The sequence below is a fragment of the Luteimonas sp. A611 genome, assembly GCF_054072715.1.
Window position 1 is genome coordinate 1413781 of sequence record NZ_JBSVRP010000001.1, and the last position, 115343, is coordinate 1529123.

Annotated in this window: 101 protein-coding genes and 1 other RNA gene (2 of these 102 only partly in view); 43 read left to right on the plus strand and 59 right to left on the minus strand. The window is 68.9% G+C overall.

The genetic code is table 11. The features are described 5' to 3' along the window. The 7 genes from ACW5EG_RS06240 to ACW5EG_RS06270 form a co-directional block, all read right to left on the minus strand. Positions 1-313, minus strand: partial view of a hypothetical protein gene (locus tag ACW5EG_RS06240; protein WP_457017882.1) — the 5' end (the start) only. It extends 365 nt beyond the left edge of the window; 313 of the gene's 678 nt are visible here — the first part of the coding sequence; its start codon is at positions 311-313; its stop codon lies off the left edge, out of view. A gap of 26 nt (positions 314-339) precedes the next feature. Then, positions 340-1188, minus strand: a complete 849-nt coding sequence (locus ACW5EG_RS06245) for a DUF4097 family beta strand repeat-containing protein (RefSeq protein WP_457017883.1) — start codon at positions 1186-1188, stop codon at positions 340-342. 80 nt (positions 1189-1268) lie between these two features. Continuing rightward, positions 1269-1997 (minus strand): DUF2884 family protein, encoded by a 729-nt coding sequence (locus ACW5EG_RS06250; protein WP_457017884.1) that lies wholly within the window; start codon positions 1995-1997, stop codon positions 1269-1271. Positions 1998-2240: 243 nt separating this feature from the next. Beyond that, positions 2241-3308, minus strand: a complete 1068-nt coding sequence (locus tag ACW5EG_RS06255) for a hypothetical protein (protein ID WP_457021088.1) — start codon at positions 3306-3308, stop codon at positions 2241-2243. Then, entirely contained in the window at positions 3305-4183 is an 879-nt protein-coding gene (locus ACW5EG_RS06260; protein WP_457017886.1) for an ABC transporter ATP-binding protein, read from the minus strand. The genes ACW5EG_RS06255 and ACW5EG_RS06260 overlap by 4 nt, the downstream gene beginning before the upstream one ends. Continuing rightward, positions 4180-4551 (minus strand): GntR family transcriptional regulator, encoded by a 372-nt coding sequence (locus tag ACW5EG_RS06265; protein WP_457017887.1) that lies wholly within the window; start codon positions 4549-4551, stop codon positions 4180-4182. The genes ACW5EG_RS06260 and ACW5EG_RS06265 overlap by 4 nt, the downstream gene beginning before the upstream one ends. Positions 4552-4555: 4 nt before the next feature. Next, positions 4556-5014, minus strand: a complete 459-nt coding sequence (locus ACW5EG_RS06270) for a hypothetical protein (RefSeq protein ID WP_457017888.1) — start codon at positions 5012-5014, stop codon at positions 4556-4558. A gap of 142 nt (positions 5015-5156) precedes the next feature. Here ACW5EG_RS06270 and ACW5EG_RS06275 point away from each other — a divergent pair, with 142 nt between their 5' ends. The 7 genes from ACW5EG_RS06275 to ACW5EG_RS06305 all read left to right on the plus strand — a co-directional run bounded on the left by ACW5EG_RS06275 (position 5157) and on the right by ACW5EG_RS06305 (position 10777). Continuing rightward, positions 5157-5714 carry a glutathione peroxidase gene (locus tag ACW5EG_RS06275; RefSeq protein ID WP_457017889.1) on the plus strand — a complete coding sequence of 186 codons (558 nt, stop codon included), beginning with the start codon at positions 5157-5159 and terminating at the stop codon, positions 5712-5714. Positions 5715-5828: 114 nt separating this feature from the next. Beyond that, entirely contained in the window at positions 5829-6767 is a 939-nt protein-coding gene (locus tag ACW5EG_RS06280; protein ID WP_457017890.1) for an FKBP-type peptidyl-prolyl cis-trans isomerase, read from the plus strand. A gap of 68 nt (positions 6768-6835) precedes the next feature. Beyond that, positions 6836-7621, plus strand: coding sequence for an FKBP-type peptidyl-prolyl cis-trans isomerase (locus ACW5EG_RS06285; protein ID WP_457017891.1), 786 nt, complete (start codon positions 6836-6838; stop codon positions 7619-7621). Positions 7622-7654: 33 nt separating this feature from the next. Next, on the plus strand, positions 7655-9001 hold the full coding sequence (locus ACW5EG_RS06290; protein WP_457017892.1) for a UDP-glucose dehydrogenase family protein: 1347 nt from the start codon (positions 7655-7657) through the stop codon (positions 8999-9001). A gap of 5 nt (positions 9002-9006) precedes the next feature. Then, complete coding sequence (locus tag ACW5EG_RS06295; RefSeq protein ID WP_457017893.1) at positions 9007-9222, plus strand: SlyX family protein; 216 nt, start codon at positions 9007-9009, stop codon at positions 9220-9222. An 8-nt stretch (positions 9223-9230) separates the two neighbouring features. Further along, the gene (locus tag ACW5EG_RS06300) at positions 9231-9929 is read left to right on the plus strand and encodes a DUF2058 domain-containing protein (RefSeq protein ID WP_457017894.1); all 699 of its coding nucleotides are present in this window, start codon (positions 9231-9233) and stop codon (positions 9927-9929) included. A gap of 11 nt (positions 9930-9940) precedes the next feature. After that, complete coding sequence (locus ACW5EG_RS06305; protein WP_457018423.1) at positions 9941-10777, plus strand: alpha/beta hydrolase; 837 nt, start codon at positions 9941-9943, stop codon at positions 10775-10777. Positions 10778-10897: 120 nt separating this feature from the next. Here the strand turns inward: ACW5EG_RS06305 and metH are convergent, their stop codons facing one another. The 3 genes from metH to ACW5EG_RS06320 form a co-directional block, all read right to left on the minus strand. Next, the gene (gene metH, locus ACW5EG_RS06310; protein ID WP_457017895.1) at positions 10898-13687 is read right to left on the minus strand and encodes a methionine synthase; all 2790 of its coding nucleotides are present in this window, start codon (positions 13685-13687) and stop codon (positions 10898-10900) included. 193 nt (positions 13688-13880) lie between these two features. Then, a complete protein-coding gene (locus ACW5EG_RS06315; protein WP_457017896.1) occupies positions 13881-14960 on the minus strand; it encodes a homocysteine S-methyltransferase family protein in 1080 nt (359 codons plus the stop codon). A 25-nt stretch (positions 14961-14985) separates the two neighbouring features. Next, entirely contained in the window at positions 14986-15915 is a 930-nt protein-coding gene (locus ACW5EG_RS06320; protein WP_457017897.1) for an ArsR/SmtB family transcription factor, read from the minus strand. 164 nt (positions 15916-16079) lie between these two features. Between ACW5EG_RS06320 and ACW5EG_RS06325 the strand changes: the two genes are divergently transcribed. The 6 genes from ACW5EG_RS06325 (at position 16080) to ACW5EG_RS06350 (ending at position 26466) form a co-directional block, all read left to right on the plus strand. Further along, complete coding sequence (locus ACW5EG_RS06325; protein WP_457017898.1) at positions 16080-17228, plus strand: acyl-CoA dehydrogenase family protein; 1149 nt, start codon at positions 16080-16082, stop codon at positions 17226-17228. A gap of 154 nt (positions 17229-17382) precedes the next feature. Then, complete coding sequence (locus tag ACW5EG_RS06330) at positions 17383-22359, plus strand: NAD-glutamate dehydrogenase (protein WP_457017899.1); 4977 nt, start codon at positions 17383-17385, stop codon at positions 22357-22359. A 115-nt stretch (positions 22360-22474) separates the two neighbouring features. Continuing rightward, positions 22475-23245 carry an NAD kinase gene (locus ACW5EG_RS06335; RefSeq protein WP_457017900.1) on the plus strand — a complete coding sequence of 257 codons (771 nt, stop codon included), beginning with the start codon at positions 22475-22477 and terminating at the stop codon, positions 23243-23245. Between the two features lie 84 nt (positions 23246-23329). Continuing rightward, positions 23330-24244, plus strand: coding sequence for a 5'-nucleotidase (locus ACW5EG_RS06340; RefSeq protein WP_457017901.1), 915 nt, complete (start codon positions 23330-23332; stop codon positions 24242-24244). Positions 24245-24292: 48 nt separating this feature from the next. Continuing rightward, positions 24293-25408, plus strand: coding sequence for a Gfo/Idh/MocA family protein (locus ACW5EG_RS06345; RefSeq protein ID WP_457017902.1), 1116 nt, complete (start codon positions 24293-24295; stop codon positions 25406-25408). An 11-nt stretch (positions 25409-25419) separates the two neighbouring features. Further along, positions 25420-26466: an LLM class flavin-dependent oxidoreductase gene (locus ACW5EG_RS06350; protein ID WP_457021413.1), complete on the plus strand. Its 1047-nt coding sequence runs from the start codon at positions 25420-25422 to the stop codon at positions 26464-26466. Here the strand turns inward: ACW5EG_RS06350 and ACW5EG_RS06355 are convergent. The 23 genes from ACW5EG_RS06355 to ACW5EG_RS06465 form a co-directional block, all read right to left on the minus strand. After that, positions 26438-27598 carry an IS30 family transposase gene (locus ACW5EG_RS06355; protein ID WP_457021089.1) on the minus strand — a complete coding sequence of 387 codons (1161 nt, stop codon included), beginning with the start codon at positions 27596-27598 and terminating at the stop codon, positions 26438-26440. The two genes, ACW5EG_RS06350 and ACW5EG_RS06355, sit on opposite strands and share 29 nt — an antisense overlap. Positions 27599-27881: 283 nt before the next feature. Next, positions 27882-30518, minus strand: coding sequence for an AAA family ATPase (locus ACW5EG_RS06360; RefSeq protein WP_457021090.1), 2637 nt, complete (start codon positions 30516-30518; stop codon positions 27882-27884). Between the two features lie 1455 nt (positions 30519-31973). Next, positions 31974-32474 carry a hypothetical protein gene (locus tag ACW5EG_RS06365; protein ID WP_457021091.1) on the minus strand — a complete coding sequence of 167 codons (501 nt, stop codon included), beginning with the start codon at positions 32472-32474 and terminating at the stop codon, positions 31974-31976. Between the two features lie 12 nt (positions 32475-32486). Next, positions 32487-35717, minus strand: a complete 3231-nt coding sequence (locus tag ACW5EG_RS06370) for a DUF6519 domain-containing protein (RefSeq protein WP_457021092.1) — start codon at positions 35715-35717, stop codon at positions 32487-32489. Between the two features lie 25 nt (positions 35718-35742). Continuing rightward, positions 35743-37857 carry a hypothetical protein gene (locus tag ACW5EG_RS06375; protein WP_457021093.1) on the minus strand — a complete coding sequence of 705 codons (2115 nt, stop codon included), beginning with the start codon at positions 37855-37857 and terminating at the stop codon, positions 35743-35745. Beyond that, positions 37854-40583 carry a putative baseplate assembly protein gene (locus ACW5EG_RS06380; protein ID WP_457021094.1) on the minus strand — a complete coding sequence of 910 codons (2730 nt, stop codon included), beginning with the start codon at positions 40581-40583 and terminating at the stop codon, positions 37854-37856. The genes ACW5EG_RS06375 and ACW5EG_RS06380 overlap by 4 nt, the downstream gene beginning before the upstream one ends. After that, on the minus strand, positions 40580-43171 hold the full coding sequence (locus tag ACW5EG_RS06385; RefSeq protein WP_457021095.1) for a putative baseplate assembly protein: 2592 nt from the start codon (positions 43169-43171) through the stop codon (positions 40580-40582). The genes ACW5EG_RS06380 and ACW5EG_RS06385 overlap by 4 nt, the downstream gene beginning before the upstream one ends. After that, positions 43168-43536 carry a GPW/gp25 family protein gene (locus ACW5EG_RS06390; RefSeq protein WP_457021096.1) on the minus strand — a complete coding sequence of 123 codons (369 nt, stop codon included), beginning with the start codon at positions 43534-43536 and terminating at the stop codon, positions 43168-43170. Before ACW5EG_RS06390 ends, ACW5EG_RS06385 begins: the two co-directional genes overlap by 4 nt. Positions 43537-43547: 11 nt before the next feature. Beyond that, the gene (locus ACW5EG_RS06395; protein WP_457017931.1) at positions 43548-43859 is read right to left on the minus strand and encodes a hypothetical protein; all 312 of its coding nucleotides are present in this window, start codon (positions 43857-43859) and stop codon (positions 43548-43550) included. Between the two features lie 7 nt (positions 43860-43866). Next, a complete protein-coding gene (locus ACW5EG_RS06400) occupies positions 43867-44376 on the minus strand; it encodes a phage baseplate assembly protein V (protein ID WP_457017932.1) in 510 nt (169 codons plus the stop codon). After that, a complete protein-coding gene (locus ACW5EG_RS06405; protein WP_457021097.1) occupies positions 44373-45503 on the minus strand; it encodes a hypothetical protein in 1131 nt (376 codons plus the stop codon). The genes ACW5EG_RS06400 and ACW5EG_RS06405 overlap by 4 nt, the downstream gene beginning before the upstream one ends. 2 nt (positions 45504-45505) lie before the next feature. After that, positions 45506-45850 (minus strand): Base plate wedge protein 53, encoded by a 345-nt coding sequence (locus ACW5EG_RS06410; protein ID WP_457021098.1) that lies wholly within the window; start codon positions 45848-45850, stop codon positions 45506-45508. A gap of 10 nt (positions 45851-45860) precedes the next feature. Then, positions 45861-46523: a CIS tube protein gene (locus ACW5EG_RS06415; protein ID WP_457017935.1), complete on the minus strand. Its 663-nt coding sequence runs from the start codon at positions 46521-46523 to the stop codon at positions 45861-45863. Continuing rightward, entirely contained in the window at positions 46520-46900 is a 381-nt protein-coding gene (locus tag ACW5EG_RS06420; RefSeq protein WP_457017936.1) for a hypothetical protein, read from the minus strand. The genes ACW5EG_RS06415 and ACW5EG_RS06420 overlap by 4 nt, the downstream gene beginning before the upstream one ends. Position 46901: 1 nt before the next feature. Continuing rightward, positions 46902-47609 carry a hypothetical protein gene (locus ACW5EG_RS06425; RefSeq protein ID WP_457021099.1) on the minus strand — a complete coding sequence of 236 codons (708 nt, stop codon included), beginning with the start codon at positions 47607-47609 and terminating at the stop codon, positions 46902-46904. 322 nt (positions 47610-47931) lie between these two features. Further along, a complete protein-coding gene (locus tag ACW5EG_RS06430) occupies positions 47932-49860 on the minus strand; it encodes an ATP-binding protein (RefSeq protein WP_457021100.1) in 1929 nt (642 codons plus the stop codon). Further along, on the minus strand, positions 49857-51206 hold the full coding sequence (locus ACW5EG_RS06435; RefSeq protein ID WP_457017939.1) for a DUF4255 domain-containing protein: 1350 nt from the start codon (positions 51204-51206) through the stop codon (positions 49857-49859). Before ACW5EG_RS06435 ends, ACW5EG_RS06430 begins: the two co-directional genes overlap by 4 nt. Next, entirely contained in the window at positions 51203-51892 is a 690-nt protein-coding gene (locus ACW5EG_RS06440; protein ID WP_457017940.1) for a hypothetical protein, read from the minus strand. Before ACW5EG_RS06440 ends, ACW5EG_RS06435 begins: the two co-directional genes overlap by 4 nt. A 7-nt stretch (positions 51893-51899) precedes the next feature. Then, positions 51900-52589: a hypothetical protein gene (locus tag ACW5EG_RS06445; RefSeq protein WP_457017941.1), complete on the minus strand. Its 690-nt coding sequence runs from the start codon at positions 52587-52589 to the stop codon at positions 51900-51902. Further along, on the minus strand, positions 52589-53113 hold the full coding sequence (locus ACW5EG_RS06450) for a phage tail protein (RefSeq protein WP_457017942.1): 525 nt from the start codon (positions 53111-53113) through the stop codon (positions 52589-52591). The genes ACW5EG_RS06445 and ACW5EG_RS06450 overlap by 1 nt, the downstream gene beginning before the upstream one ends. Positions 53114-53123: 10 nt before the next feature. Next, positions 53124-54650: a phage tail sheath family protein gene (locus ACW5EG_RS06455; RefSeq protein ID WP_457017943.1), complete on the minus strand. Its 1527-nt coding sequence runs from the start codon at positions 54648-54650 to the stop codon at positions 53124-53126. Positions 54651-54692: 42 nt separating this feature from the next. Further along, positions 54693-54983 (minus strand): hypothetical protein, encoded by a 291-nt coding sequence (locus tag ACW5EG_RS06460; RefSeq protein WP_457017944.1) that lies wholly within the window; start codon positions 54981-54983, stop codon positions 54693-54695. 274 nt (positions 54984-55257) lie between these two features. Continuing rightward, the gene (locus tag ACW5EG_RS06465; protein WP_457017945.1) at positions 55258-56289 is read right to left on the minus strand and encodes a sigma 54-interacting transcriptional regulator; all 1032 of its coding nucleotides are present in this window, start codon (positions 56287-56289) and stop codon (positions 55258-55260) included. A gap of 446 nt (positions 56290-56735) precedes the next feature. Between ACW5EG_RS06465 and ACW5EG_RS06470 the strand changes: the two genes are divergently transcribed. Both ACW5EG_RS06470 and ACW5EG_RS06475 read left to right on the plus strand, forming a co-directional pair. Further along, positions 56736-58799 (plus strand): hypothetical protein, encoded by a 2064-nt coding sequence (locus tag ACW5EG_RS06470; RefSeq protein ID WP_457017946.1) that lies wholly within the window; start codon positions 56736-56738, stop codon positions 58797-58799. A gap of 21 nt (positions 58800-58820) precedes the next feature. Continuing rightward, complete coding sequence (locus tag ACW5EG_RS06475) at positions 58821-59696, plus strand: hypothetical protein (RefSeq protein WP_457017947.1); 876 nt, start codon at positions 58821-58823, stop codon at positions 59694-59696. 157 nt (positions 59697-59853) lie between these two features. Here ACW5EG_RS06475 and ACW5EG_RS06480 read toward each other — a convergent pair whose 3' ends face one another. After that, positions 59854-60867, minus strand: a complete 1014-nt coding sequence (locus tag ACW5EG_RS06480) for a zinc-dependent alcohol dehydrogenase family protein (protein ID WP_457017948.1) — start codon at positions 60865-60867, stop codon at positions 59854-59856. A gap of 275 nt (positions 60868-61142) precedes the next feature. On the opposite strand from ACW5EG_RS06480, the gene ACW5EG_RS06485 reads away from it, so the two are divergent. Together ACW5EG_RS06485 and ACW5EG_RS06490 are read left to right on the plus strand one after the other, a co-directional pair. After that, positions 61143-62264, plus strand: coding sequence for an NAD(P)-dependent alcohol dehydrogenase (locus ACW5EG_RS06485; RefSeq protein WP_457017949.1), 1122 nt, complete (start codon positions 61143-61145; stop codon positions 62262-62264). Beyond that, a complete protein-coding gene (locus tag ACW5EG_RS06490; RefSeq protein WP_457017950.1) occupies positions 62261-63733 on the plus strand; it encodes an aldehyde dehydrogenase family protein in 1473 nt (490 codons plus the stop codon). Before ACW5EG_RS06485 ends, ACW5EG_RS06490 begins: the two co-directional genes overlap by 4 nt. Before the next feature lie 190 nt (positions 63734-63923). On the opposite strand, the gene ACW5EG_RS06495 is transcribed toward ACW5EG_RS06490, so the two are convergent. The 16 genes from ACW5EG_RS06495 to asnS all read right to left on the minus strand — a co-directional run bounded on the left by ACW5EG_RS06495 (position 63924) and on the right by asnS (position 78367). Further along, positions 63924-64472 carry a DUF2939 domain-containing protein gene (locus ACW5EG_RS06495; RefSeq protein ID WP_457017951.1) on the minus strand — a complete coding sequence of 183 codons (549 nt, stop codon included), beginning with the start codon at positions 64470-64472 and terminating at the stop codon, positions 63924-63926. Next, positions 64472-65158 (minus strand): DUF2461 domain-containing protein, encoded by a 687-nt coding sequence (locus tag ACW5EG_RS06500; protein ID WP_457017952.1) that lies wholly within the window; start codon positions 65156-65158, stop codon positions 64472-64474. The genes ACW5EG_RS06495 and ACW5EG_RS06500 overlap by 1 nt, the downstream gene beginning before the upstream one ends. Next, positions 65155-66600 (minus strand): exodeoxyribonuclease I, encoded by a 1446-nt coding sequence (sbcB, locus tag ACW5EG_RS06505; protein ID WP_457017953.1) that lies wholly within the window; start codon positions 66598-66600, stop codon positions 65155-65157. Before sbcB ends, ACW5EG_RS06500 begins: the two co-directional genes overlap by 4 nt. Positions 66601-66779: 179 nt before the next feature. After that, on the minus strand, positions 66780-68144 hold the full coding sequence (locus tag ACW5EG_RS06510) for an FAD-dependent oxidoreductase (RefSeq protein WP_457017954.1): 1365 nt from the start codon (positions 68142-68144) through the stop codon (positions 66780-66782). Between the two features lie 137 nt (positions 68145-68281). Beyond that, positions 68282-69553 (minus strand): kynureninase, encoded by a 1272-nt coding sequence (gene kynU / locus ACW5EG_RS06515; protein WP_457017955.1) that lies wholly within the window; start codon positions 69551-69553, stop codon positions 68282-68284. A gap of 105 nt (positions 69554-69658) precedes the next feature. Beyond that, complete coding sequence (locus ACW5EG_RS06520; RefSeq protein ID WP_457017956.1) at positions 69659-70684, minus strand: amidohydrolase family protein; 1026 nt, start codon at positions 70682-70684, stop codon at positions 69659-69661. Between the two features lie 90 nt (positions 70685-70774). Then, a complete protein-coding gene (locus ACW5EG_RS06525) occupies positions 70775-71323 on the minus strand; it encodes a 3-hydroxyanthranilate 3,4-dioxygenase (RefSeq protein WP_457017957.1) in 549 nt (182 codons plus the stop codon). Further along, on the minus strand, positions 71320-71772 hold the full coding sequence (locus ACW5EG_RS06530) for a RidA family protein (protein ID WP_457017958.1): 453 nt from the start codon (positions 71770-71772) through the stop codon (positions 71320-71322). The genes ACW5EG_RS06525 and ACW5EG_RS06530 overlap by 4 nt, the downstream gene beginning before the upstream one ends. Further along, a complete protein-coding gene (gene can / locus ACW5EG_RS06535; RefSeq protein WP_457017959.1) occupies positions 71772-72434 on the minus strand; it encodes a carbonate dehydratase in 663 nt (220 codons plus the stop codon). Before can ends, ACW5EG_RS06530 begins: the two co-directional genes overlap by 1 nt. Positions 72435-72462: 28 nt before the next feature. Next, positions 72463-73890 (minus strand): aldehyde dehydrogenase, encoded by a 1428-nt coding sequence (locus tag ACW5EG_RS06540; protein WP_457017960.1) that lies wholly within the window; start codon positions 73888-73890, stop codon positions 72463-72465. Between the two features lie 45 nt (positions 73891-73935). After that, positions 73936-74748 carry an endonuclease VIII gene (nei, locus tag ACW5EG_RS06545; RefSeq protein WP_457017961.1) on the minus strand — a complete coding sequence of 271 codons (813 nt, stop codon included), beginning with the start codon at positions 74746-74748 and terminating at the stop codon, positions 73936-73938. Between the two features lie 41 nt (positions 74749-74789). Then, positions 74790-75575 (minus strand): SDR family oxidoreductase, encoded by a 786-nt coding sequence (locus tag ACW5EG_RS06550; RefSeq protein ID WP_457017962.1) that lies wholly within the window; start codon positions 75573-75575, stop codon positions 74790-74792. A gap of 13 nt (positions 75576-75588) precedes the next feature. Next, positions 75589-76209, minus strand: a complete 621-nt coding sequence (locus ACW5EG_RS06555) for an FMN-binding negative transcriptional regulator (RefSeq protein WP_457017963.1) — start codon at positions 76207-76209, stop codon at positions 75589-75591. A 126-nt stretch (positions 76210-76335) separates the two neighbouring features. Beyond that, the gene (locus ACW5EG_RS06560; RefSeq protein WP_457017964.1) at positions 76336-76653 is read right to left on the minus strand and encodes a hypothetical protein; all 318 of its coding nucleotides are present in this window, start codon (positions 76651-76653) and stop codon (positions 76336-76338) included. Next, entirely contained in the window at positions 76650-76955 is a 306-nt protein-coding gene (locus ACW5EG_RS06565) for a hypothetical protein (protein ID WP_457017965.1), read from the minus strand. Before ACW5EG_RS06565 ends, ACW5EG_RS06560 begins: the two co-directional genes overlap by 4 nt. Positions 76956-76966: 11 nt before the next feature. Further along, positions 76967-78367 (minus strand): asparagine--tRNA ligase, encoded by a 1401-nt coding sequence (gene asnS / locus ACW5EG_RS06570; protein ID WP_457017966.1) that lies wholly within the window; start codon positions 78365-78367, stop codon positions 76967-76969. Between the two features lie 102 nt (positions 78368-78469). Between asnS and ACW5EG_RS06575 the strand changes: the two genes are divergently transcribed. The 8 genes from ACW5EG_RS06575 (at position 78470) to ACW5EG_RS06610 (ending at position 85627) form a co-directional block, all read left to right on the plus strand. After that, positions 78470-78811 (plus strand): HesB/IscA family protein, encoded by a 342-nt coding sequence (locus tag ACW5EG_RS06575; protein ID WP_457017967.1) that lies wholly within the window; start codon positions 78470-78472, stop codon positions 78809-78811. A 195-nt stretch (positions 78812-79006) separates the two neighbouring features. Next, entirely contained in the window at positions 79007-79471 is a 465-nt protein-coding gene (gene rpsF / locus ACW5EG_RS06580; protein WP_457017968.1) for a 30S ribosomal protein S6, read from the plus strand. 11 nt (positions 79472-79482) lie between these two features. Next, positions 79483-79713 carry a 30S ribosomal protein S18 gene (gene rpsR / locus ACW5EG_RS06585; RefSeq protein ID WP_146385085.1) on the plus strand — a complete coding sequence of 77 codons (231 nt, stop codon included), beginning with the start codon at positions 79483-79485 and terminating at the stop codon, positions 79711-79713. 184 nt (positions 79714-79897) lie between these two features. After that, complete coding sequence (gene rplI / locus ACW5EG_RS06590) at positions 79898-80350, plus strand: 50S ribosomal protein L9 (protein WP_457017969.1); 453 nt, start codon at positions 79898-79900, stop codon at positions 80348-80350. A gap of 329 nt (positions 80351-80679) precedes the next feature. Beyond that, positions 80680-82080 carry a replicative DNA helicase gene (locus tag ACW5EG_RS06595; RefSeq protein WP_457017970.1) on the plus strand — a complete coding sequence of 467 codons (1401 nt, stop codon included), beginning with the start codon at positions 80680-80682 and terminating at the stop codon, positions 82078-82080. A 78-nt stretch (positions 82081-82158) separates the two neighbouring features. Then, positions 82159-83298, plus strand: coding sequence for an alanine racemase (gene alr / locus ACW5EG_RS06600; RefSeq protein ID WP_457017972.1), 1140 nt, complete (start codon positions 82159-82161; stop codon positions 83296-83298). A 34-nt stretch (positions 83299-83332) separates the two neighbouring features. Further along, complete coding sequence (locus ACW5EG_RS06605; RefSeq protein ID WP_457021101.1) at positions 83333-84763, plus strand: cryptochrome/photolyase family protein; 1431 nt, start codon at positions 83333-83335, stop codon at positions 84761-84763. Positions 84764-85000: 237 nt separating this feature from the next. Beyond that, entirely contained in the window at positions 85001-85627 is a 627-nt protein-coding gene (locus tag ACW5EG_RS06610) for an OmpA family protein (RefSeq protein WP_457018425.1), read from the plus strand. Positions 85628-85805: 178 nt separating this feature from the next. Here the strand turns inward: ACW5EG_RS06610 and ssrA are convergent. Further along, positions 85806-86158: a transfer-messenger RNA gene (gene ssrA / locus ACW5EG_RS06615) on the minus strand. Between the two features lie 109 nt (positions 86159-86267). On the opposite strand from ssrA, the gene ACW5EG_RS06620 reads away from it, so the two are divergent. Then, positions 86268-88487, plus strand: a complete 2220-nt coding sequence (locus ACW5EG_RS06620; protein WP_457017974.1) for a CHASE domain-containing protein — start codon at positions 86268-86270, stop codon at positions 88485-88487. A 45-nt stretch (positions 88488-88532) separates the two neighbouring features. On the opposite strand, the gene smpB is transcribed toward ACW5EG_RS06620, so the two are convergent. Further along, a complete protein-coding gene (smpB, locus tag ACW5EG_RS06625; RefSeq protein WP_457017975.1) occupies positions 88533-89021 on the minus strand; it encodes an SsrA-binding protein SmpB in 489 nt (162 codons plus the stop codon). 38 nt (positions 89022-89059) lie between these two features. Here smpB and ACW5EG_RS06630 point away from each other — a divergent pair, with 38 nt between their 5' ends. Both ACW5EG_RS06630 and ACW5EG_RS06635 read left to right on the plus strand, forming a co-directional pair. Further along, the gene (locus ACW5EG_RS06630) at positions 89060-89488 is read left to right on the plus strand and encodes a type II toxin-antitoxin system RatA family toxin (protein ID WP_457017976.1); all 429 of its coding nucleotides are present in this window, start codon (positions 89060-89062) and stop codon (positions 89486-89488) included. Positions 89489-89498: 10 nt separating this feature from the next. Then, on the plus strand, positions 89499-89765 hold the full coding sequence (locus ACW5EG_RS06635) for an RnfH family protein (RefSeq protein WP_457017977.1): 267 nt from the start codon (positions 89499-89501) through the stop codon (positions 89763-89765). A gap of 19 nt (positions 89766-89784) precedes the next feature. Here the strand turns inward: ACW5EG_RS06635 and ACW5EG_RS06640 are convergent, their stop codons facing one another. Then, positions 89785-90174: an outer membrane protein assembly factor BamE gene (locus ACW5EG_RS06640; protein ID WP_457017978.1), complete on the minus strand. Its 390-nt coding sequence runs from the start codon at positions 90172-90174 to the stop codon at positions 89785-89787. A gap of 119 nt (positions 90175-90293) precedes the next feature. On the opposite strand from ACW5EG_RS06640, the gene ACW5EG_RS06645 reads away from it, so the two are divergent. Further along, positions 90294-90698 carry a Fur family transcriptional regulator gene (locus ACW5EG_RS06645; protein WP_457017979.1) on the plus strand — a complete coding sequence of 135 codons (405 nt, stop codon included), beginning with the start codon at positions 90294-90296 and terminating at the stop codon, positions 90696-90698. Between the two features lie 58 nt (positions 90699-90756). Here the strand turns inward: ACW5EG_RS06645 and ACW5EG_RS06650 are convergent, their stop codons facing one another. From ACW5EG_RS06650 to recN, 3 genes are all read right to left on the minus strand, one after another. After that, complete coding sequence (locus ACW5EG_RS06650) at positions 90757-91446, minus strand: sensor histidine kinase (protein WP_457017980.1); 690 nt, start codon at positions 91444-91446, stop codon at positions 90757-90759. Further along, on the minus strand, positions 91443-91961 hold the full coding sequence (locus ACW5EG_RS06655; RefSeq protein ID WP_457017981.1) for a response regulator: 519 nt from the start codon (positions 91959-91961) through the stop codon (positions 91443-91445). The genes ACW5EG_RS06650 and ACW5EG_RS06655 overlap by 4 nt, the downstream gene beginning before the upstream one ends. Before the next feature lie 221 nt (positions 91962-92182). Beyond that, on the minus strand, positions 92183-93853 hold the full coding sequence (gene recN, locus ACW5EG_RS06660; RefSeq protein WP_457017982.1) for a DNA repair protein RecN: 1671 nt from the start codon (positions 93851-93853) through the stop codon (positions 92183-92185). A gap of 173 nt (positions 93854-94026) precedes the next feature. Between recN and hrcA the strand changes: the two genes are divergently transcribed. From hrcA to recJ, 10 genes are all read left to right on the plus strand, one after another. Further along, positions 94027-95085: a heat-inducible transcriptional repressor HrcA gene (gene hrcA / locus ACW5EG_RS06665; RefSeq protein ID WP_457017983.1), complete on the plus strand. Its 1059-nt coding sequence runs from the start codon at positions 94027-94029 to the stop codon at positions 95083-95085. Positions 95086-95130: 45 nt separating this feature from the next. Next, positions 95131-95637: a nucleotide exchange factor GrpE gene (gene grpE / locus ACW5EG_RS06670; protein WP_457017985.1), complete on the plus strand. Its 507-nt coding sequence runs from the start codon at positions 95131-95133 to the stop codon at positions 95635-95637. A 132-nt stretch (positions 95638-95769) separates the two neighbouring features. Continuing rightward, positions 95770-97683 carry a molecular chaperone DnaK gene (dnaK, locus tag ACW5EG_RS06675; RefSeq protein WP_457017986.1) on the plus strand — a complete coding sequence of 638 codons (1914 nt, stop codon included), beginning with the start codon at positions 95770-95772 and terminating at the stop codon, positions 97681-97683. 114 nt (positions 97684-97797) lie between these two features. After that, positions 97798-98931, plus strand: a complete 1134-nt coding sequence (gene dnaJ, locus ACW5EG_RS06680) for a molecular chaperone DnaJ (RefSeq protein WP_457017987.1) — start codon at positions 97798-97800, stop codon at positions 98929-98931. Between the two features lie 46 nt (positions 98932-98977). Continuing rightward, positions 98978-99685: a 4-hydroxy-tetrahydrodipicolinate reductase gene (dapB, locus tag ACW5EG_RS06685; RefSeq protein WP_457017988.1), complete on the plus strand. Its 708-nt coding sequence runs from the start codon at positions 98978-98980 to the stop codon at positions 99683-99685. 243 nt (positions 99686-99928) lie between these two features. Next, positions 99929-101065: a glutamine-hydrolyzing carbamoyl-phosphate synthase small subunit gene (gene carA / locus ACW5EG_RS06690; protein ID WP_457021102.1), complete on the plus strand. Its 1137-nt coding sequence runs from the start codon at positions 99929-99931 to the stop codon at positions 101063-101065. Further along, positions 101065-104316: a carbamoyl-phosphate synthase large subunit gene (gene carB, locus ACW5EG_RS06695; protein ID WP_457017990.1), complete on the plus strand. Its 3252-nt coding sequence runs from the start codon at positions 101065-101067 to the stop codon at positions 104314-104316. The genes carA and carB overlap by 1 nt, the downstream gene beginning before the upstream one ends. A gap of 13 nt (positions 104317-104329) precedes the next feature. Further along, a complete protein-coding gene (gene greA, locus ACW5EG_RS06700) occupies positions 104330-104806 on the plus strand; it encodes a transcription elongation factor GreA (protein WP_457017991.1) in 477 nt (158 codons plus the stop codon). 5 nt (positions 104807-104811) lie between these two features. Further along, positions 104812-105750, plus strand: coding sequence for a phosphoglycerate mutase (locus ACW5EG_RS06705; protein WP_457021103.1), 939 nt, complete (start codon positions 104812-104814; stop codon positions 105748-105750). After that, positions 105750-107468 (plus strand): single-stranded-DNA-specific exonuclease RecJ, encoded by a 1719-nt coding sequence (recJ, locus tag ACW5EG_RS06710; RefSeq protein WP_457021104.1) that lies wholly within the window; start codon positions 105750-105752, stop codon positions 107466-107468. Before ACW5EG_RS06705 ends, recJ begins: the two co-directional genes overlap by 1 nt. A gap of 70 nt (positions 107469-107538) precedes the next feature. Here recJ and ACW5EG_RS06715 read toward each other — a convergent pair whose 3' ends face one another. Both ACW5EG_RS06715 and ACW5EG_RS06720 read right to left on the minus strand, forming a co-directional pair. Then, the gene (locus tag ACW5EG_RS06715) at positions 107539-108000 is read right to left on the minus strand and encodes a hypothetical protein (RefSeq protein WP_457021105.1); all 462 of its coding nucleotides are present in this window, start codon (positions 107998-108000) and stop codon (positions 107539-107541) included. Positions 108001-108234: 234 nt separating this feature from the next. Then, complete coding sequence (locus ACW5EG_RS06720) at positions 108235-109461, minus strand: acyltransferase family protein (protein ID WP_457021107.1); 1227 nt, start codon at positions 109459-109461, stop codon at positions 108235-108237. Positions 109462-109606: 145 nt separating this feature from the next. Here ACW5EG_RS06720 and ACW5EG_RS06725 point away from each other — a divergent pair, with 145 nt between their 5' ends. From ACW5EG_RS06725 to ACW5EG_RS06740, 4 genes are all read left to right on the plus strand, one after another. Further along, a complete protein-coding gene (locus tag ACW5EG_RS06725; protein ID WP_457017996.1) occupies positions 109607-110482 on the plus strand; it encodes a LytTR family DNA-binding domain-containing protein in 876 nt (291 codons plus the stop codon). Between the two features lie 126 nt (positions 110483-110608). Beyond that, positions 110609-111737 (plus strand): peptide chain release factor 2 gene (gene prfB, locus ACW5EG_RS06730; RefSeq protein WP_457021108.1). Its coding sequence is split into 2 segments (ribosomal slippage): positions 110609-110683 and positions 110685-111737, totalling 1128 coding nucleotides; the frame shifts between segments, so codons are not numbered across the junction. A 165-nt stretch (positions 111738-111902) separates the two neighbouring features. Then, the gene (lysS, locus tag ACW5EG_RS06735) at positions 111903-113426 is read left to right on the plus strand and encodes a lysine--tRNA ligase (protein WP_457021109.1); all 1524 of its coding nucleotides are present in this window, start codon (positions 111903-111905) and stop codon (positions 113424-113426) included. A gap of 155 nt (positions 113427-113581) precedes the next feature. After that, positions 113582-114685 carry an HD domain-containing phosphohydrolase gene (locus tag ACW5EG_RS06740; protein WP_457017999.1) on the plus strand — a complete coding sequence of 368 codons (1104 nt, stop codon included), beginning with the start codon at positions 113582-113584 and terminating at the stop codon, positions 114683-114685. 122 nt (positions 114686-114807) lie between these two features. Here ACW5EG_RS06740 and ACW5EG_RS06745 read toward each other — a convergent pair whose 3' ends face one another. Further along, positions 114808-115343 carry the 3' portion of a long-chain fatty acid--CoA ligase gene (locus tag ACW5EG_RS06745; RefSeq protein ID WP_457021110.1) on the minus strand. It continues 1138 nt past the right edge of the window, so the window shows 536 of its 1674 coding nt (coding positions 1139-1674); its start codon lies off the right edge, out of view; the stop codon is at positions 114808-114810.

A 115343-nucleotide genomic window follows, 5' to 3' on the forward strand; every position in this document is an offset into this window, starting at 1 on the left:
CCGTCTTGCCCTCGATCAGGAAGTCGCCCGCGAGCGTGATCTCCGCCTTCGGCAGCGGATCGGACTTGTCGCTGGACCGGTCCGACCGGCCGAAGCGCAGGTTCTGGCCGAGCTCCAGGTTGCCGGTGTCCAGCTCGGCCCGCGCCACCGCCAGCTCGGCCTGCACTTCGCGGCGCGCATCGGCCATGTCCGCACGGATCTCGTCGTTGATGCTGCCGGGCGGAGGCTCGTTCGCGAACACGGTGGGGGACAGGAGCAGCGCTGCGGCGAGCAGCACCGGCCGTAGGCCTCGACGAAGCGGGATGTTGTGCATGTGTACTTCTCCTGGTCGCAGGAACGTCAGCGGCTTCGCGGCAGGTCCACTGCGCCGCGCACGTCGCGGTGGTCGATGTCGCCGCTGCCGAGCGAGGACACGCTGAGGTCGCCGCCGATGTCGTGCGCGTCGAGGTCGCCGGAACCGATCGAGCCGACGCTTACGTCGCCTGCGATGCCGGACAGCTCCGCGTCGCCCGAGCCGACCGACTGGATCGACACGCTGCCCGAACTGCGGCGCAGCTTGAAGTCGCCCGAGCCGATGCTGCCTAACTCCGCATCCCCGCGCAGGTTGCTGGCCTCCACGTCGCCCGAGCCGATCGACAGCACCTTCAGCGCGCCGGCATCATCGATGGCCACGTCGCCGGAGCCGACCTTGACCGTGGCCCGGTTGCCGATGCGCTTCAGCTCGACGTCGCCCGAGCCCACGTCGGCGCTGGCGGCGGCAGCGCCGGTCACCCATGCGTCGCCGGAGCCAACGACCAGCTGCACCAGCACGTCGTCGGGAACGCTCGCCTCGAGCGTGAGGTAAGCGTAGCGCTTGCCGAAGCCGAGCGCCGACAGGTCGCCCTCGCGCTGCAGGCGCACGATCAGCTTGTCACCGCTGCGTTCCTGCGAGACGGTCAGCGAATCCAACCGGTCGGCACTGGACGCGCAGGCGCGACCGCTGACCGTGCCGCTGGGCGATGCGGACGCGTCCACGCGCAGCTTGTGCGGCCCGATGTCGAACATCACCGTGGTCGCGCCGGCGAGGTCGAGCGTCAGGTTCTGCGGCGCTGAATGGCGGCACTCGTCATCGGCGTAGGCCGGGGCGGCGACGGCGGCGAGCGCCAGTGCGATGGGGGTGAGGCGGACGATGCGGGCGATGTGGGCCATGGGTGTTCCTCTGCAGTGGGTGCCGGACTGGGATGCGGCAGAGCGGCGCGCGGTTTAACCGCGGAACCGGCATCGTGCCGTCAGTGGGTGCTGTCGGCCGCGGCGTCGGCCTCGGCAGCGGGGTCGTCCGCAAAGACGCTGATGCCGCGGCCCGATTTGGCCTCTTCGTTGCAATCCTCAATGTCGCCGGTCTCCACCCGCGCATACGGGGCGAACTCCGGCACGGCCGTGGCGAGCGCCTGCTGCGCGGCCAGCAGGGCAGGCAACTGCTCGCAAAGCTGCATGGCCGTCGCCTTCAGCTTCTCCGCTTCGGCCTCGACGCGCTTTTCCATCTGTTCGGTGTCGCCGCGGAACAGGCTGCCGATCGCGTCCGCGGCCGCGCGCATGCCCAGGTCCGCACCCTGTACGCCCAGGTCCATGCCCGCTTCGGCTATGGCGAGCAGACCGGCGCGGTATTTGCGTGCCAGGGCGCGGCTCGCATCGTCCATGGCGACGGTCGTGCCGGCCACGATCAGCTGCCCGTCGGGCGTGAGTTCGGCGGCGGGCAGGTCGCCCGCTTCGCGCCTGATCCGCTTGCCGTTGATTTGGACGTCGTAGTCGCCGTTGAGGCTCAGGTTGCCTTCGTGCAGCTCGCGGCGGGCTTCGTCCATGGCCTTGGCGACGGTGCGGCCCAGGGCGGTCTGCGGTGCCGGGCGCGCATCGGCGTCGGTCTGCGCATCACTCGCGGGCGGCGGTGGATCGGCGTCGCGCTGGCAGGCAGCGAGGAGCGGGAGGCAGACGAGCATGGCAAGGGTGGCGACGTGCTTCACGGCGGTGTCCTCAGTGGCGAAGGAAGGTGAGGTGACGCGGGGTGGGGCGCCGGTGTGACTCCGCGGGTTTCCGGGCTCCAGCCATCGATAGGGCTTCACGGCTGCGGTGCGTTCGCTTCGGTAGGGGCGAGGTGCCATCCATGGCGCGACATCCATGCTCCGGATCCATCCGGCCCGGCCATCCTTGGCCGGGCGTTCGCGAACGCGGTCGATGCCGATAGGGCATCGACCAAGCGCGTTCGCTCACCCCTCATCCCGCCAGCGACGCAGGCGGATGGCGGCGAAGATCATCGCGGCGCCGGCGGCCACGCCGCCCCACAGCTGGATGCTGGCCAGGTTGCGGTACACGCCGACCGGGTTCATCAGGTTGCGGGCCGCGCCGGGTACGTCGAAGTCGACGCTCTGCAGGTATTCCAGGTCCATGAACGTCATCGGGAAGATGCTGGTCAGCGCGCGCAGCACGATGTTGCGGAAGAACGGCACCGCGGCGTCCTCGAACACGCCCAGGAACTGCAGCCAGGCCACGAAGATGCCTGCGAACAGCGGGATCATGATCGCCCACAGGAACGGCTTGCTGCGCGCCCAGGCCGAGCACAGCAGCAGCCAGCCGATGGTCGGCATCGCCCACAGGGCATAGACGGGAATCGCGGCGATGTACTGCAGCGAGATCAGCGCCGGGCTGGCCGGGCCCCACAGCAGTTCCACCGGATTGCCGCCGTAGAACAGCACGATCAGGCTGATCAGCAGCAGGAAGCCGAACATGGTCAGGATCGACGCGATCGTGGCGATCAGGGGCGCCACGAGCACGACGCTGGCCACCTTCGACAGCACCGTCGAGCTGTCCGACAGCGGCAGCGACTTCCAGAACAGGACGCTGCGGTCCTTGCGTTCGTCGTACAGCGCGCCCAGGCAGTAGAAGAACATCACGAACGCCAGCACGAGGAACGGCCAGCCCGAAGCGAGCATCAGCGTCACGTCGATCCCGTCGCCCAGCCGGGCCAGGTCTTGATGTCCAAGCTGCGAGGTCAGCATGCCCAGGTCCAGGCCGTTGAGCTGGATCCGGGTGCCGGTGTCGAGCGAGATGTCGACGTCCTCGGGCATGGAGTCGCGCGCGGCCACCATGGCGATGGCGATGCCCATCGCCGAGAGCAGCAGGGAGACCCCGCCGGCCACCAGCGGTGCCCACAGAAAGCCGCCCTTGTGCTCCCAGAATTCGCGCCGGAGCAGCCAGCCAAAGCGGCGGGCAGGGGAAACGTGCGCTGCACCGGCCGGACGCGGGCTGTCGGACAGGGGATGTGCGGCGGCGTTCATGCGTAGGTTCCTTTCATCGTGGCGACGAACAGGTCGGCCAGGCCCGGCGTGCGGGTCTCGCCATGGGGCGACAGCGCGGCCTGGGCCACGCCGTCGAACAACATCACGGTCTTGCCGAAGGGCAGCGAGCGCTCGTCGATCGGGCCGAGCTGTCGCGCGGCCTCTGCCTGGTCGGCGTTGACCAGCACCTCCACGAAGCGCCCGCCCACGTCTTCCATCGGCGCATCCAGCACCACCTTGCCGTCGCGGATGAACATCACGTCGGTGAGGATGTGCTCGATCTCCTCGACCTGGTGGGTGGTGATGACGATGGTCTTGTGCTCGTCGAAGTAGTCCTCCAGCAGGCGCTGGTAGAACTGCTTGCGATAGAGGATGTCCAGGCCCAGCGTCGGCTCGTCGAGCACCAGCAGGCGTGCGTCGATCGCCATCACCAGGGCCAGGTGCAGCTGCACGATCATGCCCTTGGACATCTCGCGCACGCGCTGCTTCGGCTTGAGCTGGGTGTTGGCCAGGAAGCGCTCGCAGCGGTCGCGGTCGAAGCGCGGATGCACGCCGGCGACGAAGTCGATCGCCTCGCGCACCCGCAGCCAGCGCGGCAGCACCGCGACGTCGGCGATGAAGCACACGTCGTTCATCAGCTCGTCGCGCTCGCTGCGCGGGTCGCGGCCCAGCACGCTCAGCTCGCCCTCGAACGGGATCAGGCCAAGCATGGCCTTGAGCGCGGTGGTCTTGCCGGCGCCGTTGGGGCCGATCAGGCCGACGATGCGGCCGGCGTCGATGTGGAAGCTGGCGCCATCGAGCGCGAGCTTGTTCCTGTAGGCCTTGCGCAGGCCGCGTGCCTGCACCACTGGCACGGTGTCGATCACGGCGCTCATCGGGCGTCTCCCTGTGGCTGGGCCTCAAACAGTTTCTCGAGCGAAAGCCCCAGGCGTTGGATGCGCTCCAGCACCAGTGGCCATTCCTCGCGCAGGAAGCGCTCGCGCTCGTTGACCAGCAGTTTCTTCGCCGCTTCTTCGGTGACGTACATGCCAAGGCCCCTGCGTTTTTCGACCAATGCCTCGTCGGCCAGCTCCTGGTAGGCGCGCGAGACGGTGATCGGATTGAGTTGGTATTCGGCGGCCACCTGCCGTACCGAGGGCAGGGCGTCGCCGGGTTTGAGCAGCCCGTCGAGCATCATCGCGATGACGCGCTCCTTGAGCTGGCGGTAGATGGGAGCGCCGTCGCTCCACTGGATGTTGGTCATGGCATCAGCTCCGGCCGCCGCGGCCCGTACCGCGTGCGAACGAGAAGTAGGGGACGGCAAACGCGCCGCGGACGCTGCGCCGATGGCGCGGAGGCGGGGCGGCGTCCGGATTGGCGCGATCGGCGCCGGTGTTGGTGATGTCCCTGGACAGGATTTCGGAAAAGACGGCTTCGGTGGTGGCCGTGGCCACGAAGCCCGCGGTCAGCGCCATCGTGGCCTCCAGCGATGCGGCGTTGACGATGTCGTCCTCGAACTGACGGCTGCGCGCCAGGATCCGCGCCTCGATGCCGTCGATCGCGGCGGCGTCCAGGTCGGACTGAGCGGCCGGTGTCGCCGCGGCAGTGATCGAGGCAGGCATCCGGCCGTCGTCCGGCATCGCCGGACGGGCCGTCAGCAGGCCCAGGGCGAACACGGTGCCGGTCACGGAGAAAGCCAGTATCGTGTTGCGGAGCTTGCGGTTCATGATGGCCGTCCTGCTCTGGTGGATAGGTGTTGTATCTAACTATAACACCAGAACAGATAGACGCAAGCACCCAGGCGTCCGAATGCACCCAACTAAAGACAGGGTCTGGCGCCGCACCCCACCTCTGCTGGCGGAAAATCCAATGAAGACAACGAGATACGTTGTGTTGCTGGCCCTGCTCCTGATTTCGGCGGCAACTTCGGCCTCCGACCTGCTTGACCGCAGCTTCCGGCCGCTGACCGAAAAGCAGCCGGTCGACCTCGCCCAGACCTACGGCGGCCAGGTGCTGCTGATCGTCAACACGGCCAGCAAGTGCGGGCTGGCGCCGCAGTTCGAGGGGCTGGAGGCGCTGCACGCGCGCTACAAGGCGCAGGGTTTCTCCGTGCTCGGCTTCCCGTCGGGCGATTTCCGGGACCAGGAGTTCGAGGACGAGGAGAAGATCGCCGAGTTCTGCACCCTGACCTACGGGGTCAAATTCCCGATGTTCGAGCCGGTGCACGTGCTCGGCGACAAGGCCACGCCGCTGTACCGCGATCTGCTGGCGAGCACCGGCGAAGCGCCCGCCTGGAACTTCCACAAGTACCTGGTGGGTCGCGATGGCAAGGTCATCGCCTCGTGGGGCAGCCGGCTGCTTCCGGAGGATCCGTCGATCGTGGCCGCCATCGAGCGCGCGCTCAAGGCGCCCAGGCCGGGTGCGTGAGCGGCTGAACGCCGCTGGCGGCGAGGGCTCGCAGGCGATTGCCGGCGGACTCGAGGCTCGCGACAATAGAGGGCTTGCGCCGCAGCCGCGGCGCCTCCCGGAGTCTTCCATCCCATGAACCGTTTGATGCGTGGCCTGGCCGCGCTGGGTCTGTCTGCGTTGCTCGTGTCCGGCGCCGCGTGGGCGCTGCAGGCGCAGGGCGCGGGCTCGCTGGCCAGCGAGCGTGAACGGATCAGCTACGTGATCGGCATGGACGTGGGCCAGTCGCTGGTCGCGGCCGCCCCCGACATCGACTTCGCCAGCTTCGAGCGCGCGGTTGCGCACGCCATGGCCGGCGGCGCCCCGCTGATCGAGGAGCAGGAAGCAATACGCGTGGGACAGGGGCTGATGCAGCGCGTGGCCGCGCGCAGTGGTCGACAGGTGCCGGGCCTGGCGCCTGGCACGCAGCCGCCTGCGGTGGACAAGACGAAGGTGGGGCTGCTGACCGGACTCAATGTTGGACAGTCGCTGGCGCCGCTGGCCGACGCCATCGACCTGCCGGTGCTGGTGCAGGCCGCGCGCACGGTGGCCGAGGGCGGCACGCCGCTGCTGGACACCGACCAGGCGTCGCAGGCGCGCGCTGCGCTCGAGCAGCAGTCACGCGACCGGGCGCGGCGGCAGGCCGAAGCCAACCGCCAGGCCGGCGCCGAGTTCCTGGCACGCAACCGCAGCGCCAAGGGCGTGTTTGCCACCGGATCGGGCCTGCAGTACAGCATGCTGCGTTCGGGTTCCGGCGCGCGCCCCAAACCTGGCGACCGTGTCCGCGTGCACTACCGCGGCACCCTGCTCGACGGCACCGAGTTCGACAGTTCGCTTGCCCGCGACGAGCCGGCCGAGTTCGGCCTCAACCAGGTCATCGCCGGCTGGACCGAGGGCCTGACGCTGATGCCGGTCGGGTCGAAGTACCGGTTCTGGATTCCGGGTGAACTCGCCTACGGTCAGCGCGGCAGCCCCCCGATCATCGGCCCGAACGCCACCCTGGTGTTCGAGGTCGAACTGCTCGACATCCTGTGAAGCCTGCGGCCCCGCGCCGCGGTCTTCTTCCGAAATACGCATCCCGAATTCCGACTGGAGTACCCCCGATGAAGGTTACGAACCGTTCCACCTCCCTGGTCGTGCTTGGCGCGACGCTGTCGCTCGCGCTGCTGGCCTGCAAGCCGCTGGACAAGGAAACCGGCAAGCCGGTCGACGGCAGCGGCGACAAGGCGTCCTCGCCTGCGGTCGACGCGCGCGGCGGCATGAAGACCGAGCGCGAGCAGGTCAGCTACGTCATCGGCATGCAGATCGGCGACAGCCTGAAGGCGGCCAAGGACGAGGTCGACCTCGACACCCTGTTCAAGGCGGTGCGCAGCACGATCGACGGCAAGGAGCCGCTGATTGGCCAGGAAGAGGCGATGCAGGTCATGCAGGACTTCAGCATGCGCATGCAGGCCAAGCAGATGGCTGAAATGCAGGAATCGGCCAAGCGCAACGCCGAGGAAGGCGAGAAGTTCCTGGTCGAGAATGGCAAGAAGGAGGGCGTGCAGGCGACCGCGTCCGGCCTGCAGTACCAGGTGCTGACCGCCGGCGAAGGCGCGCGCCCCACGGCCGGCGACACGGTGCGCGTGCACTATCGCGGCACCCTGCTTGATGGCGAAGTGTTCGATGATTCCTACGCGCGCGGCGAGCCGGTCGAGTTCGCGCTTGCGCAGGTCGTGCCCGGTTGGCAGGAAGGTCTGCAGCTGATGCCGGTCGGCAGCAAGTACAAGCTGTGGATCCCCGGCAAGCTCGGCTACGGCGAGCAGGGCACGCCCGGCGGCCCGATCGGCCCGAATGCCACCCTGGTGTTCGAGGTCGAGCTGCTGGACATCGTCAGCGCCTCGCGCTGATCGCGCGTTGATCCACGCAGGCGGGCGCAAGAGATGCATGTAGCGATTTTCGGGACCGGCTATGTCGGCCTGGTCAGCGGCACCTGCCTGGCGGAAGTCGGTCATCGGGTGGTCTGCGTCGACATCGACCAGGCCAAGATCGATGGTCTGCAGCAGGGCGTAGTGCCGATCTACGAGCCCGGCCTGGAGCCGATGGTGCGGGCCAACCATGCCGCCGGCCGTCTGCGGTTCACGACCGACGCCGCCGCCGCGGTGGCGTCGGCCGAGATCATCTTCATTGCTGTCGGCACGCCGCCCGACGAGGACGGCAGCGCCGACCTGCAGTACGTGCTGACGGTGGCACGGAGCATCGGCCGGCACCTGCAGGCGCCGGCAATCGTTGCGAGCAAGTCGACGGTGCCGGTGGGCACCGCCGACCGGGTGCGCGAGGCCATCGCCGGCGAGCTGTCCGCACGCGGTGCCGCGATCGACTTCGACGTGGTCTCCAACCCCGAATTCCTGAAGGAGGGTGCGGCAGTCGAGGACTGCATGCGCCCTGACCGCATCGTCGTGGGCAGCGCCAGCGAGGATTCGGTCGCGAAGCTGCGCAGGCTGTACGCGCCGTTCAACCGCAACCACGATCGCATCGTCGCCATGGACGTGCGTTCGGCCGAGCTGACCAAGTACGCCGCCAACGCGATGCTCGCCGCGAAGATCAGCTTCATGAACGAGATCGCCGGGATCGCCGAGAAGGTGGGCGCGGACGTGGAGCAGGTGCGCAAGGGCATCGGCTCGGATCCGCGCATCGGCCGGCACTTCATCTATCCCGGCGCGGGCTACGGTGGTTCGTGCTTCCCCAAGGACGTGCAGGCGCTGGCGCGCACCGCCGCCCAGCACGGGCACGAGCCGATCCTGCTCAATGCGGTCGAGGCGGTGAACGAGCGCCAGAAGGGGCATTTGTTCGAACTGGTCCTGCGCCACTACGGCGCGGCCGAGGCGCTGCGCGGCAAGACCGTCGCGCTGTGGGGGCTGGCCTTCAAGCCCGACACCGACGACATGCGCGCGGCTTCGAGCCGGCGCCTGCTGCAACAGCTGTGGGATGCGGGCGTGCGCGTGCGTGCTTTCGATCCGGAAGCGCGCGGGGAAGCGCAGCGCATCTTCGGCGAGCGCGACGATCTGGTGCTGTGCGACAGCGACGTGGACGCACTGCAGGGCGCGGACGCGCTGGCCGTGGTCACCGAGTGGAAGCAGTTCCGCAGCCCCGATTTCAAGCTGCTGCGACAGAGCCTGCGCGACGCGGTGATCTTCGACGGCCGCAACCTGTACGATCCGGCCGAGGTCGAGTCGGCCGGCATCGCCTACTGGGGCATTGGCCGCGGCCGCTCCATCCGCCGGGACTGAGCGCCATGCCTGATGCATTCGAACAGCGGTTGATCGAACTGGAAACCCGCCTGGCGTTCCAGGACGAGCTGATTTCCGAACTCAACGACGCGCTCACGCAGATGCGGCTGGAGGCGGTTTCCAACGCCGGGCTGTTGAGGCGCGTGCTCGAAGACCTGAAACTCACGCGCGGCGACGGCTCCGGGGATCCGGGCCTCGAGCCGCCGCCGCCGCATTACTGACCCGCACCATGACCGACTCGTTGCGCGACCAACTGCTGGGCCTGGGCTTCAAGCCCGCGCCGACTCCTGCGCGCGAGCGCAAGCCGGCGCCGCAGCGTGGGCCGAACAAGGGCGAGCGCCGGCCCGCCGCCGGCGCGCCGGCCGGCAAGCCGCGTACCGAGGGCAAGCCGCGTACGGATGGCAAGCCGCGTACGGACGGCAGGCCGCGTATGGATGGCAGGCCGCGTATGGACGCCCGTACGGACGGCAAGTCGCGCAGGGACGGCAAGCCGCGCACGCGCGAGGACATCGACCTGGCCAAGGCCTACGCGATCCGCGCGCAGAGGGAGAAAGACGAACGCATCGAGGCCGAACGCCAGCGCCAGGAGGAGGCGCGGCTGCGGAGGGAAGCGCGCGCCAAGCTCGATGAGTTCCTCAAGGGGCGCACCCTCAACGATGCCGAAGCCGAGATCGCGCGGCACTTTTCCTATGGCGGCAAGATCAAGCGCGTCTACGTCACTCCCGACCAGCTCAAGGCGCTCAACGCCGGTGAACTGGGCGTGGTGCAGCACAACGGACGCTATGTGCTGGTGGGCGCGGCCGACTTGGCAGAGGCCGAATCGATCTTCGCCGCGGCGGTCGCGCTCAAGGTCGATCCCGATGCGCCCGCTGGTGACGATCCCTACGCCGATCCGAAGTACCAGGTTCCCGACGACCTGGTCTGGTAGTCGTGGACACGATGCAACCGGGCCGGGATGGGCGCGAGCATCTGGTCTTCGCGCACGCCAACGGCTTTCCGGGCGAGGTCTACCGCGAATTGTTCGACGCCTGGCGCACGCGCTTCGCGGTGTCGGCGGTTGCGCGCTTCGGTCATGGCGCCGACTATCCTGTCGCGCCGCGGTGGCCGGGACTGGCCCGCCAACTGGTCGACCACATCCAGGCGCAGGTCGATCCGGGCGACAGGCTGTGGCTGGTCGGGCATTCGCTCGGTGGCTACGTCAGCACGCTCGCGGCAGCCGCACTGGGTGATCGCGTCGCCGGCGTGGTGCTGCTGGATTCGCCGCTGATCTGCGGATTCAGCGCGCAGCTGGTGCGCTGTGGGCGCCAGCTCGGTTTCGACCGCTACATGATGCCGATCCGGCAAACGCGCAGGCGTCGCCAGACCTGGCCGGACGTCGACGCCGTACACGCGCATTTCGCCGCGCGCGCCTCGTTCGCGCGCTGGGAGCCCCGCACGCTGCGCCACTATGCCGAGCACGGCACGCTGGCCCGGGACGACGGCAGCCGCGTACTCGCCTTCGACCGCGACATCGAGCTGGCGATCTACCGCAGCCTGCCGACGATGACGGTCGTGTCCGCAGCCCGGTCCGCGCTTGCGCCGATCGGATTCATCGGCGGCACCGGCTCGCGCGAGGTGCGGCATGTCGGCATGCGCGCGACCCGCGCAGCCACGCAGGGGCGCGTGGCCTGGGTCGAGGGCAGCCACCTGTTCCCGATGGAGCGCCCGCATGAAACCGCCGTGGCGGTGCAGTCGATGATCGGGACGATGGCGACGCGCCAGGCCAGCGCGGCCTGAGCGGTCCCGGCTGGCGTCATTCCGGATCGTAGTCGAGGTTGGACGCGAGCCGCGCCGCCCGATCTCTACGTGCGAAGAAGATGAGCGCGTCGCCACGCGGGACGATCTCCCCGCAGCGACTCATTCCGGGTCGTAATCCAGGTTGGAGGCAAGCCAGCGTTCCGCCTGCGTCAGGCCCACGCCCTTGCGCTTGGCGTAGTCCTGCGCCTGCTCCTTCGACACACGGCCGACGACGAAATACTGGCTGCGCGGATGGCTGAAGTAGTAGCCCGAGACCGCCGCGGTCGGCAGCATCGCGAAGCTCTCGGTCAGGGTCATGCCTGCGTTGTGGCCCGCGTCGAGCACCCGGAACAGGGTTTCCTTCTCGCTGTGCTCGGGACAGGCCGGATAGCCGGGCGCCGGGCGGATGCCGCGGTACTTCTCTGCGATCAGCGCATCGTTGTCGAGCGATTCGTCGGCGTCGAAGCCCCAGAATTCCTTGCGCACGCGCTGGTGCAGGCGTTCGGCGAAGGCTTCGGCCAGGCGGTCGGCCAGCGCCTTGAGCAGGATCGCGTTGTAGTCGTCGTGGTCGGCGAGGAAGCGCGCCAGGTGCGGCTCGATGCCGATCCCGGCGGTGACGGCGAACATGCCGATCCAGTCCTGACGTCCGGAGTCCTTCGGCGCGATGAAGTCGGCCAGGCAGAAGTCGGGGCGCTCGACGGGCTTGTCGACCTGTTGGCGCAGGAAGTGCAGCCGCGTCGGCTTGAAGCCCTCCCCTTGAAGGGGAGGGTTTGGGAGGGGGTGGTGTACGTGGCGGTCACCTGAAGCCACACCATCCCCACCCCGGCCCTCCCCTTGAAGGGGAGGGGGAGGAGCAGACACTTCCACATCGTCGCCAATGCTGTTCGCCGGCCACAGCCCGAACACGCCGCTGGCGGTCAGCCACTTCTCGCGAACGATGCGCTTGAGCATCGCGCGGGCGTCGCCGTACAGCTCGGTGGCCTGGCTGCCGACGACCTCGTCGGTGAGGATGGCCGGATACTTGCCCGCCAGCTCCCAGGCCTGGAAGAACGGCGTCCAGTCCATGCATGCGATGAGCTCTTCGAGCGGGTAGTCCTCGAATACGTGCAGGCCCGGCTGCTTCGGCGCCGGTGGCTGGTAGTCGGTCCAGCCGCCGTCGAACTTCTGCCCGCGAGCCTTCTCCAGCGACACCAGCCGCTTGGCATCACCGCGGTTGCGGTGACGCTGCCGGATCTCGGCGTAGTCGGACTCGTTGGCGGCCACGAAAGGCGTGCGCAGCTCGGCCGAGACCAGTGACTGCGCGACGCCGACCGCGCGCGAGGCGTCCTTCACCCAGATCGTGGGCGACTTGTAGAACGGGTCGATCTTCAGCGCCGTGTGCGCGCGCGAGGTGGTGGCGCCGCCGATCATCAGCGGCACGGTCAGGCCCTGGCGCTGCATCTCGCGCGCGACGTGGCCCATCTCCTCCAGCGAAGGCGTGATCAGGCCGGAGACGCCGACCAGGTCGGCGTTCTCGGCGATCGCGGCGTCGATGATCCTCTGTGCCGACACCATCACGCCCAGGTCAATCACCTCGAAGTTGTTGCAGGCCAGCACCACGCCGACGATGTTCTTGCCGATGTCGTGCACGTCGCCCTTGACCGTCGCCATCACGATCTTGCCGTTGTTCTTGCCGGTGTCGCCGGTGCGCAGCTTCTCGGCCTCGATGAAGGGCAGCAGGTAGGCGACCGCCTTTTTCATCACGCGCGCGGACTTGACCACCTGCGGCAGGAACATCTTGCCGGCGCCGAACAGGTCGCCGACGATGTTCATGCCATCCATCAGCGGACCTTCGATCACGTCCAGCGGGCGCGAGGACAGCTGTCGCGCTTCCTCGGCATCCAGCTCGGCGTACGCATCGATGCCGTGCACCAGCGCGTGCGCCAGCCGCGCGCGCACCGGCTTCTCGCGCCAGGACAGGTCTTCGGCCTTGGCCTGGCCCTTGCTGCCCCTGTACTTCTCGGCCAGCTCCAGCAGGCGCTCGGTGCTGTCCTTGCGGCGGTTCAGGACCACGTCCTCCACGCGCTCGCGCAGCTCGGGGTCGAGGTCGTCGTAGATCGGCATGCCGCCCGCATTGACGATGCCCATGTCCATGCCGGCCTGGATGGCGTGGTACAGGAACACCGAGTGGATCGCCTGGCGCACGGTCTCGTTGCCGCGGAACGAGAACGACACGTTCGACACGCCCCCGGAGACATGGCAGTGCGGCAGGGTCTGGCGGATGATCCGCGTGGCCTCGATGAAATCGACCGCGTAGTTGTCGTGTTCCTCGATCCCGGTGGCAATCGCGAAGATATTCGGGTCGAAGATGATGTCTTCGGGTGGGAAGCCGACTTCCTCGGTGAGGATGCGATAGGCGCGCGTACAGATCTCGACCTTGCGCGCGCTGGTGTCGGCCTGGCCGTCCTCGTCGAAAGCCATGATCACCGCGGCGGCACCGTAGCGCAGCACCTTGCGCGCCTGCTCGATGAACTCGTCCTCGCCTTCCTTGAGCGAGATCGAGTTGACCACGCTCTTGCCCTGCAGGCACTTCAGCCCGGCCTCGATCACGCTCCACTTCGACGAGTCGACCATCACCGGAATGCGGGCGATATCGGGCTCGGACATGATCAGCTTGAGGAAGCGCGTCATCGCCGCCTCCGAATCGATCATGCCCTCGTCCATGTTGACGTCGAGGATCTGCGCGCCGCTGGCGACCTGCTGGCGCGCCACATCCACCGCTTCCTCGTAGCGTCCGTCCTTGATCAGCTTGCGGAACTGCGCGCTGCCGGTGACGTTGGTGCGCTCGCCGATGTTGATGAACAGCAGGTCGGGAGTGATGACCAGCGGCTCAAGGCCGGACAGGCGGGTATGGCGGGGCGTGTCGTTCATTGGAAAGCCTGTTGGGCCGCGGGTTGACGCTGGAAAGCGGTTTGGGCCACGGATTGACGCGGATGCACGCGGATAGGGCAGGAGAGGGGGGGATGGCCACCAACGTGGCGCGCGCCGCGCAAGACCGCGGCATCGGCGCTGGACCAGCTGTTCGCCTTATCCGCGTGTATCCGCGTCAATCCGTGGCAAAAAATCACGCTGCCAAAGCCTCGTCCGCAGCCAGCCGTCGCGGCGCGAGCCCCGCGACCGCGTCCGCGATCGCGCGGATGTGGTCGGGCGTGGTGCCGCAGCAGCCGCCGACCAGGTTCAGCAGTCCCGACTGGGCGAACTCGCGCAGCACCGCGGCCGTCTCCTCCGGCGTTTCGTCGTAGCCGCCGAAGGCGTTGGGCAGGCCGGCGTTGGGATGGGCGCTCACCCAGCAGTCGGCCACCGTCGCCAGTGTCTCCACATGCGGACGCAGGTCCTTCGCGCCCAGCGCGCAGTTCAGGCCCACCGACAGCGGGCGGCCGTGCGCGACCGACGCGTAGAACGCCTCCGCGGTCTGCCCGGACAGGGTGCGGCCCGAGGCGTCGGTGATCGTGCCGGAGATCATCACCGGCAGCCGCCCGCCGCGATCGTCGAAGGCTTCCTCGATCGCGTACAGCGCGGCCTTGGCGTTGAGCGTGTCGAAGATGGTCTCGACCATCAGCGTGTCGGCCCCGCCGTCGATCAGGCCATCGATGGCCTCGCGGTAGGTCGTGCGCAACTCGTCGAAGCTGGTGTTGCGGAAGCCCGGGTCGTTGACATCGGGGCTGATCGAGGCGGTGCGGCTGGTCGGGCCGAGCACGCCGATCACGAAGCGCGGGCGTGACGGCGTCTTCGCCTCCACCGCGTCGCAGCACTCGCGCGCAATGCGCGCGCCTTCGCAGTTGAGCTCGTAGACCAGGTGCTCGAGGCGGTAGTCGGCCTGGCTGACCGAGGTCGCGTTGAAGGTATTGGTTTCCAGCAGGTCTGCGCCCGCCTCGAGATACGCGGTGTGGATGCCGGCGATCAGGTCGGGACGGGTGAGCAACAGCAGGTCGTTGTTGCCGCGAAGGTCGTGGCCGCCGGCGGCCGGGGCCTCGCGGGTGCTGTCATAACCGTCGACGAAGCGCTCGCCGCGATAGTCGGCTTCCTGCAGCTCGTGGCGCTGGATCATGGTGCCCATCGCGCCGTCGATGACGAGGATGCGCTCGCGCAGCGCGGCCTCCAGCAGGGCGACGCGGTCGGGATGGAGCCAGGGCAGGGTGTGCATGTGGGGCCTCGTGCGGCGATGGCGATCAGGGCTTGCGGGCGATCAGCGAGATCACCTCGAAATGCGGCGGCCGCTTCTCGCGGGTCACCGTCTCGGCGTTGAGCAGCTCCAGGCCGGCGCGCGCGACGAAGCGGCGCAGGTCCTTCTCGCCGAAGCCGAGGTTGGTGTGGCCGTAGGCCTGGACCACGTTCTGGTGCTCGTGCCGGGCCAGGCTCGACAGCAGCAGGCGTCCGCCCGGGCGCAGCACGCGCGCGGCATCCGCCACCGCCTGCGCCGGCTTGTCGGCATAGGTCAGCGCATGCATCAGCACCACCAGGTCGAATTCGCCCTCGGCGAAGGGCAGGGCGTGCATGTCGCCCTCGAGCACCTCGACGTTGCGGAAGCGGCGCAGGCGTTCGGCCGCGGCCGCGACCACGCGCTTGCTGCTGTCCACGCAGACGTAGCGGTGCGCGTGCGGCGCCAGCAGTTCAGCCAGCACGCCGTCGCCGGAGGCGATGTCGAGCACGTCCCCGGTTTCCAGCAGCGGCAGCGCGCTGCGCGCCATCGCCTCCCAGGTGCGGCCGGGCGAGTAGTGGCGCTCCATGTCGCCAGCCACCGAATCGGCCCAGTTCTGATCGGCCGCGCGCATCGCCAGCACGCTGGCCACGCGTTCGGCATCCTGGCGCAGCAGCGGATCGTCGGTGCCGGTGGACAGGGCCTGCCACAGCGCCCGCTGGGGCGGCTCCAGCGCCTCGTCGTCGAACCGGTAGTAGGCCGACACGCCCGCGCGGCGGTCGCGCACCAGACCGGCCTCCTTGAGCTTGGCCAAGTGGGTGGACACACGCGGCTGGGCTAGCCGCGTGATCGCGGAGAGCTCGGCGACGGTCAGTTCCTCGCCCTCCAGCAGCGCCAGCAGGCGCACGCGGGTGGGGTCTGCCAGCACCTTCAGCCGCGCCGACCAGGCGTCGAGGTCCATTAATATCTCCATATCGCGATATAGAGATATTCTCACGGCAGCGCTGTCGTGCGTCAAGCCGGAGGGGTTATGCCGTTTGTCGCAGGCCGGGTGAAGAAAAGCACATAGGGTTCGTTGGTGGCCCCGGCTACAATTACGTTTCTCCGGAAACAAAAGAGGGCGCCGTGGATTTCGGGTTCAACGAAGAACAGCTGATGATCCAGGATGTGGCCCGCCGGATCGCGCAGGAAAAGATCGCGCCCAGCGCGGAGCACCACGACCGCACCGGCGAATTCCCGCTGGACAACATCCGCACCCTCGGCGAGAACGGGCTGATGGGCATCGAGGTGCCGGCCGAATACGGCGGCGCCGGCATGGACCCGGTCTCCTACGTGCTGGCCATGGTCGAGATCGCCGCTGGCGATGCCGCGCACTCGACCATCATGTCGGTCAACAACTCGCTGTTCTGCAATGGCATCCTCATCCACGGCAGCGAGGCGCAGAAGCAGAAGTACGTGCGCGCGATCGCCGAAGGGGCCGAGATCGGCGCCTTCGCGCTGACCGAGCCGCAGTCGGGCTCCGACGCCACCGCCATGCGCTGCCGCGCGGTGAGGCAGGACGACGGCACCTACCTCGTCAACGGCAAGAAGAGCTGGATCACCTCCGGCCCGGTCGCCAAGTACATCGTGCTGTTCGCCATGACCGATCCCGCGCAGGGCGCGCGCGGCATCACCGCATTCCTGGTCGACGCGGACCGCGAAGGCTTCGGCCGCGGCAAGACCGAGCCCAAGCTCGGCATCCGCGCCTCGGCCACCTGCGAGATCGAGTTCAACGATTACGTGGTCCAGCCCGACGAGGTACTGGGCAAGGAAGGCCAGGGCTTCAAGATCGCCATGGGCGTGCTCGACGCCGGCCGCATCGGCATCGCCTCGCAGGCGATCGGCATCGCCCGCGCCGCCTATGAGGCCACGATCGAGTACGTGAAGGAGCGCAAGGCGTTCGGCGCGGCCATCGGCACCTTCCAGATGACCCAGGCCAAGATCGCCGACATGAAGTGCAAGCTCGACGCGTCGCTGCTGCTGACGCTGCGCGCGGCCTGGCTCAAGGGCCAGGGAAAGAAGTTCTCGGCCGAGGCCGCGATCGCCAAGCTCACCGCCTCCGAGGCGGCGATGTGGATCGCGCACCAGGCGGTGCAGATCCACGGCGGCATGGGCTACTCGAAGGAAATGCCGATCGAGCGCTATTTCCGCGACGCCAAGATCACCGAGATCTACGAAGGCACCAGCGAGATCCAGCGGCTGGTGATCGCGCGCAGCGAGACCGGCCTGCGCTGAGCACGATCATGGCCATTCCCGAACCAGACCCTGGCGCCGTGGTACGCGGCGCAGCAGCCCCCGACAGTTTTCGCGGCGCGCCCCCCAGCGGGCGCGCCACCCACCCCGGCCCGCGTGAGAACGCGGGCCTTACTCCATCCGGAGCCCGTCCGTCATGACACCCGCAAAACCCGGCAAGACCCCGGCAGCCAAGCGTGCAGGCAGGCAGCCGGCATCCCGTGCAGGCGCGCAGGCGCGCGCAGCCGGCGTGCTGGAGCCGATCTTCGATGCGATCCGCAAGCGCGCGGGCGAGGCCGGCGGCGATGACGCCAGTGCCTTCGCCGCCGCGCTCTACCGCCGCATGACCGAGGACGAACTGCCCGCGCACGCATCCGAAGCCTGGGCCGCGCTGGCCCTGGATCTGCTCGAGTTCGCGCGCAAGCGCAGGCCGGGCACGGCGCTCGTGCGCCTGTTCAACCCCAGCCGCGACAGCCACGGCTGGGACTCGCCGCGCACGGTGCTGCAGGTCGTCAACGACGACATGCCCTTCCTGGTCGATTCGGTGACCATGGCGCTGGCCGAGGCTGGCGTGGGCGTGCACGTGCTGGGCCATCCGGTGATCCAGATCGCGCGCGACAAGGCCGGGCGCCTGGCCGGCGTGGGCGAGGGGCAGGCCGAATCGGTGATGCACCTGGAGATCGACCGCCAGACCGGCGAGGGCATGTCGACGATCGAGGCCACCGTCGGCCAGGTACTGGACGACGTGCGTGCCATCGTCCGGGACTGGGCGGTGATGCGCGAGCGGATGCAGGAGGTGGCCGCCGACCTGGGCAGCCGGCGCCTGCCGGTGGGCGACGCCGCGCGCAACGAGGCGCAGGAGTTCCTGCGCTGGGCCGCGAACGACCACTTCACCTTCTTCGGATATCGCGAGTACGAACTGCGGCGCAAGGGCGGCCAGGAGCTGCTGGTGCCGGTCGAAGACAGTGGCTTGGGCCTGCTGCGCGGCGGTGGCGACGGCAAGGGCCGCCCGCTCAAGTCGCTGGCCGCGCACAACATCAGCACCGGCGGGCAGGGCGAGGTGCTGGTGCTGACCAAGACCAATGCACGCTCGACCGTGCACCGTCCCGGCTACATGGACTACATCGGCGTGCTCGGCTTCGATGCCGATGGCCGCGCCGTGTCCGAGCAGCGCTTCCTCGGCCTGTACACCTCGGCCGCGTACAACCGCCGTCCCTGGGACATCCCGCTGGTGCGCGAGCGCTACGAGTACGTGATGAGCCGCTCCGGCCTCGAGCCCAACGGGCACAGCGGCAAGGCGCTCAAGCACATCCTCGAGACGCTGCCGCGCGACGAGCTGTTCCAGTCCTCCGAGGATGAACTCTACCGCCTGGCCACCGGCGTACTCGGCCTGCAGGAGCGCGTGCGCAGCCGCCTGTTCCTGCGCCGCGACCGCTATGGCCGCTTCCATTCGGTGCTGGTGTACATCCCCCGCGACCGCTTCAGCACCGAGGTGCGCAGGCGCGTGGAGGCGATGCTGCGGCGCGTGCTGCACGCAGACCACGTCGATGCCAACGTGGCGATCGGTGAATCGCCGCTGGCGCAGGTGCACCTGATCGTGCGGCCGCGCAGCGGCGAGCAGGTCCAGGTCGACCAGGCCCAGCTCGAGCGCGAGCTGGCGGCGATCGTGCGCAACTGGCAGGAGGACCTGCGCGATGCGCTGGTCGCGCGCCAGGGCGAGGAGCGCGGCCTGGCACTGGCCAATCGCTACGGCCGCGCACTGCCGGCGGGCTATATCGAAAGCGCCACGCCGGAGATCGCCGCCGACGACGTCGAGCGCCTGGCGGCGCTCGGGGAAGACAGCGCCCTCGAGCTGTCGCTGCAGCATCTGCCGTCCCCGCCCGATGGCGAAACCGCGCTGCGCTTCAAGCTGTACCGCAGCGGCGGCGACATCGCCCTGTCGGACGCCTTGCCGTTGATGGAGAACCTCGGCCTGCGCGTGGTCACCGAGCATCCCTATCGTCTCGAGTGCGACGGCGCGCCGCTGTACATCCAGGACTTCGAGGTGGAAACCGCGGCAGCCGGGCTCGACGTCGGCCAGGTTGGCAGCGATTTCACCGAGGCCTTCGCGCGCACCTGGAGCGGCGATGCGGAGAACGACGGCCTCAACCGGCTGGTGCTCGGCGCATCGCTGACCTGGCGCCAGGTCGCGCTGCTGCGCGGCTACGCCAAGTACCTGCTGCAGGTGGGTGTGCCGTTCTCGCAGAGCTATGTCGAGGACACCTTTGTCCGCTATCCGCTGATTGCGCGGATGCTGGTCGAGCTGTTCGAGGCACGCTTCGACCCCGGCACCGGAAGTGCGGATGCCGCTGCCGGTGCCGAACGCCTGGCCGCGCAGCTGCGCGCACTGGTCGGCGGCGACGACGCGATCCGCGCCGTGCTGCAGCCGGTGGTCGATGCACGTGCCCTCGATCGCGACGCCCGCGCCGAAGCGGTGCGCCGCGCGCTCAGGGCGCTGCTGGACAACGTGTCCAGCCTTGACGAGGACCGCATCCTGCGCAGCTTCATGGGCGTGATCGACGCCACCCTGCGCACCAGCTACTTCCAGCGCGCCGGCGACGGCAGCTGCATGGAAACCATCGCCTTCAAGTTCGATCCGGCCAACGTGCCGGAGCTGCCCAAGCCCAAGCCCTACCGCGAGATCTTCGTGTACGGCCCGCGCATCGAAGGCACGCACCTGCGCTTCGGCCCGGTCGCGCGCGGCGGCCTGCGCTGGTCCGACCGGCGCGAGGACTTCCGCACCGAGGTGCTGGGCCTGGTCAAGGCGCAGATGGTGAAGAACACGGTGATCGTGCCGGTCGGCTCCAAGGGCGGCTTCATCGTCAAGCGCCCGCCGGTGGGCGGCGACCGCGATGCGCTGTTCGCCGAGGGCGTCGCCTGCTACCGGCTGTTCATCAGCGGCATGCTCGACATCACCGACAACATCGTCGAAGGCGAGATCGTGCCGCCGCGCGACGTGGTGCGCCACGACCAGGACGACCCGTACCTGGTGGTCGCCGCCGACAAGGGCACGGCCACCTTCTCCGATACCGCCAACGGCATCGCCCGCGACTACGGCTTCTGGCTGGACGATGCCTTCGCCTCGGGCGGCTCGGTGGGCTACGACCACAAGGGCATGGGCATCACCGCGCGCGGCGCCTGGGAGTCGGTCAAGCGCCACTTCCGCGCGCTGGGGCACGACTCGCAGTCGCAGGACTTCAGCTGCGTGGGCATCGGCGACATGTCCGGCGACGTGTTCGGCAACGGCATGCTGCTCTCGAAGCACATCCGCCTGGTGGCCGCGTTCGACCACCGCCACGTGTTCATCGACCCGGACCCGGACTCGGCGCGTTCCTGGGAGGAGCGCGCGCGCCTGTTCAAGGTGCCGCGTTCGAGCTGGGCGGACTATGACGCCAAGCTGATCTCCAAGGGCGGCGGCGTGTATCCGCGCACGCTCAAGTCGATCGAGATCTCGGCGCAGGCGCGCGAGGCGCTGGGCCTGCCCGAGGGCACGACCTCGATGGCGCCCAACGCACTGCTGTCGGCGGTGCTCAGGGCGCCGGTCGATTTGCTGTGGAACGGCGGCATCGGCACCTATGTCAAGGGCAGCGTCGAGCAGCACGCCGACGTCGGCGATCGCGCCAACAACGCGATCCGCGTCGATGGCCGCGACCTGCGCTGCCGCGTGATCGGCGAGGGCGGCAACCTGGGCATGACCCAGCTCGGCCGCATCGAGGCCGCGCGCAACGGCGCGCTGCTCAACACCGACTTCATCGACAACTCGGCCGGCGTCGACACCTCCGACCACGAGGTCAACATCAAGATCCTGCTCAACGCCCAGGTGCGTGACGGCAAGCTCAAGATGGACGCGCGCAACAAGCTGCTGGCCTCGATGACCGACGAGGTCGCGCAGCTGGTGTTGTGGGACAACTACCGCCAGAACCAGGCGATCAGCCTGATGGAGCGGATGAGCGTGTCGCGGCTGGGCTCCAAGCAGCACTTCATCCGCACGCTCGAGCAGCAGGGCCTGCTCGACCGGCAGATCGAGTACCTGCCCTCCGACGCGGAGATCGCAGATCGCAAGAGCCGCGGCGAAGGACTGACCCGGCCGGAACTGGCGGTGCTGCTGTCGTACTCCAAACTGGTCGCCTTCGACGAACTGCTGCGCTCGGACGTGCCCGAGGACCCGTACCTGTCCAAGGAGCTGCAGCGCTACTTCCCGCAGCCGCTGCAGAAGAAGTACGCCGGGGCGATGGAGGAGCATCGGCTCAAGCGCGAGATCATCGCCACCGCGGTCACCAACACGATGATCAACCGCATGGGCGCGACCTTCCTGCTGCGCATGCAGGAAGACAGCGGCCGCAGCTATGGCGAGGTCGCCAAGGCCTTCACCATCACCCGCGAAACCTTTGAGGCGCGCCCGCTGTGGATCGCCATCGATGCGCTTGACGGCAAGGTCGCCGAGGCAGTGCAGATCGACGCCCTGCTGGTGATCTGGAACCTGCAGCGTTCGTTCACCCGCTGGCTGCTCTCCCGCGCCGGCGCCATCCCGGACATCACCACCGCCGTCGATCGATACCACAACGGCTTCCGCGACATCCGTGCGGGCGAAAGCATCCTGCCCGACTCGATGCGTCCCGAGTACGAGGCCAGCCTGGCCGACTGGCTCGGCAAGGGCGTGCCGGCTGACCTGGCCGGGCAACTCGCCGCGCTGCCGTACCTGGAGCCCTGCGCCGACATCATCGAGCTGGCAACCGAGCGCAAGCGCAAGCCCATGGACGTGGCCAAGCTGCACTTCCGTGTCGGCGAGGCGCTGCGCGTGCCGTGGCTGACCCGTCAGATCGACGCGCTGGAAGTGGACGGCCGCTGGCATGCCGTCGCACGCGGCGCGTTGCGCGAGGAACTGGCCGCGCAACAGCGCATCATCGTCGGCCAGGTGCTCGAGTGCCCGGGCAACAACGCCGAGGCCAAGGTGCGCAACTGGCTGGAGCGCGACGACCCGGCGCTGCGCTTCACCCTGGCGATGCTGGCGGAACTTGCGGCGCACAAGACCGTGGACTACCCGACCGTCTCGGTCGCCGTCCAGCGCCTGTCGCAGCTGGCCCAGCGCGGCTGACCAAAGCCGGCCGCGGCCAATGCCGCGGCCGGATGCGGGAATGCCGCGCGCGGCCGTCCCAGCGACATCGCTCCCTCCGCGCTATCCTGCACGGTCACACGCGCAGGAGCCGCCGATGAGCACGACGCCCCGCATCGCCTTTCTCGCCAGCCAGACCGACGACGCACGCGCCGCGCTGGACACGCTGGTCGAGCGGCACGGCCAGTGCGAGCCGGACGACGCCGACGTGCTGTGCGCACTGGGCGGCGACGGCTTCATGCTGCAGACCCTGCACCGCCACGGCAGCCTCGGCAAGCCGGTGTTCGGCATGAAGCTGGGCACCGTCGGCTTCCTGATGAACCAGTACCGCATCGACGACCTGCTCGAGCGCATCGCCGCCGCCGAACCGGCCGTGCTGCATCCGCTGGAGATGATCGCCCAGACCGAATCGGGCGCCACCGTCGGTTCGCTTGCCTACAACGAGGTCTCGTTGCTGCGCCAGACCCGCCAGGCCGCGCACCTGTCGATCGAACTCAACGGCAAGCTGCGTCTGGACGAACTGATCGCCGACGGCGTGATGGTGGCCACCGCGGCCGGCAGCACCGCCTACAACTATTCCGCGCACGGCCCGATCCTGCCGCTGGGTGCCAACGTGATCGCGCTCACCCCGATTGCCGCCTTCCGTCCCCGTCGCTGGCGCGGTGCACTGCTCAGGTCCGACACCGAAGCGCGCTTCCGCGTGCTCGATCCCTACAAGCGCCCGGTCAGCGCCACCGCCGACTCGCACGAAGTCCGCGACGTGGTCGAAGTGATGATCCGCGAATCCCGCGAACGCACCGTGCGCCTGCTGTTCGACCCTGCACACAACCTCGAAGAACGCATCCTCAGCGAGCAGTTCGAGGCCTGAACCCCGCCGTTCCTGCTCACGCCAGCGGAGGAGCGCGGCCGCCCCATCTCACCCCCCGCGACGCCCCCGCGCCATACTCCCCCCATGCCAGCAACAGAACCCGTCGCCGTCCTCACCATCGCGATCTCCTCGCGCGCGCTGTTCGACCTCGAGGACAGCCACGACCTGTTCGAACGCGAAGGCATCGACCGCTACGCCGAATACCAGCGCAGCCGCGAGGACGAGATCCTCGAACCCGGAATGGCCTTCCCGCTGGTGCGCAAGCTGCTCGCGCTCAACGTCGATGCACCGGCCGACGCCCCGCGCGTCGAGGTGATCCTGCTCTCGCGCAACTCCGCCGACACCGGCCTGCGCGTGTTCAACTCCATCCAGCACCACAAGCTCGACATTGCGCGTGCCACCTTTACCTCCGGCGAGCCCACCTGGACCTACATCCGTCCCTTCGGCGCGCAGCTGTTTCTCTCGGCCAATCCCGAGTCGGTGCGCCTGGCCCTGGCCAACGGCGTCGCCGCCGCCACCATCCTCCCCGAGCGCGACCGCCCTGGCACCCTGCCCAAGGAACAGATCCGCATCGCCTTCGACGGCGACGCGGTGATCTTCGGCGACGAAGGCGAGCGTGTCTCGCGCGAGGGCGGCATCGCCGCCTTCCACCTCCACGAGATCGAGCGCGCCCGCGAACCCCTGTCCGGCGGCCCCTTCCGCGCCTTCCTCTCCGCGCTGCACGACCTGCAGGCCGCGTATCCCGCCGGCCAGGCGGCACCGATCCGCACCGCCCTGGTCACCGCCCGCTCGGCGCCCGCACACGAACGCGTGATCCGCACCCTGCGCGAATGGGGCGTGCGCCTGGACGAAGCGCTGTTCCTCGGCGGCCGCGCCAAGGGCCCGTTCCTGGAAGCCTTCGGCGCCGACATCTTCTTCGACGACTCGCGACACAACATCGACAGCGCCAGGCAGCACGTGCTGGCAGGGCATGTGCCGCATGGAGTGTCGAACGCGTAGGTCGGGTCGGCACGAAGCCTGTCTTCCCACCTTTATCGGGAGTTCTCCATGAACAAGCGAATCCGCGTCGGCATCATCGGACTCAATCCCGGCATCCACTGGGCCGCGATGGCGCACATGCCCGCATTGGCGGCGCTTGCGCACGACTACGAAGTGGTCGGCGTTGCCAACACCAGCCTTGCCAGCGCCCAACGTGCCGCAGAGGCGTTCGGCCTGCGCCATGCCTTCGAGAACGCGCAGGCGCTGGTGGCGTCGCCGGAGGTGGACCTGGTCGTCATCACCGTCAAGGTGCCGCATCACCATGCACTGGTGACCGCAGCATTGAACGCGGGCAAGCATGTCTATTGCGAATGGCCGCTCGGCAACGGCCTTGCGGAGGCGCGCGAACTGGCCGAGCTTGCGCAGGCCCGCGGCGTGGTCGCCGCGGTCGGCACGCAGATGCGCGTCGCGCCCGAGGTCGAGCATCTGCGACAGCTCATCGCCGATGGCTATGTCGGCCAGGTGCTGTCGACGACGCTGATCGGCAACGGTGGCCAGTGGACCGGGCAGACCGATGCCGCCCACGCCTATCTCGAGGATGTCCGCAACGGGGCCACCCTGCTCAGCATTCCGCTGGGGCATACACTCGCAGGCGTCCGCGACGTCCTCGGCGGCTTCGCGAGCATCTCCGCGCAGCTGATCGTCCGTCGCACGAGCACGCATGTCACGGATAGCGACGAGACCATCGCCAGGACCACGCCCGACCAGGTGCTCGTGCAGGGCACCCTCGAGAGTGGCGCGGCGTATTCGATCCATTACCGCGGTGGCGTCTCGCGCGGCATCAACCTGCTATGGGAGATCAATGGCACCGAAGGCGACATCCAGGTGACCGCGGCCAGCGGCCACGCCCAGCTGACGCAGCTCTCGGTGCGCGGCGCACGCGGCGGTGCCACCGAGCTGGTGCCACTGATGCCGCCCGCCAGCGCCTACGAGGGTTGGCCGGAGGACGTGATGGCCCGCAACGTGGCCCGCATCTATGCGCTGGTGGCCGCCGACATCCGCACGGGCACGCGATCCGCACCCGATTTCAACGACGCGGTCGCGCTGCACGAAACCCTTGATGCGATCGAACGCAGTGCCGCCTCGCACACGCCAGGCGCAGTCTCTCCGGAGTTGTCCCGATGAATACCCAAGCCATGCCGCGCTTGTCGATCCTCGAACTTGGCCGCGTGCGCGAAGGCGGCGACCGCCGCACCGCGCTCGACGAGGCGCGCGAACTCGCCCGCCAGGCCGAGGACTGGGGCTACCAGCGCTTCTGGATCGCCGAACACCACAACATGCCGGCGGTCACCACCGCGGCGACCTCGCTGGTGATCGCCCACGTCGCCGCCGGCACGCGCAAGATTCGCGTCGGCGCGGGCGGGGTGATGCTGCCCAACCACGCGCCCTACATCATCGCCGAGCAGTTCGGCACGCTGGCGACGCTGTTCCCCGGCCGCATCGACCTCGGCCTCGGCCGCGCGCCGGGCACCGACCAGTTGACACTGCGCGCGCTGCGCCGCCCGCCGGGCAATTCCGACAACTTCCCGCAGGACGTGCAGGAACTCCAGGCCTGGCTGGCGCCGGTGCAGCCGGGCCAGCGCATCGAGGCGGTGCCCGGCTCGGGCACCGAAGTGCCGCTGTGGATCCTCGGTTCCAGCCTGTTCGGCGCCCAGCTCGCGGCCGAGCTCGGCCTGCCGTTCGGCTTTGCCTCGCACTTCGCGCCGCAGGCACTGGACCAGGCGCTGGCCATCTACCGCGAGCGCTTCAAACCGTCGGCGCAGCTCGACCGGCCCTACGCGCTGGTGGGCGTGAACATCGTCGCTGCACCCACCGATTCGGAAGCGCGGCACCTGGCCACCAGCCAGCAGATGTCGTTCACCGACATCTTCCGCGGCACCCGCGGCCTCACCCAGCCGCCGATCGACGACATCGAGGCCTACTGGACCCCGCAGGAGAAAGTGCAGGCTTCGAGCATGCTGGCGCACAGCATCATCGGCAGCCCGGACACGGTGCGCGCCGGCATGCAGGCGCTGACCGAACGCACCGGCGCGGACGAACTGATGGTGGTCTCGGACGTGTTCGATTTCGAGGCAAGGCTGCGCTCGTTCCAGATGACCGCGGAGATCGCGGGAGTGCACCCGCAGTCGCTGATGTCCGCTCCTGGCGGTGGATTCAACTGGTCAACGCAACACATTGACTGAACATCTCAGCCGGCGTTTGAAAGCCAAGAGTCTTCCTCGGTCGTTCGTTCAATTGCCGCGCGATGGCATTGAGTTTTGCCTGCGGAAGATCAGACACGTCGATGCCCTTGGGTAAGTACTGCCTGAGCAAGCCATTGGTGTTCTCGTTGCTGCCACGCTGCCAAGGGCTCCGCGGGTCGCAGAAGTAGACCTGGATATCCGTCGCCAGCGTGAATTGCTTGTGCGCCGCCATTTCCTTGCCTCGATCCCAAGTCAGGGACTTGTACAGTTCCTGAGGCAGCTTGTGGGCATGTTTGATCAAGGCGCCGACAACGGTCGCGGTGTCCTTTCCAGCGACCTTGACCAGCATCACGTAGCGCGTCTGGCGCTCAACCAGCGTGGCAATTTGGCTGTTGCGACTGCCGAATACCAGGTCGCCTTCCCAATGACCAGGAACTGCTCGATCTTCGATACAAGCAGGTCGCTCGCTGATCGAAATGGCGTCGACGATCTGACCATGAATGCTGGTCTTCTGAGTGTAGTGGCGCGAACGTCTCATGCCTCGAGTGCGCCGGAGATGTTGCAGCAACTCCTTTTTCAAGGCGCCGCGGGCCTGAATAAAGAGGCTGCGATAGATGGTCTCGTGTGACACGTTATGGCTCTCGTCACCCGGATAAGTATGCTTGAGCCAACCTGCGATTTGCTCCGGAGACCAGAGCATGCGCAGCTTCTCGGCCACAATGCGAGCCAACGGACGGTTCTTGCGCAATCTGCATTGCTTTGGACGCCGCGCTCGATTCCAAGCCTCTTCATCGGCCTGGTTTGCACGGTAGCCTTCGCAGCCACCATTGCGCTTGATCTCTCGGCTGATCGTGGATGGCGCCCTCCCGAGCCGGGCCGCCGTTGATCGGATCGACTCGCCCGCCACCATCGCACGCGAGATCTCCTCGCGTTCGGCCAGCGTGAGCGCAGTCGGCGCGCGTGATCGCCCCGGCGGCCGGAAGCCACCTGTTTGCGCAAGTATCTGGTGGATCGATGTGTGGGGTCGATCGAAGAGCTTTCCGATCTCATGCAGCGTCCAGCCTTGCTTCCAGCGCTCCCACATCAGCGCCTTCTGGCTGTCTGAATAATAGATCCGTGGTCGTCGCTTCATCCGCAACACTCCTTCCGCTTGCGCGGTGGTTAGTGTGTTGCATCGACCGGTTGAATCCACCGCCGTGAGCGGCCGCTAACCCGCGCAGAGCGACCGAGCCGGGGCTAAAGTCTACTCCCAGGTACGAACGACCATCATCTCAGATGACGAGGACGGGCGACGATATCGTCAGCGAGTCAAAAGTCAGGGCTGGTATCGCAATCCGTGGCCCGGAAAGCAAGTCCTGACGCGGGCGAAAATCAACAAGCTGCTAGTTCCTGTTCCCAAATAAGGGATGGAGCTCTTAGCTCCTGCGCAGTGCATTTCGCTTCGCCCGGTGCGGCGTTAGCGTCATCTTTTCAAATTCCGAATTCCGCGCCTTGCACCCTTCGAACACAGGTCGGATCGCCTTAAGCCGCTCAAGTAGCTCCAAAGGATGGGGAACTTCTTGTTGGCTATCGGAAGGTGTGTCGTGAGCTGCTATCACGCCGCTGCATTCGTCGTGAAGCTCAACGATTGCTTTCCAGTCTTCCATGGTGAATCCAATGACAGCGCCCACGTTCTCGATCTTGACTTGGTCAGCGAATGGATGAACAACGTCATACAGGACAACTTCACGAATTCCGCGCTCCAGCGCACCGCGAAGCATCGCGTAAAGCGTTCGTACGTGAAGACATTCAGCATTGTTGAGCTGATCATTGCACGATTCTTCAAGATCCGTTGCCTCCTTGCGGATGCGGTCTAGCTGTGGAAAGAACTTCTCGTTTTCCCATGCCAGACCCTTAACGACAGAGCCTGGTCGCTGCGATGCCCACTCAACTGTTTGAAGTACCGGTTCCATGCCCTGCCCATTGGCGGCCATCCGAAGTTCCGTCAGGAACACGGCGTCGTGGGTGAAGACGATGACCTGCCTTTCTTTGGCTAGCTCGACCAGGCGTTTGGCCATCTTCTTTCGGAAGCGATGATCCAGCGATGTAGAAGGATCGTCGAAGACTAAGGTGGACTTGTCCCCACGCAGCTGCACTTCCGCCAAGAACATCGCTAGGCCCATGGCCCTTTGCTCCCCCTCCGACAGGATCGTCCCGGGTGGAGAGTTGGTGTTCTCCAACGTCAGGGTGATCATATTCTCCCCGTACTGGGTTCGAGACTTCATTGCCGGCTTCTGCGATCGAGCGCCCAGCCATCCAAGCTCTGCCTTCATGGCTCCCAGCAGTTCTTCCGTGATGTATTTCTGCGACATCTTGGTTATGCGGACCGACAACGCCTTCGTTTGGAGCTGGTCTTCCAGTGATTTCAAACTTCTGACCGTGCGCGCGTCCTGAACATACTTCTCGACCAGTGGCAGGACCGCCGCCAAACCTCGGTTAGCCGCTAGGCTTGTCTTCTCAGTGGTAAGCGTTTGGATCCGCGTCTGATCTTTTGCAGTACGCAGCTCAACGGCTTTGGCTCTGCAGACGGCAGCCTTCGCGGTAAGAACTTCAGAAAGGGAGGGCTGCGGCGCAGTTGCGGGTCGAGGACAGCACCAATTGCCTGTCGCATACGCCCGTGAGGCCCACTGCTGTCTAGCAAACCATGCCTTCTGGTGGGCTGCAATCAGGTCGGAAGTGGCGGCATCAAGCTCTCGCAAGTCCGCAAGGGTCGCCTCATCGACGACATCGGCGCTGCCATCTCTCACCTTCTGCACTGCATTGGATAGTGCCGCGCTGGCAGCGTTCAGTGCGGTTGCCGCTTCGCTCCCAACGTAGGTTCGGAAGCGTTCCAGCCGTTCACTAGCACTTTCCGCAAGCGGTTGCTGGCAAAGGACGCAATGCGCATCTTCGTCGGTTGAAGGGTGGTGCTCGGCATGGGGGTAGACCTGCGCAGAGAACGCTTCGGCAGCCCTGAAGAGGCTCTTCCAAGTATCGCTGCCCGTGCCAGTAAGCTCGTTGCCATCCTCCCCCTGGAGAAGGGCTTGGGCTAACCGGTCTGCATCCATGGCCGCAAGGACCGCGGCATGTAGCTCCTGCAGCCTGTCCACAGCCCGATCCGAGGACACGCTTTCAATGCTTCGGCATTTCGTCGCCGCCTGGTCGAGTCGCGTGGCCAGGCCATCCTTTGCTTTAGCATGGGGTTCCAGATCCAGGTTGGTCAGTAGCTGATCGATTTCAACGATGCGGGCTTCGTGTTCCTGGTTGAACACGCCCAGCTGCCGGATATGGTCAAGGTCGGTGTCGGCGGACAAGCTCTGAATGGCTTCGCCGACGGGGTGCGCGCCCTTGAGAGCGGCGAATAGAGAGCCATCCAGGCGGACTTCTTCGCGTTCGTCCTTGATGCTTGCCTGCAAGCGCATCATGCCCTGGGTAAGCTCCGCCAGCTGTGGGAGCCCATAGGGCTGGTAATCGCAGTTCCCCTCCTGGGTGATGTAGGCCTCGCTGCAATGGCTGTCGTATACGGCCACCATCCCTAAGCGGCTGTCGGCCTGCGTGCCCTCCTGCCAGTCATAGAAGCGCGAGTTCCCTTCCTCATCCAACACAACGATCCCCGCGCTGGGCGTGCCAGGCGATTCGGTAAAGGCGTTAGGTAGGACTGCAACCGATCGGCGCGCTCGGCATGCTCGCTTCAAGACTCGGGAATAGCCCGACTTACCGGCGCCATTCGTGCCGAACACGATGTTCAGCCCTTCGTGACTGAACTGAATCCCGCTTCCCGGGGCGAACTGATTGACGTGCTGGAGATCTCGCAGCTCCGTCAGCACCGTAGTATGGCCATCCCCCAGCGTCGGGATGTGGGAGGCGTCCAATAGGATCGGATTGGGGGCGCCTTCAGTTTCCTCCAGCATGGCCCTTATCTCGGCCAGATCCTGTTCCCCGATCTCACCCGCGGCAAAAATGCGGCGCATGGCATCGCTTTGCCACGCCGGCCAGTCGGCTGACATGTCCAGTAGCTCTTCGAGTAATCCCATGGCAATCGACGCATAGGTCCGGATGCGGACCTTCCCCTAAGCCCAGATTAGCCGGTCTTGGACGAAATTCATCGTGCGACCAAGAAAACCCTGCGCTCCGAGGAATATCCGCTTCTGCAGACCGACGACCTTAAGCAGCGGGTGTCGCGGGCGGTCCGACAACACAGTGGGTCTGTCCTTACCCCCTGTGCCGGCCAAACGTGCATCAATCCAGCCGCGAGATCCACATCTTTGACCTTGAGGGCCATACTCGGTGACATCGGATCGAGAAGCGGTAGGTGTCCTCGGTCCGGTGGCTCAGGTGTCGGCGGCGGCAGACCGTGGACCCCTGGTCCATGAGCTCGGGGGCCGGGATCTCGCGACTTGTTCACCTCCAGACGGGTAGCTCCTTGGGAGCGGCTACCGAACAGTTCGTTCAAGCCGAACCCGCTGCACGGGTTGGCTTAAATCAAGTGCTAGGGTGCGCAATGAAAAGACTCGGCGGATGGTGGCGCTTATGGATTGTTCTTACGGTGATTTATGGCGCTACAGTTATTGCCGCCCTCAACCCGGAATGGTCAAGTGCGTCCGACGTTGCGCACGGCCCTTGGCTCACTTATAGAATGAGCGCAGAGTCCCAACGACTACTGCAACAACCCACACCCACAATGAAGGATCTTATCCAGTCATTGCGGCGGGCTGACCGAGTTGGAGATGTGGAGAGTGCGCGGGCGCTCGCTCAAAAGATCAGAACTGCCCAAGACAGTCCGTGGACACTATCTCCAATTGTTGCAACTGGGCCAAACGGACATACGTTTCACCTTCCTGCGAGCAGTTCTAAGGCCGAAGTAGCTGCCTTTGCCGATGATTACGCCCGAGTCCTGATAGAGGAAGCAGCTGATCGAAAATCAAGGTCAGTCAGGTTCTTCGTTCTAGTGCTTACCATCCCACCAGTACTTCTTCTGATCCTTGCTCTTTCCTCTGCATGGGTATGGCGGGGGTTTCAGCGTGGTCAAAGCACCCGGTGAATTCAACCACCAAGTGCGGCACGGCTTCGGCGTTAGGAGCCATCAATGCTCTCCCGCTCCGCAAAGGTGGCTTTTCTGTTCCTCGCGACATCGGGGGCTGTGGGCTGCGGGCCACGGAACCTTGCCGTCGAAGAGTGCCACCTCGCCCGGGACCGAGAAATGGCGTTCCTAGCTTCTCTGTATCCAAACACTGATCAGAAATGGGCCACTGACAGGTCTGACAAGGCTGTCGCCACGTGCATTGCTGGAGAGACATATGACCGCAGCGACTTGGAGTGCATTACGGCGCTCGCACTGAGATGGCACTGAGCCGCTGCATGGCCCAAGCTCATGAGGAGCGGGGTTCGTAGCCATTTGGCGCGGGCCTGACAGTCGATCGAGCGACGCCGCTTCGTGGCGAATTGCCAAATGTTCGCTCCTAGCAATAGCTGACGCCAAGCCCGCCCCATCACCCCAACAACTCCCGCAGCTTCTTCAACTCCTCCGCCGCTCCCTTCTTCAGCGCCTCCAGCTGCGGCGTCAATTCCTTCGATTCCTTCGACGCCGCGCTTGCGCGGCTTGCCACCGTGTCCAGGCGCTCGCGCAGGGCGCTGTCCTCGTCGGACAGCTTGCGGATCGCGGCGCTCTTGAACAGCTTGCCGACTTCCTTTTCCTGGGCCTCGGCGGCGGCCAGGGCGTCGGTGGCGCGGGTGGTGCCTTCGCGCAGGGCGGTGGCGACTTCCCTGGCGAAGAGATCGAAGCCGTCGTCGCCGGCCTTCTCGCCTTCGGCCTGGTAGCCGGGGGAGTCGGGCACCAGCAGCACGGCGCCCTTGCCGACGCGCTGCAGGTCGAGGTGGGGGTTGAGGGCGCGCAGGCGATCGAGCGCAGCGGGTTCGCTGGTGCCGTCTTTCACCAGTTGGGCGGTGAGGGCCTGCAGCGAGGTGTCCTGCTTGATGACGAGGAAGCGCATCGGGGTGCTCCTTCAGGCGGTGATGTTGAGCGCGGTCCACTGCGCAGGCAGCGGCTCGATGCCGTGGCTGGTGATGTTGCCCACGGCGGCGACGGACTGGGCGGCCAGCTGCACGGTCGGCTTGGTGACGCTGCGGGCGCGGTTGGCGCTCATCACCAGCAGCGGGGCGCGCAGGCGCACGGCCGGGTTCTCGCCGTTGTCGAACAGTTCGCAGCAGTTGTCGCTGAACATGATTTCGGCGCCGGCCTGCACCTCCACCGCGACCGAGCCGCCGCGCGCGAGCAGCATGTTGCCGATCACGGTGGCCACCGATCCGCGCGCCAGCACCGAGGCCGCGAACAGATCGCTTGCGGCGGTGGCGATATAGGCGCGGTCGCCCGAGAGCACCAGGGTGCGGCGCGCGTCCAGGCGCACGGTGGACAGGTTGACGGTGTGGTGCACGGCTGCGGCGGCAACGCTCAGGTCGACGTCGGCGACGGCCTCGTTGGCCACGCGTGCGCCTACGCCGCCCACCAGCAGGGCGTACCAGGGGCTGGTGCCGGCCTGCGTGCCGTCGTCGCGCTGCACCTGGTTGTGCGCGATCTCGGTGCGGTCCAGTGGCGCCTGCACCAGCAAGCCGACGCCCGCGCCGGCGAAATCGCCCACCGGCCCGATGCCGCTCACTTCGTTGCCGTGGATGCGCGAGCGGCTGACGCCGGTGGCGACGATGCCGGCCGACAGCGAGACGCGCTGCTCGCCACCGCGGGCGATTTCGCGGACCTGATTGCCGGCGATGGTGGCCGCGGCGGTGCGCAGCACCGCGATGCCGGCGACGATCGTGGCCTTGGCCTCGCCCGGCGCACCGGTGATGTCGCGCACGTGGTTGTTCTCGATGCTGGCCGAATCGGACTCGGCGTCCTCGGTCATGACGATGCCGTTGCCGCAGTCGCGCACCACGTTGAGCTTGACGATCAGGTCGCCGACGCGTGCGCGGATCGCGATGCCGGTGTTGCGAAAGCCGCTGACCTGGTTGGCCAGCACGTGCACCTGCGCCGCACCGGCGCGGTCGAGCCCGGGCACCAGGGCGATGCCGTCGTTGCCGTCGACATGCGGCGTGTCGCCGGTGCCGTGCACGCGATTTCCGTCGATCCAGGCGTTGCCGGTGCCGCAGACGATGCCGTGGCCGCGCAGGTTGAGGTTGTTGCCCTCCACCCGCAGCGAACTGCCTGCGGTGGCCAGCCCGCGCACCAGCACGCCGTGCGAGGGGCATTGGGTGAACTGGTTGTCGCCGATGCGGGTGTCCCACAGGTGCCCGACGCTGCCGTCGAAGGCGATGCCGTTGCGCTGGCAGGAGAGGATGTTGTGTTCGATCGCCAGCGCACCGAGCAGGGCGAAGGCGGGGCCGCCCTCGTTGCCGGTCTCGGTGCGGATGCCATCGGGCGCGATGAACAGGCTGTCTCGAATCGTGATTGCCGCGCACAGGCCCGACAGCGCCACCGCGGCGCTGCGCCGGTCGCGGATGCCGTCGTAGACGAACACCAGCAGCTCGCGCAGGGTCACGCCGAGTGCGGTCTGGATGCGGATAGCGGATTCCAGGCCGGCCGACAGCACGGAGAGTTTTTCGATGCAGATCGCCATGCCGGTCTCGATGACGAAGGCCGAGCCGGGCGCGGTGACCATCGTGGTGGCGCCCTGACCGCGGATGGTGATGGCGCGCGCGCCGCGCAGGAACACCGGCTCCTGCAGCGCGTAGTTGCCCGGGGTCAGGCACACAGTGCCGCCGCGGTCGCGCAGGCGGTCGACGGCGCCCTGGATGGTCAGCTGGCCGCTGGCGTGCGATTCGGGGGTGACGCACTGGCTGCAGCCGCAGTCGTCGCCGCCGGCGGGCGGCCAGGACGTGCGGCAGTCGCTGACGCTGCCTGCGGCGACGTCCCAGATGCCCAGGCGCGCGTGGTGGTGGTGGGTGCCGCGCGGAGGTGCTGCGACAAGCGCCTCGACGCTGGCATCGGCGGTGCGCGCGGCAAACGTCCACCAGTCGCCGCGGCGGAAGCCGCGATTGCCGACGCTGGAGAACGCCACGGTCACGCCGTGCTCCAGGATCAGCTCGATGCCTGCGGCGGGGACGGCGATCAGGCCGGTGGAACCCGCTGCATCGAGGTCCTGGACCTGTGCGGTGGTGCCGGTGCCGGTCACGCGGAACACCTTGCCGGCCTGGTCCCAGCGGCGCACGCGCAGGTTGCGCTGCGCAGGCAGGGCGTCGTCGGGGAAGGCCGGCGGCAGCATGTCGGCCGGCAGCGCGGGCGCGAAGCTGGCGCGGCGGTTGCCGGGGTCGGCGATCGAGAGCCGGCGCAGTTCGCCCGGCCGCTGCGCGAACTCGCGCACATCGTCGAGGATCTCGACCCAGTCGCCGTCATGCAGGCCCAGCACCTCGTCGCGGCCGAGCGTCTCGAGCTCAAGTTCGGTCGACGACACGTATGCGGCCACGCGCGCGCCGACGCTGGCGTTCTCGCGCGACCACTTGAAGGTCGCGCCGGCGCCGGGCAGGCCGGGGTCGTGGATCTCGACCCGATAGAGCTGGTTCTCCAGGCCGCGGTATCCGCCGGTGGGCGGCAGCTCGCAGGGATCGCTCAGCGGTGGCACCTCGTAGGTGCCCGTGCTCAGGCGGCCCTCCGCCGGCGCGATCAGCGCGCTCCAGCCGGGAAGTTCGGCGTCGGGCGTGGCGCAGCTGGTGCCGGCGTCGAGCGTCTCGTCGAGCAGGCGCACCTGCCACACGGTCTGCAGCCGCGAACTGGCGTCGACCCCGACCGCGCTTTCGACCAGGGACGGGTTTTCGAGCGCGGTGACTTCGCGGTTCCACACGTCCAGGTAGACCAGGTGGCGGCCGGCCTCGGGCAGGCCGGGGGGAGAGGGCAGGTAGGGCTGCGCGTCGTAGGCCAGCGGGTCGACGGCGTGGGGTTCGGCCAGCAGCGGATCGAATGCGAGCTCACCGCCGCCATGGTTCTCGGCGAGCAGGCCGTCGACGTAGAGGCGGCCGCGGCCGATCTCCAGGCTGCCTGCGCTGGCGGTGATGCGGAAGGCGTCGGGGGTGGTCTGCGACACGGTCGCGCGCCCGAGCACGTCGCTGGCGAGCGCACGCAGGCGGCGGTCGAGCACCGCGACCAGTTCGTTGGCGTCCGCGTCGAGCAGCACGCCGCCCTGCTTGAGCTGCACGCCGGACCAGTCGAGCAGGGGATCATGACGGATGCGGGAGAGGTCGGTGGCCATGGGAAGGCTCCATTCGAGGACAGGATCAGGTGGCGTGGAAGATCCCCGCGCGCAGTCCGTGGCGCAGGTATTCGTCGAGGCGGATGTGCAGGTTGGCTTCGCGCTGAGGCTGGGCGAGCGCGTGCATCACGCCGATCTCGCCCTCGTCGCTGGCGCCGCGCGGGATCGCGGCGGGCGTGCTCGCGCGCAGTTGCATGTAGGCGGGCTGCCCGTAGCGCAGCGCGTTGAAGTGCGGGCGCACGCCGGGATGGGCATCGTCGGGCAGGCAGCGGTAGCGGCGTGGCGCGATCGAATCGGGCGGCAACCAGCAGAAGCGCACGCAGCCCTGCTGGGTGCGCTGCGCGCGCACCGGCGCGATCCAGTCGTCGCCTTCGGCGAGCGCGGCGTGGAAGATCGTGTCCGAGGCCAGTTCGATGATGCGCGCATGCAGCTTGCCAACGATCGTGCTGCCGCGCACCATCAGGGTGCCGCCCGCGCCTGCGCCATCGGGCGCGGCATATGCGACCGAGGCGGGCGCCCCGGCGTCGACGATGCTGTCGACGATCTCCACCTCGGCGCCGGCCGCCGCGCGCAGGCCGCCGGTGATGCAGTGTTCGAGGCGGACGCTGGCGAACGGGTGCTCGATCACCAGGCTCGGCGCATCGGGCGAATCGGCGCTGCCATCGGGCAACAGGGAGATCCCGGGCACCAGGGTGCAGTGGCGCAGGACCAGGGTGCGGCGGGCGTCGTCCGCGGCGGCGGGCAGCACCAGCGCGCCGCCGGAGAGGACCAGGCCTTCGAGCACCAGCTGCGCGGCCGCGCCGATGTCGAGGGTGATATCGCCCGTGGCCACCAGCAGCGGGCGTGCGCTGTTGCGCGCGGCGACGACGACGGTGGCGGATGCGTCGGGATTCGCCGGCGCATCCACCTGGAACTGCGGTGGGGCCGCGTAGCCGAGGCTGTCGCCGATCAGCAGGCGGCCGCCGCCGGCGATCGCGTCGAGGTGCGGCTGCAGGTCTTCGGCGTCAGACGCTGTCTGCTGCGGCACGAGCGTCTCGCCATCCGGCACGCGTTCGTACTCGCCGCCGCCGATCCTGCGTGCGAAGCCGTAGTGGAAGCTGGCGCGCAGCGGCAGTTCGACATCGGCGCCCAGCACGATGCGGCCGCGCTCCGGATCGATCGCGATCACGCCATCCGGCACCGCGTCCTGGTGGTTCCAGCCGCCGCCGCCGACATCGCGCAGGTCGGCGACGACGATCTGAGCCACCGGCACCGGCTGCCAGCTGCCCGCTTCCGCGCCGGGTCGCAGCAGCACGAGGCTTTCACCGGGGCCGTAGTCGTCATCGTCGGCGGCCGCCTGCGCATCCGCGGGCAGCGCCTGGGTTGCGCGCACCGCCGCGGCCATCCCACGCACGTCCAGTGGCGCGGCCACGTGCGACGGCGCGCTCAGCGTCGCGATCGACGCTTCGCTGCGCGGTCGCCGGAACAGCGCGAGGTCGGCCCCGAGCGGGTTGAGCCGGAACCGCGTGCCGGAGGCATCGCCCGGATGCGGTACCAGCGGCACGCTGCTCAGTGGCAGCGGCAGCAACCGCCACAGGAAGATGCCGATGTTGGGGATGTTGTAGCGTCCGCCGCCACGGTCCGCGCCCGCCTGCGGGCGCCGCATGTCGGGCGTGTGGGCGGTGGTGTTGAAGGCGCCGCCGAGCGCGCGCATCGCAGCCTGCGAGCGCAGGTCGGCCGTCGCGGGCGCGTGGGGCCGCAGGTGCTTCATGTACTGGGTGGTCGCGAGCTGTTCGAAGAACTCCGCCACGTGCGCCGGCCAGCCGGTCAGGTCGGCGGCCAGTTGCTCCAGCATCAGCGCGGTGCCCTTGCGGCGGCGGTAGGCGATGGTGTTGGCGACCTCGGCGCGTGGCGACGCCACGTCGGCGTCGATGCCGGCGAGCGGGCGATAGCCGATCAGGTCGCCGATGTAGGGCACCACCCAGTCGGCGCAGGTCTCGACGAACTGGTCGTCGTAGAGCTGCTCGAGATCCTCCTCCAGCGCCTCGAGTTCGCGCGCGAACAGTGCCACCAGGTCGCGCAGCGGTTCGCCTTCGGCCGCGTCACGGATGCGGTGGATCGCCGGGAGCAGGGCGTACAGGCGGGCGGCGTCGAGGCTCATGGCATCGCCTCCAGTCTTGCCAGTGGGCCGGGGTGCAGGGTCAGCAGCTCCGCCGGCCGTGGCAGGCCGCCGGCCACGCGCATCCGCGATGCCAGCAGCCGGACCTGGCGCGAACGCAGCGTCTGCGCATGCGGCGCGGTGCCGCCATACAGCAGGTCGAGGTCGATCGCGACCACGCCCGGCACGGCGTGCGCCACCGAAATCACTTCCGACTGCTGCAGCGCTTGCCCGAGTTCGCGCCGCTCGAACGAGAACGCATCGCGCAGCGTCGCCTCGACCGCAGCGAGCACCGCGCCCGCCTCGTGGTCGGGATGGCACTTCACCCGCAGGCCGACGTGGAACGTGCTGGCCTGGTGCGCCATCAACCGGATGCCCACGTGCGGGTCGCCGTTGGCTGCAAGCGCATCGCGCAGGTTGGACCATACCGGATTGCTCTCGCCGATCACGGCACCGTCCTGGCCGGCGACGGTGATCGCGACCACGTTGCCGTGCGCCAGCTGCAGCACCTGCGAGCTGGCCTTGGCGATGCCGGCGTAGGCTCGCGCGAAGTCGGCGTAGTCGAGCAGCGAGACCACCCGTCCCAGGGTGCGCGTGCCGAGCGGCATCGAACTGCGCGCCTGCGCGGCCGGCTCGGGGCCGGTGCCGCCTTCCGCGGCGCCGGGATTGGCGGCACCCTTGAGGCCGAGCGGACGTGTCATCAGCTGGGTCAGCGATTCGGCGGGGACATTGCCCTCGATGCCCACGCCCTTGCGATAGCTGGCGCGCACGTTCTGGCTGCCGCTGGGCAGGCGCGCGCCGCGCTCGCCGTCGCCGAACTGCAGCCAGTCGCGCCCGGCTTCGTCGCTGCGCAGGGTATAGGCGTGGTCGATCGGGCCCGCGCCATGCAGGGTGTCGCGCTGCTGCCATTCGATGCCGCCGACACGGACGGTCAGCTCGCTGGCGGCGCCGAGTTCGTTCGCCGCGGAGCGCCACGTCAGCGGTGCGTGCTTGAGTTCAAAGCGCTGGTGCGGTTCGCTGGCGCTGCCCGAGCCCAGCACCTGGGCGACGGTTTCGCCGTGACGGGCCAGGGCCACGTTGGCTGCGACGGTGACCGATTCGCGCGCCAGCGCGAGCGGCAGGGGCGGGGCGATGTCGAGCAGTGCAAACCCATCGCGCGCACGCGCCGGTGCGGTGAGGGACGCGCGGTGCACGATCCGGCGCCCGTCGGCCGCGACGCCCTGCACGATGATGCGTCGCCCCTTCGCCAGGCCCGCCGGCGCCACCGCGACCGGGATTTCGTCACCGGTCACGGCGGTCGTGACCGGATACTCGGCCAGCCGCAGTTCCTCCGATTGCGCGAACACCTTCAGCGGGCGGACCCTGCCGACGAACCGGCCGTACTGGTCCCCGGCCAGGCGCAACCGGCTCGACTTGCCTGACAGCGCGAACTCGTCACGAGAGACTTCGGTGGCGCCGTCGACGCGGTACAGCTCGACATAGGTGTCGCCCGGCGCCGGCTCGCTCGCCGCATCGTAGGCGCCGTAGGCCAGCACGGCGTAGCCGCCCGGCGCGATCGCGGGGTAGGCGGCATCGAGGTCGACGTGGCCGCCGTTGGCGGTCGCGCCTTCGGGTGACACCACGAAGTCCGGCCAGCTGGGAAAACCGATCGCGTACCGGTCGGGATCGAGCGCGGGCTTCGCCTCGCCGAAAATCGGCTGGCCAACTGCAGCCCGTGCCGTGTGCGCGGCGATCTGCAACACGCTCTTCGGCGACTTGCCCTCGTATGCATCGCGGAACGCCTGCGGCATCGTCCGCCACATCGGTGCGTTGTGGCCGAAGACCGAGGCGCGCTGGCGCAGTGCGTACACGCGCACGTCGTTGCCGGCGGGCGACATCGCGGGCGACAGCGACCCCAGGCCGCGCTTCCACGACACCCGGGTGCGGTCGTGTTCGGGCTCGGGCCGCACCTCGCTGAGGATGCGGAAATCCCAGCGGTTGCTCATGGGGTTCGCCTCGAACTCGGCGCCGACCACCAGCAGCGCATCGCCCGGCTTGAGCCCGGTGGCGACGCCCTGCAGCCAGGCCGAACGATCGCCCTGCGCCGGCAGCCGCGGGCGCGACAGCCACGGTCGCATCGCGCTCCACTCCGCGCGCGCGTCGACGGCCTCCACGGTCTCGAAGCTCTGCGGCTTTTCGTCGGGCCCGGGCACGCTCTGGACCTTGAGCCCGGCGGCCAGCGTCACTGCGGCGGGGATGCCGGTGACGAACATGCCCGGTTCCCTGGGCGCATTGGGCGGCGGCTCGCGCGGCGGCTCCAGTGTGAATGCAAGCCAGGTCTCCGCGGCGATACCCGGGCGCAGGCGGTAGCCGATCAGCCTGCCCATTTCCTGCAGCGACACGCGTTCGGTCGCGGTGCGCAGCCACGATTCCCGCGCGATCCGCTCCTGGTAGAAGGTGAGCACGTCGGCGCTGCAGGCGAAGGCATCGACCAGGCCGAGCGTGAAGTCGTCGGCATCGCGCGTGAGCAGCCGCGAGAGTGCGGGGAACCCGGAGCTCGAGAGCCCATCGACGAGGCTCGATCGGAAGTCGTCGTAGCGCCCGATGCGGTAGTCCACCGCATCCAGCCCGTGGCGGTTTGCGTGCGCCTGCGGCGTGGCGGCTTCGATGCCTTCGCAGCAGCCGCAGGCCTCGCTGCCCGGGGCGGACGCGACCGCGCCGGCCTTCGCGTTGGGGACCAGTGCGCTCATTGCCCGCCTCCCGCCGACAGGGCAAGCCGGCCGCGCTCGCGGAAGTTGGGGTTGTTCGCCAGTTGCGCGATCTCCAGCCGGTCGAGCCGGATCACGCCTTCGTCCAGCGAGGCGTCACTGCCGTTGACCAGCCGGCGGAAGCGGTCGATGCGGACCGCGGCCACGCCCTCGACCGCCTGCGCGGCGGCGACGATGCCGCTCAGGTGCACCGGATCGCCGAAGCTGAAGTGGTCCGGGTGGAACAGGCCGAGGCTGCCGTCGGCATGCGTGCGCGCGTCGAGGACGCGCTCGACGGCGGCGAGGACGTCGCTGCGGAAGTAGCCGGGCGCGACGCAGACATGCAGGGCGACGTCGAGCGGAACCATGCGCGGCGTGTCGACCTCGAGGTCGTAGCCGGCCATGCGGAAGCGTTCGAGGTGGCGGCGCAGCCGCGACTTGAACGGCGCATCGACCGCGGCGCCGCCCGGGCGATCGGCGCTGACGAATACGCTGTACCAGCTTCCGGTCCAGCGGAACGTCGCCGCGGCACGTCCGACCTCGGCGCTGCGCTCGCTGGCGGCGGCGTAGTCGGCGGCGGTGACCGCGCGTTCCTGGACGCGGAAGGCATGCGGCGCGTCGCGGCGCGCGGCTTCGACATCCTCGGGCGCGGTGCCGCCGGCGGCCGGCATCGGATTGCCGATCCCGACGATGCTGGCGGGGTCGGGCAGGGCCGAGGGATCGTCGGCGTAGAGCGCCGGATCGAACACCAGGTGCGCGAGCGCCTCGGCACCGATGTTGCCGGCCACGCCGTTGCCGATGCGGTAGTGGGCGTGGAAGCGGGTGCCGGCGTTGGGCCGCTCGCCGTGGCGGTCGTCGCCGAAGCGCAGGCGCGTGCGGCCATCGTGCTCGGCCTCCACCACGAAATGGGGCGCGGTGGCGTCGCTGCCGAGCAGGTCGTGGCGTGCAGTCCACGGAGGCGACTGCGCCTCTTCGTCCTCCTCGCGCAACACGATCTGCGCCAGCGCATGCCTTGCGTCGAGCGCAAGCAGCTGGCTGGCCGGCCAGAACGGCGCCTGCTCCGATCCCGGCGGCGTGGCCAGCAGCCCGGCAAGCTCGAATCCCTGCGTCACCGGCAGCTGCGCGAGCCAGGGACGGTAGCGCACCGGCACGGGCACCGCGCCGCGCGCGCCGCAGCGGTCCGCCCCGCGCGCGACCGGTGCGTACCGGCGCACGGCATCGGGCACGGGCGGCAGTGCTTCGGGCGGCAGCGTGTGGCCGTGGTCGGCCAGCACGATGTTGCCCAGGGCGACCGCGAAGCGCAGCTCCGGATGCGCCTCGACGCCCAGGCACAGCGGAAACGGCAGCGCATCGGCCGGATCCCATGCGATCCGCGTGACATCGCGTGGCTCGTCGGCCTGCGGCTCGTCGAACAATCCGCCTGAAGGATCCCCACCGTGTTCGACCGAGGTCAGGCGCACCGCCCAGCGATGGCTGCGGTCGGCATCGCTTTCCGACAGGGTGGTCGGGCTGCGGGTTTCGATGAATACCAGCACGTCGCCCACCTGCAGCGGTGGATGGTCGCGCAAGGTGGCGTCCGTCGCGCCGCGCGGCAGGCAGCAGCCGGCGTCGCCCCAGGTGTAGAACGTGGCTTCGTTGCAGGACGCGCGCAGCGTCGCGGCATGGGCGGTCTCGAACACGACCGGGCCTGCCGCCCGCGCATCGCGTTCCTCGCGGCTGCCGCGTTCGATCACGCTGCCCGGTCCGCTGACGCGGCTCAGCAGCACGCTGCCGCGCGCCAGGCGTACATCACCTGCGCCTTCGGCGAGCCGCAGGTGGACCCAGGCGCGCGCATTGCAGCCATCGTGCAGGTGGTAGTCGACCAGCCGCGCATGGCGTCGGACCGAGACGCGCCTGCGCGCCGTGGCCAGATAGGCCTCGTTGGCGATCGCGTCCTGGCGGTAGGACAGGTTGTCGGCGGCGTAGGCCAGCAGCTCGACCAGGGTGACGCCGAGGTCGGCCGCCGAACGCTCGCGCCAGCCGGGCACCAGCAGGTCCATGCGGTCGAGCATCAACCTGCGGAAGCCGGGGTAGTCCTTCGCCAGGTAGCCGATGTCCGGCGACGCGACGGGCGCGGGCGGGCAGGGCGGCGTTTGCGCGCAGTCGAAATCGGAGGGGCATTCGACCTTGAAGGAAAACCCGACCTGCGACAGCAGCGGATCGAAGCCGGGGGGCGCGGCATCGGTGCCCGAGTTGGCGACCAGCGACAGGGTATAGCGCGAGAAATCGCCTTCTCCGGTGGTGCGGATGACCAGGGTGCGCGCGGGGTCGTCCAGGCCATCGACGAGTCCGGGCTCGGCTTCGACCGGGAGCGCGTCCGCCGCCGCACACCAGACGATGCCGACAGTGGCGATGCGCTCGCCGCCGCTGATCCGCAGGTTGTCGGGCGACAGGCTGAAGCCCGCGTGCAGCAGGCGCACCAACAGCGTGCGCTGGCGCGGGACCCCGGGCCGCGCCGCGCGGTCGAGCACTTCGAGGAAGTCGATCGCGTTGGCGCTGCCGGAACTGCGCAGCACCTCGAGCCGGCGCGGATCGCAGCAGTGGTACTTCATGCGCGGCCTCCCGGGATGTCGATGCTGGCGCGGGCGCTGGCCCCGTCACGCAGCAGGCGGTAGTCGATGTCGACGCGCAGGGCGCCGTCGTCGTTGTTGATCCGCACCGCATCGACCACGATCAGATGCGACAGGTGCTGCTGCAGCGCGGCCTGCACCAGCATCTGCGCGGTGGCAGCGATCGCGATGCCGTTGGGTTCGAACACCAGCTGCAGCAGGCCAGCACCGAAGTCGGGACGCATCACGCGCTCACCGGGCGCGGTCAGCAGCACCTGCTCGATCAGGTCGCGCACGTGGTCGGGCTCAAAGGTCTGCGCGGTGCGGCCGCGGCCGTCGAGGCGATAGGGGAAGTCGAGATGGGCCATCGGGCTGCTCCTCAGGTCGCCAGCACGCGGGTCTGCGTCGCGACCGCCTGCATGCCGGTGCCGGTGGCCACGCACAGCGCGGTGCCGCCGACGATCGCGACCGGCAAGCCGCCTGCCAGCACCCGTGTCGCGCCGACGACCCATTGGCCGGTGGCGCAGAACGGTGCCGGCACGCTGGCCTGGGTGCAGGCGGCGATGACGTAGGGCGTCGTCACCTGTACCACCGGCTGCGCGGACACGCTCACCCGCGGAAACGGCATCGTCGGCACGGCGTTGCCGGCGTGCATGCACAGGACGGTGGCGCCGAGGTGGAGGATGGGCATCGGCATCTCACACCACCGTCAGCGCGCCGAGGTTGATGTCGACGGTCGGCCCGGTCATGTTGATCGTCGCGCCCTTGCCGTTTGAGATGAGGATCCCGGTGTCGCTGACCGAGATCATCGCGCCGGTGCTGGTCTGGATCAGGATGCCGCCGGTGGGGCCGGGCACGTCGCTGATGACCAGGCCGTTCTTCGCCAGCGTCTGCAGGGTGATGCCGGAGACGCCCGGCGGCACCATGCGCGCCATCACCGGTACGTCGGCCTCGGCATAGAAGCCGCCGACCCAGACCGGGTAGTCCGGATCGCCGCGCTCGAACTCCACCCACACGCCGGCGCCGATCGGCGGCACGGTGAACATGCCCATGTTCATGCCCGCCACCGGCAGGCAGGGCATCGCCCAACTGCTGAGCAGGTTGCCGCCGACGTCCGGCACCTCGACCATCAGCCGGCCCTTCATCAGCGGATCGATGTTGCTGCGCACCGAGCCGCGGAACTTGCCGTAGAAGCGCCCGCCGCTCATACCGGCACCGCCGGGACGGTGGACACCAGGCCGTTGCGCGCCAGCGAGAAGCCCTGTTTGTAGGAGCCGCGCTCGATCTGGTGGCTGACGCTCTGCACGTAGTAGAGGCCGTCGAACGGCAGCCCGGCGCCGCGCACGCCGACCAGGCGCCGCGACTTCAGCAGGCGGCCGTAGCGGGCGACGTCGAGCTGGCCGGTGCCGAACACCGAGTCGCTGTTGCGGCCCGCGAACGCGAGCCCCCTGGCCAGCGCGCCGGCCACGCTCAGGTGCGCGGTGTCGGTGAGCTTCTCGATCTTCGGCGGCAGCGGTGGAACTGCGCCCAGCGGCGGGTTGAGCGGGCTGATGTCGGGGATCGGCACCGGGATGCCGACCTTGCTGTTGCCTTCCTGGAAATAGACGATCGGCATCTTCTTGCGTTCGCGATCGAAGTTGAAGCTGATCTGCTCGACGTTGGTCATCGCGTCCATGCCGGTGGTCAACGCCGGCTGCGCCTCGCCGACGCGGATCTCCGGCCCCCAGTAGGCGAAGCTGGTGCCTGGCGCGGGGCCCGGCTCGAGGTAGAACACGTAACCGGCCTCGTCGGCGAGGCGCTTGATGTAGGCGTAGTCCGAACCCTGCTGGGTGGGGATGCGGTCGGTCGGCAGCGGGGGTTCGTCGGCGATGCCGGGGATCACCTTCGGGATCACGCCCAGCGCCGCGTACTTGGCGAGGATCAGCAGCACCCGCGCGAACGGCGGCATCGCCGGGAACGGCAGGCCCGGGATCTCGATCACGTCCATCAGCGCCGAGAGGTCCTTGCCCTTGACCACCAGCCGGCCAACGCCACCCTCGCCGGGCACGGTGTTCACGTTGGTCGCCATGCCGTCGACGATCACTTCGTCGCTGCCGTTGATCGTCACCACCAGCACCACGCGCATCAGCGGCACACCGCCACCGCCGCCGCTGATCAGGAACAGCGTGCGCAGCGGCGATCGCGCCGGCAGCTCGAAGGTCAGCTCGAAGCCACCCTGCGCGTCGCCGGAGCCGGCCTCGACCTTGGCCGAGACCAGCGCGTCGACGACCTCGCGCGGGGCGGCGACCGGCACCGGTCCCATCAGCAGCGCCAGCTTGATGCCGCGCGGATCCATGTTCAGGTGCCTCCCGAGGGGATCGCGACGCGCGCGCCGGGCACGTCGGTCAACTCGAACGGATCGGTCACCGCGTTCGCGTCGGCGATGCGCCAGTACGACAGGGGACTGCCGAGCGTGCGCGCGGCCAGCAGGTCGGGGCGATCCACCGCTGCCACCACGGCCTCGACCGCGACCGGGATCGATTGCCGCTGCGGGATGAAGCGGCGCGCGACATGAGCGATCGGCTCCGCGCCGGGTGCGGGCACATGCAGCGCCAGCGCGACGCCGCGGTAGCGGCTGAGCGGATCGAAGGGTTCGCTGGGGATCGCGCCCGCGTCGATCAGCAGTTGGATCGGGTCGGTCATGGTCGCGTCCTCATGGCAATGCGTCGATGCCGAGGGCCTGCAGGGTCGCGCTCGGCGACTTCGTCGCCAGCGCCTCGCGCGCACGCAGGTGGTTGAGGAACAGCGCGCCGCCGCGATGCCGGAAGCCGTAGTCATCGCTCGACAGCACGCGCAGGCCGATGCTGACCCTGGCCCGGATTGGATTGAGTGCGGCGTCGAAAGCCTCCTCGGTGATCGACAGCTCGGTGACCCGCACCGGTGCGATGCGGTCGCGGCCCCACACGAACAGCACCAGCGGTGCCTCGGCCGGGACGATCTCCAGCACGCCACTGGACGCGAGCGCATCGAGCGCCTGCAGCTCGCCGGCCGAGGGATGCACCAGCGATTCCAGCGCCGCCAGCTGCGGGCCGATGCCGTGCTCGACGGTTTCGGCGTGCTGGTCGGGGGATTCCAGTCGGTCGGTGGCGTCGATCTCGGCTTCGACCTTGATCGACTCGATCGCCGGCCCCTTCAGCCGGAACGGCTGCGCGCGCTGGCCGTCGCCATCGCCACCCGTGCCCTGCACCTGGTAACTGCGCGCGAGCGAGTCGGGGTTGTACTGCAGCGCGATGGTGCGCGTCGGCGCGCCATTGCCGCCCGGCGGCAGGATCACCAGGCCGCCCTTGATGAGTCTTGGGGAGGACGAGAGGCTCACCTCAGGGATCCCGGAGCATCATCGCCGATGAGGTGGTAGCGGCCGTCGCGCAGTTCCAAGCGGGCGCCGAGGCCGCGCAGCTCCGTGATCAGCGCACCGATGCGAGCGCCGATTTCACCGGTGTCAGCGATGGTCGGGTCGGCAAGCCCAGCCCAGTGATTGAGTTCGGCGAGCAGACGCTCCACTTCCGTCCCTTCAAGAACGAAGCGGCCCTCTCGCTCGACCACGGTCGCGCCGCAGGAATGCAACTGCTCAAGCAGCGTGGCGATCCGTGCGCCGATCTCTCCAGAATCGGCGATGTCGGTCCCGCGCAACGCAGCCCAGCGATTGAGCTCGTCCAGCAGCGGTCCAGGTTCGGCGCGAGGCATGGTGGGCATCTCACAGGCTCGGGTGCGAAAGGCTGCCGGACGAAGACGCAACTACTGAGTATTGCCACGGCAGCTCGTGAATCGGGCTGGCCGCGAGTGAGCCTGAGGTCGTGGTCGGGACGTCCGCCAGGCGGTAGAGGCCGATCTTGAACTTGACTTTGGCCTCAGTTCCCGGTGCAAACGCATGCCCCGGGGGGCCGGGATCATCCGTCGCACTGAAGCCGCCCGACTCAGTGGTGTAGTTGCGACGCGATGACGAGGTACTCCAGTACACGGGGTCAGCATCAACCGAGTCGACCTGCTCGGAGGAGAAATTGAAGTCGACCGGCGAGCCGTACATGCTCACTTTCCAGTAGGTGCCGTCAGCCTTCTTCAGGTGGCCTTGCAGCTTGTTGACCAGGCAGTAGTCCGCCGCTGCGCGTCCTGTTGGGACGGCGACATTGAACTTGATGGTCTTGTGCGAGGTGTTTCCCGAATCGGTATAGGTGTCGTTGGACAGGGATAGGGTCGGCTCGGCCGCGGGCGCGGGCGCCGGGGCAGGCGCAGGTGCAGGTGTAGGCGACTGAGCGCGGCTGCCGCCGGCGCTGTCTGACATCGCGATGCCGCTGTCGGCGCCTCCGGGAGAACTGCTGCGCCTGATTGGCACGGCGCCGAAATCGAGATGCGGACGCTCGTCGGCGGAACGCGCGTCGGGGGTGATCGCGTGATAGGCGGACATCGTCCTTCGGGCTATCGCCGGTGTGAGCGCCCGGCTGGGTTCCGGGGCTTGGGTGGGGCAGGTTTTCACGGCGGAACTCCTGGGGGCGATCGTGGAGACAAGTGCTGGCGCAGGTTCTGGAGACGACGGGCGATTTCCCGGACGACGGCTTCGGCGACCGCATGGCCTGCCTGCGGGCCGCAGGGCGGTCCATCGACTGGCGGCGGGCCCGCTAATGCCGAGCGCAGGGCCGAGTCCAGCTGATGGCGTGTAAGCCCCAGCCCGTCCTCCAGCGTGAGCCGGCGGATGTGGAGATGGATCGATGTTTGGGGAGGTAGCGGTTTCACTGGACACCTCCTGCACTGGGTCCTGGGCTGCGCTCCAGCTTGGCGAGCTCGGCATGCGCGGCGGCGAGCAGGTGCCGGTTCGCGATGGGCATGTCCTCGTGCGCGGCGAGGAAGGCCCCGTTGAGCGCGACCGAGCGGATGTTGCCGCCGGCCAGGGGCATGCGCGCCAGCGACGGCCAGCGGATGTCGTCCGCCAGCGGCGCCTGCGGCGGGAACTGGCGCCGCCATAGCGCATCGCGCGCGGTTTCGTCGGGGAACGGGAACTGCACGACGAAACGGATCCGGCGCAGGAACGCCTTGTCGATCGCGCTCTTCATGTTGGTGGTGAGGATGGCGAGGCCGCGATAGGCCTCGATCCGCTGCAGCAGGTAGGCGGTCTCGATGTTGGCGTAGCGGTCGTGGCTGTCCTTGACTTCGCTGCGCTTGCCGAACAGCGCGTCGGCCTCGTCGAACAGCAGCACGGCACCGCTGGATTCGGCGGCGTCGAAGATGCGCCGCAGGTTCTTCTCGGTCTCGCCGATGTACTTGCTGACGGTGCCGGCCAGGTCGATCCGGTAGAGGTCGAGGCCGGCGGCATTGGCGATGGCCTCGGCGGCCATGGTCTTGCCGGTGCCGCTTTCGCCGGTGAACAGCGCGGCGATGCCGAGGCCGCGCGCGCCTTTGCCTGCGAAGCCCCAGTCGCGGTAGACGCGTCGACGATGCAGCAGCTGGCGGCCGATTTCGCCAAGCAGGTTGGCCTGCGCCGGCGGCAAGACGAGGTCGTCGAGCGTGGTGGCGGCGTCGATCCGTTGCGCCAGACGGTCCAGGCCTTGCCGGCTGTGCTCGCGCAGCGCTGCCCACGCGATCCGTCGCGCCTCGCCGGCATCGACGGCTTCGGAAATGGCACGCGCGGCGTCGTACATGGCGCCGGGCACGCCGGGTGCGAACTGTTCGCAGGCGTCGGACACCGCGTCGCACAGCACGGCGTCGGGAAGCGTCGAACCGAAACGACGGGCGCGATGGACGAGATCCTGCGCGCGCGATACAGGCGTGGCCTCGGGCAGCTGCACGACGCGCAGATGGCTGTCGTGGGGCGCGCCAGCCGCGCCTTCGGCCGACGCGATCATGATCAGCGGGCTGCGCAGTTGCGATTGGATGCGATCCAGCCATGCCGGAACGGCCGGGTCCAGTACCACCAGGGCGGCGGACAATGCCGCCTCGCGGTCGATGAGGCGCAGCGTGTGGCAGAGCGCCGTGGCGTCTTCGGGCAGTTCGGACACGCACAGTGCGCTTCGCTGTGTCGCGGCGAGCAGCTGCAGTAGGTCGTCGCGGAGGACGGGGGCACCTGCGCGCTCGAGCTGGACGCAATCGCGCCCGCCGGAAAACGCAGCGACCACCTCACCGGTCCACGCCGCAGGTTCGCCATCGGGTGCCGGAGGTGCGACGAGTTCGGCGATGCCGTCGAGGCGTTCGTCGATCGCTGTCACGCCGCACAGGTAGTGCAGCATGCGTTCGTCGATGTGCAGTGGCGCGGACGTGGGCACTGGCCCGTCCGTGCGGACCAGCCTCCAATAGCGCAGCGGTGCCTGGGGAGACAGTGCGTCCCAGTGCGGGGCTTCGAGCAGCGCGAGCGCAAACGGAAACGTCGGCTGCCCGTCGGCGCGGCCACAGGCCTGCGCCACCGAACGCGCGAACGTGGCGTCCAGGGCCACCCCGGCACACAGCAGCAGCACGTCGCGCTCGAACCCGCTCAGCCCGAACAGCTCTGCGCAATGCTGCAGTGCCGGTACCAGGCCAGTGTCGTCCCCGCTGGCCAGAGCGGCGCCCGCATCCGTGCCGCCCTCGATCCGTTCGCGCAGCCGCGCCAGCTGCGCGACCAGCCAGCGCTGGTTGCGCACGTCCCAGGATGTGTCGGTGGTGGCGATGATGCCGGCTTCGGCGTTCATGGCACGGTGACCTGGAGTTCCGGGTCGAACACCGGCGCCTGGTCGGGCGCGATGACGATCAGCTCGCTGTCGATGCCGTCCACGCGCAGGCGCAGGTAGTGGTCGCCCGTTGTCAGCGTGGTGGGGAAATCGAACACCAGCGGATCGCCGTCTGCAGCCCGCGGATTGGCACTGCACTGGCGCGCGCCGAGCATCAGCACGGCCTGCTGCTGCGGGCGCACCCGCGGCTGCGAGGCGAGCGTCACGCGCACCCGCGGCGGGTCGGCGCTGCGCACGATCGAGATCGCAGGCAGGTTCAGTGGCGCGCCGATCGCCTCGATCGTCGGTCGTGCGCTGAGCAGCAGCGGGATCGCGTTGGTTTCGCGCGGTGCCGGTTCGTCCGCTGGCGTGAGCACCAGGCTGAGCTGCCACGGGCCGGCGGGGAGTGCGGCCTGGGCGGCGAGGTCGTCGGGAAGTTCGAGGCTGAATCCGCGACCGTCGGTGTCGAGCACCACGTCGATCTCGAAGGGCGTCTCGCGAAGCCGATGCCTGAGCCGCGCGCGCGGCGTCGCACCGGCGAGGCGGATGCCGGTGACGGCCACGGTGTCACCAAGCCGCGCGCTCCTGTGCTTGCCCGGTGGCTCGGCGGCGAACAGCGTGGGCACGGCGGGCAGCAGGTCCGGGTTGACGCGCACGCCGCCATCGCGCTGGGTGATCGGGTCGACCCGGCCGCGCGAGAGCACCGGCAACGGCGAAACGCCGGGACGCGTGCCCTCGATCAGCACCACCGACACCTGGTAGGCCGCGGACGGCCGGTAGTGCGTCTGGATCGCCGACCACAGCTTGCTCATCTCGTCGATGCCTAGCGCGGCGGGCGTGATCTTGATTGCTTCGACCTGGTCGGCGAGGTCGGATTGCGACAGCGCCTGGACCTGCGGCGGGAACATCCCCAGCTCGAGCGGGCCGGGCGAGAGCGCGTCGCGGATCGAGGCGCGGTCCAGCCACGGCCGCTCGTGTAACACGTGCATCGCATAGCCGAGCAGGATCTCGGCCTGGAAGTCGGCGCGGCCGTAGGCGGTCAGCAGGTAGTGCAGGTCGAGCGCGAGCGGCGCGTTGGCAAGGCGCTCGCCGGCGCCGCTGCGCGAGGGCAGGGCGCCGTTGCGCCAGCCGGCGTTGGGCGTGATCTGGTGCAGGAACAGGTTCAGGCGCGGCGCCATCTGTTCGTCGTCGAGGTCGATCGTGTCGGGCGCCACCGCGGTGACGGTGACCGTCGTGCCCAGCGCCGGCGCGACGCTGGTGATCATGGCGTCGTCGAGCAGGTTGCGCAGCACCGCGCTGACCGCACCGATGGCGAGCGGCGAACTCACGGCGACGGCTTCCTGCGCAGGTAGTCGTGCAGGTTTTGCGGCTCTGGAACGACGCGCGGGCGAGGCGGGGGCTGCTTCGCCGGCTGCGCGGGGGCGCGCACCTCGATGCGATCGATGCTGATGTGGATCGCGGGTGGCGCAGCGGGCGCCATGGCAGGGGCGAGCAGGGCGACTGTCGTGGCCGACAGCGGTGCCGCCAGCTGTTCCGGCATGGATCGCGGCAACGGCGCGGGCGGCGCAGCGCGCGCGCGCTGCGCCGGGGGCGGCCCAATGGTGGAGTGGTCGTGGGGCGCAGGCTGGATCGCAGGCGCGACGGAGCGGAGCGCCAGGGCGTCTTGGGCCCCTGCCTTGTCATTCCGGGGCAAGGCAGGGGATTCCAGGGGCATGGCATCGACAGCCGGATGCCTCGCCACGCCGGGGATGATCGGCGCGGAGTCCGTCGCGGCAATGCGTCCGCGCGTCCCGTGGGGCAGCGCGTCGGCTCGCGGATGTTCCACCTGCATCCCGGCGGTTCGCGACTTGGCCGTATCCAGGCGGGGCGCTGCGATGCCGGGCGCCTCCGGTTCGCCTGTCGACGCCTGCATGTCGGCCATCGGCGCGATTGGCGCCGCCAGGGCACGCAGCGGAGCCGCCGGTCGCAGTGCATCCGCGTGGCGTGGCGCGAGCAGGCGAAGGAAGTCGGACATGCCGCCCTCAGGCGCCCGCCAGCTGCAGGTAGGCGGCGCGACGGACCGGCCCAAGCGCGAGGATCTCGCGCTCGCTCCAGCCGAAACGCTGCGCGATCAACGCCACCTCGACCAGCAAGCGCTCTGCGCGGGCGCGCAGCACGCGCCACAGCAGGTCGACCGGATCCAGCGGAGCGCGCCAGGCGTGGCTGCAATCCGGGCACTGGAGCGCGAAGTCGAGCGTTGCGCCAGGTAGCAATTCCTGCATGCGCCCGGCGATCGCATCGCGCAGCGCGTGATCGGCCGGGATGCCACCGTCCACGCAGCGCGCAAGCAAGGCGTCGGCGAATGCGTCGGCATCCTCGATCGCCTGCAGCGCATCCAGGTCGTCGGGCGTCGGCAGCCTGAAGCGGGTGGCAGCGCCATCACCGGCGAGCACGTGCCATTCCGCCGAAGATGGGGACTCTTCCGCATCCGCGACCAGCGTGCCCGTGCAGCGATCCGCATCGACGGTGAATTCCACCGTCGTCCCGCAGTGCGGGCATCGCCCGATCAGCTCGACCGCGGTCCCGAACAGTTCCGCGTGGCGCCGCAGCGCTGCCAGATTGCGCTCGGGCAGCGAACGCGGAGCCTCGCCGAGCAGCGCATGCTCGCGCTGCGCACCGCGATGGCCGGCCGCGCCCTCCCACAGGTCCAGCAGTAGAGCGTCGGCGTGCATCAGGCCGGCTCGCTGAACACCGGTTCGGACGGCTCGGCGACTTCGTAGTCGCGCTCCCAGCCCTCGTTCTCGAGCTTGAGCGTCTGGATCGCGACTGCGTTGGCGTTGGCGTCGAGGTCGGGAAGCGCCTGGTACTCCGACACCCAGCAGCGGTAGATCCTGTACGCCAGCACGACCTGGCCGGCCTCGTTGTAGACCTCGAGGATCAGGTCCTTGCGGAAGTCGCGCAGCGAGACTTCAGCGCCGAGCCCGGAGCCGTAGTTCCAGACCTTGTTGGCCCACTTCTCGAACTCCGGGTCGTGGGTGACGCCGCGCTCGAGGGTGAGCGGTTCGTATTTGCTGCGGCCGGGCGATTTGCGCGATGTGCTCGGGTCGCCGCCCTCGCGGTGCTCGACTACTTCGGTGCTGCGCTTGAGCGCGGAGCACTTGCTGATCCCGGCGACGAAGCGCCCGTCCCACTTGAGCCGGAACTTGAAGTTCTTGTAGGGATCGAAGCGCGCTGCATTGACGGAAAACTGTGCCATGGTCCGCTCCTCAGACAGGGATGTCGCCGGCGATCTGCTGCAGCCGGATGACCACGAACTCGGCCGGCTTCAGCGGCGCGAAGCCGACGTGGATGTTGACGACGCCCATGTTGATGTCGGTCTGGGTCGTGGTCTCGCGGTCGCACTTGACGAAGTACGCCTCGCGCGGCGACCTGCCCTGGAACGCGCCCTGGCGGAACAGGTTCTGCAGGAACGCGCCGACATTGAGCCGGATCTGCGCCCACAGCGGCTCGTCGTTGGGCTCGAACACCACCCACTGCGTGCCGCGGTACAGGCTCTCCTCGAGGAACAGCGCCATGCGCCGCACCGGCACGTACTTCCATTCCGATGCGCGGTCGTTGTGGCCGTGCAGGGTGCGCGCGCCCCACACCACCGAGCCGTACACCGGCAGCGCGCGCAGGCAGTTGATGCCCTGGGGGTTGAGCTGTCCGTTCTCGGCATCGCTCATCGCCACTGCCAGCGCCGAGGCGCCGTTGATGCCGGCATCGATTCCCGCTGGCGCCTTCCATACGCCACGGCTGGCGTCGGTGCGTGCGTACACGCCGGCCACGAAGCCGCAGGGCGGGAACGCGCGCGGCACGCCCTGCTTGAGCGGGTCGGGCGCGCGCACCCAGGGGTAGTACAGCGCCGAGTAGTTGGCGTCGGCGCCGGTGATGTCGTCGAGGCCGTCGTCGACCATGTTCTCGACGGTCGCTTCCTCCGGGGCGTCGACGATCAGGAACGCCCGGCGCTCGCGGCAGCGGCCCTGCAGCGACGAGATGGTGGCTGCATCGGTCAGCCCCGGCACGCAGGCGAGGTTGAACAGGTCGATGCGATCGGTGGGCGTGCCGATGCCGAAGCTGGCCAGCAGTGCGGTGCGGAAATCGCCGTCAGCGGCGGTCCAGGCCACGCCGTCGGCGCCGCCGTCGAGTTCGAGTACGACCCCGTCATCGGGCGGGTCGCCGTCGGCCTCGACGGTGATGAACAGCGAACGTCCGTTCACCACGTCATCGGCGAAGCGCGGGTCGGCGGGATCCATCGACAGGTTCTCGAACACTTCCACCACCGCGTCCTCTGTGGGATGGTTGATCACCTCCAGCTTGAAGCGCAGTGCCACGGGATCGGCCGCATCCGCACCGGTCCGGCGGATCACGCGCACGCGCACGTCGTTGGCCCATTCGCCGGGGGAGCTGGCGGAGACGGCCAGACCCTCGGCGGCAGCGACCGCACCCGCAGCGTTGAGGCCCTCGTCTTCCTCCTCCTCGAGGCCACTGGCGGCCAGGCGCAGGATGTAGGCATCGCCGCCGCCGTTGTCGAAGAAGTGGCGCACGGAGTAGCCGAGCAGGGTGCGCTGGTCGAGGCCGCCGAAGCGGCGTTCGTAGTCGGCGAAGCCGGTGATGCGCACCGCACGGTCCACCGGGCCGCGCGCGGCCCAGCCGATGAACAGCGCGATCGAGGTCGCCACGCCGGTGATCGTGCGCACGCCGCTGGAGACTTCCTCGATGTAGACGCCGGGGTAGGTGAGGGCTTGTGGCATGGAACTGCTCCTGGACTCGGTGGTGCGGGAAACGCCGGTGCCTCAGTGGCGGGTCGGCCGGGATTGCGTGTCGCGGTGGGCGGAGGACGCGACCGTCGCGGGAGAGGCGTAGAGCTCGCTGCCGTCGAGCAGTGCGATGCGCTGTATTTCGTCGTGCCTGACCAGGTCATCGAGCGCGCCGCGCAGTTCGCTGTCTCCGATGCCTTGCAGGTGCGCTGGCAACCACCACAGGCGGATGCCGGCCACGCCATCGGCCGCGCCCGGATGCCGCACCAGGTAGCCGCGCAGTGCGCGCTGCAGCTCCCGTGAGCGTCCGCGTTCGCCGACCGACATGGCCCCATCCATCGATGACGTGCCCGGATGGTTTGAGCGCAAGCTGCGTGCCAGCAGGCGGAGGCGTAGTAGATCAATGGTTTGCAGATCCGGCTGGATGCGGCATGGGCGTCCCGCATCGCAGCCGTGCGCACCGGCTGAGAGCGACGAAGCGCGGCGCCGCGCGCCTTCGCGGGTGGGCGCGGCGGATGGGACGTTGCCAGCCCACCCGTGGGGCGCCGGCATCCCACCGGGCGCATGGCGATGTGCGGCGTCCATGCGCAGCCCCGGCGTCTCAGCCGTTCCGGTAGCGGTCGCAGTCGACGCCGTGCTTCTTCAGCAGGCGCCCCAGCGCGCGTCGGTCGGTCTGTGCCAGGCGCGCGGCAGCGCTGACGTTGCCGCCGGTATGCGCCATCACGCTGCACAGGTAGCGGCGCTCGAACGCCGCGATCGCCTCGGCCTTGGCATCGCGGAAACTTGCCTGCACGTGGCCGGCAGGCGGCGATTGCGCCTGGTTCGGGTCGGTCTCGCCCGGTGCGTCCACCGTGCCGTGCAGCACCATCCGGTGCACCGTGTTTTCCAGCTCGCGCACGTTGCCGGGCCAGGCCTGCGATTGCAGCCGCGCCAGCGCCTGCGGTGCGAACTCCGGGCAGGGCAGGTCGTAGCGGCCGGCGTAGATCCGTGCGAAGTGGCGGCACAACAGTGCGACGTCGTCACCGCGCTCGCGCAGCGGCGGGACGCGCAGGCGCAGGATGTTCAGCCGATAGAGCAGGTCGCTGCGGAAGCGACCCGCGGTCACCTCGTCCTCGAGGCAACGGTTGCTGGCGGCGAGGATGCGTGCGTCCGACACGGTTTCGTGCGACTGGCCGAGCACCCGGTAGCGGCGGTCCTGCAGGAAGCGAAGCAGCACCACCTGGCCTTTTGGCGGCAGGGTGTCGATCTCGTCCAGGAACAGCGTGCCGCCCTCGGCATGGCACACCAGTCCGGCGCGCGGCGTGCGCGCATCGGTGAACGCACCGCGCACGTGGCCGAACAGCTCCGACTCGAACAGCGCCTCCGGGATCGCGCCACAGTTCACCGGCACGAAGGGTCGGCTGCCGCGTTCGCCCAGGTAGTGGATGGCACGCGCGGCGAGCTCCTTGCCCGAGCCGGTCTCGCCGTCGAGCAGCACAGGCGCATCGGTGCGCGCGAGCATCCGGATGTCGGTCACCATGCGCTCGAATGCCAAAGAGGCGCCGAGCAGGCCCTGCGGCGGACGCCCTGAAGCCGGCGTGCGCTCGGGATGGAAGCCGGTGGGCTCGAGAGGAGAAAGCGGCGCCGACGTCATGGGTCCCTCCACATGTCCCGTTGCGTGCCGCGACGGCCGATGCCGTCAACGGATCACGCAAGCAGGCCTGCGCTTGCTGCGCGGTGAGTCCCCTGTGGTTTGTCGATCGTGCATCCTGCGGCTTCGCGCTCCGCAACCTCGCCGGAACGCCGGGCCGGATGCCGGCGCGGACCGCGTCGTCGAGGCCATGGGCCTGGACGAACACGCTCCGTGCTCAGTGCAGACAACGCCAAGGAGCCACGCCAGCGGACAGCGGGACGCAGGCCGCCCAGCGCATGGCGGCAGGTCTTGCGACGGATGCGGACCAGCACGTGCATGACCACGTCTGGCTGGATTGCCGGCCTGTCCGACACCTCCCGGGTTCGGCGTTGGTTCTGCTGGCGGGATTGGACCAGGCGCCCTGCCCGATGCCCGGCCCGCCGCTCGGGACTGACGGAGATTGAAACGTGACAGAGTCGGACCGGGTCTTCGTTTCGATCGGCGTCTCCAGGCCCGGTGGCGATCTGGACGAGCTGCCCGGGGCGATCAAGGCGGCCGAACGGATGGCGGCCTGGGCCGCGGCCCAGGGCTACGCGACGGTCCTCGTCCATGACCGCAAGCACGGGGAGGTCACGGTCGACCTGCTGCGCGACCAGATGGCCGCCGCCATCACCGAGGTCACCGACCGCACCGAGCTCAAGCGCTTGGTGGTGTTCTTTGCCGGGCATGGCGCCGCGATGGCGGTCGGGGACCAGTACTGGATCCTGACCCATTGGAAAAAGCGTCCCACCGAGGCGATCAAGGTGTCCTCGCTGCAGCGGATGCTGGAGTACTACGGCCCCCGCCAGGTGGCGATCATCGGCGACGCCTGCCAGGAGTTCTCGGCGAAGTTCATCGACGTCGTCGGCAGTCCGGTGCTGGACATGCCGGACGAAGACCAGGCGCCGTACGAGCTGGACCAGTTCTTTGCGGTCGACGCGGGCAAGCAGGCCTTCATGATCAAGGGCGTTGACGGGCAGGACGACTTCTGCCTGTTCACCGAGGTGCTGCTCGACGCGCTGGAAGGTGACGCGGCGCAGGCCTCGTACGAACAGATCGGCCAGGATCTGGCGGTCACCAGCCAGTCGCTCGCCGTGTACCTGGACGGCCACGTTGCGCAGGAAGCCGGGAAATACGGCGTGCGGATGGTCCCGCGCCCCAAACCGGGCTTCTACACCGATCGCATCTACCTGAAGATGCCGCCGCAGGCCGTGGGACAGCTGCCCATGCCGGCGCCGACGCAAGCGGGGGCAACGCCACAGACCGCAGCAGCGCCATCCGCTGGAGTTGAGCCCCCCACCACTGCCGCGCCTCCCGCACCGGCAACATCACCGCCACCGGCGATGGCACCCGCACCGTCGACGCCGCCTGCGCCAGCAGGCCCATCCGGCGCTGCGCCCGCTTCCGGGCGCCCCCCGCTGCCTTCGTCAGCCGGCAATGGCAGCGCGCGCGCGGGCCAGTCCCCGCAACCCGCGCGAAGCCTGCGCGCGGTGGAGAAGGTGCGGCTCAGGCTGCCGGAGCGGCTGGTTGCGCTGGCCGAGCAGGCGCAGGCCATCCTTCAGACGCGCGAGGCCAGGCGCGACGCATTCGCCGAACAGGTCGGACGCGCCACCGTGCGCGATCATTTCGAGACAGGATGCGGGATCTGCGTCAGCGGTGCAGATGTCGTCGAGGTCCAGGCCTCGCATGGCGAGGTCTCCCCCGTGGAGGGAGAACCCAACTGGTTCCGTATCCACCTCGGCGACTCGAGCGACTCGCTGCTCTGGAGCGACACCGTGGTCACGCTCGCCAGTGGGCGCCTGTGTTCGGTCTGCGTGGTCCAGGAATTCGTCGCCGCGATGCATGTGCTGGACGAGACATCGATCAGCCTGTTCCACCGCCGCATCGGTGCAGACGAGTCCCAAGGCCGGATCGCCATCGACCTGATGGCGCGGGCCAATGCCGGGCTGCTGAGCCAGGACGAGATCATCGATGCGGCCATGTCCCTGCGCGATGGCAAGCACCGGGTCATCACCCTGGGCTGCATCGTCGCGCAGTTCTACGACACCATCCGCGATATCGACAGCCTGCGCTCGATGGCGAGCTTCTATGCCCAGTGTGGGCAGCCGGTGCCGCTGGATATCGTGCTGTATGGCGGCGGGCGCGTCTTCGAATCCGGGGGTCGCCTGTACGCCGACATCCCGGCGGTGCCTGCCCGCACGCCGCGGACGCGCGGGGAGCAGCGTCAGGGCTTCTGCTTCGACGCCACGCCGGGATTCGACAGGCATCCGCTCGCCGGACGCGTCCCCTGGATGCGCCATGCGTGGGGCGCAGTCACCACCGCGAGCTGCGACAAGAGCGCGGAGCCCTGGCGCAAGCAGGCCCTGGCGGCGATGGCGCATCTCGCACCGGGCGCGTTCACCGGCTTCCTGCCCGCGGGGCGGCAGGCGCTGGAGGAACTGGTGGGCCTCGAAACGTCCGCGCTGGCGAGCCAGTACGTCGTCGTCAACTAGATCCATCCACGGAGCACGTCCATGCGCATGATCCTGGTCCACGGTATCAACCAGCAGGGCAAGAGCGCGCGCAAGATCCACGACGACTGGCTGGATGCGCTGCATGCGAGCTACGCCAGGCAAGGCCCCGATCCGCTGGCAAGGCTGTCGCGCATCGAGGCCGCGTTCTACGGCGACACGCTCGAGACGCTCAGCTCGGCCAAGGTCACCAGCCAGGCCATCGCGCTGGGCGCGGAAGAAGCCAGCGATGACTTCGACGAGTTCGCGCTCGACGCGCTCAAGCAGATGGCGCTGCGCATGGGCGTGACCGAGCAGATGATCCAGGACGAGGCGGCGACCACGGTCGTGGCCCAGGGCGCGGGCATCCACAAGAAGTGGGTCAAGGCGATCGCGCGCGTCGTGGAGAAGGTGTCTCCGTTGCGCGGAACGCTGGCGCTGCGCGTGTTGGGGCAGGCGCATGCCTACATCCGCAACCAGCATGTCCATGACGAGGTCAACAAGCTGGTCCGGCCGCTGTTCGAGGACGACGAGCCGGCGATCGTCGTCTCGCACTCGCTGGGCACCATCGTGGCGTATTCCATGCTGCGCGAGTTCGCCCGCAACGGGCGCCCGCGCCAGTCGCCGCTGCTGGTCACGCTGGGCTCGCCGCTGGGCATCGACAGCGTGCGCAAGGGCTTCGCGAAACCACGCACGCGTCCCGACAACGTGCAGCGCTGGGTCAACGGCGCCGACCCGGAGGATTTCGTGGCGCTGCAGGGCGAGTTGACCGGGCATACGTTCGGTCTCGGCGTCACCAACTACCCGGACTTCGAGAATGGCCACGACGACCCGCATTCCATCGTCGGTTACTTGGGCGATCCCCGCATCGCCAGGGAGATCGCCGACGCGATTGGATGAGGTGTGGCAGCGGCGAGAACAGCGGCCGGGGAGAGATCCGGAGGCTGGTGTCGATTCCGAACAGCAGCGCGGCACGACCACGGTGCTGCGCTTGCGTTGACCCGGTCCTGCACGCCCGGTGGCGTGCAGGCGATCGTGCTGGCCGGGATGCGTGCCGCTAGCCGGCCACTTCGATCACGACCTTGCCCAGGTGCGCGCCTGATTCCAGATGGCGGTATGCCGCCTGCGCCTCACCGAACGGGAAGACGCGGTCGACCACTGGCGTGATGCCGCTGGTGACCATCGAACGGATGACCTGCTCCAGCATCGCCCGGCTGCCGACGAAGACGCCGGCCAACCGCTTGGCGCTGAGCAGTGCGAACGGACTGATCTCGCCGCCAAAGCCGCTGACGCCACCGATCACCGCGATGGTGCCGCCAATCGCAGTGGCGGCGATGGAGCGGGCGGCCGTGTCCTGCCCGCCCACTTCGAGCACCAGGTCGACGCCTTCGCCGCCGGTCAGGCGCAGCACCTCGTCCTGCCACTCGGGCATGTCGCGGTAGTTGACCGTCGCATCCGCGCCCAGGGTGCGTGCGCGATCAAGCTTGGCGTCGCTGGACGAGGTGATGACAACGCGCAGGCCCGCCGCCTTCGCCAGCTGCAGGCCGAGGATCGAAACGCCGCCCGTACCCAACAACAGCACGCTGTCGCCGGGCCGCAGGTCGGCGGTTTCGAAGATCGCGTTCCACGCGGTCACGCCTGCGCAGGGCAGGGTGGCGGCCTCCACGTAGCCGAGCTGTGCGGGGAGCAGGACCAGGGTGTCCTCATGCAGGGTGACTTCCTCGGCGAGCATGCCGTCGACGTCGCCACCGAGCGAACTGCGCAGCTTGTGCCGGTCGGGCGCGCCGTCGTGCCAGTGCGGGAAGAACGATGCCGCCACCCGGTCGCCGGGCTTGACGCGGCTGACCATGTCGCCGATCGCGACCACGTCGCCGGCGCCGTCGGAGCAGGGGATGACGGTGCCATCCGCGCCCGTCGTGTACGCGCCGCGCGCGATCATCAGGTCGCGGTAGTTCAGCGACACGGCGCGCACCCGCACGCGGACTTCATGGGGTTGCAGGGGCCGCTGGGCGATGTCGTCCAGCCGCAGTCCATCGATCTGCCCGCCGTGCGTGATCCGGTATGCCTTCATCCCGCGCCTCCGTATTGCCCGTCGTCGGGCCGCATGCATTGTGCGCCAGCGTCGTCAGTCCAGACCGGGCGGTGATGGAACAGGCCGTCGCGTTGCGCGGCGCCAAAGCGCGCTCGGCTCAACGGGGACGACAGCGGTTCGAGCCGCGCCCGTGAATGCCGCTCGGGGCCTCCGTAGCGCACCGCTTGCGACACTCCGTTCCATTGCAGATTTCCAACGCGGGGTTACGCGCGCAGGGTGCATGCTGGAACCGACATTCGTGATTGGAGACCTGCATGAAGATCCAGGCAGCGGTGACACGCGCACAGGGCGAACCCTTTTCCATCGAGGCAGTGAATCTGTCCGGGCCAGCCCCCGGCGAGGTGCTGGTGAGGGTGGTGGCCACCGGGGTCTGCCATACCGATGCGGTGGGACGTGACCTGGCGGTATCGCCGTACCCGATCGTGCTCGGCCATGAGGGCGCGGGCGTGGTCGAGAAGGTCGGCCAGAACGTCACCAGCCTGGTGCCGGGCGACCATGTCGTCATGTCGTTCGCACATTGCGGCCAGTGCGCCAATTGCCTGACCGGCCATCCCACCGTCTGCGACATCTTCAACGACCTGAATTTCGGCGGCCGCATGGACGACGGCAGCGCACGCCTGCACCAGGGCGATGCGGACCTGTCCACCTTCTTCGGGCAGTCCTCGTTCGGCACGCATGCCGTGGCGCACGAGCGTAACGTGGTCAAGGTCGACAAGGACGTGGACCTGGCGCTGCTCGGACCGCTGGGCTGCGGCATCCAGACCGGCGCCGGCACCGTGCTCAACTCGATCAGGCCCGAGTTCGGCACTTCCATCGCGGTCTATGGCTGCGGTGCGGTCGGGCTGAGCGCAATCATGGCGGCGAAGATCGCCGGCTGCCCACAGATCTTCGCGGTGGACGTGCACGACAACCGGCTCGAGCTCGCGCGCGAACTCGGCGCCACGCACGCCTACAACGGCAAGGACGTCGACGTGGTGAAGGAGATCAAGGCCGCGTCCGGCGGCGGCAGCCATTACGCGGTGGAGACCACGGGCGCGCCGCCGGTGGTGCGCCAGGCACTCAATGCGCTGCGCCCGCTGGGTCGCGTGGCCATCGTCGGCGTGACGCCGAAGATGGAGATCGACGTGCACAACGACCTGATGGCCGAGGGCAAGGGCATGATCGGCGTGATCGAGGGAGACTCGGTGCCACGGGTGTTCATCCCGCAGCTGGTCGCGTTCTACAAGGCCGGCAGGTTCCCCTTCGACAGGCTGGTGCGCTTCTACGATTTTGACCAGATTGCCCAGGCGTTCGACGACTCCGCGAGCGGTGTGACGGTCAAGCCGGTGCTGCGAATGCCCGCGGCATCCGCCGCCACCGTGGAGCAGCCGCGATGAGCGGCCCGGCAGGCTACGAGCGGATCGGACTGCTGCCGATCGCAGGCAGCTGGCGCGAGGGCGGCGCCGGACGTCGGCTCAAGGTGAGTGATCCCTTCAACGGCGAGGCATTGCTGGACATCGCGATGGCCAGCCACGAAGACCTCGACGAGGCCTATCGCGCCGCGCAGGACGCGCAGCCGGCGTGGGAAGCCATGGGCCCGGGCGCGCGCGCCGCCGTGCTGCACAAGGCGGTGACGATCTTCGACGCGCGCAAGGACGAGATCATCGACTGGCTGGTCCGCGAATCCGGCAGCACCCGGATCAAGGCGGGCATCGAATGGGGTTCGGCGCGCGCCATCACACTGGAGGCGGCCGGCATGCCCGGCCGCAGCCACGGCCACATCCTTCCCTCCGACGTGCGCGGCAGGCAGAGCCTGGTGTATCGGCAGGCGCTGGGGGTGGTCGGGGTGATCAGCCCGTGGAATTTCCCGCTGCACCTGAGCGCGCGCTCGGTGGCGCCGGCACTCGCGCTCGGCAACGCGGTGGTGATCAAGCCGGCCAGCGACACGCCGGTGACCGGCGGCCTGCTGCTGGCGCATATCTTCGAGGAAGCCGGACTGCCGCCGGGCCTGCTCAGCGTGCTGGTCGGCGCCGGCTCGGAGATCGGCGATGCCTTCGTCGAGCATCCGGTTCCGGCGTTCATTTCCTTCACCGGCTCCACGTCGGTCGGACGCGGCATCGGGCGCATCGCCAGCGGCGGCGAGCACCTCAAGCGCGTGGCGCTGGAGCTGGGCGGCAACAGTCCCTTCGTGGTGCTGGCCGATGCCGACATCGAGGCTGCGGTGGCCGCGGCTGTGGTCGGCAAGTTCCTGCACCAGGGGCAGATCTGCATGGCGGTGAACCGGATCATCGTCGAGGCGCCGGTGCTGGAGGCGTTTACCACGCGCTTCGTCGAACGCGTCAAGGCGCTGCCGGTCGGCGATCCCGACAAGCCGGACACGGTGGTGGGGCCGGTCATCAATGCCAGCCAGCTCGACGGGCTGCGCGCGAAGGTGGCGCGCGCCAAGCAGGAGGGCGCGACGATGCTTGTCGGCGGCGAGCCGAAGGGCAACGTGATGCCGCCGCACGTGTTCGGCGATGTCACCGCCGGGATGGAGATCGCGCGCGAGGAAATCTTCGGGCCGCTGGTGGGCATCCTGTCGGCGCGCGATGCCGGGCACGCGCTGGAGCTGGCCAACGACAGCGACTACGGGCTGTCGAGCGCGGTGTTCACCGGCGACGTCGCGCGCGGCCTTGCATTCGCACGACGCATCCGCGCCGGCATGACCCACGTGAACGACATGCCGGTCAACGACGAGGCGAATGCACCGTTCGGCGGCGAGAAGAATTCCGGGCTCGGCCGCTTCAACGGCGACTGGGCCATCGAAGAGTTCACGCGCGACCAGTGGATCACCGTGCAGACCGGGCCGCGCACCTATCCATTCTGATCCCGCCGCGACACACACCCACCTGTAGGAGCGGCTTCAGCCGCGATCGCCAGCAACACCCCGCGCCTGTCGCCCACGTCGCCAAGGATGAGGACGGTCGTTCAGACCTGTCTGCCGCAGGTCGCGGCTGAAGCCGCTTCTACAGGTGCGGGCTGCCAGGCGGTGCGCGGGTACTCCGCCGGCGGGCTGCTCAACCCACGCCCGCAGGCGGCAGCCGGATATCCGACAGCTTCCAGCGCAGGCCCTTGCGGGTCAGCACGAACACCACCGGCGCGCCGTCTTCGGTGTGTACGGTGGCGGTGAAGCGCGATGTCGACTCATAGCGCCGCTGCGCATTGCGCCATGGGTCTGGCCGGGCGGTCGCGCCTGCCTCGGTGCGCGGCGGCGGCAGTCCGCTGGCGCGGTTCCAGACCTTGCGGCCTTCCATCAGCGCGCCGAGGCCATAAGGCGTGACCATCAGGTCGACGGCGCCGCCAGCCAGTTCGTTGGCGACGGTCATGCCCAGCGCGCCGAGCAGGCCGGTCTGCCGCTCGATGCCAACGCTGCGCGCGAGGCGGTCGCCGAACTGGGCCTTGAGGCTGGCGCGCAGCGGCGGGAAGTCGACGTGGCGGGCGAGCGCGGCATGGTTCTCTTCGCGCACCGCCTTGCCGATGGCGGTCATGGTGAGCCACGGTCCCGCCGCGACGTAGGCCAGCAGCGAAGCGAGCAGCAGGACGGACAGGATGAGCCACTTGCGCATCAGAACTCCAGGTCCAGCGAGGCGCACAGATAGTCCATGAAGGGGGTGAGCGCGTGCAAATCCTTCTGCAGCGTGGCGAGCAGGCGCGGTCCGAGCATCACCTCGTCGTCGATGCCGCGCCAGGCGACGAAGTTGCGGTGGCGCAGGTCGTCGATGAACTCGAAGTCGGCCGGGAAGCCGCGCGGCGGGCGCACCAGCATCTGGTCGCTGTCCAGATCAAAACGACGCCGGAACGCGGGCGCATGCGCGGCCGCCTTCCAGCCGCCGGGATTGTCGAAGATGAACTGTCGGATCTGGCGTTGCACCGGCGTGTCGGGATGCCAGATGCCGCCGCCGAAGAAGCTGCCGCCCGGCTCCAGGTGCAGGTAGAACGAGGGCGCGGACACCTGGCGGCTGCGTTCGTGGAACAGGCGCGCGCCCTGCCATTCCTTGTACGGGGCCTTGTCGTGCGCGTAGCGCGTATCGCGCTGGATGCGGAACATCGAGCCGCCGACCTTCTTCGAATCGGAGCGGAAGTGCAGGCTGACTTCCGCCAGCGGGCCCTGCAGGTCGTCGAGCAAGCGCTGGAACGGCTCGCGCACGTGCGCCTCGTAGTCGTCCTTGCGTGCGTGGAACCAGACGCGCTCGTTGTGGCGCGCCAGGCTGCGGAGGAACTTCAGGCTCTTGTCGGTGAAATATGTGCTCATGCCAGTGATGCGTGCAGGTGTTGGCCCCAGGCGTCGAGCTGGTCGAGCAGGGCAAGTCGCTCGGCATTGCCGGCGTGCTCGCCGCGCAGTGTGGCGATGCGATCGAAATAGGGCGTGAACCCGAGTTCGGACAGGGTGCTGCCGTCGGCCAGGCGCTGGCGGCGATAGTCGTTCCAGCGCTGGCGTTCGTCCGCGTCCAGGGTGTCGGGCCAGTTGCGGGCACGGTAGCGGAACAGCAGTTCGGGCATGCGCGGATCGCGGAAACCAAAGCTGCGGCTGCCCAACTGCGCGGGCGGGGTGGCGCGCACGTCGGCGAACAGGCGCTTGTCGCCGTCCTGCAGGAAACCGTCGTAGAGCGCGGCATCGGCGTCGGCGGCGGACTGTTCGCGCTCCTGCGCATAGACGCGGCGCAGCTTCTCGGCCAGTTCGGGGCCGGCTTCGCGCAGGCGTGCGGCGCGCGATTGGGCAATCGCGGGATCGATCGACAAGCGGACGAAGTCGTCGCTGCGCAGATGGTCCCAGCGCACGATCGACGGGCAGCGGTTGAGGTGGACTTCCTTGAGCGGGATGCGCGCCTGGCCCTCGGGCAACTGGTCGGCGCGCAGGTAGAGGCGGGCGGCGATGGTGTCGGCGTCGAGCTGGAGCAGCGTGTCGGGATCGCCGTCGAGGTCGAACACGATCACCCGGCTGTCGATGCGTGGATGGCGCGTGACCGGCACCACGGCCGCTGCGCACAGGCGGGTGGCCGGGTAGCGCTGCGAGACGTGCAGCACTGGCGTCATCGCGACGGTGTCGAGCAGGGTGGCGGCGTAGCGCTTGTCGCGCAGGCGCAGGGCGTAATCCCACAGGCGCGGCTGCGCGTCGCGGAAGCGCCGCGCCAGCCCGATCAGGGCGCGCACGTCCGACAGCGCCTCGTGCGCATCGCCGCTGCGCACGCCGTTGGCGATGGCCAGGTGCTCGAGCTTGAACGAGGTGCCCTTGCCGTCCTCGCGCTGCGGCCAGCTGATGCCATCCGGGCGCAGGGCATGCATCAGGCGCAGCACGTCAAGCAGGTCCCAGCGGCAGTTGCCGCCGCGCCACTCGCGTTCGTAGGGATCGTGGAAGTTGCGATACAGGCCATAGCGCACGAACTCGTCGTCGAAGCGCAGCGAGTTGTAGCCGAGCGTGCAGGTCTGCGGGCGCGACATTTCCTCGAAGATGCGGGCGAAGGCTTCGGCTTCGGACACGCCTTCGGCCAATGCGCGCTGCGGTGGCAGGCCGGTGACCATGGTGGCGTCGGGCGAGGGCAGCAGGTCGTCGGCAGGGCGGACCAGGAAGTCGATCGGCTCCTCGATCTCGTTGAGCGCTTCGTCGGTGCGGATCGCCGCGAACTGCGCGATGCGCGTGCGCCGCGGATCTGCGCCAAAGGTTTCCAGGTCGTAGAACAGGAAGGATGCGGGCATGCGGGCATTGTAGGCGCGGGAACGACGGTTCCGGGACGGGCGGCCTGCCGTGGCGCGCAGCCTCCCGCCGCACATCGCCGCGCCACCACCCCGCACGCCTGTAGGAGCGGCTTCAGCCGCGAACCCGCGATTCCCGAAGTTACCGAGATGTGCGGCCCTGGTCGCGGCTGAAGCCGCTCCTACCCGTGGGCGGGCAGCGGTTCGAGCAACGCCAACACCTCGGCGTCCAGCTTTGCCCAGTCGACCTTCCCCAGTGTTGCGAGCCCGGCGGTCGCGCGCACCAGGATGCCGCGCTGTACGTCGCTGCGCGCCAGCGCCTGCGAGTAGGGGATGCGCATGAAGCTGACCATGCTGTAGTGCGGAATGAAACGGCCCGGGTGCCGCTCCTGCAGCTGCAGCTCCAGTGCCCGCTGCAGGCGGTAGTCGCGGTCATCCACGCGGTCGCGCATCTCGATGTAGTTTTCCAGCGCCATGTGCTGGATCGCCGCCGCGTCGGGCATTCGCTGTTCGGCGAAGCCGGCATAGGCGGCGGCGATGTCGGGCGCCGAATCGAGATGGTCGGCCAGCGCCACGCAGTCCTCGAAGGCGCAGTTCATGCCTTGCCCGTGGAAGGGCACCATCGCGTGCGCGGCATCACCCAGCAGCACCGCACGCCCGTCCAGGTGCCATTGATCTAGGTACAACGTGCCCAGCAAGCCGGTGGGATTGCGCTCGTAGTCCTCTTCGAGCATCGGGATCAAGGGCACCGCATCGGCGAACTGGTCACGGAACAGCGCCAGCGCCGTCGCGCCGTCGGGCACCGTCGCGAAGCTCGGATGCGGACCTGCGTGCGGCATGAACAGGGTGACGGTGAAGGTGCGCTCGTCATTGGGCAGGGCGATGCACATGTAGTGGCCGCGCGGCCAGATGTGCAGCGCGTTGGCCTCGATGCGGAAATCGCCGTGCGGGCCCGGCGGGATCTCCAGCTCCTTGTAGCCGTGGTCGAGCCATTCGGTGCGCTCGCCCAGGTCCTGTACGCGCAGCATCTGCGCGCGCAGCGTCGAGCCGGCACCGTCGGCGCCGACAAGCGTACGGAACGGCCGGGTTTCGTCGTGTCCATCGCCCTTGACCTGCAGGGTGCCCGCATCGAAATCGACCTGCTCCAGGCGCCGGTCGAAGTGCAGTGTCGCGCCGGCGGCCTCGGCCGCTTCGATCAGCACGATGTTCAACTCCGCGCGGCTGATCGACCAGATCACCTCGCTGTCGTCGCGGCCGTAGCGCTGCAGCTCGGGCTCGCCGCCGAGCGGATGCACCATGCGCCCGCGCATCATCACCGCCTGGCGCATCACGCCCAGGTCGGCGCCGGCCTGGCGCAGCGCATGCAGGCCGCGTTCGGCCAGCGCAAGGTTGATCGAACGCCCGCCCGCGTACCCGTGCAGCCGTGGATCGCCACGGCTCTCGAACACCTCCACCTGCCAGCCACGCTGTGCAAGCAGGGTGGCCAGCAGGGTGCCGGCGAGGCCGGCGCCGATGATGGTGATCGATTGTCCAGTGCGTCTGTCCAAGGCCGTGTCCTGTCACTCGCTGAAACTGTCATTTCGATCGCAGGGAGAAATCTGCTGTCCGGCGGGCGGGCGCAGGATTTCTCCCTGCGGTCGAAATGACAAGAGTTCCCGCGCGGGCGCGGGAATGCGCGATGTCGTCATGCCGCCCGCCAGGCCTCCACTGCGCTGGCAAACCGCAGCAGGTCCGCGTGGGTGTTGTAGAGCGGGGTGGGTGAGATGCGGATGACGTCGGGTTCGCGCCAGTCGCCGACGATGCCCTGCTGACCGAGATGGTCGAACAGGGCGCGGCCGCGGTCGCGGCCGCCGACGACGCGCAGCGAGAGCTGGCAGCCGCGACGAGCGGGGTCGCGCGGGGTGATCACCTGCAGGGTGTCGCGCAGGCGTGCGTCGATCAGGGCTTCGAGGTAGCCGGTGAGGCGTTCGGACTTCGCGCGCAGTGCGTGCATGCCGGTCCGCGCAAACTGCTCCAGCGACGCGCGCAACGGCGCCAGGGCCAGGATCGGCGGATTGCTCAGCTGCCAGCCGTCGGCGCCGGGGGTGGGCACGAACTCCGGGCCCATGCGGAAGCGCGTGGCCTGCTCATGCCCCCACCAGCCGGCAAAGCGAGGGCGATCCGTGCGCGCATGGCGCTCGTGCACGAAGCAGCCTGCCACCGCGCCGGGACCGGCGTTCATGTACTTGTAGTGGCACCAGACGGCGAAGTCCGCGCCGCCGTCGTGCAGGGCCAGCGGCAGGTTGCCGGCGGCGTGGGCGAGGTCGAAACCGGCGATGGCACCCGCTGCATGCGCGAGACGCGCGATCGCGCCGATGTCGAATGCCTGCCCGGTGCGGTACTGCACGCCAGGCCACAGCACCAGCGCCAGGCGCGGGCCGTGCTGCACGATCGCGCGCTCGATCGCATCCATCGAGACCGTGCCATCGGACTCGTCGGCCTCGACCTCGACCAGCGACTGCGCGGGCGACAGACCATGGAACTGCAGCTGCGATTCCACCGCATAGCGGTCGGACGGGAAGCTGCCGGCCTCGACCAGGATGACAGTGCGCTCGCCGGCGGGCCGGTAGAAGCTGGCCATCATCAGGTGCAGGTTGGCCGTGAGCGAGTTCATCGCCACCACTTCGGTCGGCAGCGCGCCCACCACCGCGGCCAGCTGGTCGCGCACCAGGGCGTGGTAGGTCATCCACTGCGTCTGCCCGGTGAAGTGCCCTTCGACCGCTTCGGTCGCCCACTTGTCGAGCACCTCCTGGACGTGCGCGCGCGCGGCGCGCGGCTGCAGGCCCAGCGAGTTGCCGCAGAAGTAGGCCTGCTGGCCGTCGCCATGGCGCAGCAGCAGGAATTCGCCGCGCAGGCTGGGCAGGACATCGGCCGCGTCGAGGGCGCGGGCGTGCGCGTCCGAGTACAGGTCGTTCATGCCGTCATTGTAGGAGCGGCTTCAGCCGCGATGGGTTTGGATGGTCCATCCCGACCGTGGGCGGCCCCGGTATGACTACGACCGCGGTCGCGGCTGAAGCCGCTCCTACAGGAAGCGGGAGGCGGGCAGGCCAAGCCATTCCAGGGCGGTGCCGTGGTAGATGCGGGCGCGGTCGGGCTCGCCAAGGCCGAGCTGTTCGATGCCTGCGCCGGGCTCCTGCTCGCCCAGCGGGAAAGGGTAGTCGGTGCCGAGCATCACCCGCTCCACCCCGCAGGTGTCGAGCAGGTAGCGCAGCGCGCGCGGATCGGCCACCCAGGAATCGAAGTACAGCCGCTGCAGGTAGTCGCGCGGATTGTGCGGGTTGTCGGTGGCGACCAGGTCGGGCCGCATGTTGAAGCCGTGCTCGATGCGGCCGATGGTGTAGGGGAAGCTGCCGCCGCCGTGGGCCATGCAGATCTTCAGCTTCGGCAGCCGCTCCAGCACGCCGCCGAACACCAGGCAGCAGGCTGCGCGCGATTGCTCGGCCGGCATGCCGACCAGCCAGGGCAGCCAGTATTTGGGCATGGTCTCGGTGCCCATCATGTCCCAGGGATGCACGAGGATCGCTGCACCAAGGTCCGCGGCCGCTTCGAAGAACGGGAACAGCTCCGGCGCATCCAGGTTCCAGTGCGTGCCGTCCGGACCGGTGACGTGCGAGCCGATCTGCACGCCCTGCAGGCCCAGCTGGTCCATGCAGCGCTCCAGCTCCTGCACCGCCAGCCGCGGCGACTGCAGCGGCACGGTGCCCAGGCCCGCGTAGTGGCGCGGATGGTCGCGGCAAGTCGCGGCCATGTGGTCGTTGAGCGCCTGGTGCAGCTCCAGCGCGTGCTGCGGCCGCGCCCAGTGGCTGAACATCACCGGCACGGTGCTGATCACCTGCACCTGCACGCCGAAGCGCGCGAAGTCGTCGATGCGCTCCTGCGGGTCCCAGGTGCGCGACCAGATCTCGCGGAAGAAGCGGCCGTCCTTGTAGATGCGGTGGCGCCCGTCCTCGGTGTGGTGGATCACCGGGAAGCGCGCTTCGCCATACCTGCGCGCCAGGTCGGGCCAGTCGCGCGGCAGGCAGTGGGCGTGGATGTCGATCCTGAGCATCGCCCGATTGTAGGCACAGCCGCCGCGATGGGCGCGCCGCACTGCGGCACGGCCGCGCGGCTGCCCGAAGTCGAAGCGGGCGCGTGGGCCTCAGGTGATGTCGGCCTGCGAGTCGGCCTGCATCTCGTAGCGGGTGGGGCGCGGGTTGAGGTGGCCGCAGGCGCTGCAGGTGCGCAGCTCATCGCTGCGGTAGAAGGTCTCGAACACGCGGAAGAAATCCTGTTCGATGTCGGCGAGGTGGAAGAACTCCTCGTAAACCTTTTCATTGCACTGCTGGCAGAACCAGATCAGACCATCGTCTTCGTGCGGCAGACGCCTGCGCTCGATCACCAGGCCGACCGAGCCTTCGGCGCGCTGCGGCGAATGCGGCACGCGTGGCGGCAGCAGGAAGGTCTCGCCGGCGCGGATCGGGATATCGCGCACGCGGCCGTCCTCCTGGATGCGCAGCACCATCTCGCCCTCGAGCTGATGGAACCATTCTGGACCTTCCTCCCAGTGGTAATCGGTGCGCGCGTTCGGGCCACCGACCACCATCACGATGAACTCGCCGTCGTAGATGCACTTGTTGCCGACCGGTGGCTTGAGCAGGTGGCGGTTGTCGTCGACCCACTTCTGGAAGTTGATGGGGGCGGGGATCATGGCGTGCTCCTTGGCGAGGCGGCGTCAGCCACCGCCGCGATGCACTTGAGCTCGATCGCGATCGGCGTGGGCAGGGCGTCGATGCCCAGCGTGGTGCGGCAGGGCGCGCTGGCCGGGTCGGGGAAATGCTCGGCCCAGACGGCGTTGCAGGCCGCGAAATCGCCGGCCATGTCGGTGAGGTAGACGGTCACGTCGACCAGGTCTTCCCAGCGCGCGCCGCTGGCTTGCAGCACCGTGCGCACGTTGGCGAACACCGCGCCTGCCTGCGCGACGATGTCGTGGGCGACCAGCCGGCCATCGGCGTCGTACACGTTGCCCGGCACCGAGTCGGTGGCGGGATCACGCGGGCCGATGCCGGACAGGAACAGCAGCCCGCCGACGCGGCGCGCATGCGGATAGCGGCCGACCGGCGCCGGCGCCGCGTCCGCGCGGATGCCGGCGCCGCCCATCAGCGATCCACCCGGTCGACGCGGATCCGCGCCAGCGCCGGCGCGTACTGCTCGGGCAGCGCCTGCTCGCTGTCCACGTCGAGCCCCAGGTCGTGCACGCGGCCGTCGCGCAGGGTGTAGACCCAGCCATACACGTGGACCTTCTGCCCGCGCGCCCAGGCGTCGCGCACGATCGTGGTCTCGCAGACGTTCGCCACCTGCTCCAGCACGTTCAGCTCGCACAGGCGGTCGAGGCGCAGGCCGTGGTCGCTGATCGCCGCAAGCAGTTCGTCGTGCCGGTTGGCCACATCCTTGACGTGCCGGATCCAGTTGTCGGCCAGTCCCACGCGCATCCCGTCGAGCGCGGCCAGCACGCCGCCGCAGCCGTAGTGACCCACCACCAGGATGTGCTCGACCTCGAGCACGTCGACCGCGAACTGGATCACCGACAGGCAGTTGAGGTCGGTGTGCACCACCACGTTGGCGATGTTGCGATGGACGAACACCTCGCCCGGGGCCATGTCGACGATCTGGTTGGCCGGCACGCGTGAATCCGAGCAGCCGATCCACAGGAACTTGGGCGTCTGGATCTTGGACAGGCGCTCGAAGAAGCTGGGGTCCTCCGCTTCGATGCGCGAGGCCCAGGCTTCGTTCTTGGTCAGCAGTTCGTCGAGTCGGCTCATCGCGGGTCCGGTGGCGGTGTGTGGCCCATTATCGCAAAGCGATGCCGATGTTCCGCGGTTCGGTGAAAAAGCGCATGGCTTCGAGCCCGCCTTCGCGGCCCAGCCCGGATTGGCCGCTGCCGCCGAAGGGCGTGCGCAGGTCGCGCTGCATCCAGCTGTTGATCCAGACCACGCCCACGCGCAGGGCCGCGGCGAGGCGGTGGGCGCGGTCGAGGTCGCGGGTCCACAGCGAGGCGGACAGGCCGTACTCCACCGCATTGGCCAGGCGCAGCGCCTCGTCCTCGTCGTCGAAGGACTGCAGGGTGACGAGCGGGCCGAAGATCTCCTCCCGGTTGCTGGCGGTGTCCGGCCCCAGGCGGTCCATCACGGTCGGCTCGATGAACCAGCCCGGACGGTCGAGCGCGTGGCCGCCGCAGAGCACGCGGCCGCCTTCTTCCCTTGCCATCGCGATCGCGGCCGTGACCTTGTCGAAATGCGCCTGCGAGACCAGCGGGCCGAGCTGCGTGTCCGGGTCGACCGGATCACCGATGCGCAGCGTGCGTACGCGCTCAACGAAGGCGTCGGTGAACTGGCGCTCGATGCTGCGCTCGACCAGGATGCGCGAGCCGCACAGGCAGATCTGTCCGCTGTTCTGGAAAGCCGAGCGCACCAGGGTATCGAGGTGCTGCTGCCAGTCGCTGTCGGCGAAGACCAGGGTGGCGTTCTTGCCGCCCAGCTCCAGCGAGAGCTTCTTGAGCTGTGGCGCGGCCAGCGTGGCGATGCGTCGGCCGACTGCGGTGCTGCCGGTGAACGACACTGCACGCACGTCCCGGTGCATGACGATGGCTTCGCCGACCTCGGGGCCGCGGCCATGGACGATGTTCAGCACGCCGGCGGGCAGGCCAATCTCCGCCGCAAGCTCGCCCAGCATGGTCGCGGTGACCGGCGTGAGCTCGGACGGCTTGGCCACCACCGTGTTGCCTGCGGCCAGCGCGGGCGCGATCTTCCAGGTCAACAGGTACAGCGGCAGGTTCCACGGGGAGATGGTGCCGACCACGCCCAGCGGCAGGCGCAGGGTGTAGTTGAGCCCGGCCTGGCCGTGGTGCGATTCGCTGGCGAACTGGGTGGCCGCATGCGCGAAAAAGCGCAGGTTGGCGACGGCGCGCGGGATCTCGATCCCGCGAGCCAGGCCGATCGGCTTGCCGGCGTCGCGAGATTCGGCCTGGGCGAACAGCTCGGCCCGCGCTTCCAGCGCGTCGGCCAGCTTTTCCAGCCAGCGCGCGCGGACGTCGTTGGGCAGGGCAGCCCAGCCCGGCGCAGCAGCGGTCGCGGCAGCGACGGCATCATCGACGTCGCGCGTGTCACCGGCCGCAACCGAGGCGAACGGCCGGCCGGACGCGGGATCGGCCACCTCCAGCCATTGCCCGGAGGCCGGCTCGCGCAGCGCCCCGCCGATCAGGTGCAGGCAGCGTTTCATCGCGCCAGCTTACTCCGTGGCCTCACATCCGGCGCCCGCCGCGCCTCAGCGCTGGCACTCCGCACAGGCATACATCCGCCGTCCCGCCAGCATGCTGCGCACGATCGCCGCGCCACAGCGCGTACAGGGCTCGCCCTCGCGGTCGAAGACGTGGAAGCGGAACCCGTCCGCCGTATCGGTCAGGTAGTCCTCGCGCATGCCGCGTGCCGGCGCGATGCCGCGGGTGCGGTAGCTGCGGCGCGGGACCTCCAGCAGGGCAGCCGCAAGCCGGCTGCGCTCGTCCGTCGACAGATCCGCGGGTCTCCGCCCGGGCGCGATGCCGGCTTCGAACAGCACTTCGGCGCGCAGGTAGTTGCCCATCCCGGCCAGGAAATCCTGGTCGAGCAGCAGCCCCTCCAGCCGCCGTCGGGCAAAGCGGGGATCCTGCAGGCGCGTCGCCACGGTGTCCGCATCCAGGCCTGGATCGAGCACGTCGGGGCCGAGCTTCGACAGGAACGGGTGCCGCGCCAGCTCGGCATCGCGCCACATGGAGATGTCGGAGGCGGAGTAGAGCAGGATCGCCTTGTCGGACGTCTCCAGTGCAACGCGCAGCGAGCGTGTCGTGTCCGGCCGCAGGCCTGCATCGCAGACCTTCCACACGCCGTAGAGCTGGTTGTGGCTGTAGAGCGTCCAGCCATGGTCGAAGCGCGTCAGCAGCGCCTTGCCGTGCGGCTCGATGGCGAGGATGCGTCGCCCGGCCAGGGACTGCGCGTGGCGCTTGAGCGCCGGGAACGCGAACCAGGCCGACACCAGCGCCCTGCCGACCACGGCTTCTGCGAGGCGGTCTGCGGCACGGCGGATTTCGGGACCTTCGGGCATGGGGGCGTGAGTGGTGATTCGAGGGCCAGCGCCACTCCGACTCAGATCGACTGCATCCGCCCGCCGTCCACCGCCAGGCTGACCCCGGTGACATAGGCCGCGGCCGGCGAGCACAGGAAGGCGATCACGCCGCCGGTTTCCTCCGGCCGGGCCATGCGGCCGACCGGCACGCTGGCAAGCATGGCTGCCAGCACGTCCTCGCGCGACTTGCCGCTCGCTTCACTGCGGTCGCGCACGATCTGGTCGATGCGCGCGGTGTCGGTATAGCCGGGCAGCACGTTGTTGACGGTGATGCCGTGCGGCGCCAGTTCGCGCGACAGCGTCTTGGCCCAGCCCGCGACCGCGCCGCGGACCGTGTTCGACACCCCAAGCCCGGCGATGGGCTCGTAGACCGAGGTCGACACCACGTTGACGATGCGACCCCAGCCTGTCGCGCGCATCCCGGGCACCAGCGTCTGCACCAGCGCCTGGTTGGCCAGCAGGTGGCGGCTGAAGGCGTCCACGAACGCGGACTCGGCGGCGTCCAGCGCCGCTCCGCCCGGCGGGCCGCCGGTATTGTTGACTAGGATGTTCACCGGCGCGGCATCCGCCAGTCCGGCGACCGCGGCACGCAGCGCATCGCGCTGCGTCACGTCGCCAACCAGCACGCGATGTCGCTGGGCTGCGCTGCGGGGCAGGGCGTCGACCACAGCCTGCAGCGCGTGGGCACGGCGTGCCAGTACGGTGACGTCGGCGCCCAGCAACGCCAGCTCATGCGCCGCGGCACGACCGATGCCTTCGGATGCGCCGCAGACCAGGGCGTGGCGGCCGGAGAGGTCCAGGTCCATTGGTGCTGCTCCTTCAGTCGATATGGTGACGCATCAGCGCGGCCACGGCGCGGCTCCCGGGCGCATCCGCGCTGGCGAGCGCGTCGGCCACCGCCACCCGGTTTTCGACGGGATGGTTCTGGTTGAGCTTGAACTTCAGCTCGATGCGCGTGGGCTCGAAGCGGAAGCCGACGATGCCGCGCAGCTGGCGCCGGTGGTCTTCGCGATCGTGTTCGAAACGCCAGGACTGCCCGATCGAGGATTCGAAGCGCTCGCTCAGGCGCGCGACGAGGTCGGCAAGCCCGTCCTCGTCCTCGAACACCTGTAGCGCGCCCGAGAGATGCGCAACCGCGTAGTTCCAGGTCGGCACGCGCGCGGCCGGCTCCTTGTCCGGGTACCAGCCCGGCGACACGTAGGCGTGCGGACCGTGCACGATCAGCAGCGCGGCGCCACCGTGGCGCGCCTGCGGGTTCGGCCTGGCCCAGTGCCCTTCAACCAGCACGCGTTCGCCGTCGCGGCGGTACAGCACCGGCAGGTGGCTGGCGAATGGCGCGCCATCGACGTCGACGGTAACCAGGGTGACGAAGGAATCAGCCGCCAGCAGCGCATCGAGCTGCGCCAGGTCGGTCTCGGCAAAGGCGCGCGGCGTGTACATGGCGCGATGTTAGGGCATCGGGCGTTGCACGCGGTGGCGCAGCGGGAGCAGCGATCGCCGCGCTGGCGACTCCCGGTTGTTGCATCCACCGTCGTCCGCGCAAAGGGGAGCCCGGCAGTGCGGGCCTCAGGCCCGCGCGCCGAGCAGCTGCACCATGCGCGCACGCAGCGAAGCCTCGTCCCCGCCGGCGGGCGGCGCCAGTTCGGACAGCGAAAAACCGCGTTCGAGCGCGTCTTCCTCATCCAGGCCCTCAAAGGAGACGAAGGCAGCATCCATCAGCATCGCTCGCGCCGTGTCCTCGCTGTCGTAGACCAGGGTGTTGCCGTCGCTGTCGAACACCTCGGCGGTGCCGGCCTCGCGCACCCGCAGCCGCGCCCAGATCAGGGTGCGTCCGAGCGTGGCGAGCCACCAGCCCTCGCTCACGTGCTGCAGCGGCGCGCTCATCGAAGCACCGCCGACCACAGCCACAGCAGCCCTGACATGGCCACCGCGCCCATGATCACGAATGCGGCCACCCGCGCCGGCGTCGCGAGCCCGGTGAACTGTGTGTCGGGCACCGAGCGATAGCGTCCGGCCAGCAGCCAGGCCAGCGCCGAGGGTGAGAGGAACGCGCTTTCGCCCAGCGAGGCGCGCACCTCCGGATGGCGGTCGCGCAGGTGGACCAGGGACAGCGGCCAGAAGATCACGAACGCGGTGATCCCGCCGATGGCGATGCCGACGAAGCACAGGGCGAGGAAGAGGATCATCGGTCGACCGCTCAGTATTCCGCGTGGCCGGGCGCGCGCGGATACGGAATGGCGTCGCGGATGTTGGACAGCCCGCACACGTACACGATCAGGCGCTCGAAGCCCAGGCCGAAGCCGGCGTGCGGCACGCTGCCGTAGCGGCGGAAATCGCGGTACCAGGCGTAATGCTCGCGGTCCAGGCCGAACTGGTCCATGCGCGCGTCGAGCACGTCCAGGCGCTCTTCGCGCTGGCTGCCGCCGATGATTTCACCGATGCCCGGCGCCAGCACGTCCATCGCCGCGACGGTCTTGCCGTCGTCGTTCAGGCGCATGTAGAAGGCCTTGATGTGCTCGGGATAGTTGGTCACCACCACCGGCCGGCCAACGTGCTGCTCGGTCAGCCAGCGCTCGTGCTCGGTCTGCAGGTCCAGGCCCCATTCCACCGGGAAATCGAACTTGTGGCCGGACTTCTGCAGCAGCGCCACCGCATCGCTGTACTCGATGCGCTCGAACGGCGCGTTGATGAACGACTCCAGCCGCGTGATCGCATCCTTCTGCACGCGCTCGGCGATGAAGGCCATGTCGTCGCCGCGCTCGTCGAGCACCGCGCGGAACAGGTACTTCAGGAACTCCTCGGCCACGCGCGCGTCCTCGGCCAGGTCGGCGAAGGCGATCTCCGGCTCGATCATCCAGAACTCGGCCAGGTGGCGGGTGGTGTTGGAGTTCTCGGCGCGGAAGGTCGGCCCGAAGGTGTAGACCTTGCTCAAGGCCAGCGCGAAGGCCTCGACGTTGAGCTGGCCGGACACCGACAGGAACACTTCCTTGCCGAAGAAATCGCGCGAGAAATCCACCGCGCCGCGCTCGTCGCGCGGCAGGTTGGCCATGTCCAGCGTGGAGACCCGGAACATCTGTCCCGCGCCTTCGGCGTCGGAGGTGGTGACGATCGGCGTGTTGATCCAGTAATAGCCGTTCTGGTGGAAATAGCGGTGCGCGGCCTGCGCCAGGCAGTGGCGGATGCGGGAGACCGCGCCAAACAGGTTGGTGCGCGGGCGCAGGTGCGCGACCTCGCGCAGGAACTCCAGCGAGTGCGCCTTGGGCTGGATCGGATAGGTTTCCGGATCCTCGACCCAGCCCACGACCTCGATCGATTCGGCCTGGATCTCGAAGCTCTGGCCCTGGCCCTGCGACGGCACCAGGGTGCCGGTGGCGATCACCGCGCAGCCGGCGGTCAGCCGTTTGACCTCGGATTCGTAGTTGGCCAGCGCGGCCGGCGCAACCACCTGGATCGGCGCGAAGCAGGAGCCGTCGCTGACGTTGACGAAGCTCAGCCCGGCCTTGGAATCGCGCCGGGTGCGCACCCAGCCGCGGACCGTGACTTCGCCGCCCGCGGGAATCCTGCCCGCAAGCGCGTGTTCGACGCTGGAAACCGTCATGCCTTCGATCCTGGGGAGAGGGGCCGATATCGGAACGCACAGTTTAGCGCGGCACCGGCCGTCGAAAGGCCTTCTTCAGCCACCCCGCGCTAGAATCACGTCATGGCCATCCAGCTCACCTCCGCCGCGCTCGACCGCGTCCGCCAGTTCCTCGCCGCCGATCCCGATGCACTCGGGCTGCGCTTCGGAGTGAAGAAGACCGGCTGCTCGGGCTGGGGCTACGAGGTGGAGCTGGCGCTCGACGCGCTCGAGGGCGACAGCGTCAGCGAGCAGGATGGCGTGCGCATCTACGTCGACGCCACCAGCCAGCCGATGGTCGATGGCACCACCATCGACTTCGTGCGCAAGGGCCTGAACCACGAGTTCGTGTTCGCCAATCCCAGTGCGGCGGCCGAATGCGGCTGCGGGGAAAGCTTCACCACCGACGCCGATCGCGCCGCCTGAGTCGCGGACCGGGGTGCCGGGCGCCGCCTGGCACGATCCAGCCGTCCGCCTTGCCCGCAAGCCATTGATCCTCCATAATGCCCGGCTCCCTGCGGCCTGCGCTGCGGGGAGCCCTTGCTCCACCGCGTCCGGATCCGGTCGCCGGGGAGCTTTCCGGGCCGCCCCTGGGGCGCCCGACACCCGAAAGGACAACCCATGCGTCATTACGAAATCGTGTTCCTGGTCCATCCGGACCAGAGTGAGCAGGTGCCGGCGATGATCGAGCGTTACAAGACGCTGATCGAGAACGGCGAAGGCAAGATCCACCGCCTGGAAGACTGGGGCCGCCGCCAGCTGGCCTATTCGGTCAACAACCTGGTAAAGGCCCACTACGTGCTGCTCAACATCGAAGTCGGCCAGGAAGTGCTGACCGAGCTCGTCGAGGGCTTCCGCTTCAACGACGCCATCCTGCGCCACCTGGTGATGCGCCGCGACGAAGCCGACACCGAGCAGTCGCTGATCATGAAGAACAAGGACGAGAAGCCGGAACGTCCCGACCGCCCCGAGCGTTCGGATCGTCGCCGCCGCGATGACGACGAGACCCCGTCCACCGACGGCGAAGGCAGCAAGGCCGAAACGGCCGAGCCGACCGAACCGACCGAACCGACCGAAGCCGCCTGAGGAGCACACCCATGTCCAAGTTCTTCCGCCGCCGCAAGTTCTGCAAGTTCACCGCCGAGGGTGTCAAGGAGATCGACTACAAGGATCTCAACACCCTGCGCCAGAACCTCACCGAGAACGGCAAGATCGTGCCGAGCCGCATCACCGGCACCAAGTCGCGCTACCAGCGCCAGTTGGCGCTTGCGGTCAAGCGTGCGCGCTTCCTCGCGCTGATCCCGTACACCGACAACCACAACGTGTAAGAACCCGGCCTCCCGCACGGGAGGCGTCTGCTTTCCTCCCCCTCGGGGGAGAGGGCAGGGCGGGGAGGGTGTTCCGGCCGGCCGTGGCGGATCGCTTCGTCCCCCCGGTTCGAGACCGATCCGTCCGATTCGGACAGCAAGCGTTGCGGCAATCTCCAGCCGCTAACGAATACGGAGCAATGAAATGCAACTGATCCTCCTGCAGCGCGTGATCAACCTCGGCGACCTCGGTGACAAGGTCGACGTCAAGCCGGGCTACGGCCGCAACTACCTGGTTCCGCAGGGCAAGGCCGTGCCGGCAACGGCCGCCAACCTCGCCGATTTCGAGACCAAGCGCGCCGACTACGAAGCCAAGGCCAAGGGCATCGCCGACGAGGCCCAGGTCCGCCTGGCCAAGCTCGAAGGCGCCAGCGTGACCATCTACGCCAACGCCTCGGCCGAGGGCAAGCTGTACGGCTCGGTGGGTCCGCGCGACATCGCCGAGGCGCTGACCAAGGCCGTGACCGAAGTGGGCAAGTCGGAAGTGGTGCTGGGCGAAGGCCCGCTGCGCAACACCGGCGAGTTCGACGTGGTGATCCACCTGCACGCCGATGCCGAGACCACCGTCAAGGTGATCATCGAGCCCGAAGCGGCCTGATCGCCGCATCCCCGGGCTGGATATGGACAGGCGCCGCAAGGCGCCTGTCCTGTTTTCGGGGCAGGGTCCAGGTGGCGGGCCGGGCCGGATCCACTTGATCCGGCTGCAGGTCCCGCCTGCGCCGACCGGCGGGTGCAGCCACAACGGCAACCGGACCAGCGGTGCACCAGGACCGCCCCGATCGCAGGCGCCGAGACGTCCCCGGCGCATAACCGGCTTATCCACAGCTTGTTCCATCGCGTACCCACAGCCGCGCCCGCTACGATGACGGTCCGGGATCCATCCACCACGACTGCATCCCCGGTCCGTCGCCTGGAGTGACTCCCCTGATGTCCGCAAGACCCGGCTTCCGCCAGGACCAACGCCCCGAACCCCGCGTCGAGCAACTGCGCGTACCGCCGCAGTCGGTCGACGCCGAACAGGCCGTGCTCGGCGGCCTGATGCTGGCGCCGGACGCCTACGACCGCATCGCCGACCTGCTCAACGACAAGGATTTCTATCGTCGCGACCACCAGCTGATCTACCGCGCCATCCGCGAGCTGGCCGAGAAGGACAAGCCCTTCGACGCGGTGACCCTGGGCGAGTGGTTCGAATCCAATGGCCTGTCCGAACAGGTCGCCGGTGGCGCGTATCTCGTCGAGCTGGCCAGTACCACGCCGTCGGCGGCCAACATCAAGGCCTACGCCGAGATCGTGCGCGACAAGGCGGTGCTGCGCCAGCTGATCGAGATCGGCACGGACATCGTCAACGACGGCTTCCAGCCCGAAGGCCGCGACAGCGCCGAGATCCTGGCCAAGGCCGAGCAGCAGGTGTTCGCGATTGCCGAGGCGGGCTCGCGCGGGCGCCAGGACTTCGTGCCGATCAACAGGGCCATGGCCGAGGCCTTCGACGTGCTGCAGACGCGGCATGCCAACGGCGGCGGTCTCACCGGCCTGCCGACCGGCTATACCGAATTCGACCAGATGACCGCCGGCCTGCAGCCGACCGACCTGATCATCCTCGCCGCGCGCCCGGCCATGGGCAAGACCACCTTTGCGCTCAACATCGCCGAATACGCCGCGATCAAGACCAAGAAGGCGGTGGCGGTGTTCTCGATGGAAATGTCGGCCAGCCAGCTCGCGCTGCGGCTGATCTCGTCCAACGGCCGCATCAACGCCACGCGCCTGCGCACCGGCCAGCTTGAGGACGAGGACTGGAGCCGCGTGACCAGCGCGATCCGGATGATCAAGGAAACCAAGATCTTCATCGACGACACGCCCAGCCTGTCGCCGGACGTGCTCCGCGCCAAGGCGCGCCGGCTCAAGCGCGAGCACGACCTGGGCTTGATCGTGATCGACTACCTGCAGCTGATGGCGGTGCCGGGCAACAGCGAGAACCGCGCCACCGAGATCTCCGAGATCTCGCGCTCGCTCAAGGGCCTGGCCAAGGAGCTCAACGTGCCGGTGATGGCGCTCTCCCAGCTCAACCGCTCGCTGGAGACGCGCACCGACAAGCGCCCGGTGATGGCCGACCTGCGCGAATCGGGCGCCATCGAGCAGGACGCCGACATCATCGTGTTCATCTATCGCGACGAGTACTACAACAAGGAAAACTCGCCCGACAAGGGCCTGGCCGAGATCATCATCGGCAAGCAGCGCAGCGGCCCGACCGGCTCGTTCAAGCTGAAGTTCTTCGGCGAATACACGCGCTTCGACAACCTCGCGCACGATTCGGTCGGCAGCTTCGAGTAGCGCCCCGCTCCCGGGCGGCGCGCACTAGAATCGCAAATCGTCGGCCGCCGCCGGTACGCCAGCCCGGGATCGATCCGTTTGAGCGCAGCTTGCATCCAGCGGCCAAGCCGCATCCTGGTCGATCTCGACGCCATCGCGGGCAACCTGCGTGCGATCGCCGGCCACGTGCGCGTACCGGTGATGCCGATCGTCAAGGCCAACGCCTATGGCCACGGACTGGTGGCGGTGGCGCGCCACCTGCAGGCGCAGGGGGCCGGCAGCTTCGGCGTCGCCTTTCTGGAGGAGGGCATCGCCTTGCGCGAGGCCGGGATCGATGTGCCGATCCTGGTGATGGGCGGCATCTTTGGCCCTCAGGTCGCGCAGTTCCTCGCCCACGACCTGCAGCTCACCGTGTCTTCACTGTCCAAGCTGCGACAGGTCGAAGCGGCCGCCGAGGCATTCGGCCGCAGGGCGCGCGTGCACTTGAAGATCGACACGGGCATGGAACGCATCGGCGTGCACAGCTGGTCGGCCGGGCCTTTCATCGAGGCCGCGGTGCGTTCGCGCTGGTGCGAGGTGGCCGGTGTGTACTCGCACCTGGCCTGCGCCGATGATCCGGCATCGGCGATGACCGCGCTGCAGCTCGAGCGGCTGCTGGAGGCCTGTGCCCATTTCGACCGCCTCGGCGTGCCGATGCCGATCCGGCACCTGGCCAACTCCGGCGGCGTGCTGCATTTCCCCGACACCTGGCTGGACATGGTGCGGCCGGGGATCCTGCTCTACGGCGTGCTGCCCGATCCTGCCTCGACGCGGTCGGTGCCGGTGCGCCCCGCGCTGTCGCTGGTCTCGCAGGTGGTGTATTTCAAGGTGGTCCGCGCCGGCAGTCCGATCGGATACGGTGCGACCTGGACCGCTGCGCACGACACGCGCGTGGTGACGGTGCCGATCGGCTACGGCGACGGCTGGCCGCGTGCGCTGTCCTCCTGCGGGCAGGTGCTGATCGGTGGCCGGCGCCATCCCGTGGCGGGGCGCGTGTGCATGGACCAGTTCATGGTCGACATCGGCGGCCACAGCGCCTTCAACGAGGATCCGGTGGTGCTGGTCGGGGCGCAGGGCGGGGCGGCGATCACGGTCGAGGAAGTCGCACGCAGCGCCGCTACGATCCCCTACGAGATCCTGGTCCAGCTCAACGATCGCATTCCGCGCGAGTATCGCGGCGGCGCCGGCGACGCGGGCTGAGGCGCGGCCGGGCCGCAATACAGGAGACACATCGATGGCCAATGCGCTGGTGTGGTTCCGCAATGACCTGCGGCTGGACGACCAGCCGGCGCTGCGCGCCGCGCTCGATGCCGACCAAGTGCCGGTGTGCGTCTATATCCATGCGCCGGACGAGGAGGGCGCGTGGCGGCCGGGCGCGGCCTCGGACGCCTGGCGCCAGCGCTCGCTGGCCGCGCTCGATGCGAGCCTGCGCGCGCGCGGCTCGCGCCTGCGCATCTTCAGCGGCCCGAGCCTGGAGCTGCTGGGCACGATCGCCGCGGCCTGCGACGCCGAGGCGGTGTACTGGACACGCCGCTACGAGCCGGCGATCGAGCGCCGCGACGCAGCCATCAAGCGCGCACTGCGCGGGCAGGGCCTGCACGCGGAGAGCTTCAACGGTTCGCTGCTGTTGGAGCCCTGGACGCTGGCCACGAAGCAGGGCGGGCCGTACCGCGTGTTCACGCCCTTCTGGCGCACTGCGCTGGCCGCCTGGCGGGCGCCTGCGCCCTGGTCGGCCCCGCAATCGCTGCCGGACCTGGACGGTGATCCGGACGGAATCCGGCTCGAGGTCCTGAAGCTGGCGCCGCCGCGCGGCTGGGATGCGCAGTTCTGGGAACACTGGACGCCAGGCGAGGCGGGTGCGCGCGAAGCGCTGGAAGTGTTCGCCGACGGCGCGCTGCGCGGCTATGGCCAGCAGCGCGAGCGCCCGGACCGGGTGGGCACGTCGCGCCTGTCGCCGCACCTGCATTTCGGCGAGATCGCGCCGTGGCGGGTGGTGGCCGCACTGGAGGCGCAGCGGACCGCTGCCACCGGCGCCGACATCGATGCCTTCGTCCGCCAGCTGGGCTGGCGCGAATTCGCCCACCACCTGCTGCACCACTTCCCGGACAGCCCCGAGCGCAACTTCAACAGCAGCTTCGATGCCTTCGCATGGGCCCGGCCGGACCGGCGCCTGCTGGATGCCTGGCGCAACGGCCGCACCGGCGTGCCGATCGTGGATGCCGGCATGCGCGAGCTCTGGCACACCGGCTGGATGCACAACCGCGTGCGCATGATCGTAGGCAGCTGGTTGTGCAAGCACATGCGCCAGCACTGGCGCGAGGGCGCGCGCTGGTTCCACCAGACCCTGGTCGATGCCGACCTGGCCAACAACAGCATGGGATGGCAATGGGTGGCCGGCACAGGGGCGGACGCGGCGCCGTATTTCCGCGTATTCAATCCGGTCACGCAGGCGACCAGGTTCGACCCTGACGGTCGTTACGTGGCCCGCTGGCTGCCCGAACTCGCGGCGCTGCCGCTGCCGCTGCGGCACGCACCCTGGCTGGATCCGGCCGCGGCCAGGCGGCTGGCGCCGGACTATCCCGCCCGCCCGGTGGTCGATCTTGCGGCCGGGCGCGAGCAGGCGCTGGCTGCTTACCGGGCAATGCGTGGCACCGTGTCCAGCTGATGTTGCGAAACCAGCCGCATGCAGGCGAGGGCTCCGTCGCATTCCCCTGATGCGGTTCGGGCCGCTTCCTGAACGGAGCTGCCCCCTGGGGCTCCAGGTCGCGCATCCCCGTCACCCGCCGTTGGCAGTTGCCGTGGTTTGCTGGCGCCCCATTCATCTACGCGGGACACCCCGCAGGAGACCGCCCCCATGCGTCACAAGACCGCGTTCGCCGTCTCAGCCGTTCTTGCCAGTTCGATGCTTGTCGGCTGCGCTACCTATACCGGCCAGACCAGTGCCCCTGACGACCCCAACCGCACCCGAAACAATGCATTGATCGGCGCCGGCATCGGGGCGGTCGCCGGCCTGCTCAGCGGTGGCGACGCCACCGAGCGTCGCCAGCGCGCGATGGTCGGCGTCGGCGTAGGTGGCCTGGCCGGTGGCGCCGTTGGCGCCTACCAGGACCGCCAGGAAGCCGAGCTGCGTCGCCAGACCGCCGGCACCGGCATCCAGGTCGACCGCGAGGGCGACACCATCAAGCTCAACCTGCCCGATGGCGTGACCTTCGACTTCAACCGCACCGAGCTCAAGCAGCAGTTCTATCCGGCGCTCAACAACGTGGCGAGCACGCTGCGCGAGTACAACCAGACCATCGTCGAGGTCAGCGGCCATACCGACAACATCGGTGGCGAGGCGGTGAACCAGCGCATCTCCGAGCAGCGCGCCCAGAACGTGGCCACCTACCTGATCGGCCAGGGCCTGCAGCGCGAGCGCTTCGAGGTTGCCGGCTTCGGCTACCGCTTCCCGGTGGCCGACAACAGCACCGAGCAGGGCCGTGGCCTCAACCGCCGCGTCGAGATCCGGATCGTGCCGCTGCAGGGCTGATCACGCGACCAACGTAGACCGGAACGGGGCCGCCTGGTGCGGCCCCGTTTTGCTGTCCGGGACCGGTAGATCGCCCCAATCGGCTGGCGGATCGCGGAGAGGTGACCGTCCTGGCATCCGTACAACGAAAAAGACCGCCATCCTTGGCGGTCTGAATCCCTGATTTCTCAGGTTTATATGGTGGAGGTGGCGGGAATTGAACCCGCGTCCGAAGGCACTCCATCCCCAGTACTACATGCTTAGCCCACCGTTGGATCTCATCCCGGAACAGCACGGTGTGCGAAGCGCATCCCGGGACCAGCCTGTGAGTTCAACCGGGGCAGACAGGCGGCCACCTCGGCTGGATTCCCGTAATAATGACCCTACATCCACGAGTACGGGAACAAGTGGGTTCGGGGCTTACGCCTTAAGCGGCGAGAGCGTAGTTGTCGTCGTTGGCAACTAGAGTTTGCCGCTGGATTAACGAGGAAAGCTGCCCCCTCGGCATGCACCAAGTGATTTCGCGACCCCCGTCGAAGCCAGTGCACCCCCGGGAGCGTCGATCACGCTGACCCGACCAGTATAGGCGCGGCGCGGGGCCGTGCAAGGCGCGGGAGCGCCGCCGCCGCCGGGCGTTCAGGCTTGCCGGTATGCTGTGCCCATGTCGCAGGCCATGCCGGGTTCCGCCGGGTCGACCGGTCGCAGCCGCCCGCGGCTGCGGCGCGGCTACGTGCTTGCGGTGCTCACCCTGATCGGTTCGCTGGTGCTCGTCTGGCACTACGCACGCGAGGCCGGCGCGCGCGAGCAGGCGGCACTGCAGACCCGCTTCGTGGCCGACAGCAATGAGATCGCGATGCAGCTCCGCCAGCGCCTGCTGCACTACGAGCTGGCGCTGCGCGGCGGCGTGTCGCTGTACTGGTCGGTGGCGCGACCCACCGAGCGGCAGTGGCGAGACTACGTCGGCGGGCTCGATATCGCGCACCAGTTCAAGGGCATGATGGGCCTGGGCTACGTGCCCTATCTGCGCCGCAGCGACCTGGAAGCACTGCAGCTGGCGATGCGCGACGAGGGCAGGGGGCTGTTCCAAATTCGCCCTCACGGTGCGCGCGAGATCTATGGCCCGATCCTGCTGCTCGAACCGCAGACCGTGCCCAACCGTGCTGCGGTCGGCTTCGACATGTTTTCCGAGGCCAATCGGCATCACGTGATGGCCGCCGCCCGCGACACCGGCGAGGTCCGGCTGAGCGCGCCGCTGCCGCTGGTCCAGGACGGCGACGAGCGTCGCGACGGCTTGCTGATGTTCGCGCCGGTGTACGCCAACGGCATCCAGCCGGCCAACACCCTGGCGCGGCGCACCGCCATCTCGGGCTGGGTCTACGCGCCGTTCAATGCACGGTCGTTCATCGACAGCGTGCTGGAGCCGTACCGCGGCGGCCAGGTCTTCCGCATCGTCGACCTGGGCGAGGATGTCGGCGGCGCGCGCGTGCTTCACCAGGATGCCGGATACGACGAGCAGGCTCGAACCGGGCCCTTGCACCACAGCGATGCCTTCGAGGTCTATGGGCGGCGCTGGCGCATCGATTTCCAGTCGCGTCCGCCTGCCGCCGGCGCCGGCCACGGCCTGTCGGACGGCCAGACGCTGCTGGCGGGCGGGCTGGTGCTGTCGTTGCTGTTGTTCGCCGTGGTGCTGGCGCTTGCACATACCCAGTCGCGCGCCGAGCGCCTGGCCGAGGTGATGAGCGAGTCGTACCGGCGCAGCGAGCAGCGCTTCCGCAACGCCATGCTGTATTCGGGCAGCGGCATCGCGCTGCTCGATGGCGAGGGCCGCATCGTCGAGGCCAACCCGGCGCTGGCCAGGATCCTGGGCGCTTCCCCGGGCAGCTTGGCGGGGACGCGGTTTTCCGCACAGTTCCTCGAGACGGAAGTCGATGCGGCGCTGGCCGGAAGCGCGCTCACGCCGGCGACCCTGCAGCTGCGCCGCAGCGATGGCGACATCCGCCTGGTGCAGGTGGTGCTGTCGCAGGTGCCGGGCGATGTCGGCAGCGACGTGGCGGCGCTGGCGCAGGTCGACGATGCCACCGACCGGCTGCGCGCCGAGCGCGCGGTGCGGCTGCTCAACCGCACGTTGGAAGCGCGCGTCGAGCAGCGCACGCACGAGCTGACCCTGGCCAACCGGGAGCTGGAGTCGTTCGCCTACAGCGTCTCGCACGACCTGCGCGCGCCCCTGCGCACGGTCGAAGGTTTCAGCCGCCTGCTCGGCGAGCGCTTTTCCGCCGTGCTGGGGCCGGACGGCCTCGACCACCTCGTGCGGGTGCGCAACGCGGCCAACCGCATGGATGCGCTGATCGATGCGCTGCTGAAGATGTCGCGGATCACCCGCGACCCGCTGCGTCATGCCGAGCTCGACCTGAGCCGCGTCGCGGCCGAGGTGGTGACCGAGTTGCGGCAGGGGGAGCCGTCGCGGGAGGTGGAGGTGGTGATCGAGCCAGGCCTGACCGCGGGCGGTGATCCGGCCCTGTTGCGCAACCTGCTGCAGAACCTGCTGGGCAACGCCTGGAAGTTCACCGGCGGTCGCTCGCCGGGGCGCATCGAGTTTGGCCGCGATACGGAAGCGGAGCCGGTGGCCAGCATGGTCGCCTTCCTGGTGCGCGACAACGGGGCGGGGTTCGAGCCGGCCTATGCGTCCAAGTTGTTCCGCCCATTCCAGCGCCTGCACGGCGCCGACGAGTACGAAGGCCACGGCATCGGGCTGGCCACGGTCAAGCGCATCGTCGAGCGGCACGGCGGCAGCATCCGCGCCGAGGGTCGTGCGGGTGAGGGCGCCACGTTCCGGTTCGTGCTGCCGGCCCAGGCGGCGGAACGCGAGGAAGCTGCGGACTGAGGACTGGCAGGCACGCGATCTCAGTCGCGTGGCCTGCGCCGGTCACTACTTGTTGTGGGCGCGCATCACGCGCTGGCGGTCGCGGTCCCAGTCGCGCTCCTTCGACGCCTGCCGCTTGTCGTGGCTCTGCTTGCCCTTGGCGAGCGCGATCTCGAGCTTGACCTTGTTGCCCTTCCAGTACATCGCGGTGGGGACGAGGGTGTAGCCGTCGCGCTGCACGCGGCCGATCAGGTTGTCGATCTCGCGCCGGTGCAGCAGCAGCTTGCGGCTGCGCTTGGCTTCGGCGATGACATGGGTCGACGCCTGGATCAGCGGCGTGATCTGCGCGCCGTACAGGAACAGCTCTCCATCGCGGACCATCGCATAGCTTTCGCCGATGTTGGCGCGGCCGGCGCGGATCGCCTTGAGCTCCCATCCCTGCAGCGCCATGCCCGCCTCGAAGCGCTCGTCGAGCTGGTAGTCGTGGCGTGCGCGCCTGTTCAGCGCGATGGTCCGGTCGCCGTTTGCCTTATCCTTGCCGCTGTTCTTGCCCATTCCGCCATTGTCCCCGAAGCAGGTCAGCCGCGCGAGCCATGCCCACGATCCAACGCAGCGCCCTGGTGGAACATTCCGCGAGCCGGATGTTTGCGCTGGTCAACGACATCGCCGCCTATCCCCGCCGCTTCGGCTGGTGCGAGGACGCCCAGGTGCTCGAAGCGGGCGAGGCGCGGGTGCTGGCCAGGCTGGAGCTGGGCATCGGCGGGTTCGGGACCTGGTTCACCACCGAGAACACGCTTGCGCCGCCGCACCATATCGAGATGGAGCTGCGCGACGGCCCCTTCAAGCGGCTGCACGGGCGCTGGCAGTTCCATGCCCTGGACGAGAGCGCCTGCAAGGTGTCGCTGTCGCTCGATTTCGAGCCAAAGAGCAGCCTGATGCTGCCGGTGCTGTCGCTGGGACTGCGCGGGCTGGCTGACCGCATGGTCGACGACTTCGTGCGCGTGGCGGACGCGGAAGCCTGAGGCGGTGCGGGTGCAACTGATCCGCGCCTGGCCCGAGCGCTTCGAGAGCGAGGAGCTGGAGCTGGGCGAGGGCGCGACCGTGGCCGATGCGCTGGCCCTCACGCGGCTGCCGCGCGATGGCGTGGCGGGTTTCGCGGTCCACGGCGAACGAGTGGAGCAGGACGCGCCGCTGCACGAGGGCGACCGTCTCGAACTGCTGGGCCCGCTGCTGGCCGACCCCAAGGACAGTCGTCGCCGCCGGGCCCGGGTGCAGGCCGACCGCGCTGGCCGGCGCTGAGCCGCGGCGAGCGGACTTTCTAGCGGCGTCCCTGCTTGCCCTTTTCCTTGGGCAGGTTGCCGAAACGGCGCATGCGCTCGGACAATTCCTTGTCCTGCTCGGCGAAGTATTCGCCATCCCACTTCTGCAGCGCATCGTTCTCGAACCACAGCGTGAGGGTCTTCACCTCGGTATGGCCGCGGCGGTTGATGCGTTGCGTGGCGGCGTAATCCCAGCGCTGGTGGTGGAACGGATCGGTGATCGACGGCGAGCCGAGCAGGGACACCACCTGCTGCTTGTCCATGCCGACCTGGAGCTGTTCGACGGCGGACTGTTCGATCAGGTTGCCCTGGTAGATCGGCTGCTTGTAGAGGATGCCGCAGCCGGCCGTGGCGATGGCGACCAGGGCGGCGAACAGAAGGCGGGACATGGGCATAGAACGGGGCCTGCGGAACCGGGGCTGCAATTGTCCCGATGATACACTCCGAAGGCCACCGCGACCGGGCTTCCAGTCAGCTGGGCGCCAGATCGGATGTGATTGGAGTACCCATGGAATCGATGGACCTGCGCAAGGCCGGGCTGAAGGTGACGCATCCGCGCATGCGCATCCTGCAACTGCTCGAACAGAAGAACCCGCGCCAGCACATGACGGCGGAAGACATCTATCGCCAACTGCTCGACCAGGGCGACGAGATCGGCCTGGCCACGGTGTACCGGGTGCTGACCCAGTTCGAGGCCGCGGGCCTGGTGAGCAAGCACAATTTCGAGGGCGGCCACGCCCTGTATGAGCTCGACCGCGGCGACCACCACTACCACATGGTCGACATGGGCAGCGGCCAGATCACCGAATTCGAGAGTCCGGAAATCGTCGCCCTGATCAACCGGATCGCGGGCGAGCACGGCTATATCCTCGACGAGCACTCGCTGGTTCTGTACGTGCGCAAGCAACGCTGAACACGGCAGCGCCCTCGGCAGCGCCCGGCACCGGGCAGGCTGGCGTGCCTCCCCGATCCTAGCCCTGCGCCGGTACGTCGGCGGGCACGGCGCGACCCGAGGGTAGTTCGAGCACCAGCTCCACGGTGTCCCCGGCGCCGGCGCGCCCCTGAAGGCTGCCGCCGTGCGCTTCTGCAATCGCGACCGCGATCATCAGGCCCAGCCCGAGCGCGTCGTCCGGTGGGTCCGGATGCGGCGAGCTCAGCAGCGCTGCGATCAGCGCATCCGAAACACCACTGCACTGCAGCGCGCAGGTCATGCGCAGACGCCCGCGCGCGAGCTCGAGCCGGGCCTGCACCGGCTCGGGCTGAACGCGCGACAGCTGCATTCCAAGCAGGGTGTGGAACAACTGGGCGATCCGCAGCACGTCGCCTTCGATCTCCAGGCCCTGCACCTCCGGCCCCCAGCTGACCCGTGGCGCCCTGGCCTGCAGGCGGCTGGCGGTGTCCGACACGAGCAGCTCGACGTCGATCGTTTCGCGTCGGACCAGCAACTGGCCGGTACCGGCCCGCCCCAGGTCGCTGAACTCATCGATCATGCCGCCCAGCCGCTGGATCTGCCGCTCCAGCACTGCGAGCAGCTCGTCGCGCTGGCCGTCGGCGATGCGCGGGTCGCGCAGCAGGTAGACCGCGGTCTGCATCGGCGCCAGCGGCCCGCGCAGGTCGTGCGCGACGCGGTCCATCCAGGTCCTGGCAATCAGTGCGCTCACGGCTGCGTGTCCCGTCCCCCCGCGGCGCACAGGCGCCGAATCGCGTCGAGCTGCGGCGGCTTGACCAGGTGTTCGTCGAAACCGGCCTCGCGGCTGCGGCTGCGGCTGCGGCTGCGGTCTTCCGCGTGCCCCCAGCCGGTGACGGCGACGATGCCGAGAGCCGACGCGGCATGCCGCTGCCGCAGGCTGCGCGCGATCTCGTAGCCGCTGCGTCCGGGCATGCCGATATCGAGGAAGACCAGGTGCGGTGCGAAGCGCTCGACTTCGGCCTCGACCTGTTCCGGATCGTAGACCTGCGCGACCTCGTGGCGGGCGAGTTCGCGCGCCAGTTCGCGGTTGCTGCGCACCACGGTATTGAAGGCGTCGGCCAGGTGCCCTTCGAGGCCCTCCCAGTGGCCGCGCAGTTCCATGCCGAAGTCGCCCTGTGCGACCGCCTGCAGCGCGGACAGCATCATGCGCATCGCATCGTCGGACCTGCCGGGCAGGTCGGCGGGCGCACCATCGAGTGCCTGCATCGTGTGAGTCACCATCCCGCCGTGGATCGCCATTCAGCCGGCGACGATACGCCGGCGCGGCGTGGCAGCGCTCACGCTTTCATCACGGTGGTGGCCGGGGCAGGAAGGCACGATCGACCGGCGGCCTGCCGGGTCTGTTGGAGGGTTCGCGCGCAGCATCTCTGGCCCGCCTGGTACCGAGCGTTCTGTTGCGAAGAAGGCTCAGCCCGGCCGGCGTCGCCTCAATCCGAGGTGCTGGCCAGCAACCGCCTCGCCGCCGCGCGCGCTTCCTTCGACACTTCCACTCCACCGAGCATGCGCGCCAGCTCTTCCTGGCGCTCCCTGGCATCGAGGCGGCGCACGCCGGATCGGGTCTGCCCGTCGAGATCGGCCTTGCTGACCAGGTAGTGGGCATGGCCCTGCGCGGCGACCTGCGGCAGGTGGGTCACGCACAGCACCTGGCAGCGTGCACCCAGGGCGCGCAGCTTCTGGCCGACGATCTCGGCAACCGCGCCGCCGATGCCCGAATCGACCTCGTCGAAGACCATCGTCGGCACCGTGTCCGATCCGAGCGCCGCGACCTCGATGGCCAGCGACACGCGTGACAGTTCGCCGCCCGAGGCGACGCGGCGCAGCGGGCGCGGCGGCTGCCCGGCGTTGGCCGAGACCAGGAACTCCACGCGCTCGCCGCCCTGCGGATCGGGGCGGCCGGCATCGACGGGTTCCAGCGCCACCTCGAACACGCCGCCGCCCATGCCAAGCTCGGCAATCAGCGTCGTGGTGGCCTGCGACAGCCGCGCAGCCGCGTCGGCGCGCACGCTGCCGAGGGCGTCGGCAGCGCTGCGCCAGAGCGCCGCGGCCTTGCCGATCTCGCCCTCGAGCGATGCCAGGCGGACGCCCGCATCGCGCAGCGCCTCGAGTTCGGCCGTGAACGCGGCCTGCTGACCGGCCAGTTCCCCGGGCGACACGCGATGCTTGCGCGACAGCTCGTGCAGCCGCGCCAGTGTTGCGTCCAGCGCCTCGAACTGGGCTGGATCGATGTCGAGCTCGTCGCGCACCCGCTGCAGCAGCAGGGTGGCCTCGTCGAGCTGGATGGCGGCCGAGTCGAGCATGGCATCGACCTCGCCCAGCCGCGGTTCGTGCGCACGCTCGCGCGACAGCCCGCCGCGCAGCTGCTGCAGGCGGCGCACCAGCGCGGGACCATCGTCGCCGGCCAGGCCGTCGAGCGCGTCGTCGCAGGCCGCGATCAGCCCGGCCGCGTGTGCCTGGCGGCGATGGCCGGCGACCAGCGACTCGATCGACTCCGGGCGCAGGTCCTCTCGCTCGAGTTCGGCGAGCTGGTGGCCAAGCCAGTCGATGCGTTCGGACACGTCGCCGGTCTTGGACAGGGCGTCGCGCTCGCGCAGCAGCGCAGCCCAGGCGGCCGCCGCCCCGCGCACCGCGGCCAGCTGTGGCTCGTGGCGGCCGAAGGCGTCGAGCAGGGCGAGCTGGCTGGCCTTTTCCATCAGCGCCTGGTGCTCGTGCTGGCCGTGGATCTCGACCAGGAGGCCGGCCAGCTGCGAGAGCTGGGCCAGGGTGGCCGGGCGGCCGTTGATCCAGGCGCGCGAACCGCCGTCCGCGCGCAGGGTGCGGCGCAGGGTGCAGGCCGTGCCGTCGTCGAACTCCTGTTCGTGCAGCCAGGCCAGGGCGGACGGCACCGCGGCCGGATCGAACTCGGCGTGCAGCTCGGCGCGCTGGGCGCCGTGGCGGACCATGCCGGCATCGGCGCGCAGGCCCGACAGGAAGCCCAGCGCATCGACCAGCAGCGACTTGCCCGCGCCGGTCTCGCCGGAAATCACGGTCATGCCCGGGCCGAACTCGAGTTCGGACTCGGGGACGACGGCGAAATCGCGGAGGGTCAGGCGTTTGAGCATGGCCGCGCATTGTAGTGCGCGCAGTCGCAACAGCCGAGACGCAAAGGCGCCGGATGCGGGTCGGGAAAGTCCGCACCCGTCGGGCCGCCCACTGCCGCGCCGGCGCAGGACCACGGCTGGCCCGGTGCGCAGGCCGCTTGCGCCCTTGCGCGCATCGGCGATCTAATCGGTCCATGTCCGCATCCTTGCCCGGCAAAAAACTCGACCTGCGCGCGCGCCAGCTGCTGCGTACGCTGATCGGGCGCTACATCCGCGACGGCGAGCCGGTGGGCTCGCAGACGCTGGCCCGGCACGCGGGGTTGGACGTCAGCGCCGCGACGATCCGCAACATCCTCGCCGACCTCGAGGAGCAGGGGCTGCTGGCCGCGCCGCACACATCTGCCGGGCGGGTGCCCACCGCGCAGGGCTACCGCGTGTTCGTCGACTCGCTGCTGCAGCTGCAGCCGCTGGCCCATGCCGAAATGGCCCGCCTGCGCGGCGAACTGGCCGCGGGCGGCGGCACCCAGTCGCTGCTGGGCAGCGCTTCGGAACTGGTGTCGGCGATGACCCACTTTGTCGGCGTGGTTTCGGTGCCGCGCCGCGAGCAGTTCGCCTTCCGCCACATCGACTTCGTCCCGCTCGACGCGCAGCGGGTCATGGCGATCCTGGTGTTCTCCGACAACGACGTGCAGAACCGCATCATCCAGACCCGCCGGCCCTACGAGGCCTCGGAGCTGGAGCGGGTGGCCAATTACCTCAACGCCCATTTCGCCGGCCGCCAGGTCGCCGACATCCGCGCCAGCCTGGTGCGGGAGCTGCAGGCCGCGCGCAGCGAGATGGAGGCGCTGCTCTCGCACACGGTCGAGCTGGCCGAGCAGGCGCTGGCGCCGGTCGACGACGACGACATGTTGGTCGCCGGCCAGACCCGCCTGATCGGCGTGCAGGACCTGTCCGACCTCGACCGCCTGCGCGAGCTGTTCGAGGCCTTCGCCCGCAAGCGCGAGATCCTGCAGCTGCTGGAGCGCACGATCAAGGCGCCGGGCGTGCGCATCTTCATCGGCGAGGAAACCGGGCTGGCGCCGCTGGAGGGCGTTTCGCTGGTGACCGCACCCTACGGCGCGGGTGGCAAGGTGCTGGGCGTGCTGGGCGTGATCGGCCCGACCCGGATGGCCTACGACCGGGTGATTCCGGTGGTGCAGGCGACCGCCGAGCTGCTGGGCGCCGCCTTGAATCCGGATCCGCCGACCCCATAGCTGCGGGGTCGGCGGCCCTGCGACCGCCTTACCAGCCCCAGGAACATGACCACGGAACCGATGCAGGATGCCGCGCCCGCGGCTGAAGAATTGAATACCCCCGACGACCGCATCCAGGCGCTCGAAGGCGAGCTTGAACAACTGCGCGCACAGTCGCTGATCGACCGCGCCGACATGGAAAACCAGCGCAAGCGCCTCGAGCGCGACGTGCGCAACGCCTGCCGCTTCGCCAACAAGCAACTGCTGGGCGACCTGCTGCCGGTGTTCGACAGCCTGGAGGCCGCGCTCAACACCGCCCCGGCCGAGGATCCGCTGCGCGACGGCGTGGTGCTGACCCTGCGCGAACTGACCCGCGTGTGCGGCAACAACGGCCTGGTCGAGGTCGCCCCGGCAGCGGGCGATGGCTTCGACCCGGAGAAGCACAACGCCATGAGCGCGGTCGAGACGACCGACGTCGCCCCGGGCAGCGTGTTCCAGCTGTTCCAGAAGGGCTACCTGCTCAACGAGCAGTTGCTGCGCCCGGCCCTGGTGTCGGTCGCGAAACAGGACTGACGTCCTGCTTTCCGCCTTCCCCGCCGAGGGGAAGGCGCGCCCTTGGCCCTTGAAGGGAAGGGCTCGACACCCCAGATACGCACCATCGGCGGCATCGCCGCCACCTGACGAAGATTCCAGAGGGAACCCACCATGGCAAAGATCATCGGCATCGACCTGGGCACGACCAACTCGTGCGTGGCGATCATGGACGGCGGCAAGGCCAAGGTCATCGAGAACAGCGAGGGTGATCGCACCACGCCGTCCGTCGTGGCCTATACCAAGGACGGCGAGGTGCTGGTCGGCGCGTCCGCCAAGCGCCAGGCCGTCACCAACCCCAAGAACACGTTCTACGCGGTCAAGCGCCTGATCGGCCGCAAGTTCACCGATGCCGAGGTCAAGAAGGACCTCGACCTGGTGCCCTATGACATCGTCGCGCACGACAACGGCGACGCCTGGGTGCAGACCAGCGACGGCAGGAAACTCTCGGCGCAGGAAGTGTCCGCGCGCATCCTGGAGAAGATGAAGAAAACCGCCGAGGATTATCTGGGCGAGAAGGTCACCGAGGCGGTGATCACGGTCCCGGCCTACTTCAACGACTCGCAGCGCCAGGCGACCAAGGACGCCGGCCGCATCGCCGGCCTCGACGTCAAGCGCATCATCAACGAGCCGACCGCGGCCGCCCTGGCCTATGGCCTGGACAAGGGCGGCGGCGACCGCAAGATCGCCGTGTACGACCTCGGCGGCGGCACCTTCGACATGTCGATCATCGAGATTGCTGAAGTCGACGGCGAGAAGCAGTTCGAGGTGCTGGCCACCAACGGCGACACCTTCCTCGGTGGCGAGGACTTCGACAAGCGCGTCATCGACTACCTGGTCGAGGAGTTCCAGAAGGACTCCGGTCTGGACCTGCGCAAGGATCCACTTGCCCTGCAGCGCCTGAAGGACGCGGCCGAGCGCGCCAAGATCGAGCTGTCGACCGCGCAGCAGACCGAGGTCAACCTGCCGTACGTCACCGCCGACGCCTCGGGTCCGAAGCACCTCAACATCAAGCTCACCCGCGCCAAGCTCGAGGCGCTGGTCGAGGACCTGGTGCGCAAGACCATCGAGCCGTGCAAGGTCGCGCTCAACGACGCCGGCCTGCGCGCATCCGACATCAGCGAGGTGATCCTGGTCGGTGGCCAGACCCGCATGCCCAAGGTGCAGCAGGCGGTGGCGGAGTTCTTCGGCAAGGAGCCGAAGAAGGACGTCAACCCGGACGAGGCCGTCGCCATCGGCGCGGGCGTGCAGGGCGGCGTGCTGGCTGGCGAGGTCAAGGACGTGCTGCTGCTCGACGTGACTCCGTTGAGCCTGGGCATCGAGACCCTGGGCGGCGTGTTCACCAAGATCATCGAGAAGAACACCACCATCCCGACCAAGGCCTCGCAGACCTTCAGCACCGCCGAGGACAACCAGTCCGCGGTCACCGTGCACGTGCTGCAGGGCGAGCGCGAGCAGGCGCGCTTCAACAAGTCGCTGGCGCGCTTCGACCTGACCGGCATCGACTCGGCGCCACGCGGCATGCCGCAGGTGGAGGTGTCGTTCGACATCGACGCCAACGGCATCGTCCACGTCACCGCCAAGGACAAGAAGACCAACAAGGAACAGAAGGTCGAGATCAAGGCCGGCTCGGGCCTGTCGGACGACGAGATCCAGCGGATGGTCGCCGACGCCGAGGCGCACCGCGAGGACGACCTCAGGTTCCAGGAGCTGGTCGGCGCGCGCAACCAGGCCGACGCGCTGGTGCACAGCACCCGCGGCGCGATCAAGGACAACGGCGACAAGGTGCCGGGCGACGTGATTGGCCGGGTCGAGTCGGCGATCGCCGATGTCGAGACCGCCATGAAGGGTGACGACAAGGGGCAGATCGAGACCCGCACCAAGGCACTGGAGGAGGCCGCGCAGGCCCTGTTCGCCGCAGTGTCCGCGGCCCAGCAGCCAGGCGATGCCGGTGCCGGCCCCGCGTCGGCCAGCGACGACGTGGTCGACGCCGAGTTCACCGAGGTCAAGGACGAGCAGAAGCCGTGACCGCCCACGGGTGATGCTTGCGTGGAAGAAGCGGGGCTTCAAGCTCCGCTTTTTCCGTCCCGGATCGCCACCTTTTTTCGAACCACCCTGTAACGGATCACCAATCACCGCACCATGAGCAAACGCGACTACTACGAAGTCCTGGGCGTTGCGCGCAACGCCAGCGAGGAGGACCTGAAGAAGGCCTATCGTCGCTGCGCGATGAAGCACCATCCGGACCGCAACCCCGGCGACAAGGCCGCCGAGGCCGCGTTCAAGGAGTGCAAGGAGGCCTATGAAGTGTTGTCGGACGGCGGCAAGCGCCGCATGTACGACCAGCATGGGCACGCCGCGTTCGAACACGGCATGGGTGGCGGCAATGCCGGGCCGGGCTTCGCCGGCGCCGACATGGGCGACATCTTTGGCGACATCTTCGGCAACATCTTCGGCGGCGGCGGCGCACGCGGCGGGCCACGTCGTGGCGCCGACGTCGGCTATGTGATGGAGCTGGACCTGGACGAAGCGGTCAGCGGGGTCGAGAAGCGCATCGAGATCCCGACCCTTGCCGAATGCGGGGACTGCGACGGCAGTGGCTCGGAGGATCGCAAGCTCGAAACCTGCGACACCTGCCACGGACGCGGGCAGGTACGGTTCCAGCGCGGCATCTTCTCGATGCAGCAGCCGTGCCCGCACTGCCACGGCCGCGGCCAGACCATCGCCAACCCCTGCAAGACCTGCCACGGCAACGGTCGCATCGAGGAAGAGAAGGTGCTGTCGGTGAAGGTGCCGGCGGGCGTGGACAGCGGCGATCGCATCCGCCTGGCAGGAGAGGGCGAGGCCGGGCCCGCGGGCGTGCCGCCGGGCGACCTGTATGTCGAGGTGCGCGTGCGTCCGCACGAGTTCTTCGAGCGCGACGGCGACGACCTGCACTGCGAGGTGCCGATCCGCATCTCGCAGGCGGCGCTCGGCGACAGCGTGCGCGTGCCGACCCTGGGCGGCGAGGCGGAGATCCGGATCCCGGCCGAAACCCAGACCGGAAAGGTGTTCCGCCTGCGCGACAAGGGCGTCAAGTCGGTGCGCAGCCGCGCACCCGGCGACCTGTACTGCAAGGTCGTGGTTGAGACCCCGGTGAACCTCACCCCCGAGCAGCGCGAACTGCTTGAGCAGTTCGAGTCGACCTTCGCCGGCGACGGCGCGCGCCGGCACTCGCCCAAGGCGAGCACCTTCCTCGACGGCGTGAAGGGCTTCTGGGACCGGATGGTCTCCTGACCCGCGCGGGCTTGTCGGGCACCCTGCGCGCGGCTAGCCTGCGCGCATGACCACGCCCGTCCGACTCCTCATCCACGGCGCCTCCGGGCGCATGGGCCAGGCCCTGCTGCGACTGGCGGCGGACCTGCCGAACCTGCAGGTGGTGGCGGCGGTGCAGCGCCGGATTGGCCAGCGCGTGGTCGAGGGCGTGCCGTATTTCGCCAGCAGCGAGCTCGGCGGCGCGCCTGCATTCGATGCCGCCATCGATTTCAGCCTGCCCGACGGCTTCGACCCGGTGCTGGCGCTGTGCGTGGCACGCGGCGCGGCCTTCGTGTCCGGCACGACCGGGATTTCCGACGCCCAGCGTGATGCGCTGCGCGATGCATCGCAGGCGATCCCGGTGCTGTGGGCATCCAATTTCAGTCTTGGCGTGGCCGTGATCGAGGAACTGGTCGAACGCAGCGCCGCGGCGCTGCCGGGCTGGGACTGCGACATCGTCGAATCCCACCACACGCAGAAGAAGGACGCGCCCTCCGGCACCGCGCTCTCGCTGGGCGAGGCGGCAGGACGCGGCGGCGCGCAGCCGCGCTATGCCTCGCTGCGCGCAGGCGACATCGTCGGCGAGCACCTGGTGCAGTTCGCAGCGATGGGCGAGCGCATCGAACTGGTTCACCGTGCAACCAGTCGCGACATCTTCGCGCGCGGTGCGCTGCATGCCGCCAGCCGTCTCGCCGGCCGTGATCCGGGCCTGTATCGGGTGCGCGACCTGCTGTAGGCCGCGTCACTGCCCTAGGCGTCTTCCCGGCGCCGCGAAATCCTGCCCGGACATCGGCCCGGGATCCCCCGATTACGCCGGGATCGCAGCGTGGCAGCCCGCGAATCGTTCAGTTCCCGCCGCGTTCTGTCTGGCGCGAGCGGACCCGGCCCGGTATCATTCCCGCTCGCCTGATTCCTCACGCCCCCGGACCGGTCCAGAACCGCACCGGCGGTTTTCTGCAACCTCACGTAGGCGAAGCCAGTGACCCAAACCGCAATCCTCGTCCTCGAAGACGGCACTGTATTCGAGGGCGTTTCCGTGGGCGCGAACGGCCTGTCCGTCGGCGAGGTGGTGTTCAACACCGCCATGACCGGCTATCAGGAAGTGCTCACCGATCCTTCGTACGCGCGCCAGCTGGTGACGCTGACCTATCCGCACATCGGCAACACCGGCTGCACCGACGAGGACGACGAGGCCAGCACGGTCTGGGCCGCCGGCCTGATCGTGCGCGAGGTGCCGCGTCGTCCGAGCAGCTGGCGCAGCCAGGTCGCGCTGCCGCAGTGGTTGCACGATCGCGGCATCGTCGCCATCGCCGGCATCGACACGCGCAAGCTGACCCGCCTGCTGCGCGAGCGTGGCTCGCAGAACGGCGCGCTGATGGCCGGCACGATCGACGTGGAGAAGGCGCTCGAAGCGGCGCGCAAGTTCCCCGGCCTCAAGGGCATGGACCTGGCCAAGGTGGTGACAACGGACGCCGCGTACGCCTGGACCGAGGGTTCGCTGGATCTGGACACCGGCGAGGTCGCACGCGTGCCCTCGCGCTATCGCGTGGTGGCCTACGATTTCGGCGTGAAGCGCAACATCCTGCGCATGCTGGCCGAGCGTGGCTGCGAGCTGACGGTGGTGCCGGCGCAAACGCCTGCGGCCGAAGTGCTGGCGATGCAGCCCGATGGCGTGTTCCTGTCCAACGGTCCCGGCGATCCGGAGCCCTGCGACTACGCGATCGCCGCCATCGGCGAGTTGCTCGCGGCCAAGGTGCCGGTGTTCGGCATCTGCCTGGGCCACCAGCTGCTGGCGCTGGCCGCCGGTGCGAAGACCATGAAGATGCCGAGCGGCCACCACGGCGCCAACCACCCGGTGCAGTCGCTCGACGACGGCCGGGTGATGATCACCTCGCAGAACCACGGTTTCGCGGTCGACGAGTCGAGCCTTCCGGCGAACGTGCGCGTGATCCACCGCTCGCTGTTCGACGGCACCAACCAGGGCATCGAACTGACCGACGCGCCGGCGTTCTCGTTCCAGGGCCATCCGGAAGCGAGTCCCGGTCCGCAGGACGTATCCCCGCTGTTCGATCGCTTCATCGCGTCGATGGCGAAGCAGCACGCAGAGAACCACTGATGCCAAAGCGCACCGACCTCAAGACCATCCTCATCATCGGCGCTGGCCCGATCGTCATCGGCCAGGCCTGCGAGTTCGACTACTCCGGCGCGCAGGCGTGCAAGGCGCTGCGCGAGGAGGGTTACCGCGTGGTGCTGGTCAACAGCAATCCGGCGACGATCATGACCGACCCGGACATGGCCGACGCGGTCTACATCGAGCCGATCAACTGGCAGACGGTCGAGAAGATCATCGCCAAGGAAAAACCCGACGCGCTGCTGCCGACCATGGGCGGCCAGACCGCGCTCAACTGCGCGCTGGACCTGGCCGATCATGGTGTGCTGGACAAGTACGGCGTCGAGCTGATCGGCGCCAAGCGCGAAGCCATCATGATGGCCGAGGACCGCGAGCTGTTCCGCGTGGCGATGGGCGAGATCGGACTTGAGTGCCCGAAGGCCGCGGTGGCCAGGACCTTCGAGGAAGCGGTCGAGATCCAGGCGACCGTCGGCTATCCGACCATCATCCGGCCCAGCTTCACCCTCGGCGGCAGCGGCGGCGGCATCGCCTACAACCGCGAGGAGTTCGAGGACATCGTCAAGCGCGGGCTCGAGCTCTCGCCCACCAACGAAGTGCTGGTCGAGGAATCGGTGCTGGGCTGGAAGGAGTTCGAGATGGAAGTGGTCCGCGACACCGCGGACAACTGCATCATCGTCTGCTCGATCGAGAACCTCGATCCGATGGGCGTGCACACCGGCGACTCGATCACGGTGGCACCTGCGCAGACCCTCACCGACAAGGAATACCAGCGCCTGCGTGATGCCTCGATCGCGGTGCTGCGCAAGATCGGCGTGGACACCGGCGGCTCCAACGTGCAGTTCGGCATCAACGCCCAGACCGGGCGCGTGGTGGTGATCGAGATGAATCCGCGCGTCTCGCGCTCCTCGGCGCTCGCCTCCAAGGCCACCGGCTTCCCGATCGCCAAGGTCGCCGCCAAGCTCGCCGTCGGTTACACGCTCGACGAGTTGCGCAACGAGATCACCGGCGGCAAGACCCCGGCTTCGTTCGAACCATCGATCGACTACGTGGTGACCAAGATCCCGCGTTTCGCGTTCGAGAAGTTCCCGCAGGCCGATTCCCGCCTGACCACGCAGATGAAGTCGGTGGGCGAGGTGATGGCGATGGGTCGCACCTTCTCCGAATCGGTGCAGAAGGCGCTGCGCGGCCTTGAAACCGGCAAGGTGGGCTTCGACCCGACCGGCCTGGACCTGACCGACGAGGCCGACCTGGCCACGCTGCGTCGCGAGGTCAAGGAGCCAGGGCCGGAGCGGCTGTTCCACCTGGCCGACGCGTTTCGCGCCGGGATGTCGGTGGAGGAGGTGTTCGCGCTCTCCTTCGTCGATCCGTGGTTCCTCGACCAGATCGAGGACATCGTGCTTGCCGAGAACGAAGTGGCGGCCGCCGGCATCGACGCCCTCGACGGTGCCCGTCTGCGCGCGCTCAAGCGCATGGGCTTTTCCGATGCGCGCCTGGCGCAGCTGGTGGCCACCGACGAGTCGGCGGTGCGCGCGCTGCGTCGCGCCCACGGCGTCCGGCCCGTCTACAAGCGCGTGGACTCCTGCGCGGCTGAGTTCGCCACCACCACGGCCTACATGTATTCGACCTACGAGGACGAGTGCGAGGCGAATCCGACCGATCGCGAGAAGATCATCGTGCTCGGCGGCGGCCCCAACCGCATCGGCCAGGGCATCGAGTTCGACTACTGCTGCGTGCACGCCGCGCTCGCCCTGCGCGAGGACGGGTACGAGACCATCATGGTCAACTGCAACCCGGAGACCGTGTCCACCGACTACGACACCTCCGACCGCCTGTACTTCGAGCCGCTCACGCTCGAGGACGTGCTGGAGATCGTCGAGCTGGAGAAGCCCAAGGGCGTGATCGTGCAGTACGGCGGCCAGACCCCGCTCAAGCTGGCGCGCGCCTTGGAGGCCAACGGCGTGCCGATCATCGGCACCTCGCCCGATTCGATCGACCTGGCCGAGGACCGCGAGCGCTTCCAGAAGCTGGTCGACCAGCTCGGCCTCAGGCAGCCGCCCAACCGCACCGCGCGCAGCGCCGAAGAGGCGCAGGTGCTGGCCCGCGAGATCGGCTACCCGCTGGTGGTGCGCCCGAGCTACGTGCTCGGCGGCCGCGCGATGGAAGTGGTGCATGCCGATTCCGACCTGGCGCGCTACATGCGCGACGCGGTCAAGGTCTCCAACGATTCACCGGTGCTGCTCGACCGCTTCCTCGACAATGCGGTGGAAGTGGACATCGACGTGATCGCCGACAAGGACGGCAACGTGCTGATCGGCGGGCTGATGGAGCACATCGAGGAGGCTGGCGTGCACTCGGGCGATTCGTCCTGTTCGCTGCCGCCGTATTCGCTGCCGGCCGGGGTGCAGGCGCAGCTGCGCGAACAGGTGGTGGCGATGGCCAAGGCGCTGAACGTCGTCGGCCTGATGAACACCCAGTTCGCGGTGCAGCTGGACGAGGAAGGCGAGCACAGGATCTTCGTGCTCGAAGTCAATCCGCGCGCCTCGCGCACGGTGCCGTTCGTGTCCAAGGCCACCGGCCTGCCGCTGGCCAAGATCGCTGCCCGCTGCATGGCCGGCATGACGCTGGAAGAGCAGGGCGCCACCAGGGAAATCGTGCCGGACTACTACTCGGTCAAGGAGGCGATCTTCCCGTTCGCCAAGTTCCAGGGCGTCGACCCGATCCTCGGGCCGGAGATGCGTTCGACCGGTGAGGTGATGGGCGTGGGCCGCAGCTTCGGCGCCGCGTTCGCTCGCGCGCAGGAAGCGGCGGGGATCAAGGCGCCGCCCCCGAGCGGCAAGGCCTTCGTGTCGGTGCGCGATCCCGACAAGAAGCGCGTACTGCCGGTGGCCCGCGACCTGGTCGAACGTGGTTACGTGATCGTCGCCACCAGCGGCACGGCGCAGTGGCTGCGCGAGAACGGCATCCAGTGCGAGCAGGTCAACAAGGTGCTGGAAGGCCGCCCGCACATCGTCGACCTGATCAAGAACGGCGAGATCGCCTACATCGTGAACACCACCGAGGGCCGCCAGGCCATCGCGGACTCGTTCTCGATCCGTCGCGAGGCGCTGCAGCAGCGCGTGACCTATTCCACCACCGTCGCCGGCGCCAAGGCGCTGCTCCATTCCCTGGATTATCGTGGCAGCGGCCCGGTGTGGGCGCTGCAGGAACTGCACGCAACCTTGCCCACCGGCGTTTGAGGAGCCAACACACATGAGACCACCCATGACCCTGGCAGGCGCGCAGCGGTTGCGCGCCGAACTCGAGCAACTCCGTTCGGTCAAGCGCCCGGAAGTGATCGCCGCGATCGCGGATGCGCGTTCGCACGGCGACCTCAAGGAGAACGCCGAGTACCACGCGGCGCGCGAGCAGCAGGGCTTCATCGAAGGCCGCATCCAGCAGCTCGAAAGCGAACTCTCGCACGCCGACGTCATCGACGTGGCCCGGCTCGATGCCGGCGACAGGGTCGTGTTCGGCGCGAAGGTGACGATCGCCGACGTCGAGACCGACGAGGAGAGGCGCTACCAGATCGTCGGTGACCTGGAAGCCGACATCAAGCTGGGCCTGATCGCGATTTCCTCGCCGGTGGCGCGGGCGCTGATCGGCAAGCACGCCGGCGACAGCGTCACCATCGAAGCGCCCGCCGGCTCGCGCGAGTACGAGATCGTCGACGTCAGCTACAGCGGTTGAGGCCGGTGGCGAAGGCGACCCTGCTGCTGCCTGCGGCGCGCCGGCTGGATGCGCCGTCTGCCGCGATCGCGGCGGTGCTGGGACGCGCGGACGTGGCGGCGGGGCAGGGTGAAGGCAGGCGCGTGCAGCTGCGCCGCCATGTGCAGCTGCTGCCCGATCACTGGCCGGTGGCCGCGCTCACCCGCCAGCTCGACGCCGGCGATGCCGCCGGTGCGATGTGGCTGCGCGCCGATCCATGCCGCATCCAGCCCGACATCAACGGCGCGCGGCTGCTCGATCATGGCGACACGCTCGGACTCGGCGCCGAGGATGTCGCGCAGCTGCTGCCGGCGCTCAAACCGCTGTTTGGCGATGCCGGCATGCCGATCGACGCGCCGTCGCCGTCGCCGTCGCGCTGGTACCTGCGCCTGCCGGCGTCATCGAAGCTTCCCGCGTTCACCGCCCCTGACGACGCGCTGGGCGATGACGTGTTCGAACACCTGGCCCAGGGCAGCGAAGGCCGGCGCTGGCGCAGTCTGCTCACGGAGGCGCAGGTCGTGCTGCACAACCATCCGTGGAATGACCACCGCATGGCGGCCGGCAAACGGCCGGTGAATTCGCTGTGGTTCTGGGGCGGCGGCGCGCTGCCCGATCATGTCCAGTCCGCATACGCGCGGTTCCACGGCGGCGATGAAGTCGCGATCGCCATCGCCGCCGCTGCCGGGGTCGCGGCGCCGCTGCCGGCCCGCTTCGAGGCCGGCGAGGGCGATGCCCTGTTCGACCTGACCGCCATGCGCGACCTGCCGCGGATCGAACGCGACTGGCTGCAGCCTGCGCTGGAGGCGTTGCGCGCTGGCCGGCTGGATTCGGTGGTACTCGACACCGCCGATGGCACCGCCTTCACCCTCGAGCGCGCCCAGCGCTGGCGTTTCTGGCGCCGCCCGCGCCCGGGCCTGCTGGCTTGATGTCACCGCGAATCCGTCGGCGCGAGTTCCAGCCCGGCCACGGCTGGCCCGCAGGCATGCCGCCGCTGCTGCAGCGGATCTATGCCGCGCGCGGAATCCACGACCCCGCGCTCGCCCAGCCCCGGCTGGCGCAACTGCCGCCGCCCGATGGCCTGGGTGGGCTGGTGGAGGCGGTACGCCTGCTCGCAGACGCGATCGCGCGCGACACGCGCATCCTCGTGGTCGGTGATTTCGATGCCGATGGCGCCACCGCCTGCGCGGTCGGCGTGCGCGGCCTGCGCATGCTCGGCGCCCGCGACGTGGTCCACGCCGTGCCCAACCGCATGCTGCACGGCTATGGCCTGTCGGTTGCGCTGGTCGATGAGCTGGCCGCGCTGCAGCCGGGGCTGCTGATGACCGTCGACCACGGCGTGGCCTGCCATGCGGGCGTGGCCGCGGCCAAGGCGCGTGGCTGGCAGGTGCTGGTCACCGACCACCACCTGCCCGGCGATACGCTCCCTGCGGCCGATGCCATCGTCAATCCCAACCTGCGTGGCGACGCCTTCGCCTGCAAGGCGCTGGCCGGCGTGGGCGTGATCTTCTATGTGCTGCTGGCGCTGCGCGGCCGGCTGCGAGACGACGGCGCGTTCGCAGGCCGTGACATACCCGATCTGACCGTGCTGCTCGACCTGGTCGCGGTCGGCACCGTGGCCGACCTGGTGCCGCTCGATGCAAGCAACCGCGCGATGGTCGCGGCCGGCCTGCGGCGACTGCGTGCCGGGCGCGGCTGCGTCGGGCTGCAGGCGCTGATCGAGGTGTCCGGGCGCAGGGCGGAGGCATTGACGGCCGCGGATATCGGCTTCGCGGTCGCGCCGCGTCTCAACGCGGCCGGCCGGCTCGAGGACATGTCGCTGGGCATTGAATGCCTGCTCAGCGACGACCCGCGTCAGGCGCGCGAGTTGGCCGAGCGGCTGCACCAGATCAACGCCGAGCGACGCGGCGTGCAGCAGATCATGGTCGACGACGCCGAGGCCGCGCTGGCAAGGGTGCCGGCGATCGCGGGCGAAGCGCCAGTGGCGCTGTGCCTGTTCGATCCGGACTGGCACGCCGGGGTGGTGGGCCTGGTTGCGTCGAAGATGAAGGAGCGCCTGCACCGCCCGGTCATCGCCTTCGCGCCGGCCGAGCCGGGCAGCGAACAACTGCGCGGCTCGGCGCGTTCAATCCCCGGGCTGCATATCCGCGACGTGCTGGCCGCGGTCGACAGCGCGCATCCCGGCTTGGTCGAACGCTTCGGCGGGCATGCCATGGCGGCCGGGATGAGCCTGCGGCGCGACGCCTTGGCCGCCTTCGAACAGGCCTTCCATCACGCCGTGCGCGGCATGCTCGATCCGGCCCTGCTGCAGGCCGAGCTGTTCAGCGACGGCGAACTGCTGCCGGGCGAGTTCGACCGCTTCCACGCCGAGGCGATCCGCGACGGCGGGCCGTGGGGACAGGGCTTCGCCGAGCCACTGTTCGATGGCGTGTTCGAGGTGATCGACTGGAAGACAGTCGGCGAGCGCCACCTCAAGCTGCGGCTGCGCGCCGAAGGCGTGCGCGCGCCCCTGGCCGCGATCCACTTCGGCGGCTGGTCGGGCGAGGCCCCGGCCACGCGCAACCGCCTCGCCTATCGCCTCACGCCCGACGACTACCGCGGCGGCCAGGCGATCCAGCTCATCGTTGAGCACCGCGAGCCGGCCTGACCGGACGCCTGGGCGTCCGGAGGCTGGTTCATGACGGTAGCCGGATGCCCGTGCGCCGCAGGCGACGTCGTCAGCGTGTCACGCGCGTGGTGACGCCGTCGCTGGCTACGCGGACGCGGTCACCGGTGCGGAAATCGTTGATGTTGCCGTCCTGGGCGATCGCGACCGAACGGCCGGAATCCAGCGCTACGGTCAGCTCGACGCCGGCGCGCGCACCGCGCGACAGGCCGCTGCCGGCCGCCCCACCCGCGGCCGCGCCGGCCACGGCGCCTGCGGTATTGGCGCGCCTGCCGCCGCCGAGGGTGCTGCCGGCGATGCCGCCCAGCACCGCGCCGGTCGCGGTGGCGACTCCGCGCGAATCGCTCTGGATCATCACCTCGCGCACGGCCTCCACGGTGCCCCATTCGACCGACTGCGCGCGACCCGCCTCGGAGCGGTTGAAGGTGTCGGGCGAGGTGCTGGTAGCGCAGGCGGACATGCCCGTCGCGATCAGGGCCGCTGCCAATCCGGTGACAAGCTTGCTGGACTTCATGCTGGTTCCTCCTTGGTGGTGTGCACGTCGGGAAACGCTTCTGCATCCACCTGGTGGTCAGCCGCGTGCAAGCTGCCGGGCGCGTTGGTCGGACCGCTGCTCGCGCCCCAACGGCTCGAGCGTCGCGCCGGCTGCGTCAACGCCATGTGAAGAACGGAGCCCGGGTAGGAGGTGATGGCCCAGCCTTCCGCGTGCCCGGGCATTCCCGCGCCGTTCGACGCGCGGTCTGGGGATTCAGAGGTCCTGCCTCGCGCCATGGACCAGTGGCGCAGTCGGCAGTGTCGGGCGCGGCGGGGGCCGGTGCTTCAGGCCGAACAGCGGCCGCAGCGGCGGGATCCGCCGGATGAACTCATAGCCCGCGAAACTCAGCGCGAACGTCAGCACGACCAGCAGCGGCCCTTCGACCAGCGGCGCCAATGCCAGCGGCTTGGCGTTGTGCGCCAGCGTCACGATGACCGTCTGGTGCAGGATGTAGACCGGGAAGATCGCCTGCGAGAGATAGCGCAGCGTCGGGCTGTCGCCGGGCGCGAGCCGGCCCGCGAAGCCCAGGATTGCCACGATCGCGACCCACTGGTTCAGTCCCCAGACCATGCGCATCGACAGTCGCAGCGCGTCGGATGGCTGCAGGTCGCGAAACAGTTCGAAGTACGTCGCGATCGCCAGCCAACTGCCCAGCCAGAGCGCGAGCGCCGGCCAGCGCATCCGCACGAAGGCGGCCCACACCCGGTCGTTGCGCGCGACCAGGAAGCCGAGCAGGAACACGCCGAAGTACTGCGCATGGTTGTACCAGTCGTCCACCAGCGCATGGGTCGACTCGAAGCGGCCGATCAGCAGCACGCGGACCAGGGCCAGGAACAGCGCCGGCCACAGCAACAGGGCGGGCCCGGACGCGAGCAGTGCGCCGAGGCGTGTCGCAATGCAATCGAGCACCCGCGGCGCGAAGCGCGCCAGCAGCGCGGCGACCACCGTGTACACCCACAGGTAGGCCACGAACCACAGATGATTCCAGGTCGGCAGGTCCAGGCAATCGTCGCCGCGGCAGAAGCTGTCGTCTGCGGCGAGGTAGCGTGCCCAGAACGCGAGATAGCCGTCGTGATAGCCGCCCGGCAGCTTTTCGACCACCTCGTAGTACGACTGCGGCGGCACGATCACCAGCATGCCGAAGGCCAGCGGCAGCAGCAGCCGCCAGGAACGCGGGCCGAGGAAGCGCGGCGGGGTGCCGGATGCTGCCGCCTGGCGTTGCACCTTGCCCAGCAGGAAGGCGGTGGCGGCGCCGGAGACCAGAAACAGCAGGGACAGCCGCCACGGCGAACTCATCATCATGAAGGGCTCGAGCGCCGGACCCGCGTGCGGGCTGTCCACGTGCCATTCCCAGCTCACGTAGTACATGCCCACGTGATAGAGCACGAGCAGGGCGAAGGCAAGGACGCGGACCCAGTCAAGGTCGTGGCGGCGTGTCATGGCATGGCCCGGAGTGAAAGTCGGATCCGAGCCTCGACGCGGGCACGCCACGCGGCAAGGGCGAAGTGACCGATAGAGGCGCTGCAGGGACGAATCGCGTCCCTGGTGGTGCGGGTCGGCGCGCCGGGACACGTAGAATCCGGGCATGACGACGTCGCCGACCGCCTACGAACGCTACGCGCCATGGCGACGCTGGGTGGAGGTCGGCTTCGTGGCCGCGATCCTGGTGTCGAACGCCGTCGGCAACAGCGTCACCACGTGGATGGAGCTGGATCGCGATGCGGACAACCCGTTCCATCGCTGGGAGCCGGCGGTGTGGGAGGCCAGCAGCGCGCTGATGTGGTGTCTGCTGATCCCACTGATTGCGCACGTGGCCGGCCGCTACCCGACCCACTGGCGGAACTTGCCGCGGCGCCTGCCGGTGCACCTGGCGGCAAGCGTGGTGGTGTCTCTGGTGCACGTGCTGGGGATGGTCGGCCTGCGGATCCTCGCCTACCGGTGGCAGGGAGCCGCCTATGATTTCGGTCCGTGGCCGCGCGAGCTGCTGTACGAATACCTCAAGGACGTGCGCGACTACGTGGGCATCGTGTTCCTGGTGGAGTGCTATGCGTTACTGCTGCGCCGCATGCAGGGCGAAGCCAGCATGCTTGGTCCGCCCGACGAAGGCCCTCCGGTGGGCTCGGTGGACCGCCCGGAGCGATTCCTGGTGCGCAAGCTGGGGCGCGACTTCCTGGTCGCGGCCATCGACATCGAGTGGCTGCAGGCGTCGGGCAACTACGTCAACCTGCGCGTGCGCGGGCACGACTACCCGCTGCGCAGCACGATCGGCGGAATCGGCGCGAGGCTCGATCCGGAACGTTTCGTCCGCATCCACCGCAGCTACATCGTCAACCTCGACCATGTGAGTTCGATCGAGCCGCTGGACACCGGCGACGCGCGCGTGCACCTGCGGGACGGCCGCACGCTGCCGGCCAGCCGCAGCCATCGCGGTGAACTGCGCGGGCGCTTCGCCGACGCCTGAGCCAGGCGGGTCGCGACCGCCACGATGCGGTCGCAGCCGGCCCGTGCGACCGCACCGTCGGCCCGGGACTGCACCGCGGCGGGTGGATTGCTAGAATCGCGGGCTGTCCAGCCTGCGGTATCCCCCATGATCGAACTCAATCCCGTGCGCCAGCGCATCGCCGACCTGACCGGTCGGCTGCATGCGCTGAGGGGGTTTCTTTGACTACGATGTCCGACGCGAGCGGCTCGAAGAAGTAGAGCGCGAGCTCGAGAATCCCGATATCTGGAACGATCCCGAACGCGCGCAGGCGCTGGGCCGGGAACGTTCCATGCTCGACAAGACCGTCAACGGCATCCGCAACCTGACCGAAGGCCTGGTCGGCGCGGGCGAGCTGCTGGAACTGGCCGAGATGGAGGACGACGAAGACACCGCGCTGGCCGTGGTTGCCGACGTTGACGGCTTCCAGAAGGGCGTGGAGCAGCTGGAGTTCCAACGCATGTTCTCCGGCAAGATGGACAACACCAACGCCTTCGTCGACATCCAGGCGGGCGCGGGCGGCACCGAGGCCCAGGACTGGGCCGAGATGCTGCTGCGCATGTACCTGCGCTGGTGCGAGTCGCGCGGCTGGAAGACCGAACTGATGGAGGCCAGCGGCGGCGACGTGGCGGGGATCAAGTCGGCCACGCTGCGGGTGGAGGGCGATTTCGCCTATGGCTGGCTGAAGACCGAAACCGGCGTGCACCGGCTGGTGCGCAAGTCGCCGTTCGACTCGGACAACCGGCGCCATACCAGCTTCACCTCGGTGTTCGTCTCGCCCGAAGTCGATGACAACATCGACATCCAGATCAATCCCGCCGACCTCAGGACCGACGTCTACCGCTCGTCCGGCGCAGGCGGACAGCACGTCAACAAGACCGAATCGGCGGTGCGCATCACCCACATCCCCACCGGGATCGTGGTCGCCTGCCAGACCGGGCGCAGCCAGCACCAGAACCGCGACAATGCGATGAAGATGCTCGCGGCCAAGCTCTACGAGTTCGAGGTCCAGAAGCGCAACGTCGAGCGCGACGCGGTGGAGGCCACCAAGTCCGACATCGGCTGGGGCAGCCAGATCCGCAACTACGTTCTGGACCAGAGCCGGATCAAGGACCTGCGCACCGGCATCGAGCGCTCCGACACGCAGAACGTGCTGGACGGCGACCTCGACGAGTTCATCGAGGCCAGCCTCAAGTCCGGGCTCGAGGTTGGGTCGAAGCGTACGGATGCAATGTGAGTGTGGCCACGGATTACGCGGATGAACGCGGATGAGGATCGAGGAACGCCCGAGTGCGCGTCCAGCAGTGCCGAGGCCGACCACTGGATCCGCACCTCGGTACCGATTCGCGTGATCCGCGTCAATTCGCGGCAATAAAAGCTCTTTTACCCGAGGCAAGACATAGTGACCGACCAGAAGCCAGACACGCAGCAGCCCGCCGACGAGAACGTCCTGATCGCCGAGCGCCGCGCGAAACTGGCGACGCTGCGCGGGCAGGGCGTCGCGTTTCCGAACGACTTCCGCCGCCACGACTACGCGCAGGACCTCCAGCACGAATACGCCGACGCGGAGCGCTGGACCGGCGAAGCGCTCGAGGCGACCGGCCGTCGCGTCGCGCTGGCCGGGCGCATGCTCGCCAAGCGCGTCATGGGCAAGGCCGCGTTCGCGCAGATCCAGGACGACAGCGGCCGCATCCAGCTGTTCCTGCAGTCCGGCACGCTGGGTGAGCGCTACGACGCGTTCAAGACCTGGGACGTGGGCGACATCGTCGCCGTCGAAGGCGCGCTGATGCGCACGAAAACCGGCGAACTGTCGGTCAAGGCCGATACGCTGCGCCTGCTGACCAAGTCGCTGCGGCCGCTGCCGGACAAGTGGCACGGCCTGACCGATGTCGAACAGCGCTACCGCCAGCGCTATGTCGACCTGGTGGTGACGCCCGAGGCGCGCGAGGTTTTCGTCAAGCGCTCTCGGATCATCGCGGCGATCCGGCGCTGGCTGGACGCGCGCCGCTTCCTCGAGGTCGAGACGCCGATGATGCATTACATCGCCGGCGGCGCGACGGCGCGTCCGTTCGTGACCCACCACAACGCGCTGGACCTGGAGCTGTACCTGCGCGTGGCGCCAGAGCTCTACCTCAAGCGCCTGGTGGTCGGCGGCTTCGAGCGCGTGTACGAGATCAACCGCAACTTCCGCAACGAGGGTGTCAGCACTCGTCACAACCCCGAGTTCACCATGCTTGAACTCTACGAGGCCTACGTCGCCTACGAGGAGGTCATGGACCTCACCGAAGGGCTGATCCGCGACGTCGCCCAAGAGACGTTCGGCACCACGTCCATGCAGTGGGAAGGCAACACCATCGACCTCGGCGCCCCGTTCCGGCGCTGGAAGCTGGAAGAGGCCGTGCGCGAGCTCAACCCCCACATCAGCGTCGCCGACTGCCGCGACCGCGAGGCGCTGGTGCGCCACTGCACCGCGCTGAAGGTCCCGGTCAAGCCCGGCTACGGCTGGGGCAAGCTGCTGCTGGAAATCTTCGAGAAGACGGTAGAGGACGGATTGGTCCAGCCCACCTTCATCACCCATTACCCGGTCGAGGTCTCGCCGCTGGCGCGCGAATCCGACGCCGAACCGGGCATCACCGACCGCTTCGAGCTGTTCATCGGCGGCAAGGAGATCGCCAACGGTTTCTCGGAGCTGAACGATCCGGAGGACCAGGCCGCGCGCTTCCGCGCCCAGGTCGAGGCCAAGGCCGGCGGCGACGATGAGGCGATGCACTACGACGCCGACTACATCCGCGCGCTGGAGGTGGGCCTGCCGCCCACCGGTGGCCTGGGCGTAGGCATCGACCGGCTGGTGATGCTGCTCACCGACTCGGCCTCGATCCGCGACGTGCTGCTGTTTCCGTATATGCGGCCCGAAGCGGGCGGGTAGGCCACCGTGTCGAGGGGCTGCGAGCGGCCTGCGGGGCGGGGCATTTGCGTCCATACTCGATGCTGATCAGAGACACGGAAGGATCCGGCGTGGGCACGGGACTTGCTATCAATCCATCCATCGGGCATCGGTCCGGTCCAGCAGGGCGCGAGCGCATGCGCACGGAGCCAGACGTCCCCATGAACATCGTCATCGTCGATGACCAGACCTCCGCCCGCACCATGTTGCGGCACATCCTCGAGGACATCAGTCCGGAACTCGAGGTGCTCGACTTCGGCGACCCGCAGGCGGCGCTGCGCTGGTGCGAGGAGAACCGCCCGGACCTGCTGCTGCTCGACTACCGCATGCCGGTGATCGACGGCCTGGAGTTCGCGCGTCGGTTCCGCAAGCCGCTGCTGCACCGCGACGTGCCGATCGTGCTGGTGACCGTGGTCGGCGACGAGCCGATCCGGCAGGCGGCGCTGGATGCCGGCGTCATCGACTTCCTGGTCAAGCCGGTGCGTCCGCGCGAGCTGCGCGCGCGATGCCGCAACCTGCTGCAGTTGCGCCAGCAGTCCGAGTCGGTCAAGCAGCGTGCGCTGTCGCTCGAGCAGCGGCTGCTGTCGAGCATGCACGAGGTCGAGGAGCGCGAGCGCGAGACCTTGAACAGGCTTGCGCGCGCGATCGAGTACCGGGACGCCGGGTCGAGTGCCAACCTGGCGCGGCTGGCGGCGGTCGCCGGCATGATCGCCGAGCAGCTCGGGCTGTTCGAGGAAGAGGTGCGGATGATCGAGCTGGCCGCGCCGCTGCACGACATCGGCAAGATCGCCATCCCCGACTCGGTGCTGCTCAAGCCCGGTCCGCTGGACGAGGCGGAGGCTGCGCTGATGCGCGAGCATCCGCGCATCGGCCACGACCTGCTGTCGGGCAGCCAGAACCGCTTCATCCAGCTCAGCGCCATCATTGCGCTGCGCCACCAGGAGCGCTTCGACGGCAGTGGCTATCCCGATGGCCTGGCCGGCGACGGGATCCCGCTCGAGGCGCGCATCGTGGCCGTGGCCGACGTGTTCGACGCGCTGATCTCCAAGCGGCCGTACAAGCGTGCCTGGAGCAACGACGAGGCGCTGCAGTACATCGGCGAGCAGTCGGGCAGGCTGTTCGACCCGGCCTGCGTGTCGGCGCTGCTCAAGAATCGCGACCGGCTCGAGGAAATCTGCCGGCGCTTCGTCGTCACGGCGCCCGCCCCCGATACGCAGGGCGCGCCTCCCGCCGCGCCCTGACGCTGGCCGCCCGCGCGGCCCGGCGCATACGCGCAGACGGGCTTGCAAGACCATCCCGGGTAGCAGCCCGGCAGAATCTGCCGCCCAGGGGCAGGTTCTGCCCCTGGGCGAGGTCGATCGGGTCAGCTGGGGTCGTCGCGCAGGGCGCGGCGCAGGATCTTGCCGACGTTGGTCTTGGGCAACTCGGTGCGGAACTCGACGAAGCGGGGCTGCTTGTAGCCGGTGAGGTTCTCGCGGGCGTGCGCCTTGATCTGGTCGGCGGTCAGTGACGGATCCTTTTTCACGATCACCACCTTGACTGCCTCGCCGGACCTCTCGTCGGGCACGCCCACCGCGGCGACCTCGAGCACGCCCGGCATCATCGCGATCACGTCCTCGATCTCGTTAGGGTACACGTTGAAGCCCGAGACCAGGATCATGTCCTTCTTGCGGTCGACGATGTAGAAGAAGCCCTGTTCGTCCATCCTCGCCATGTCGCCGGTGTGCAGCCAGCCGTCGGCATCGATCGCGGCGGCGGTGTCCTCGGGGCGGTTCCAGTAGCCCTTCATCACCTGCGGGCCGCGAACGCACAGCTCGCCCACCTCGCCGACCGCCAGCATGTTGCCGTCCTCGTCCTTGAGGCAGCAGTCAGTGGACGGCACCGGCAGGCCGATCGCGC

Coding starts and splice junctions, on each gene's coding strand:
- ACW5EG_RS06245 (WP_457017883.1), bottom strand. CDS start 1,188: ATGGCCCACATCGCCCGCATCGTCCGCCTCACCCCCATCGCACTGGCG.
- ACW5EG_RS06255 (WP_457021088.1), bottom strand. CDS start 3,308: ATGAACGCCGCCGCACATCCCCTGTCCGACAGCCCGCGTCCGGCCGGT.
- ACW5EG_RS06260 (WP_457017886.1), bottom strand. CDS start 4,183: ATGAGCGCCGTGATCGACACCGTGCCAGTGGTGCAGGCACGCGGCCTG.
- ACW5EG_RS06265 (WP_457017887.1), bottom strand. CDS start 4,551: ATGACCAACATCCAGTGGAGCGACGGCGCTCCCATCTACCGCCAGCTC.
- ACW5EG_RS06270 (WP_457017888.1), bottom strand. CDS start 5,014: ATGAACCGCAAGCTCCGCAACACGATACTGGCTTTCTCCGTGACCGGC.
- ACW5EG_RS06275 (WP_457017889.1), top strand. CDS start 5,157: ATGAAGACAACGAGATACGTTGTGTTGCTGGCCCTGCTCCTGATTTCG.
- ACW5EG_RS06280 (WP_457017890.1), top strand. CDS start 5,829: ATGAACCGTTTGATGCGTGGCCTGGCCGCGCTGGGTCTGTCTGCGTTG.
- ACW5EG_RS06285 (WP_457017891.1), top strand. CDS start 6,836: ATGAAGGTTACGAACCGTTCCACCTCCCTGGTCGTGCTTGGCGCGACG.
- ACW5EG_RS06290 (WP_457017892.1), top strand. CDS start 7,655: ATGCATGTAGCGATTTTCGGGACCGGCTATGTCGGCCTGGTCAGCGGC.
- ACW5EG_RS06295 (WP_457017893.1), top strand. CDS start 9,007: ATGCCTGATGCATTCGAACAGCGGTTGATCGAACTGGAAACCCGCCTG.
- ACW5EG_RS06300 (WP_457017894.1), top strand. CDS start 9,231: ATGACCGACTCGTTGCGCGACCAACTGCTGGGCCTGGGCTTCAAGCCC.
- ACW5EG_RS06305 (WP_457018423.1), top strand. CDS start 9,941: ATGCAACCGGGCCGGGATGGGCGCGAGCATCTGGTCTTCGCGCACGCC.
- metH (WP_457017895.1), bottom strand. CDS start 13,687: ATGAACGACACGCCCCGCCATACCCGCCTGTCCGGCCTTGAGCCGCTG.
- ACW5EG_RS06315 (WP_457017896.1), bottom strand. CDS start 14,960: ATGCACACCCTGCCCTGGCTCCATCCCGACCGCGTCGCCCTGCTGGAG.
- ACW5EG_RS06320 (WP_457017897.1), bottom strand. CDS start 15,915: ATGGACCTCGACGCCTGGTCGGCGCGGCTGAAGGTGCTGGCAGACCCC.
- ACW5EG_RS06330 (WP_457017899.1), top strand. CDS start 17,383: ATGACACCCGCAAAACCCGGCAAGACCCCGGCAGCCAAGCGTGCAGGC.
- ACW5EG_RS06335 (WP_457017900.1), top strand. CDS start 22,475: ATGAGCACGACGCCCCGCATCGCCTTTCTCGCCAGCCAGACCGACGAC.
- ACW5EG_RS06340 (WP_457017901.1), top strand. CDS start 23,330: ATGCCAGCAACAGAACCCGTCGCCGTCCTCACCATCGCGATCTCCTCG.
- ACW5EG_RS06345 (WP_457017902.1), top strand. CDS start 24,293: ATGAACAAGCGAATCCGCGTCGGCATCATCGGACTCAATCCCGGCATC.
- ACW5EG_RS06350 (WP_457021413.1), top strand. CDS start 25,420: ATGCCGCGCTTGTCGATCCTCGAACTTGGCCGCGTGCGCGAAGGCGGC.
- ACW5EG_RS06355 (WP_457021089.1), bottom strand. CDS start 27,598: ATGAAGCGACGACCACGGATCTATTATTCAGACAGCCAGAAGGCGCTG.
- ACW5EG_RS06360 (WP_457021090.1), bottom strand. CDS start 30,518: ATGGGATTACTCGAAGAGCTACTGGACATGTCAGCCGACTGGCCGGCG.
- ACW5EG_RS06365 (WP_457021091.1), bottom strand. CDS start 32,474: ATGCGCTTCCTCGTCATCAAGCAGGACACCTCGCTGCAGGCCCTCACC.
- ACW5EG_RS06370 (WP_457021092.1), bottom strand. CDS start 35,717: ATGGCCACCGACCTCTCCCGCATCCGTCATGATCCCCTGCTCGACTGG.
- ACW5EG_RS06375 (WP_457021093.1), bottom strand. CDS start 37,857: ATGAGCCTCGACGCCGCCCGCCTGTACGCCCTGCTCCCGGCGATCCAC.
- ACW5EG_RS06380 (WP_457021094.1), bottom strand. CDS start 40,583: ATGAGCGCACTGGTCCCCAACGCGAAGGCCGGCGCGGTCGCGTCCGCC.
- ACW5EG_RS06385 (WP_457021095.1), bottom strand. CDS start 43,171: ATGAAGTACCACTGCTGCGATCCGCGCCGGCTCGAGGTGCTGCGCAGT.
- ACW5EG_RS06390 (WP_457021096.1), bottom strand. CDS start 43,536: ATGGCCCATCTCGACTTCCCCTATCGCCTCGACGGCCGCGGCCGCACC.
- ACW5EG_RS06395 (WP_457017931.1), bottom strand. CDS start 43,859: ATGCCCATCCTCCACCTCGGCGCCACCGTCCTGTGCATGCACGCCGGC.
- ACW5EG_RS06400 (WP_457017932.1), bottom strand. CDS start 44,376: ATGAGCGGCGGGCGCTTCTACGGCAAGTTCCGCGGCTCGGTGCGCAGC.
- ACW5EG_RS06405 (WP_457021097.1), bottom strand. CDS start 45,503: ATGGATCCGCGCGGCATCAAGCTGGCGCTGCTGATGGGACCGGTGCCG.
- ACW5EG_RS06410 (WP_457021098.1), bottom strand. CDS start 45,850: ATGACCGACCCGATCCAACTGCTGATCGACGCGGGCGCGATCCCCAGC.
- ACW5EG_RS06420 (WP_457017936.1), bottom strand. CDS start 46,900: ATGCCCACCATGCCTCGCGCCGAACCTGGACCGCTGCTGGACGAGCTC.
- ACW5EG_RS06425 (WP_457021099.1), bottom strand. CDS start 47,609: ATGTCCGCCTATCACGCGATCACCCCCGACGCGCGTTCCGCCGACGAG.
- ACW5EG_RS06430 (WP_457021100.1), bottom strand. CDS start 49,860: ATGAACGCCGAAGCCGGCATCATCGCCACCACCGACACATCCTGGGAC.
- ACW5EG_RS06440 (WP_457017940.1), bottom strand. CDS start 51,892: ATGTCCGACTTCCTTCGCCTGCTCGCGCCACGCCACGCGGATGCACTG.
- ACW5EG_RS06445 (WP_457017941.1), bottom strand. CDS start 52,589: ATGCACGCCGACGCTCTACTGCTGGACCTGTGGGAGGGCGCGGCCGGC.
- ACW5EG_RS06450 (WP_457017942.1), bottom strand. CDS start 53,113: ATGGCACAGTTTTCCGTCAATGCAGCGCGCTTCGATCCCTACAAGAAC.
- ACW5EG_RS06455 (WP_457017943.1), bottom strand. CDS start 54,650: ATGCCACAAGCCCTCACCTACCCCGGCGTCTACATCGAGGAAGTCTCC.
- ACW5EG_RS06460 (WP_457017944.1), bottom strand. CDS start 54,983: ATGTCGGTCGGCGAACGCGGACGCTCACGGGAGCTGCAGCGCGCACTG.
- ACW5EG_RS06465 (WP_457017945.1), bottom strand. CDS start 56,289: ATGACGTCGGCGCCGCTTTCTCCTCTCGAGCCCACCGGCTTCCATCCC.
- ACW5EG_RS06475 (WP_457017947.1), top strand. CDS start 58,821: ATGCGCATGATCCTGGTCCACGGTATCAACCAGCAGGGCAAGAGCGCG.
- ACW5EG_RS06480 (WP_457017948.1), bottom strand. CDS start 60,867: ATGAAGGCATACCGGATCACGCACGGCGGGCAGATCGATGGACTGCGG.
- ACW5EG_RS06485 (WP_457017949.1), top strand. CDS start 61,143: ATGAAGATCCAGGCAGCGGTGACACGCGCACAGGGCGAACCCTTTTCC.
- ACW5EG_RS06490 (WP_457017950.1), top strand. CDS start 62,261: ATGAGCGGCCCGGCAGGCTACGAGCGGATCGGACTGCTGCCGATCGCA.
- ACW5EG_RS06495 (WP_457017951.1), bottom strand. CDS start 64,472: ATGCGCAAGTGGCTCATCCTGTCCGTCCTGCTGCTCGCTTCGCTGCTG.
- ACW5EG_RS06500 (WP_457017952.1), bottom strand. CDS start 65,158: ATGAGCACATATTTCACCGACAAGAGCCTGAAGTTCCTCCGCAGCCTG.
- sbcB (WP_457017953.1), bottom strand. CDS start 66,600: ATGCCCGCATCCTTCCTGTTCTACGACCTGGAAACCTTTGGCGCAGAT.
- kynU (WP_457017955.1), bottom strand. CDS start 69,553: ATGAACGACCTGTACTCGGACGCGCACGCCCGCGCCCTCGACGCGGCC.
- ACW5EG_RS06520 (WP_457017956.1), bottom strand. CDS start 70,684: ATGCTCAGGATCGACATCCACGCCCACTGCCTGCCGCGCGACTGGCCC.
- ACW5EG_RS06525 (WP_457017957.1), bottom strand. CDS start 71,323: ATGATCCCCGCCCCCATCAACTTCCAGAAGTGGGTCGACGACAACCGC.
- ACW5EG_RS06530 (WP_457017958.1), bottom strand. CDS start 71,772: ATGGGCGGCGCCGGCATCCGCGCGGACGCGGCGCCGGCGCCGGTCGGC.
- can (WP_457017959.1), bottom strand. CDS start 72,434: ATGAGCCGACTCGACGAACTGCTGACCAAGAACGAAGCCTGGGCCTCG.
- ACW5EG_RS06540 (WP_457017960.1), bottom strand. CDS start 73,890: ATGAAACGCTGCCTGCACCTGATCGGCGGGGCGCTGCGCGAGCCGGCC.
- nei (WP_457017961.1), bottom strand. CDS start 74,748: ATGCCCGAAGGTCCCGAAATCCGCCGTGCCGCAGACCGCCTCGCAGAA.
- ACW5EG_RS06550 (WP_457017962.1), bottom strand. CDS start 75,575: ATGGACCTGGACCTCTCCGGCCGCCACGCCCTGGTCTGCGGCGCATCC.
- ACW5EG_RS06555 (WP_457017963.1), bottom strand. CDS start 76,209: ATGTACACGCCGCGCGCCTTTGCCGAGACCGACCTGGCGCAGCTCGAT.
- ACW5EG_RS06560 (WP_457017964.1), bottom strand. CDS start 76,653: ATGAGCGCGCCGCTGCAGCACGTGAGCGAGGGCTGGTGGCTCGCCACG.
- ACW5EG_RS06565 (WP_457017965.1), bottom strand. CDS start 76,955: ATGATCCTCTTCCTCGCCCTGTGCTTCGTCGGCATCGCCATCGGCGGG.
- asnS (WP_457017966.1), bottom strand. CDS start 78,367: ATGACGGTTTCCAGCGTCGAACACGCGCTTGCGGGCAGGATTCCCGCG.
- ACW5EG_RS06575 (WP_457017967.1), top strand. CDS start 78,470: ATGGCCATCCAGCTCACCTCCGCCGCGCTCGACCGCGTCCGCCAGTTC.
- rpsF (WP_457017968.1), top strand. CDS start 79,007: ATGCGTCATTACGAAATCGTGTTCCTGGTCCATCCGGACCAGAGTGAG.
- rpsR (WP_146385085.1), top strand. CDS start 79,483: ATGTCCAAGTTCTTCCGCCGCCGCAAGTTCTGCAAGTTCACCGCCGAG.
- rplI (WP_457017969.1), top strand. CDS start 79,898: ATGCAACTGATCCTCCTGCAGCGCGTGATCAACCTCGGCGACCTCGGT.
- ACW5EG_RS06595 (WP_457017970.1), top strand. CDS start 80,680: ATGTCCGCAAGACCCGGCTTCCGCCAGGACCAACGCCCCGAACCCCGC.
- ACW5EG_RS06605 (WP_457021101.1), top strand. CDS start 83,333: ATGGCCAATGCGCTGGTGTGGTTCCGCAATGACCTGCGGCTGGACGAC.
- ACW5EG_RS06610 (WP_457018425.1), top strand. CDS start 85,001: ATGCTTGTCGGCTGCGCTACCTATACCGGCCAGACCAGTGCCCCTGAC.
- ACW5EG_RS06620 (WP_457017974.1), top strand. CDS start 86,268: ATGTCGCAGGCCATGCCGGGTTCCGCCGGGTCGACCGGTCGCAGCCGC.
- smpB (WP_457017975.1), bottom strand. CDS start 89,021: ATGGGCAAGAACAGCGGCAAGGATAAGGCAAACGGCGACCGGACCATC.
- ACW5EG_RS06630 (WP_457017976.1), top strand. CDS start 89,060: ATGCCCACGATCCAACGCAGCGCCCTGGTGGAACATTCCGCGAGCCGG.
- ACW5EG_RS06640 (WP_457017978.1), bottom strand. CDS start 90,174: ATGTCCCGCCTTCTGTTCGCCGCCCTGGTCGCCATCGCCACGGCCGGC.
- ACW5EG_RS06645 (WP_457017979.1), top strand. CDS start 90,294: ATGGAATCGATGGACCTGCGCAAGGCCGGGCTGAAGGTGACGCATCCG.
- ACW5EG_RS06655 (WP_457017981.1), bottom strand. CDS start 91,961: ATGCAGGCACTCGATGGTGCGCCCGCCGACCTGCCCGGCAGGTCCGAC.
- recN (WP_457017982.1), bottom strand. CDS start 93,853: ATGCTCAAACGCCTGACCCTCCGCGATTTCGCCGTCGTCCCCGAGTCC.
- hrcA (WP_457017983.1), top strand. CDS start 94,027: ATGTCCGCATCCTTGCCCGGCAAAAAACTCGACCTGCGCGCGCGCCAG.
- grpE (WP_457017985.1), top strand. CDS start 95,131: ATGACCACGGAACCGATGCAGGATGCCGCGCCCGCGGCTGAAGAATTG.
- dnaK (WP_457017986.1), top strand. CDS start 95,770: ATGGCAAAGATCATCGGCATCGACCTGGGCACGACCAACTCGTGCGTG.
- dnaJ (WP_457017987.1), top strand. CDS start 97,798: ATGAGCAAACGCGACTACTACGAAGTCCTGGGCGTTGCGCGCAACGCC.
- dapB (WP_457017988.1), top strand. CDS start 98,978: ATGACCACGCCCGTCCGACTCCTCATCCACGGCGCCTCCGGGCGCATG.
- carB (WP_457017990.1), top strand. CDS start 101,065: ATGCCAAAGCGCACCGACCTCAAGACCATCCTCATCATCGGCGCTGGC.
- greA (WP_457017991.1), top strand. CDS start 104,330: ATGAGACCACCCATGACCCTGGCAGGCGCGCAGCGGTTGCGCGCCGAA.
- recJ (WP_457021104.1), top strand. CDS start 105,750: ATGTCACCGCGAATCCGTCGGCGCGAGTTCCAGCCCGGCCACGGCTGG.
- ACW5EG_RS06715 (WP_457021105.1), bottom strand. CDS start 108,000: ATGAAGTCCAGCAAGCTTGTCACCGGATTGGCAGCGGCCCTGATCGCG.
- ACW5EG_RS06720 (WP_457021107.1), bottom strand. CDS start 109,461: ATGACACGCCGCCACGACCTTGACTGGGTCCGCGTCCTTGCCTTCGCC.
- ACW5EG_RS06725 (WP_457017996.1), top strand. CDS start 109,607: ATGACGACGTCGCCGACCGCCTACGAACGCTACGCGCCATGGCGACGC.
- ACW5EG_RS06740 (WP_457017999.1), top strand. CDS start 113,582: ATGCGCACGGAGCCAGACGTCCCCATGAACATCGTCATCGTCGATGAC.